The organism is Enterobacter sp. RHBSTW-01064 (genome assembly GCF_014103035.1).
Classification (GTDB): domain Bacteria; phylum Pseudomonadota; class Gammaproteobacteria; order Enterobacterales; family Enterobacteriaceae; genus Enterobacter; species Enterobacter mori.
The window spans coordinates 690,907-806,249 of record NZ_JABXOU010000001.1; the positions used below are offsets into that span (position 1 = coordinate 690,907).

The 115,343-nt window shown below is 53.1% G+C and carries 98 protein-coding genes and 2 riboswitches (2 of these 100 only partly in view); of the genes, 32 read left to right on the forward strand and 66 right to left on the reverse strand.

Annotated features, from left to right (window positions below; translation table 11 throughout):
- The 6 genes from hisB to HV355_RS03285 all read left to right on the forward strand — a co-directional run.
- A protein-coding gene (hisB, locus tag HV355_RS03260) for a bifunctional histidinol-phosphatase/imidazoleglycerol-phosphate dehydratase HisB (protein WP_042716027.1) crosses the window boundary here: on the forward strand, window positions 1-194 show its 3' portion. 874 nt of this gene lie to the left of the window's left edge; 194 of the gene's 1,068 nt are visible here — the last part of the coding sequence; its start codon lies off the left edge, out of view; its stop codon occupies window positions 192-194.
- Entirely contained in the window at window positions 194-784 is a 591-nt protein-coding gene (hisH, locus tag HV355_RS03265; protein WP_182400871.1) for an imidazole glycerol phosphate synthase subunit HisH, read from the forward strand. Before hisB ends, hisH begins: the two co-directional genes overlap by 1 nt.
- Window positions 784-1,521 (forward strand): 1-(5-phosphoribosyl)-5-[(5-phosphoribosylamino)methylideneamino]imidazole-4-carboxamide isomerase, encoded by a 738-nt coding sequence (gene hisA, locus HV355_RS03270; protein ID WP_089600476.1) that lies wholly within the window; start codon window positions 784-786, stop codon window positions 1,519-1,521. The genes hisH and hisA overlap by 1 nt, the downstream gene beginning before the upstream one ends.
- Window positions 1,503-2,279: an imidazole glycerol phosphate synthase subunit HisF gene (gene hisF / locus HV355_RS03275; protein ID WP_182400873.1), complete on the forward strand. Its 777-nt coding sequence runs from the start codon at window positions 1,503-1,505 to the stop codon at window positions 2,277-2,279. The genes hisA and hisF overlap by 19 nt, the downstream gene beginning before the upstream one ends.
- Window positions 2,273-2,884, forward strand: a complete 612-nt coding sequence (hisIE, locus tag HV355_RS03280; RefSeq protein WP_182400875.1) for a bifunctional phosphoribosyl-AMP cyclohydrolase/phosphoribosyl-ATP diphosphatase HisIE — start codon at window positions 2,273-2,275, stop codon at window positions 2,882-2,884. The genes hisF and hisIE overlap by 7 nt, the downstream gene beginning before the upstream one ends.
- A 454-nt stretch (window positions 2,885-3,338) precedes the next feature.
- Window positions 3,339-4,424 carry an acyltransferase gene (locus HV355_RS03285; RefSeq protein WP_182400877.1) on the forward strand — a complete coding sequence of 362 codons (1,086 nt, stop codon included), beginning with the start codon at window positions 3,339-3,341 and terminating at the stop codon, window positions 4,422-4,424.
- A gap of 116 nt (window positions 4,425-4,540) precedes the next feature.
- Here the strand turns inward: HV355_RS03285 and wzzB are convergent, their stop codons facing one another.
- On the reverse strand, window positions 4,541-5,515 hold the full coding sequence (gene wzzB, locus HV355_RS03290) for an LPS O-antigen chain length determinant protein WzzB (RefSeq protein WP_182400879.1): 975 nt from the start codon (window positions 5,513-5,515) through the stop codon (window positions 4,541-4,543).
- A 191-nt stretch (window positions 5,516-5,706) separates the two neighbouring features.
- Here wzzB and HV355_RS03295 point away from each other — a divergent pair, with 191 nt between their 5' ends.
- Window positions 5,707-6,711 (forward strand): NAD-dependent epimerase, encoded by a 1,005-nt coding sequence (locus HV355_RS03295; RefSeq protein ID WP_182400881.1) that lies wholly within the window; start codon window positions 5,707-5,709, stop codon window positions 6,709-6,711.
- A 53-nt stretch (window positions 6,712-6,764) separates the two neighbouring features.
- Here the strand turns inward: HV355_RS03295 and ugd are convergent, their stop codons facing one another.
- The 34 genes from ugd to HV355_RS03465 form a co-directional block, all read right to left on the reverse strand.
- Window positions 6,765-7,931 (reverse strand): UDP-glucose 6-dehydrogenase, encoded by a 1,167-nt coding sequence (gene ugd, locus HV355_RS03300; protein ID WP_042716014.1) that lies wholly within the window; start codon window positions 7,929-7,931, stop codon window positions 6,765-6,767.
- A 253-nt stretch (window positions 7,932-8,184) separates the two neighbouring features.
- Complete coding sequence (gene gndA, locus HV355_RS03305; protein WP_023294999.1) at window positions 8,185-9,591, reverse strand: NADP-dependent phosphogluconate dehydrogenase; 1,407 nt, start codon at window positions 9,589-9,591, stop codon at window positions 8,185-8,187.
- A gap of 142 nt (window positions 9,592-9,733) precedes the next feature.
- A complete protein-coding gene (locus HV355_RS03310) occupies window positions 9,734-10,639 on the reverse strand; it encodes a glycosyltransferase (protein WP_182400883.1) in 906 nt (301 codons plus the stop codon).
- On the reverse strand, window positions 10,636-11,742 hold the full coding sequence (glf, locus tag HV355_RS03315) for a UDP-galactopyranose mutase (RefSeq protein WP_182400885.1): 1,107 nt from the start codon (window positions 11,740-11,742) through the stop codon (window positions 10,636-10,638). The genes HV355_RS03310 and glf overlap by 4 nt, the downstream gene beginning before the upstream one ends.
- Before the next feature lies 1 nt (window position 11,743).
- Complete coding sequence (locus tag HV355_RS03320) at window positions 11,744-12,562, reverse strand: glycosyltransferase family A protein (protein WP_182400887.1); 819 nt, start codon at window positions 12,560-12,562, stop codon at window positions 11,744-11,746.
- 35 nt (window positions 12,563-12,597) lie between these two features.
- Window positions 12,598-13,761 (reverse strand): glycosyltransferase, encoded by a 1,164-nt coding sequence (locus HV355_RS03325; protein ID WP_182400889.1) that lies wholly within the window; start codon window positions 13,759-13,761, stop codon window positions 12,598-12,600.
- Entirely contained in the window at window positions 13,758-14,972 is a 1,215-nt protein-coding gene (wzy, locus tag HV355_RS03330) for an oligosaccharide repeat unit polymerase (RefSeq protein WP_182400891.1), read from the reverse strand. The genes HV355_RS03325 and wzy overlap by 4 nt, the downstream gene beginning before the upstream one ends.
- A gap of 35 nt (window positions 14,973-15,007) precedes the next feature.
- Window positions 15,008-16,027, reverse strand: a complete 1,020-nt coding sequence (locus tag HV355_RS03335; protein WP_182400893.1) for a glycosyltransferase — start codon at window positions 16,025-16,027, stop codon at window positions 15,008-15,010.
- On the reverse strand, window positions 16,027-16,596 hold the full coding sequence (locus tag HV355_RS03340; RefSeq protein WP_182400895.1) for an acyltransferase: 570 nt from the start codon (window positions 16,594-16,596) through the stop codon (window positions 16,027-16,029). Before HV355_RS03340 ends, HV355_RS03335 begins: the two co-directional genes overlap by 1 nt.
- A 2-nt stretch (window positions 16,597-16,598) precedes the next feature.
- On the reverse strand, window positions 16,599-17,699 hold the full coding sequence (vioA, locus tag HV355_RS03345) for a dTDP-4-amino-4,6-dideoxy-D-glucose aminotransferase VioA (protein ID WP_182400896.1): 1,101 nt from the start codon (window positions 17,697-17,699) through the stop codon (window positions 16,599-16,601).
- 10 nt (window positions 17,700-17,709) lie between these two features.
- The gene (locus HV355_RS03350; protein ID WP_182400898.1) at window positions 17,710-19,137 is read right to left on the reverse strand and encodes a lipopolysaccharide biosynthesis protein; all 1,428 of its coding nucleotides are present in this window, start codon (window positions 19,135-19,137) and stop codon (window positions 17,710-17,712) included.
- 6 nt (window positions 19,138-19,143) lie between these two features.
- Window positions 19,144-20,010, reverse strand: a complete 867-nt coding sequence (gene rfbA / locus HV355_RS03355; RefSeq protein WP_182400900.1) for a glucose-1-phosphate thymidylyltransferase RfbA — start codon at window positions 20,008-20,010, stop codon at window positions 19,144-19,146.
- Entirely contained in the window at window positions 20,011-21,084 is a 1,074-nt protein-coding gene (gene rfbB / locus HV355_RS03360) for a dTDP-glucose 4,6-dehydratase (RefSeq protein ID WP_182400902.1), read from the reverse strand. It lies immediately after the preceding gene.
- 353 nt (window positions 21,085-21,437) lie between these two features.
- Window positions 21,438-22,334: a GalU regulator GalF gene (gene galF / locus HV355_RS03365; protein WP_182400904.1), complete on the reverse strand. Its 897-nt coding sequence runs from the start codon at window positions 22,332-22,334 to the stop codon at window positions 21,438-21,440.
- A gap of 177 nt (window positions 22,335-22,511) precedes the next feature.
- Entirely contained in the window at window positions 22,512-23,903 is a 1,392-nt protein-coding gene (gene wcaM / locus HV355_RS03370; protein ID WP_182400906.1) for a colanic acid biosynthesis protein WcaM, read from the reverse strand.
- Window positions 23,904-23,915: 12 nt separating this feature from the next.
- Complete coding sequence (gene wcaL, locus HV355_RS03375; RefSeq protein WP_182400908.1) at window positions 23,916-25,136, reverse strand: colanic acid biosynthesis glycosyltransferase WcaL; 1,221 nt, start codon at window positions 25,134-25,136, stop codon at window positions 23,916-23,918.
- On the reverse strand, window positions 25,133-26,413 hold the full coding sequence (gene wcaK, locus HV355_RS03380; RefSeq protein WP_100165926.1) for a colanic acid biosynthesis pyruvyl transferase WcaK: 1,281 nt from the start codon (window positions 26,411-26,413) through the stop codon (window positions 25,133-25,135). Before wcaK ends, wcaL begins: the two co-directional genes overlap by 4 nt.
- Window positions 26,414-26,428: 15 nt before the next feature.
- A complete protein-coding gene (wzxC, locus tag HV355_RS03385) occupies window positions 26,429-27,907 on the reverse strand; it encodes a colanic acid undecaprenyl disphosphate flippase WzxC (RefSeq protein ID WP_010431957.1) in 1,479 nt (492 codons plus the stop codon).
- Window position 27,908: 1 nt separating this feature from the next.
- Entirely contained in the window at window positions 27,909-29,303 is a 1,395-nt protein-coding gene (gene wcaJ / locus HV355_RS03390; RefSeq protein WP_108418179.1) for an undecaprenyl-phosphate glucose phosphotransferase, read from the reverse strand.
- A gap of 46 nt (window positions 29,304-29,349) precedes the next feature.
- The gene (gene cpsG / locus HV355_RS03395; protein WP_010431951.1) at window positions 29,350-30,720 is read right to left on the reverse strand and encodes a colanic acid biosynthesis phosphomannomutase CpsG; all 1,371 of its coding nucleotides are present in this window, start codon (window positions 30,718-30,720) and stop codon (window positions 29,350-29,352) included.
- A gap of 110 nt (window positions 30,721-30,830) precedes the next feature.
- On the reverse strand, window positions 30,831-32,267 hold the full coding sequence (gene cpsB, locus HV355_RS03400; RefSeq protein WP_182400910.1) for a mannose-1-phosphate guanyltransferase: 1,437 nt from the start codon (window positions 32,265-32,267) through the stop codon (window positions 30,831-30,833).
- Window positions 32,268-32,270: 3 nt separating this feature from the next.
- The gene (gene wcaI / locus HV355_RS03405) at window positions 32,271-33,494 is read right to left on the reverse strand and encodes a colanic acid biosynthesis fucosyltransferase WcaI (RefSeq protein WP_100165922.1); all 1,224 of its coding nucleotides are present in this window, start codon (window positions 33,492-33,494) and stop codon (window positions 32,271-32,273) included.
- Window positions 33,491-33,970 carry a GDP-mannose mannosyl hydrolase gene (locus tag HV355_RS03410; RefSeq protein ID WP_148400094.1) on the reverse strand — a complete coding sequence of 160 codons (480 nt, stop codon included), beginning with the start codon at window positions 33,968-33,970 and terminating at the stop codon, window positions 33,491-33,493. The genes wcaI and HV355_RS03410 overlap by 4 nt, the downstream gene beginning before the upstream one ends.
- A 2-nt stretch (window positions 33,971-33,972) precedes the next feature.
- Complete coding sequence (locus HV355_RS03415) at window positions 33,973-34,938, reverse strand: GDP-L-fucose synthase (protein ID WP_182400913.1); 966 nt, start codon at window positions 34,936-34,938, stop codon at window positions 33,973-33,975.
- A 2-nt stretch (window positions 34,939-34,940) separates the two neighbouring features.
- On the reverse strand, window positions 34,941-36,062 hold the full coding sequence (gene gmd / locus HV355_RS03420; protein ID WP_010431938.1) for a GDP-mannose 4,6-dehydratase: 1,122 nt from the start codon (window positions 36,060-36,062) through the stop codon (window positions 34,941-34,943).
- A gap of 21 nt (window positions 36,063-36,083) precedes the next feature.
- Window positions 36,084-36,638, reverse strand: a complete 555-nt coding sequence (gene wcaF / locus HV355_RS03425) for a colanic acid biosynthesis acetyltransferase WcaF (RefSeq protein ID WP_010431937.1) — start codon at window positions 36,636-36,638, stop codon at window positions 36,084-36,086.
- Between the two features lie 16 nt (window positions 36,639-36,654).
- Window positions 36,655-37,401, reverse strand: a complete 747-nt coding sequence (gene wcaE, locus HV355_RS03430) for a colanic acid biosynthesis glycosyltransferase WcaE (RefSeq protein ID WP_182400915.1) — start codon at window positions 37,399-37,401, stop codon at window positions 36,655-36,657.
- Between the two features lie 16 nt (window positions 37,402-37,417).
- On the reverse strand, window positions 37,418-38,638 hold the full coding sequence (gene wcaD / locus HV355_RS03435) for a colanic acid polymerase WcaD (RefSeq protein ID WP_089598070.1): 1,221 nt from the start codon (window positions 38,636-38,638) through the stop codon (window positions 37,418-37,420).
- Window positions 38,613-39,830, reverse strand: a complete 1,218-nt coding sequence (gene wcaC / locus HV355_RS03440) for a colanic acid biosynthesis glycosyltransferase WcaC (RefSeq protein WP_108416545.1) — start codon at window positions 39,828-39,830, stop codon at window positions 38,613-38,615. The genes wcaD and wcaC overlap by 26 nt, the downstream gene beginning before the upstream one ends.
- On the reverse strand, window positions 39,827-40,318 hold the full coding sequence (gene wcaB / locus HV355_RS03445; protein WP_042715911.1) for a colanic acid biosynthesis acetyltransferase WcaB: 492 nt from the start codon (window positions 40,316-40,318) through the stop codon (window positions 39,827-39,829). The genes wcaC and wcaB overlap by 4 nt, the downstream gene beginning before the upstream one ends.
- Entirely contained in the window at window positions 40,318-41,160 is an 843-nt protein-coding gene (wcaA, locus tag HV355_RS03450) for a colanic acid biosynthesis glycosyltransferase WcaA (RefSeq protein WP_089598068.1), read from the reverse strand. Before wcaA ends, wcaB begins: the two co-directional genes overlap by 1 nt.
- A gap of 151 nt (window positions 41,161-41,311) precedes the next feature.
- Window positions 41,312-43,474, reverse strand: a complete 2,163-nt coding sequence (gene wzc, locus HV355_RS03455) for a tyrosine-protein kinase Wzc (RefSeq protein WP_108416546.1) — start codon at window positions 43,472-43,474, stop codon at window positions 41,312-41,314.
- 2 nt (window positions 43,475-43,476) lie between these two features.
- Window positions 43,477-43,920: a low molecular weight protein-tyrosine-phosphatase Wzb gene (wzb, locus tag HV355_RS03460; RefSeq protein ID WP_010431923.1), complete on the reverse strand. Its 444-nt coding sequence runs from the start codon at window positions 43,918-43,920 to the stop codon at window positions 43,477-43,479.
- Window positions 43,921-43,926: 6 nt separating this feature from the next.
- Window positions 43,927-45,063: a polysaccharide export protein gene (locus tag HV355_RS03465; RefSeq protein WP_063144532.1), complete on the reverse strand. Its 1,137-nt coding sequence runs from the start codon at window positions 45,061-45,063 to the stop codon at window positions 43,927-43,929.
- A gap of 694 nt (window positions 45,064-45,757) precedes the next feature.
- Here HV355_RS03465 and HV355_RS03470 point away from each other — a divergent pair.
- Entirely contained in the window at window positions 45,758-47,341 is a 1,584-nt protein-coding gene (locus tag HV355_RS03470; RefSeq protein WP_120157864.1) for a TerC family protein, read from the forward strand.
- Window positions 47,342-47,431: 90 nt separating this feature from the next.
- On the opposite strand, the gene asmA is transcribed toward HV355_RS03470, so the two are convergent.
- The 3 genes from asmA to udk all read right to left on the reverse strand — a co-directional run bounded on the left by asmA (window position 47,432) and on the right by udk (window position 50,619).
- Complete coding sequence (gene asmA / locus HV355_RS03475) at window positions 47,432-49,282, reverse strand: outer membrane assembly protein AsmA (protein ID WP_182400917.1); 1,851 nt, start codon at window positions 49,280-49,282, stop codon at window positions 47,432-47,434.
- A 22-nt stretch (window positions 49,283-49,304) separates the two neighbouring features.
- A complete protein-coding gene (dcd, locus tag HV355_RS03480) occupies window positions 49,305-49,886 on the reverse strand; it encodes a dCTP deaminase (RefSeq protein WP_006176323.1) in 582 nt (193 codons plus the stop codon).
- Between the two features lie 91 nt (window positions 49,887-49,977).
- Entirely contained in the window at window positions 49,978-50,619 is a 642-nt protein-coding gene (udk, locus tag HV355_RS03485) for a uridine kinase (protein WP_010431898.1), read from the reverse strand.
- 343 nt (window positions 50,620-50,962) lie between these two features.
- On the opposite strand from udk, the gene HV355_RS03490 reads away from it, so the two are divergent.
- The gene (locus HV355_RS03490; RefSeq protein ID WP_148400029.1) at window positions 50,963-54,292 is read left to right on the forward strand and encodes a diguanylate cyclase; all 3,330 of its coding nucleotides are present in this window, start codon (window positions 50,963-50,965) and stop codon (window positions 54,290-54,292) included.
- Here HV355_RS03490 and alkA read toward each other — a convergent pair.
- On the reverse strand, window positions 54,257-55,129 hold the full coding sequence (gene alkA / locus HV355_RS03495) for a DNA-3-methyladenine glycosylase 2 (protein WP_182400919.1): 873 nt from the start codon (window positions 55,127-55,129) through the stop codon (window positions 54,257-54,259). The genes HV355_RS03490 and alkA overlap by 36 nt on opposite strands.
- Window positions 55,130-55,259: 130 nt before the next feature.
- Between alkA and yegD the strand changes: the two genes are divergently transcribed.
- The 10 genes from yegD (at window position 55,260) to yegS (ending at window position 70,890) form a co-directional block, all read left to right on the forward strand.
- Complete coding sequence (gene yegD / locus HV355_RS03500) at window positions 55,260-56,612, forward strand: molecular chaperone (protein ID WP_120157860.1); 1,353 nt, start codon at window positions 55,260-55,262, stop codon at window positions 56,610-56,612.
- A gap of 208 nt (window positions 56,613-56,820) precedes the next feature.
- Complete coding sequence (locus HV355_RS03505) at window positions 56,821-58,023, forward strand: MdtA/MuxA family multidrug efflux RND transporter periplasmic adaptor subunit (protein WP_182400920.1); 1,203 nt, start codon at window positions 56,821-56,823, stop codon at window positions 58,021-58,023.
- On the forward strand, window positions 58,023-61,145 hold the full coding sequence (locus tag HV355_RS03510) for an MdtB/MuxB family multidrug efflux RND transporter permease subunit (protein ID WP_182400922.1): 3,123 nt from the start codon (window positions 58,023-58,025) through the stop codon (window positions 61,143-61,145). The genes HV355_RS03505 and HV355_RS03510 overlap by 1 nt, the downstream gene beginning before the upstream one ends.
- On the forward strand, window positions 61,146-64,223 hold the full coding sequence (gene mdtC / locus HV355_RS03515) for a multidrug efflux RND transporter permease subunit MdtC (RefSeq protein ID WP_182400924.1): 3,078 nt from the start codon (window positions 61,146-61,148) through the stop codon (window positions 64,221-64,223).
- On the forward strand, window positions 64,224-65,639 hold the full coding sequence (locus HV355_RS03520) for an MFS transporter (protein WP_120157856.1): 1,416 nt from the start codon (window positions 64,224-64,226) through the stop codon (window positions 65,637-65,639). It abuts the gene before it with no gap.
- Window positions 65,636-67,039, forward strand: a complete 1,404-nt coding sequence (gene baeS, locus HV355_RS03525) for a two-component system sensor histidine kinase BaeS (RefSeq protein ID WP_089599856.1) — start codon at window positions 65,636-65,638, stop codon at window positions 67,037-67,039. The genes HV355_RS03520 and baeS overlap by 4 nt, the downstream gene beginning before the upstream one ends.
- Complete coding sequence (baeR, locus tag HV355_RS03530; RefSeq protein ID WP_010433713.1) at window positions 67,036-67,758, forward strand: two-component system response regulator BaeR; 723 nt, start codon at window positions 67,036-67,038, stop codon at window positions 67,756-67,758. Before baeS ends, baeR begins: the two co-directional genes overlap by 4 nt.
- Before the next feature lie 134 nt (window positions 67,759-67,892).
- Complete coding sequence (locus HV355_RS03535; RefSeq protein WP_010433711.1) at window positions 67,893-68,225, forward strand: YegP family protein; 333 nt, start codon at window positions 67,893-67,895, stop codon at window positions 68,223-68,225.
- A gap of 154 nt (window positions 68,226-68,379) precedes the next feature.
- Entirely contained in the window at window positions 68,380-69,741 is a 1,362-nt protein-coding gene (yegQ, locus tag HV355_RS03540; protein ID WP_010433709.1) for a tRNA 5-hydroxyuridine modification protein YegQ, read from the forward strand.
- Between the two features lie 249 nt (window positions 69,742-69,990).
- A complete protein-coding gene (gene yegS / locus HV355_RS03545) occupies window positions 69,991-70,890 on the forward strand; it encodes a lipid kinase YegS (RefSeq protein WP_182400926.1) in 900 nt (299 codons plus the stop codon).
- Between the two features lie 81 nt (window positions 70,891-70,971).
- Here yegS and HV355_RS03550 read toward each other — a convergent pair whose 3' ends face one another.
- From HV355_RS03550 to fbaB, 7 genes are all read right to left on the reverse strand, one after another.
- Complete coding sequence (locus tag HV355_RS03550; protein WP_182400928.1) at window positions 70,972-71,745, reverse strand: ABC transporter ATP-binding protein; 774 nt, start codon at window positions 71,743-71,745, stop codon at window positions 70,972-70,974.
- 9 nt (window positions 71,746-71,754) lie between these two features.
- Complete coding sequence (locus HV355_RS03555; RefSeq protein ID WP_126816561.1) at window positions 71,755-72,615, reverse strand: ABC transporter ATP-binding protein; 861 nt, start codon at window positions 72,613-72,615, stop codon at window positions 71,755-71,757.
- Window positions 72,587-73,492: an ABC transporter permease gene (locus tag HV355_RS03560; protein ID WP_148400038.1), complete on the reverse strand. Its 906-nt coding sequence runs from the start codon at window positions 73,490-73,492 to the stop codon at window positions 72,587-72,589. The genes HV355_RS03555 and HV355_RS03560 overlap by 29 nt, the downstream gene beginning before the upstream one ends.
- Entirely contained in the window at window positions 73,489-74,526 is a 1,038-nt protein-coding gene (locus HV355_RS03565) for an ABC transporter permease (RefSeq protein WP_120157850.1), read from the reverse strand. Before HV355_RS03565 ends, HV355_RS03560 begins: the two co-directional genes overlap by 4 nt.
- Window positions 74,523-76,139, reverse strand: a complete 1,617-nt coding sequence (locus tag HV355_RS03570; RefSeq protein ID WP_108416562.1) for an ABC transporter substrate-binding protein — start codon at window positions 76,137-76,139, stop codon at window positions 74,523-74,525. Before HV355_RS03570 ends, HV355_RS03565 begins: the two co-directional genes overlap by 4 nt.
- A gap of 33 nt (window positions 76,140-76,172) precedes the next feature.
- Entirely contained in the window at window positions 76,173-77,327 is a 1,155-nt protein-coding gene (locus HV355_RS03575) for a mandelate racemase family protein (protein WP_182400930.1), read from the reverse strand.
- 304 nt (window positions 77,328-77,631) lie between these two features.
- Window positions 77,632-78,684, reverse strand: a complete 1,053-nt coding sequence (gene fbaB, locus HV355_RS03580; protein ID WP_010433688.1) for a class I fructose-bisphosphate aldolase — start codon at window positions 78,682-78,684, stop codon at window positions 77,632-77,634.
- Between the two features lie 251 nt (window positions 78,685-78,935).
- Here fbaB and HV355_RS03585 point away from each other — a divergent pair, with 251 nt between their 5' ends.
- From HV355_RS03585 to HV355_RS03595, 3 genes are read left to right on the forward strand one after another with little or no spacing between them, the layout of a single operon-like run.
- A complete protein-coding gene (locus HV355_RS03585; RefSeq protein WP_089599315.1) occupies window positions 78,936-80,213 on the forward strand; it encodes a nucleoside permease in 1,278 nt (425 codons plus the stop codon).
- On the forward strand, window positions 80,210-81,214 hold the full coding sequence (locus tag HV355_RS03590; protein ID WP_182400932.1) for an ADP-ribosylglycohydrolase family protein: 1,005 nt from the start codon (window positions 80,210-80,212) through the stop codon (window positions 81,212-81,214). Before HV355_RS03585 ends, HV355_RS03590 begins: the two co-directional genes overlap by 4 nt.
- Complete coding sequence (locus HV355_RS03595; protein WP_182400934.1) at window positions 81,211-82,164, forward strand: PfkB family carbohydrate kinase; 954 nt, start codon at window positions 81,211-81,213, stop codon at window positions 82,162-82,164. The genes HV355_RS03590 and HV355_RS03595 overlap by 4 nt, the downstream gene beginning before the upstream one ends.
- Here the strand turns inward: HV355_RS03595 and HV355_RS03600 are convergent.
- From HV355_RS03600 to HV355_RS03615, 4 genes are all read right to left on the reverse strand, one after another.
- Window positions 82,138-82,884 carry a GntR family transcriptional regulator gene (locus tag HV355_RS03600; RefSeq protein ID WP_108416565.1) on the reverse strand — a complete coding sequence of 249 codons (747 nt, stop codon included), beginning with the start codon at window positions 82,882-82,884 and terminating at the stop codon, window positions 82,138-82,140. The genes HV355_RS03595 and HV355_RS03600 overlap by 27 nt on opposite strands.
- 42 nt (window positions 82,885-82,926) lie before the next feature.
- Entirely contained in the window at window positions 82,927-83,727 is an 801-nt protein-coding gene (gene thiD / locus HV355_RS03605; protein WP_089599318.1) for a bifunctional hydroxymethylpyrimidine kinase/phosphomethylpyrimidine kinase, read from the reverse strand.
- A complete protein-coding gene (gene thiM, locus HV355_RS03610) occupies window positions 83,724-84,494 on the reverse strand; it encodes a hydroxyethylthiazole kinase (protein ID WP_108416566.1) in 771 nt (256 codons plus the stop codon). The genes thiD and thiM overlap by 4 nt, the downstream gene beginning before the upstream one ends.
- A 35-nt stretch (window positions 84,495-84,529) precedes the next feature.
- A riboswitch (TPP riboswitch) is annotated at window positions 84,530-84,626 on the reverse strand.
- A gap of 201 nt (window positions 84,627-84,827) precedes the next feature.
- Window positions 84,828-85,004 (reverse strand): DUF3606 domain-containing protein, encoded by a 177-nt coding sequence (locus tag HV355_RS03615; protein ID WP_071579603.1) that lies wholly within the window; start codon window positions 85,002-85,004, stop codon window positions 84,828-84,830.
- A gap of 234 nt (window positions 85,005-85,238) precedes the next feature.
- On the opposite strand from HV355_RS03615, the gene HV355_RS03620 reads away from it, so the two are divergent.
- Window positions 85,239-85,487 carry a hypothetical protein gene (locus HV355_RS03620; RefSeq protein WP_000002667.1) on the forward strand — a complete coding sequence of 83 codons (249 nt, stop codon included), beginning with the start codon at window positions 85,239-85,241 and terminating at the stop codon, window positions 85,485-85,487.
- Between the two features lie 25 nt (window positions 85,488-85,512).
- On the opposite strand, the gene HV355_RS03625 is transcribed toward HV355_RS03620, so the two are convergent.
- The 9 genes from HV355_RS03625 to HV355_RS03665 form a co-directional block, all read right to left on the reverse strand.
- On the reverse strand, window positions 85,513-85,725 hold the full coding sequence (locus tag HV355_RS03625) for a hypothetical protein (protein ID WP_063854379.1): 213 nt from the start codon (window positions 85,723-85,725) through the stop codon (window positions 85,513-85,515).
- 118 nt (window positions 85,726-85,843) lie between these two features.
- Window positions 85,844-86,878, reverse strand: coding sequence for a major capsid protein (locus HV355_RS03630; protein WP_182400936.1), 1,035 nt, complete (start codon window positions 86,876-86,878; stop codon window positions 85,844-85,846).
- An 18-nt stretch (window positions 86,879-86,896) separates the two neighbouring features.
- Complete coding sequence (locus HV355_RS03635) at window positions 86,897-87,238, reverse strand: hypothetical protein (RefSeq protein WP_182400938.1); 342 nt, start codon at window positions 87,236-87,238, stop codon at window positions 86,897-86,899.
- A gap of 590 nt (window positions 87,239-87,828) precedes the next feature.
- The gene (locus tag HV355_RS03640) at window positions 87,829-89,997 is read right to left on the reverse strand and encodes a hypothetical protein (protein WP_058841489.1); all 2,169 of its coding nucleotides are present in this window, start codon (window positions 89,995-89,997) and stop codon (window positions 87,829-87,831) included.
- Complete coding sequence (locus HV355_RS03645) at window positions 89,994-90,329, reverse strand: hypothetical protein (RefSeq protein ID WP_072210844.1); 336 nt, start codon at window positions 90,327-90,329, stop codon at window positions 89,994-89,996. The genes HV355_RS03640 and HV355_RS03645 overlap by 4 nt, the downstream gene beginning before the upstream one ends.
- Window positions 90,330-90,443: 114 nt before the next feature.
- The gene (locus tag HV355_RS03650) at window positions 90,444-90,917 is read right to left on the reverse strand and encodes a hypothetical protein (RefSeq protein ID WP_233423239.1); all 474 of its coding nucleotides are present in this window, start codon (window positions 90,915-90,917) and stop codon (window positions 90,444-90,446) included.
- Window positions 90,918-90,931: 14 nt separating this feature from the next.
- Window positions 90,932-92,041 (reverse strand): hypothetical protein, encoded by a 1,110-nt coding sequence (locus HV355_RS03655; RefSeq protein WP_179154126.1) that lies wholly within the window; start codon window positions 92,039-92,041, stop codon window positions 90,932-90,934.
- A complete protein-coding gene (locus HV355_RS03660; protein WP_058841493.1) occupies window positions 92,019-92,219 on the reverse strand; it encodes a hypothetical protein in 201 nt (66 codons plus the stop codon). The genes HV355_RS03655 and HV355_RS03660 overlap by 23 nt, the downstream gene beginning before the upstream one ends.
- 87 nt (window positions 92,220-92,306) lie before the next feature.
- A complete protein-coding gene (locus tag HV355_RS03665) occupies window positions 92,307-92,753 on the reverse strand; it encodes a hypothetical protein (protein WP_058841494.1) in 447 nt (148 codons plus the stop codon).
- 2,956 nt (window positions 92,754-95,709) lie between these two features.
- Between HV355_RS03665 and HV355_RS03670 the strand changes: the two genes are divergently transcribed.
- Window positions 95,710-96,705: a DUF4062 domain-containing protein gene (locus HV355_RS03670; RefSeq protein ID WP_058841495.1), complete on the forward strand. Its 996-nt coding sequence runs from the start codon at window positions 95,710-95,712 to the stop codon at window positions 96,703-96,705.
- A 126-nt stretch (window positions 96,706-96,831) separates the two neighbouring features.
- Here the strand turns inward: HV355_RS03670 and HV355_RS03675 are convergent, their stop codons facing one another.
- Window positions 96,832-98,184: a tyrosine-type recombinase/integrase gene (locus HV355_RS03675; protein ID WP_058841496.1), complete on the reverse strand. Its 1,353-nt coding sequence runs from the start codon at window positions 98,182-98,184 to the stop codon at window positions 96,832-96,834.
- A 63-nt stretch (window positions 98,185-98,247) separates the two neighbouring features.
- Window positions 98,248-98,348, reverse strand: a riboswitch (TPP riboswitch).
- A gap of 546 nt (window positions 98,349-98,894) precedes the next feature.
- On the opposite strand from HV355_RS03675, the gene HV355_RS03680 reads away from it, so the two are divergent.
- From HV355_RS03680 to HV355_RS03690, 3 genes are all read left to right on the forward strand, one after another.
- The gene (locus tag HV355_RS03680) at window positions 98,895-99,329 is read left to right on the forward strand and encodes a hypothetical protein (protein WP_182400940.1); all 435 of its coding nucleotides are present in this window, start codon (window positions 98,895-98,897) and stop codon (window positions 99,327-99,329) included.
- Window positions 99,330-99,642: 313 nt separating this feature from the next.
- Complete coding sequence (locus tag HV355_RS03685) at window positions 99,643-101,019, forward strand: diaminobutyrate--2-oxoglutarate transaminase (protein ID WP_014884533.1); 1,377 nt, start codon at window positions 99,643-99,645, stop codon at window positions 101,017-101,019.
- 18 nt (window positions 101,020-101,037) lie between these two features.
- On the forward strand, window positions 101,038-102,504 hold the full coding sequence (locus HV355_RS03690; RefSeq protein WP_042718828.1) for an aspartate aminotransferase family protein: 1,467 nt from the start codon (window positions 101,038-101,040) through the stop codon (window positions 102,502-102,504).
- A gap of 50 nt (window positions 102,505-102,554) precedes the next feature.
- Here the strand turns inward: HV355_RS03690 and HV355_RS03695 are convergent, their stop codons facing one another.
- Window positions 102,555-103,475 (reverse strand): LysR family transcriptional regulator, encoded by a 921-nt coding sequence (locus HV355_RS03695; protein WP_182400942.1) that lies wholly within the window; start codon window positions 103,473-103,475, stop codon window positions 102,555-102,557.
- A 122-nt stretch (window positions 103,476-103,597) separates the two neighbouring features.
- On the opposite strand from HV355_RS03695, the gene HV355_RS03700 reads away from it, so the two are divergent.
- On the forward strand, window positions 103,598-105,376 hold the full coding sequence (locus tag HV355_RS03700; RefSeq protein WP_182400944.1) for an adenine deaminase C-terminal domain-containing protein: 1,779 nt from the start codon (window positions 103,598-103,600) through the stop codon (window positions 105,374-105,376).
- A 20-nt stretch (window positions 105,377-105,396) separates the two neighbouring features.
- On the forward strand, window positions 105,397-106,740 hold the full coding sequence (locus tag HV355_RS03705) for an NCS2 family permease (RefSeq protein ID WP_182400946.1): 1,344 nt from the start codon (window positions 105,397-105,399) through the stop codon (window positions 106,738-106,740).
- Here HV355_RS03705 and HV355_RS03710 read toward each other — a convergent pair.
- Genes HV355_RS03710 through HV355_RS03720 form a run of 3 tightly spaced genes read right to left on the reverse strand, consistent with a single transcriptional unit; the run spans window position 106,737 to window position 110,522 of the window.
- Entirely contained in the window at window positions 106,737-108,935 is a 2,199-nt protein-coding gene (locus HV355_RS03710) for a polysaccharide biosynthesis tyrosine autokinase (protein ID WP_182400948.1), read from the reverse strand. The genes HV355_RS03705 and HV355_RS03710 overlap by 4 nt on opposite strands.
- A 7-nt stretch (window positions 108,936-108,942) precedes the next feature.
- Window positions 108,943-109,383: a protein-tyrosine-phosphatase gene (locus HV355_RS03715; RefSeq protein ID WP_010433643.1), complete on the reverse strand. Its 441-nt coding sequence runs from the start codon at window positions 109,381-109,383 to the stop codon at window positions 108,943-108,945.
- Window positions 109,383-110,522 carry a polysaccharide export protein gene (locus tag HV355_RS03720; RefSeq protein ID WP_108416572.1) on the reverse strand — a complete coding sequence of 380 codons (1,140 nt, stop codon included), beginning with the start codon at window positions 110,520-110,522 and terminating at the stop codon, window positions 109,383-109,385. Before HV355_RS03720 ends, HV355_RS03715 begins: the two co-directional genes overlap by 1 nt.
- Window positions 110,523-111,012: 490 nt before the next feature.
- Here HV355_RS03720 and HV355_RS03725 point away from each other — a divergent pair, with 490 nt between their 5' ends.
- Window positions 111,013-111,345 carry an RcnB family protein gene (locus HV355_RS03725; protein ID WP_042718816.1) on the forward strand — a complete coding sequence of 111 codons (333 nt, stop codon included), beginning with the start codon at window positions 111,013-111,015 and terminating at the stop codon, window positions 111,343-111,345.
- A complete protein-coding gene (locus tag HV355_RS03730; RefSeq protein WP_182400950.1) occupies window positions 111,296-111,775 on the forward strand; it encodes a GNAT family N-acetyltransferase in 480 nt (159 codons plus the stop codon). The genes HV355_RS03725 and HV355_RS03730 overlap by 50 nt, the downstream gene beginning before the upstream one ends.
- A gap of 93 nt (window positions 111,776-111,868) precedes the next feature.
- Here the strand turns inward: HV355_RS03730 and apbC are convergent, their stop codons facing one another.
- Window positions 111,869-112,978 (reverse strand): iron-sulfur cluster carrier protein ApbC, encoded by a 1,110-nt coding sequence (gene apbC, locus HV355_RS03735; protein WP_010433631.1) that lies wholly within the window; start codon window positions 112,976-112,978, stop codon window positions 111,869-111,871.
- 166 nt (window positions 112,979-113,144) lie between these two features.
- On the opposite strand from apbC, the gene metG reads away from it, so the two are divergent.
- Window positions 113,145-115,178, forward strand: coding sequence for a methionine--tRNA ligase (gene metG, locus HV355_RS03740; protein WP_182400952.1), 2,034 nt, complete (start codon window positions 113,145-113,147; stop codon window positions 115,176-115,178).
- Window positions 115,179-115,288: 110 nt separating this feature from the next.
- On the opposite strand, the gene HV355_RS03745 is transcribed toward metG, so the two are convergent.
- Window positions 115,289-115,343: the 3' end of a DUF1456 family protein gene (locus HV355_RS03745; protein WP_010433625.1), read on the reverse strand. Its footprint extends 416 nt past the window's final position; only the last 55 of its 471 coding nucleotides appear in the window; its start codon lies off the right edge, out of view — the gene reads right to left on this strand; it ends in the stop codon at window positions 115,289-115,291.

Consider the following 115,343-nt stretch of genomic DNA (forward strand, 5'->3'; position numbering starts at 1 on the left):
ATCTCAGCACCGAAATGGTGGAGCACTTCTTCCGTTCGCTCACCTACACTATGGGCCTGACGCTGCACCTGAAAACCAAAGGCAAGAACGATCACCACCGCGTGGAGAGCCTGTTTAAAGCCTTTGGCCGTACGCTGCGCCAGGCGATCCGCGTTGAAGGTGACGCCCTTCCCTCGTCGAAAGGAGTGTTGTAATGAACGTGGTGATTCTGGATACCGGATGCGCCAACCTGAACTCCGTGAAGTCGGCGATTGCCCGCCACGGCTACGAGCCGGTGGTGAGCCGTGACCCGGACGTGGTGCTGCGCGCCGACAAACTCTTTTTACCGGGCGTGGGCACCGCGCAGGCGGCGATGGATCAGATTCGCGAACGCGAGCTGGTCGATCTGATCAAAGCCTGTACCCAACCGGTCCTCGGCATTTGCCTGGGTATGCAGATCCTGGGCCGCCGCAGCGAAGAGAGCAACGGCGTCGAGCTGCTGGGCATTATTGACGAAGACGTGCCGAAAATGACCGACCACGGTTTACCGCTGCCGCACATGGGCTGGAACCGCGTTTACGCCAAAGCGGGCGACCGGCTGTTTCGCGGCATCGAAGACGGCGCGTACTTTTACTTCGTGCACAGCTACGCCATGCCGGTGAACGCGAACACCATTGCCCAGTGCAACTACGGCGAGGCGTTTACCGCAGCGGTACAGAAAGATAATTTTTACGGCGTGCAGTTTCACCCGGAACGCTCTGGTGCCGCGGGCGCGCAGCTGCTGAAAAACTTCCTGGAGATGTGATGATTATTCCCGCTTTAGATTTAATTGACGGCACGGTTGTTCGTCTCCACCAGGGCGATTACGGGCAGCAGCGCGACTACGGCAACGACCCGCTGCCGCGCCTGCAGGACTATGCGGCGCAGGGCGCTGAGGTGCTGCACCTGGTCGACCTGACCGGCGCGAAAGATCCGGCGAAACGCCAGATCCCTCTGCTCAAAAAGCTGGTTGCTGGCGTGGATGTCCCCGTGCAGGTTGGCGGCGGCGTGCGTACGGAAGACGATGTTGCCGCCCTGCTGGACGCGGGCGTGGCGCGCGTGGTGGTCGGTTCTACCGCCGTGAAAGATCCTGATACGGTGAAGGGCTGGTTCCGCCGCTTCGGCGCCGATGCGCTGGTGCTGGCGCTGGACGTTCGCATTGATGAACAGGGTAACAAGCAGGTTGCCGTTAGCGGCTGGCAGGAAAACTCCGGCGTAACGCTGGAAGAGCTGGTCGATATTTATCTTCCCGTCGGCCTGAAGCACGTGCTGTGCACGGATATCTCCCGCGATGGCACGCTGGCCGGCTCTAACGTTTCGCTGTACGAAGAGGTCTGCGCGCGCTATCCGCAGGTGGCGTTCCAGTCTTCTGGCGGTATCGGTGATATTGGCGACGTGGCCGCGCTGCGCGGTACCGGTGTGCAGGGCGTGATTGTGGGACGGGCCTTACTGGAAGGCAAATTTACGGTGACGGAGGCGATTCAATGCTGGCAAAACGGATAATCCCTTGCCTGGACGTACGTGACGGCCAGGTGGTGAAAGGCGTGCAGTTCCGCAACCACGAGATCATTGGCGACATCGTTCCGCTGGCAAAACGCTATGCCGATGAAGGTGCCGATGAGCTGGTATTTTATGATATCACCGCCTCCAGCGATGGACGCGTGGTCGACAAAAGCTGGGTCGCACGCGTGGCTGAAGTGATCGACATCCCGTTCTGCGTGGCGGGCGGAATCAAATCCGCTGACGACGCGGCCAAAATTCTCTCGTTTGGCGCGGATAAAATTTCCATCAACTCTCCTGCGCTGGCCGATCCGGGACTCATCACCCGCCTGGCCGATCGCTTTGGCGTGCAGTGTATTGTGGTCGGTATCGACACCTGGTTTGACGATACCACCGGCAAGTACCACGTTAACCAGTACACGGGCGACGAAAGCCGCACCCGCGTCACCCAGTGGGAGACGCTGGACTGGGTGCAGGAAGTGCAGAAGCGCGGCGCGGGCGAGATTGTCCTGAACATGATGAATCAGGACGGCGTGCGTAACGGCTACGACCTGGAGCAGCTGAAAAAAGTGCGCGCCGTATGCCATGTGCCGCTGATCGCCTCCGGCGGCGCCGGCACCATGGAACACTTCCTTGAAGCCTTCCGCGATGCGAACGTGGACGGCGCGCTGGCCGCGTCCGTGTTCCATAAACAAATTATCAATATTGGTGAGTTAAAAACGTACCTGGCCGACCAGGGCGTGGAGATTAGGGTATGTTAACAGAGCAACAACAGGCGCAGCTGGACTGGGAAAAGACTGACGGATTATTGCCGGTAGTTGTACAGCATGCTGTTTCAGGTGAAGTGCTGATGCTGGGGTATATGAACCAGGACGCGCTGGCAAAAACGCTCGACAGCGGTAAGGTCACCTTTTTCTCGCGCACCAAACAACGCCTGTGGACCAAAGGCGAAACCTCGGGTCATTTCCTGAACGTGGTCAGCATTACCCCTGACTGCGATAACGATACCCTGCTGGTGCTGGCAAATCCGATTGGCCCGACGTGCCACAAAGGGACCAGCAGCTGCTTTGGTGAGGCGAGCCACCAGTGGCTGTTCCTTTACCAGCTTGAGCAGCTTCTGGCTGAACGTAAAATGGCGGATCCTGAAAGTTCGTATACCGCGAAGCTGTACGCCAGCGGAACCAAGCGCATAGCGCAGAAAGTGGGCGAAGAAGGCGTCGAGACGGCACTGGCGGCGACGGTGCATGATCGGGACGAGCTGACTAACGAGGCGTCGGATTTGATGTACCACCTGCTGGTGCTGCTGCAGGATCAGGAGCTGAATTTAACGGCGGTGATTGAGAACTTACGTAAGCGCCATAAATAAAACTACTCAAGCGACAAGTTGTCATATTTAATTTGTCGCTTTTGTATTGATTTTCAATTCTTATTTTTGTAATGCTTTTTCCACAATAGTTTCATCTTTGCCTCCAATACAGAGAATTTTTAAGCAAAAAGATAAGCTATCTCATGAACACATTTGTAAACGTTCTCAGCTAGTTAAGTGTTCGAAGTCATTACCTCATCGATTCATAAAGCTGACAAATTATTTGATAGTTACATTTACATTCCCCCACAATCAGTTATAATAAAAAATTCTGTCTCAACCACACTTTCTTTAAGAGTTAGTCTGCGCCTTATTGAACCAAAATTCTACGTTTAATCAGATATCCAATGCTAAGCAACCTAATATTTCAATAGTTGAGACATGAAGGCAAGTCATTCACTACTGTTAAGAGTTTCAATCAAAAAAATTAAGTTTAGAAGGGTTAGTACTTCGAATGCAAAAAATAACACATTTAGAAGGGTTAAGAGGGCTATGCTGCTTCATAGTGGTATTCGATCATTGTGTTACAGCCTTTAATTCAGCCTTCAGGCATACAAATGTTTCGGGGATTGGGGGAGAGATACAACGGATAATCGCATGGTCTCCATTGAATTTAATTTATAGCGGAATACCATCTGTATACATATTTTTCATTCTCAGTGGATTTGTGTTATCACACAAATTTAACAAACAAAAGGATATTAGCATTCTTACATCAGCAAGTATAAAAAGATACCCAAGACTAATTATTCCGATCTTTTTTGCAATGGTTATTTTATATCTAATATATCAAGTGAGCAACTATACCTTTGATACGTCCTTTCAAATGACAATCAAAGATGTTTTTATGCAATCTTTTGTTTATGTTCCTTTCGGAGGTGAACGTTTAGAAAATGGCGCAATGTGGACAATTACATATGAATTATTCGGTTCTTTTCTCGTTTTTGCGTTGTTAGCTATATTTGGTAATTTTCGCTATAAATATATAGTGTATTTAATTTGTTTTATCTTCACATTAGACACATATTACTGTATTTTTATCTTTGGGATGACAGTGAACTCACTCCTTCATGATAATTATTCAATTACCTTCCGTAAAAAATCCTTGTCAATTATATTAATAATATCATCATTGATATTAATATCATTCCCATACCCTAGAACCGGAACGGAAATTGGAGGAATCTATCAATATATGATGCTTTTTTCTGACCATAATAAAACATATCAGTATCTCATAAAATTTGGTAGCATGGCTTTGTTTATTGGATTATTCAGCCTTCAGAAATCAATATCATTTTTCAATAAACGCCCCTTACAATTCATGGGGAAAATATCCTTTTCTGTATACATATTGCATGTGCCATTCCTGATTTTCTTCCTAAACTTCAAACATGTAGTGCCAACTACATTTATCTCGATGATAGCCTTATCTTCAATGGTGTATTTCATGACAATAATAACTGCCATTTATTTCGAAAAATTCGTCGATAATGGCTCAGTAAAATATAGCAACATTCTCGCAAAAAAAATCGCATAATAAAGCGGAGCTTATGCTCCGCTTTATTAAATTTCACAAAAACCATACAACAATATAAAAGAGAAAAAATAATAGTGTATAAATATCACATTAAATCATTAAAATAAAATAACAAATCATTCATAGTGTCTCCGTACCGCATTACGACCCAATACAGTCATTGAACCAAAAATGCCCCCCATCAATACGGCAAGAATCAGAGCAATGGATTTTTTTGGACTATCGCGACGGATAGGTAAATTCGGTTTCATCACATAACGGTAAACGTGAATGGTGTCCGGGTTCACATTCAGGTTCTGGATATCTAGTAAGTTCTGTTTGGTCTGGTAGTACGCACCTGAGAAGACCAACGGACGGGACGCTTCGTTATCAATCATTGACTTCAGCGCTTCGCTTCCCAACAGGAACATGGTTTCCTGGGTTACATCCTGCGTTTGCTGAATCTGAGGTGTTGTGATTTTTGCCGCTTCAGCGTTTTTAAGCGCCTCGGTGATCTGTTTGATACGCAGATCTTTTTGCTCCTGTGACACTTTCTCCTGGTTTTCCAGGGAGTCGTTGAGGGTTGTGATCTGCTGTTTGATGTTATCTTTTAGGTCAAGAGCCAGCTCTTTTGCAGTCTGTTCATCAACCTGTTGAATATACTGTGCCAGTTGCTTTTGCGCACCTTCGGCCGATTCGCCCTGGTAACTAACAGTTAATGGTAACGGCTGTCCTTTAACTGTTGGCTCAATGATGAGTTTTTCTGGCTCATCTTGGTTTTCTAAAGCTTGAGCCAGAGCAGAAAAGGAGGAAGAGAAACGGCCAATTGCCCGGTTCTGTATGTCTGCCATTGACGGTGCTGCATTCCCGTAAAGAATATTTAATGCGTTAGCATAAGTGGCAATCTGCGCCGCATCAGGTTGGGCAATTGTAGCAGACGAGGTCCATTTTTCTTTTGCAAAAGTAATGTAAACCCCTGCAAGAATAATAAAAACAGCGATAAACGCCCCTACAACCCACTTTCCATGCCACAGTTGCAGCATAAAATCAAGTAAATCAATTTGTTCCGGGTCATTGCTTCGAGTAACCTGGCTACTGTTGTTTTGCGTCATACAATCCCTAACAGATGAAAAGGGCAAAAAAATAATGTTTACATAGTTTATCTGTTACTGCGGATTTTTCTATAGGAATTCGATGAGTTATATCGGAAAGATGGGTTATGTAACTTATGCGCTACGCGCTATCATAGACAAATTCTGATGCCTCAGGCATCAACAAGAACGAAGCGTTAACGAGGAAAGATATGAAATTTTTGGTAACGGGCGCAGCAGGCTTTATCGGTTCACATGTCAGCAAGCGACTACTGGACGCAGGTCATCAGGTCGTAGGTATTGATAATCTGAATGACTATTATGATCCGAACCTAAAGCTGGCACGTCTGGATCTGCTCAACTCCGATAATTTCACCTTCTACAAGCTGGATTTAGCCGACCGTGAAGGTATGGCCACGCTTTTCGCCAACGAGAAATTTGACCGTGTGATCCATCTGGCCGCCCAAGCGGGCGTACGCTACTCGCTGGAAAACCCGCACGCCTATGCTGATGCTAACCTGGTTGGCCATCTCAACGTGCTGGAAGGCTGCCGTCATAACAAGGTTCAGCACCTCCTGTATGCCTCTTCCAGCTCCGTTTATGGCCTGAACCGTAAGATGCCGTTCTCAACTGACGACTCAGTGGATCACCCGGTTTCACTGTATGCGGCGACCAAAAAAGCCAATGAGCTGATGTCGCACACGTACTCGCATCTCTACAACCTGCCGACAACCGGGCTTCGCTTCTTTACGGTGTACGGCCCGTGGGGACGCCCGGACATGGCGCTGTTCAAGTTCACCAAAGCGATGATTGAAGGCAAGAGTATCGATGTCTACAACTACGGCAAGATGAAGCGTGACTTCACCTACATCGATGATATCGCTGAAGCGATCATCCGCCTGCAGGATGTGATCCCTCAGGCCGATGCAAACTGGACCGTCGAGGCCGGTTCGCCAGCGACCAGCTCCGCACCATATCGCGTCTACAACATCGGCAACAGCTCGCCTGTCGAGCTGATGGATTACATTACCGCGCTGGAAGACGCGTTAGGTAAAGTGGCAGAGAAAAACATGATGCCCATCCAGCCCGGTGACGTGCTGGAAACCAGCGCCGATACGAAGGCGTTATATGACGTGATTGGTTTTAAACCGCAGACCTCGGTAAAAGACGGAGTGAAGAACTTTGTCAACTGGTACCGTAATTTCTATAAGGTTTAATACAAAAAAACCCGGCGCATGAGCCGGGTTTTTTATGTGCGGTAGACGGGAGATTAGTCGCTACCAAACAGATCGCGGGTGTAAACCTTATCCGCCACGTCTGCCAGCTCTTCCGCCATACGATTCGAGATAATCACATCCGCTTCTTTCTTGAAAGCGTCCAGATCGCGGACCACGCGGGAGTGGAAGAACTCGTCTTCCTGCATCGCGGGTTCATAGATAATGACCTGCACGCCTTTCGCCTTAATACGCTTCATGATCCCCTGAATAGACGAGGCACGGAAGTTATCAGAGCCGCTCTTCATGATCAGACGATAGACGCCCACCACTTTCGGCTGACGCGCAAGGATAGAATCAGAGATGAAGTCTTTACGCGTGCGGTTGGCATCCACAATCGCGGAAATCAGGTTGTTTGGCACCGCCTGATAGTTTGCCAGCAGCTGCTTGGTATCTTTCGGCAGGCAGTAACCGCCGTAGCCAAACGACGGGTTGTTGTAATGATTGCCTATACGCGGGTCGAGGCACACGCCTTCGATGATCTGGCGGGTGTTCAGGCCCAGACTCTCTGCATAGCTGTCCAGCTCGTTGAAGTAGGCCACGCGCATTGCCAGATAGGTATTGGCGAAGAGCTTGATCGCCTCGGCTTCGGTAGAGTCAGTGAACAGTACCGGAATATCTTTCTTGATTGCGCCTTCCTGCAGCAGTGCGGCAAAACGTTCCGCACGCTCAGAGCGCTCACCGATCACGATACGGGATGGGTGCAGGTTATCGTATAACGCCCTGCCCTCGCGCAGAAACTCTGGCGAGAAGAAGACATTATCAATACCCAACTCTTCTTTAATCGATTTGGTGAAGCCTACAGGAATGGTCGATTTGATGATCATCACCGCTTTTGGGTTGATTGCGATAACATCTTTGATCACCGCTTCCACGGTTGACGTGTTGAAGTAATTGGTTTTAGGGTCGTAATCCGTTGGTGTCGCGATGATGACGAAATCTGCGTCGCGGTAGGCGTCTTCTTTATCCGTCGTGGCACGGAAATTCAGCGGTTTATTAGCAAGGTATTCCTGGATTTCTTTATCGACAATCGGGGATTGCTTTTGATTAAGCATATCCACTTTGGACTGAACGATATCCAACGCCACCACTTCATGGTTTTGTGCGATCAGAATGCCGTTTGATAGGCCTACATAGCCTGTTCCGGAGATAGTTATTTTCATTCGTTCAACTTCTTCAAGTTTAGGTTTCAGGAGGCGTAAGCACACCACCGCAATAAACAACTGTTGAGGTTTTTACCTCTTATGTTGAGCGGCTGTCAAGGCGAATGCCTGGCTGCAGAAATGAGAAAACGCAGTGGTTTATAGGGTGTTTAAAGACACTCGCTGGACAAAGCAAGTCCAGATGGGCTTATCCGTTATAAAAAAAGCCCGGTGAACATCACCGGGCTTTGTTATCAGGCTGAGTTAAATCAGATTAATCCAGCCATTCGGTGTGGAACACACCTTCTTTATCGGTACGTTTATACGTATGCGCACCAAAGTAATCACGCTGCGCCTGGATCAGGTTCGCTGGCAGTACGGCAGCACGGTAGCTGTCATAGTACGCCACCGCAGCGGAGAAGGTCGGAACAGGGATACCGTTCTGCACAGCGTAAGCAACCACGTCACGCAGCGCCTGCTGGTATTCGTCCGCGATTTTCTTGAAGTACGGTGCCAGCAGCAGATTCGCGATACCGGCATTTTCAGCGTACGCATCAGTAATTTTCTGCAGGAACTGAGCGCGGATAATGCAACCAGCACGGAAGATCTTCGCGATTTCGCCGTAGTTCAGATCCCAGTTGTTTTCGTCTGAAGCGGCACGCAGCTGAGAGAAACCTTGTGCATAAGAGACGATTTTACCCAGATACAGTGCGCGACGAACTTTCTCAACGAATTCAGCTTTATCACCCGCTGGCTTGGCCTGAGGGCCAGACAGTACTTTTGAAGCGGCAACACGCTGCTCTTTCAGAGAGGAGATGTAACGTGCAAACACAGATTCGGTGATCAGGGACAGAGGCTCGCCCAGATCCAGAGAGCTCTGACTGGTCCATTTACCCGTACCCTTGTTCGCTGCTTCATCCAGAATCACATCAACAAGGTATTTACCCTCTTCATCTTTTTTAGTGAAGATATCTTTGGTGATGTCGATCAGGTAGCTGTTCAGCTCGCCTTTGTTCCACTCGGTGAAGGTCTCGGCGAGTTCTTCGTTAGAGAGGTTCAGGCCGCCTTTCAGCAGGGAGTATGCTTCGGCAATCAGCTGCATATCGCCGTATTCGATGCCGTTGTGGACCATCTTCACATAGTGGCCAGCACCGTCAGGACCGATATAGGTCACGCACGGCTCGCCGTCTTCTGCAACGGCTGCAATTTTGGTCAGGATAGGAGCGACCAGTTCGTACGCTTCTTTCTGGCCGCCAGGCATGATAGATGGACCTTTCAGTGCACCTTCTTCACCACCAGAAACACCGGTACCGATGAAGTTGAAGCCTTCCGCAGACAGTTCACGGTTACGACGAATGGTGTCGTGGAAGAAGGTGTTGCCGCCATCAATGATGATGTCGCCTTTATCCAGATACGGTTTCAGGGAATCGATAGCAGCATCGGTACCCGCGCCCGCTTTCACCATTAACAGGATACGACGAGGCGTTTCCAGAGACTCAACGAACTCTTTAACCGTATAGAAAGGAACCAGTTTCTTGCCTGGATTCTCAGCGATGACTTCTTCAGTCTTATCACGGGAGCGGTTGAAAACGGAGACGGTATAACCACGGCTTTCGATGTTGAGCGCCAGGTTGCGCCCCATCACTGCCATACCGACAACGCCGATCTGTTGCTTGGACATTACATACTCCTGTCAGGTGTGGTCACCGCGGCTAATGCGCGGCTTGAATGTAGCTCTGATGTTAACCCAATTTTATCATGTGTGTGTAGGGACAATTGTGCCTAAATGAGCAATAATCACTGAATATTACTGCATATAAAAATCACGGTCTAAATTTATCATTATTTTTCAAAGAGAAGGAATCTCTGTATGCGTTTAAGGTAGTTAAAGCAAGTGAAATTTTGCCACGCAATAAGGATAAACAAAAATATCCAACCGTCAAAAATAATGGTCTCATTTTAACAGGGATAGAATTACCATGAACTCTTAATATATAAAAATGATTACGTAACATGAAATATCCCTTCCATGAATTTAAATCATTACCTTGGTTATTAACCAATAAGCGTGTTGCTTTAGCGCTTGGATGACAAAATATTTTATACCCATTATTTCTAGCACGAATTGAATAATCTAGATCATCGTTGAAGATGAAAAACCTAGCATCAGGCTTGCCAATTTTATCTACAAGTTCTTTGGATATCAATGGACCTTCAAAAGGAACACCATCAATTTCTATTGGCTCATGAAAAGGCTGCTTTTCATATAAGTCTTGAATCGTTGATCTTTTTGGGTTAATAATGAATGGATCTGACAGATCATATTTCAAAGGTGAAATTTCAGCACATGATCCATCTAGATTGAATCTCATTGGTTGCGTAATACCGTTATTATCAAATTTCACAAGATGAGAAAGGCAATCTGGTGAAGGAAGCAGATCATCATCCATCAACCATACACAATCATATTCTTTGTTTTTAATAATGTCGAAACCAAATGAAAAGCCACCTGCACCACCAAGGTTTGCCCCAGTATTAAAATAGGTCAAAGCGGCATCAGCAAATTCTTTCTGCATCTCTTGGACTAATAAATCTGTACCATCCTGACTATTATTGTCGACAATAATGATCTCATTTATTGGATAGGACTGATTATGTAAACCTTTTATTACTTTGCTTAAAAAATCCTTGCGTTTATAAGTAACGACTAAAGCTATAACCTTCTTCATTTAGCTTCTAACTCCTTTTCGACAGCATTCAATGCAGAAGCTATTACCTGATGCATATCGTAATACTTATATTCAGCCAAACGGCCGCCAAATAGAATATTGCTTAATGTTTTTGATTTTTGTTTATATTGAGAGAAAATTCTATTATTTTTACTGTCGTTAACAGGATAATACGGCTCATCGCCATGCTTGAATTCTTTCGGATATTCTTTAGTGATTACTGTTTTAGCTTGAGTTCCAAATTCGAAATGTTTATGCTCGATAATACGGGTATAAGGGAAACAAGCATCAATGTAGTTTATCACCGCATTACCCTGGAAATTATCTGTTTCCAGAACCTCATTCTGGAATTCAAGTGTGCGATATTCGAGCTCACCAAACTCAAAATCAAAGTATTTATCGATAGGCCCAGTATAAACAACTTTTGAAGCAGATTCGATCCATCTGTTTTTATCGTCAAAAAAGTCTACTTCTGTTTCAACTTCTATGCCATTAAGCAAGGATTCAATTATGCTATTATAGCCGCCAATTGGTATGCCTTGAAATTTATCATTAAAGTAATTATTATCAAAAGTAAAGCGCACAGGAAGTCGCTTGATGATAAATGGAGGAAGTGTTTTACAATCTCGTCCCCATTGCTTTTCAGTATATTCTTTTATTAAAGTATTGAAGATGTCTCTACCGACTAACGAAATCGCCTGTTCTTCAAGATTTTGGGGGTCCTTCCCATCCATTTCCGCACTCTGGGAAGCAATTTTACTTTTAGCCTCTTCAGGCTTAGTTACCCCCCATAATTGATAAAATGTATTCATATTAAAAGGTAAGTTATACATTTTACCTTTTGATATTGCAACCGGGGAATTTGTAAATCGATTAAATTCAGTAAGAGTGTTAACGTAGTCCCAGATTTTTTTATCATTTGTGTGAAAGATATGCGCACCATAAGCATGGACGTTTATACCCTCGATATCCTTACAGTATATGTTTCCACCAATATGATTTCTTTTTTCAATCACTTTAATTTTGAAACCACGTTTGTGCATCTCATGAGCAAAGACACAACCAAACAGCCCAGACCCAACAATCAGGTAATCATATTTCATTTCATTTACTCATCAATAAGAATTTAAAATAATCCAGACTAAACAATAAAGCATACGTGATGTTTTTATTTATGACGGCTTTTTTAATATTTTGAATGAAAATTGTATAAGCAAGTTGTTTTTTAAAACAGCCATCTGTTTTACCGATTATCATATGAAATGCACAACGAGCTTTATTCAATTGATTCGTAATTTTAATTCCCGTATCATCTCTATATATCAATGTATATTCTTTGCTTGTTGCAATTTTACCTTTCTTGACTAATCTTAAATAAAAATCATAGTCCTGAATGGCAGGCAGTTTTTCATCAAATCCTGAAGTCTCAAGGAAATACTTTTTCCTTACAAGAATTGAAGAAGTTGAACCTGGATAGTTACATTTAAGAAGCGCTTTATATTGTTCTTTATTAGGGATAACATTTAAGCTTTTTCTAACGCTATCTTTGGCAAAGTTAGTTATTTTCTTCCCAGAGTAGGCTAATGCAACTTTATCATCTTTGAAACAGTTTATTAGCTTTTCTATATGCTCTGGCTCCCACATATCATCATCATCAAGGAAAGCAATAAATTCAGCTTCACTAAGGCTTGCGCCTTGGTTCCTGGATTGACATGCGCCACCATTATTTTTTTTTCTATGAAATTCAATATTTGAAGGATCAGATATATTATTATTAAGCGCCAACCAAAACTGCTCATTAGTAAAGGAAGAGCAGTCATCCACAATAATTATTTTATTAATAGGATATGTTTGCAACTTGACGCTTCGTATTGAACTCATTATAAGTTCTAATCGATTAAAACAAGGGATAATTACATCCACTTTATTCCTCAGAGTCATTACTATCTCAACCTTTTTTAACAACCGTTTATAATATCTGCATATATTATTTCAAGAGATCTCGTGCATTTGTTTATATCAAAGTTTTTTTCAACAAACTCTCTGCCATTTTGCCCCATTGATTTCATTAAATGTGGATCACTCAATAAGGTATCTAAATATAAAGCCAACTCATCACTATTGTTTTCACCAAATCTAAAACCTGTTTCACCGTGAACAATCCCCTCCGTTGCCCCACCCAATGCAGAAGTCACGACAGGTACACCACATGCTGCAGCCTCAAGGATTACCAACCCAAACCCTTCGGAATCACCATTCTTTGCGCGAATGCTAGGCAAACAAAATACTGCTGTATTATGCAACTCCTCTATAATTTTTTCTTTTGAGCATGCGCCTAAAAATTTCGCATTCACTCCTAAAGTATGAGCCTGGTCATAAAGTTGAGGCTTCAATGGTCCATCACCAATAAATGTAATGATGTGATCAGGGAATTTATCTTTTATTTTTGAGAATGCATTTAGCAGTATATGAGCGCCTTTTTTCTCTACCAAACGTCCTATAAATAAGATTTGTTTACGGTTATCAAACTTGTTAGTTGATAATGAGAAATTTTGAAGATCTATACCAATGTATGATATTTTTATTTTATCTGAAGGTATCCCAAACTCTATTGCTTTTTCTTTAACTGCTTGTGAAACAGCAATAAACTTGACGTTCTCATATTTAGCAATTTCATTTAATTTTTCAGGATATTTTTTTAGATGTATTCCTTCTTTACCAGCTTCCCACCAATTCTTATCTATTGTTATATCATATCCATGAAGAGTAATAAGCAGGGGCACGTGAATGTTTTTTAACAGCGGCCAATTTACAACAGCATCAACACCGAAATGCACATGGATTAGATCAGGTTTTATATTGTTCAACATAGCAAAGTCACAATAAGGTGAAAACCCAATAAGTTTATAAACATTCCTTTTAAAATTAGAGAATGTATTATATTTTTTCTCAAAGGTGACGTAATTTACATCTTTTAAATCAATACCGTCAGACAACCTAAAGTGTCCAACTAAAATCGGAGACCATTGCTGGTATGATAATACTTGCTCTTTAATAAAAGTCTCAGAGTATGGCAATAACTTAGTCCTAAAAACAACTATTTTTTTTTGCAATGCATTCATGATCCATATACCCTATGCTTCATTTTAAAAGCATTTAAGGTTAATACTAAACCTAGAAAAATTAATAATGCCTGAGCATAGTTATAAAATGGAATAAACCACCCATGGCATATCAAAAGTAATGACATGAACCATGTTAAGTTTGTTATAGCATTATTTTTATTTAACAACTTACTCATCCGGATACAAAAAAACAATACAATCATAATTGAAAAAAAGATGATAGCTGAATATATACCATGAAAGTAAACATATCCAAACACACCGATTTGTGAAGACCAAGTTGAAACGCCATTAATACTTACGGCGGTAAAATCTTGTGCTGAAGTTATATTGGACAAATCAATTCCAAACATGCGTAAAAAAGCTGACATAATCCAATATAAGGAAAAGAAAGAGTATGTTGATCCTGTTAGATCAAAAAGCGTTGATAACCTCTCTCCATTCTGGAGAAGATAATGTATGTTGCTTACACTTTGAAAGCGTTCAAGTGTTATGAATAAATAGCTAAAATACATGTCCATATCAATGTTGGACATTGCGGTGAGAACTGTTTCAATTAAATTCGAGCCAGCATTGACACTTTGAACAATCGCGTCCTTGATAATCCTTACAAATGGATATAATCCTATGCCAAGTAAAGTTAATATACAAAGCTGGAAGAAATTTAACGGATTTTTTTTCCTTAAAAGATAGAGGCAAAACAATAATAATAATTGCCCCGTTTGCCCACTCACTAAAATCAATATAATATACAGAATGAAATTAATATAATATAAAAAACGAGTGCTATCATATCTATAAAACAAATAGATAAGAACAAATAATGAAGGTTGGAAGAAAGAATTAAAGTAAAATATCAGTTTTGGCGCATCCTCTGCGACATCCTTACTTGCACCCAGTACACCGACACTAAAAAATATTGATGAGAACAAACCAATAATGACTATAGCAAAAACTAGCCAATCCAGAACGATTGAATTATTTAAATTAATTGTTTTTTTGACGGGTATATTCTCAAAAATCTTAAATATAACTCTTTGTACAATCCCAAAAGTTAATAATACAATTAAAAGAGATAATAACAACAATTCTGAATCTGCAGGGTATTCATACTTGAAATCCCCGCCCAACATCCCTAACACCCCAAAATATAACGCACATGATATATTTAGGAATATATATAGAGCAAATAGATATTTTCTCGTCATTGTTCTCTCAATTATCTCTAATAAGAATACCAAAACTATTTATAATGGGAAAGTTTATTTTTCATTTTGATAAACAAACGAATAACTAGCGGAAGTTTGTGCATATAATTGAAAAATTTATGTCTGAAATCTAATTGCTTATAGTGCTCATTAGCGGCTTTGAGATATTTATTAAAATCTTGATAGTTTCCAACTTTTACCGCACGAGTTGCTAATGATAAAAATATATATGCTTTTTTACGTGAAAAAGCGTTGGAGTATTCAGAAAAATCTTTTTGTGCTAAAGATAGAAATTCAATAAGTTTAAGATGTCTGTTTTTATGCGTTGTGGTTTCTTTTTGTGTTTCTGTAGACCATGAGCCTAATGATGCTAATCGATATACTGAGTTTATATCCGGAATATATAACCCTCCGCTAGATTTCATCCCATAAAGTTCTAAAAATAGATCGCCCACAGGTGCGTTTATAAACCAATCAGGAATAGTATCTATTAAGCTTCTATGAAACATATAAGATGCAGTCGGTGCGAATTGATTTAAACTGTTTAAGACATCCTTGATGTGAAAAACTGTAGGGTTAGGCCCTTTATAAAAGGATCTTGATTCATTCAATACATTGTTATTGAGCAAATAACAGGGGTGGAATGAAAATTTAATATGCGGATTTGATTCCATAGCCTCAAGTTGAACCTGCAACTTGTTATCATCTATCCAATAATCATCTCCTTCACAAAAGGCTATATAATTCCCTTTAGCATGAGATAGTACATTCATAATATTTCCATTAGCACCTAGATTTTTAGCAACACCAACTGATTTTATTATGCCAGGGAATTTATGCACATATTGTTCTATAATCTCTTTGGTTGCATCAGTGCTGCAATCATCAGAAACAAGTATTTCAAAGGGAAAGTTTGTTTTTTGTTTTAGGAAGCTATCAATCGTTTCAGAAATATAAAGCTCTTGGTTATATGCAATGCAACAAATGCTCACTTTAATTTCTTCAATCGACGTGATCCAATCTTTTTTTATTTGCTCATCATTTATTTCTATCATTACTGATCCGATTTTATATCCAATTTTTTTTCAAGATCGATCATGCCCATACTTCTTTTTTTAGCTTTGTATGCGGGATTTCCTACATATATTGAAAAGGGTTCACAATCCGATTTAACAAGAGAAAGAGCACCTATTGCGGTCCCCTCCCCAATAACTACACCTGGTAATATAACGCACCCAGAACCAATGATAACATGTTTATTGATAGTAACGGATGCATGATAAACATTTGTTAGTTCAGTGGGAACCATTGGGTTTGTCATAGATTCCCCAGAATAATCATCGTTACTAGAATAAATCGAAACCCGCGACGAAATATTTGAAAAATCCATTACCGTGATTTTCCCCGCACCGATCAAAGACGAATAAACCGCAATATGTATATAATTCCCGATAAATACCCCCCCTTCTCCTGCGGAAATAACACAATAATCGTCTATTCGAACATTGTTCCCGATATGAATTTTTGATATACCGTAGAATGATGCTTTCGTTGATATATGAATATTTTCGCCAATGGAGGCAAAACCTATCTGTTCAATTTCTTCACGGGTTAAGATAGCCATTTCTACCCTCGAATAACATTTACAATACGCGAGAAATCTTCCTCACTTAATTCGTTGAAAATTGGTAAACACAGTACCTTATCAGAGACAGTATTTGATAAAGGAAGATTCTCAACGGCAGATGATTCAATTCCTCTGTACATTGGCATATTACTGATCAGTGGATAGAAATAACGGCGAGAAAGGATATCATTTCGTTTTAGCTCTAGGTAAAGCTCATCCCTTGAAACACGAAATTCAGGTTCAACCAACACAGGGAAATAAGAATAGTTACTATTTGAATGTTCTGATGATGCAGGAACTGTAATACCTTTGATACTCGAAAGCGCTTCACGGTAGGCCAGGTCAATTTTCTTACGCTGCTCAATTGCACTGTTGATATGCTTGAGTTGAACCAGACCAAAGGCAGCGTTGATTTCACTCATCTTACCATTGATTCCAGGCGCCGTTACGGTGAGTTCATCAGCAATTCCAAAATTCTTTAATCTGTCAATGCGCTGTTTAGTTTTGGCATCCTGACAAATAATCGCTCCGCCTTCAAAGGTATTGAATACTTTTGTGGCATGGAAACTGAGGATAGACATATCGCCAAACTGTAAAATGCTTTGGCCTTTGTAATTGACACCAAAAGCATGAGCCGCGTCATAAATTACGCGCAGGCCGTAATTGTCCGCAATTTCCTGAATAGCTTCAACATCACAAGGGCTGGAATAACAGTGCACAGGCATGATAGCTGTTGTATTTGGCGTGATGGCAGCTTCGATTTTCTTTGGATCGATATTGAATGTCTTAGGATCAATATCGACAAATACCGGCTTCAACCCATTCCATAAAATTGAATGACTGGTCGCTATGAAGGAGTATGGCGTAGTAATCACTTCACCTGAAATACGAAGTGCCTGAAGAGCAGTAATGAGTGCAATAGTCGCATTATTAAAAAGAGATATGTACTCAACCCCCAAATACTCACACAGTTCTTTTTCAAGTTGCTGATGGAAAGGACCATTATTAGTTAACCATTTATTATCCCAAATTTGTTCGAGGTAAGGAATAAACTCGCTGAGTTCAGGAAGAAAAGGTTGAGTCACTGGTATATTTTTCATTTAGTTTTCTCTATTCTTTGATAGACAATACAATCTTAAATAATTTTCTTTGCGTGAGGTAAATCAAGACTACATAAATACCAGGCGCCAAAGTTAACATTGTAACGATCTGCCAAACATCATGAGCCGTAAAATAAACAGCAGTCATTTTAGCAATTAAACATGAGGTCATGGTAATCAACCAGATAGGAGAAACTTCTTTGAATTGACGCCATATCGTTAAACCAGTTAATTTACCTGTATAATAAGTATTTAACAAAAGAGCCAAATAAGAATGAATTAGCAATCCGACACACATCAGGTAAATACTATAATTCATAGTTACTGCTATGATACAAATACCTATGATTTTTTTTATAATTTCTAATTTCAGAAAAAGGTCGCTACGGCCTTTGACTTGTAGCACATTCAGATTAATGGCATGTATGGGATAAAGCATATACGCTAATGCAAGAACGGCAACAAGTTCCGCAGCCTCTTTCCATTGCTCACCTAATACTAGTTGCAATAATGGTTGTGCAAGAATAGCAACTCCGGCCATTAGCGGAAAAATAAATAATGCAGCAACTTTCATTGTCAACAAATAATACTCATCCATCTTATGATGATCACTTTGCATATGACTAAACATAGGATAGGTAACACGTTGAATAATGTTAGTCATCGTCATAGCAGGTATGCTAGATACCTGGTTGGCTTGTGTGAACTGCCCAACATTCTCCGCATTAAATCTTTTACCGATAATGATTTGGTAGAGATTATTGTAAGCTGTATCAAGTAGACCAGATATTAATAATTTACCGCCAAAACCAAAGAGATAATCAAACGATTTTTTTGAAAAGCAAAAAACTGGAACCCAGCGTGTTATGAGATTAAGAAAAACAGCGCTGAACACGGCTGTGGTTAGCGTTTGTGCTACAAGTGCCCAAACGCCAAAACCATTCAACGCCATAATCAATGCAACGCCTCCTCCCAGAACAACCGAGCAGATCGAGGCTTTTGCTTGCGCTTTAAAATTCATCGACACTGTCAAAATTGTTCTAGGCACAACTGAAAAGCTGTTTGCCATCAGCGTTAAACCTACTACTTTTGTCAGTAAGGCTAATTCTGGCTGTTGATAGAAATCAGCAATGTAACCTGAGCTTATATAAAGTAAAATATAGAAGCAGAAGGCTACAATGATATTAAAATAAAACGCCGTTGAATAATCTACATCACTACGATCGGTCTTTCTTATCAGTGCAGAGCTAAACCCGCTATCAATAAAGACCTGGCCTATCGCAATAAAGATAGCTAACATCCCGATGAGACCGAAGGCTTTTGGCCCCAATAGACGAGCTAAAATCAGCATCAAAATGAGCTGAACACCTTGTGAGAGTATTCTCTCAAGAGCGCTCCATTTTAGACCATTGACGGTCTTACTTTTAAGTTCAGACACTATGCATTACTTAACAAGTTGAGAAAGATACTGACCATAACCATTTTTTGACATTAAGACAGCCTGCTTCAGCACGTCTTCCTTTGCCAACCATCCGTTGTTATACGCAATCTCCTCCAGACAAGCGACTTTAAAGCCCTGTCGGACTTCGATAGTTTCAACAAACTGTGCTGCCTGTAAAAGGCTTTCATGAGTGCCTGTATCCAGCCAGGCAAAACCACGACCTAGCATCTCAACAACTAGATCGCCCTTCTCGAGATACATTTGGTTTATTGTTGTTATTTCAAGTTCACCTCGTTCAGAGGGCTTAACTTTTTTCGCAAATTCAACGACTTCGTTTGTATAAAAATACAAACCTGTCACTGCATAATTACTTTTCGGTTTAACCGGTTTTTCCTCAATTGAGAGCACGTTGCGGTTTTCATCAAATTCTACAACACCAAATCGCTCAGGGTCTTTGACCTGATAACCGAAAACTGTTGCTTTTGTTGTTGCCCGAACTGCTGCCTCTTTTAATTTTGGCGAGAACCCCTGACCATAGAAAATATTGTCTCCCAAAACAAGACAAACAGAATCGTTGCCGATGAATTCTTCACCTATAATAAACGCTTGAGCAAGTCCATCAGGAGAAGGTTGAATAGCATACTGCAGCTTCAAACCGAGATTTGAACCATCGCCTAGAAGACGGATAAATCCTTCCTGGTCTTCCGGAGTGGTAATTATCAAAATATCTCTTATACCTGCAAGCATTAAAACCGATAATGGATAATAGATCATCGGCTTATCATAAATAGGTAATAACTGCTTCGAAACACCCATCGTAATAGGATAGAGTCTGGTTCCTGAACCACCCGCTAAAATAATACCTTTCATTTATACTAACCCCAGACGCTCACGTTGATAACTTCCATCCTGCACTCGAATGCACCATTTTTTATTATTTAGATACCACTCAACTGTTTTGCGGATACCGCTTTCGAAGGTCTCTTCAGGCTTCCATCCCAGCTCAACGCCTATTTTATGTGCATCAATCGCGTAGCGGCGATCATGCCCGGGGCGGTCAGCGACGTAAGTGATCTGATCGCGATAGGAGCCTTCTTTCGGCACGATTTCATCCAGCAGATCGCAAATGGTGTGCACTACGTCCAGATTTTGCTTTTCGTTATGCCCGCCGATGTTGTAAGTCTCACCCGGTTTACCCTGGGTTACGACGGTGTACAGCGCGCGCGCATGATCTTCAACGTACAGCCAGTCGCGGATCTGGTCGCCTTTGCCGTAAATAGGCAGCGCTTTACCGTCCAGGGCATTCAAAATGACCAGCGGGATCAGCTTCTCAGGGAAGTGATACGGGCCATAGTTATTGGAGCAGTTGGTCACAATCGTTGGGAAACCGTAGGTACGCAGCCATGCGCGAACCAGGTGATCGCTGGACGCTTTAGACGCAGAATACGGGCTGCTTGGCGCATAGGCTGTGGTTTCTGTAAACAGCGGCAGCTCATCAGAGGCAGAGTGTTCATCAGGATGAGGTAAATCACCGTACACTTCATCCGTAGAGATGTGGTGGAAGCGAAACGCCGCTTTGGCCGCGTCATCCAGCGTCGACCAGTAAGCCCGTGCGGCTTCCAGAAGCACATAGGTACCGACAATATTAGTCTCAATAAACGCAGCGGGGCCGGTAATAGAGCGGTCAACGTGGCTTTCTGCCGCAAGGTGCATCACCGCATCCGGTTTATGCTCGGCGAAAATGCGATCCATTGCCGCTTTATCGCAAATATCCGCATGTTCAAAGACATAACGATCGCTATCATTAACGTCGGTCAGTGACTCCAGGTTACCGGCATACGTCAGTTTATCCACATTGACGACTGCATCCTGGGTATTTTTAATAATATGTCGCACCACTGCTGAGCCGATAAAACCGGCACCGCCCGTAACAAGAATCTTCACGTTAGCTATTCCATCTAATGGGTATATCGAGATATTGATGCTCTGGAAGCCGATTAATAATAACGGCTTCAGAAATTTTGCACGCTACCGCCCCTGGCTTAACAGCTACCAGTGCACTGAGCGAATGTTGAATAAAGGATTTTGAGGTCTGATTACAGACAAAAAACTGCCGTTAATTGTCGTCCTAAACGACCTCAGAAACAAGCACAAATCGTTACAAATCTGACCAGATTTAAATCAGATAAATCCATATTATCATTAGAATTAATAACAAAAAAAGGCAGCTACCATTTTGGTTATGTTTCAACATACCCAAATGATGACTGCCGCTTGTGCAAATCAAGAAAGAAAAATCAGTTGTCAGCCAGCAACTTCTCAATGCGGCTTCTGAACTTCGCCCCTTCCTTCAGGTTACGCAGGCCGTAGTTCACGAACGCCTGCATATACCCCATTTTCTTACCGCAGTCGTAGCTGTCGCCGGTCATCAGCATGGCATCTACGGACTGTTTTTTCGCCAGTTCTGCGATCGCATCGGTCAACTGGATACGGTCCCAGGCGCCTGGCTCCGTTTTTTCCAGCTCGGCCCAGATATCGGCGTTCAGAACATAACGGCCAACGGCCATCAGGTCGGAGTCCAGCGTCTGAGGCTGATCCGGCTTTTCGATAAACTCAACAATGCGGCTCACCTGCCCTTCCGTCTCCAGCGCTTCTTTCGTCTGGATAACAGAGTACTCGGACAGATCGCCATCCATGCGTTTCGCCAGCACCTGGCTGCGCCCCGTCTCGTTGAAACGCGCCACCATTGCCGCCAGGTTGTAACGCAGCGGGTCCGCAGATGCGGTATCAATGATGATATCCGGCAGAACGACGATGAACGGGTTATCACCCACGACCGGACGCGCACACAGAATCGAGTGGCCCAGACCCAGCGGCTGCGCCTGGCGCACGTTCATGATAGTTACGCCAGGCGGGCAGATAGATTGAACTTCTGCCAATAGCTGACGCTTAACACGCTGCTCAAGCAACGCTTCGAGTTCGTAAGAGGTGTCGAAGTGGTTTTCAACCGCATTCTTCGAGGAGTGCGTGACCAGAACGATTTCTTTGATCCCTGCAGCAACAATCTCGTCGACGATGTACTGAATCATCGGCTTGTCGACGATCGGCAGCATCTCTTTAGGAATTGCCTTGGTGGCTGGCAGCATATGCATGCCCAGACCCGCTACCGGAATGACTGCTTTCAAATTAATCATTATATCTTCCACCTTAAAATGGTTGACGAATTATAGCTTTTAAACCTGTTTTCGCCAGTACGTTTTGCTGTAATTCTGGATTCATGTTACGCGCAGGCACCACAAATTACAGTAGTTGTAATCTGAATAGATCACATTATCCAACCAGGAATCGTCGCAAAAATTACCCGCGGGTGATTATCTACTCGGCAGCGCAAAATTCAGCCGTTCCGTATTCACAACATGCTGGTCAACCCGGTCAATATCCACCGAGCTTTGCCCCTTTTCATTGACGGCCTTAATGTTTGCCAGCGACAGCAGCGTTTCGTCTTTGGCCATAAACTTGCCCCGCACGTCCTTACGCAAATCGAATTTGATTTTCAGCGCCGGTCCCACGGCCGCTTCCTGCATCACGTTGATGTTACGCAAGAAAAGATGCTGAGGCTTGTTGTGCAGCTCAAGCGTCGCGCGCTGCATGTCAACGTTAGTGATGGCAACAAACGAGGTCGCGTTGCCGGATGAAATTTGTATGCCGCGCAGCTTATAGGCAAGTTGCCGATTATCCAGGCGAATATCGTTGAGCTTAAAATTCTGCGGTATCGACAGGTAGTTGCCTTTAATTACGCCGTAACCGATTAACATTCCAGCACTATTGACCATGTCGACATTATCAATAACGAAATTATCACAGCCGTAAATCGCTACCGTGGCGTTATCTATTCCCGCTTTTTTGCTGAAGTCGGGGGTAATGTTTTTAGCCTTAATATTGCGAATAACAAAGTGCTTACCGTTTTCGACATGGACTAACTGACGACAGTTGCTGCCCGTTATATTGGCCACCACGAAGTTCTTCACGGTCTGCTTTTCAGGGTAGTCATTGTCGTAGGTACTGCCCGCAAGCCCGATGCCAATCCCCCAGTTGATTTTGCCGTTGGTGCAGTTGATGTTGTCGATCACATGGTCAGAGATCAGAATGTTACGGTCGTTGATCGCCACATTCCACTCAATCGCGTCACCCTGCAGGTGGCTAAATCGACTGTTGGTAATGCGCGCACCGTCCACCTGATTATGGAAGCCCTGTCGCAAAATGGCGTAGTTGGCCTGGCTCACGTTGATATTATCGATGAGGAGGTTGCGCATCACCCTCGGCTTTTTGCCGCCGATGTAGATCTGCGTGACGGGGCCAAAGCCGCTCATCGCCAGACCTTTGATGACGCAATCGGAGCCGCGGACATCCAGCGTGATATTGTGCGTGCGCCCTTCTCCCTCACCGATGACTTTACTGCCTTCCTGAAGCACAAAGCGCCCGCGCCCGTTGCCTTTGAGCCCACCCCGTATCAGGAGCGTTTTACCGTCGGGGATAAAAATCCCGGTATTGATGTTATCGCAGACGAGATCGGCGGGTACCACAACGGTGTCGGCCCCGGAGAACGCCTGCTTAAAGGCGGCGATCCAGTCGCTGTTGTTGTACTGTTCCACAGAGACCGTCCTCCCGGTGGCTGCCCGCGCGGCGCGCGGCGACAGCAGCGGCATTGCCGCCAGGACGGATAAGGAAGAGACAAAATGGCGTCGGGTAATCTTTTTCAGCATACAACCTCGGCGTTACAGCGTTTGCAGCAGGCTCGCTAACTGGCGATTAATCACCTGCTGATTAAATTCTGTTTCGACTTTTTGTCGGGCATTTTGCAGCACCGGTACCAGCTCCTGCTGGTCGATGTCGCTGAAGGCCGCTAAGCGATCGGCCAGGGCGAAAGCATTATTTTCAGGCACCAGCCAGCCGGAATACTCCGATCTGATCAGTTCCGGGATCCCGCTGTGCAGCGTCGACACAACAGGAATCCCCACGGCCATGGCCTCCATCAGCGCGACCGGAATACCTTCCATATCACCGTCCGCACCAGTCACGGAGGGCAGCAGGAAAACATCCGCCTCGTCGAGCATCGCCTTCACCTCATGGCTTGGCTTGAAGCCCGGCATCTCCACGCAGCCTTCCAGCTGGTATTGTTCGATCAGCGTGCGCAGTCGGCGCTCCCAGGGGCCGATACCTAAAATGCGATAGTGGAAATCCACCCCACGCGCTTTTAGCTGACGACAGGCTTCAATCGCGACGTGCAGCCCTTTCTTCTCGGTTAAACGCGCGACCGAGATAATCTGTAGCGGTTTCCCCGGCACCTTCACCGGGCGCTGGGTGAAGCGCTCCATATCGACACCCATCCGCGAAACGGTAATTTTTTCGCTCGGGCAGCCCATCTTTTTCAGCCGACCGGCCCACAGTTCGCTGATGGGCAGCATCATGTCACCGCGGCGGAAAAGCTGCTGATACTCCGGGGTATAGTGGTTCAGCACTTCCCTGCTGGAGATATCGATACCGTGGAAAATGGTCGCGATTTTGCCGTCAATTACCCCCAGCTCGCGGAGCTTCGCGGCGGTCACGCCCGCCGGGCCGAAGTGGGCGATAAACACATCCGCACGATACGGCTGCGCCGTTTGCCCGCAAATGGCGGAGAGGATCAGATTGCGGGATTCCGCCCCGTAGCGTGACACGTTCAGCGCTCGCCACGTCGAGGGACGGTGCAGCCCGCGCAGCGTCTGGCTGGCGCGGTAGCGCAGTTTGTTCAGCCGCCCGCCCGGCTCATCCTGCAGCCAGCGGGTTTTGGCTTCCAGCCCATACTGGGTATACGCCGCATGGGTATTTTGCGTATCGCCCTTTTGCAGGGCGACAATCTCCACGTCATATCCCATATCGATAAACGCGGTAATTTGGTTCAATACAAAGGTCTCAGACGACAGCGGAAATTTCAGTAAGAAGAAACCAACCTTCATTTCCCCTCCCCGACGCGGTCGAGCACCGATTTCACCATGCCGATCCCTTTTTCGCGCTCGGCTTTCACCGCCACGGCCAGGCGTTCGTTAATCGCAGGCAGCTGTCCCAGCGTGTCGCCGACCATGGCACCCAGCGAACCGTCGAGAAGATGACGAATATCGACCGCCATTTCCGGCATACCAAGCTGCTGCATAATGCCCGCTGATTTGTGCTCGTAGTTGATGGCAATCGCCGGCGTGCCGAAGTTCATGGAGATAATGGCCGAGTGCAGGCGCGTGCCGACGGTGAGGTCGCAGGCGGAGAGCAGTTTGCCCATCTCCAGGTCGTTCAGCTCGTCCATCACCACGTGGTAGCGCGACGGGTCGTTCACCAGGTGACTCAGGTTAAGCGCCACCATGCGGTCATCTTTGTTGTAGCTGTCGATACCGGTACAGGTGGAGAGCGCCAGCACCTGGTAGCCGCTGTCCAGCACGCGGTTCACCACGTCGGCGAAGGCTTTCTCATACGCCGCCTGCGTGGTGCCAAGACGTTTATCAAATGGCGCGAGCTCGCGCAGGGTGATGGCGACGGTTTTCTGTTTCGCCGCCACGTCGAGCCAGTGCTGTACCGCGTAGCTCGGCTGGAAATTATCGACCTGGTGATCCACCAGCCAGGCGGTGTCCACGCCGTGCTCAACTTTTGACGTGTCGATCTCGCTACGCTTCATCAGGTCCAGACTCACGGACTCGCGCAGGATCAGCGCGTCGCAATGACCAAACACGTAGTTCGCCAACTGGTTAAACTGCGGATCCTGGAAGGGCCCGACGCTGTGGCCGATCATAAACAGCGGCTTTTTCGCCATAAAGGTGCAGAGCGCATGCTCAAACTGCGGCACGCCGTACAGATCGACGAAGAACGAACCGCCGACCTGAATAATGGCGTCATAGCCGGAGAGCAGACGGACAAAATCCGTAAAGCCCTGGGCAATGGCGATATTGCGCAGCTTGCCGGTGTCGGTCACGCGGGAAAGCAGCACCTGATGCTGGTAGCGACGGCGCAGGACTTTCTTCACGCGCCCCATCACGCCAGCGGCGTTGTTGTGCTGTTTCATCTGGCTGTAGAGCGGGTCGCCCATTACCGGGCGGTTCAGTAACCAGGATGAGCTGACCGGATAACGGCTCATCACATCCACTTCTGTCTCAGGCTCAAGGGTGTTAATTGCATCCAATAAACCGCGCAGGATGGCGCTGTCGCCACGGTTGCCGCAGGTATGGTTGCCAAGAATAAGTAATTTCATAATGGCCTCTTAAAATTAGCCTGCGCGAAGCAGCGTTTTCATTTTTTCGTTACGGCAAAACTGGCGCTTCATCTCCACCACCAGCGCGTTGCGCGACAGCACAATCATCACGCCGAACGCCAGCGCGCCCGCGGCGACCTGAACCGCCAGCAGCGCCGCCAGCGGCAGATGACCGCTGAGCACCACGCCCAGGCCATAGCTGACCGCAAGCGTGGGCAAGGAGAGATAAAACGGCAGCCACAGGCTCAGGATGTACTGACGGTAGCTGGAGCCCAGCACCGGCTTGATCATCACGAAGTAGCTCAGCACGGTGTTGATAATTTGCACCAGCAGGAACCCGAGCGTAACGCCGATAGCGCCCGCCATGTGTCCACCCACGATAATTGCCGGAATAAACAGGAAGGTTTTAAACACGTTAAATTTAAAGCTGATGTCCACACGCGCTTTTGCCATCAGCAGGGAACCAATCGGATTCCCCACGGAGCGCAGCAGCCCTACCACGCACAGCAGCTGCAGGATCGGGATGATGCCGTTCCACTTCTCACCAAACACCAGCGGCACGAAGTTGCTGGAGACCACCATCAGCCCCAGCAGCACCGGGAAGTTAATAATCCCCACTACGGAAAGCAGCTTGTAGAAGTTAACGCGCAGCTTTTCCGTGTCGTCCTGAATCTTGGCAAACGCCGGGAACAGCACGCGGGTGATAATCGGGTTCAGCTTCATCGGCGGTACGACCGCGACGTTGTAGGCCAGGTTGTAGCCCCCCGCCACGCTCGCGCCCAGAATGCGCGCCAGCACCAGCGTCGAGAGGTTGGTATTGACGTAGTTGATAATGCTGTCCGCCGTCAGCCACGCGCCAAAGCGCAGGTTGGACGAGACGGAAGCGAGAGAGAAATGCAGCCCCGGACGGTAAATCTTGCGGCCAAAGTAGCCGAACAGCAGCGTACGCACGGCAGAGTTAACCAGGTAACCGAGGATCGCGGTCATCGCCAGCGGCCAGAAATGGGCGCTCACCACGGTGAAGGTAAAGCCCGCCAGCACGGCGCTGGTCTCGATCATGCCGATCTTGTTGAACTCCAGCTCTTTTTGCATCAGCGCGCGGAACTGCTGCCCGTGTGGGATCACCACAAAAGCAAACGACAGCGTGCGCATCAGCGGAGCCAGATCCGGGTTGTGCAGCACGCGGGCGATGGTGTCGCTCAGCAGGAACACCAGTACGAACACGAAGATCCCTAGCCCAACGTTCAGCCAGTAGAGCGTGGTCAGCTCCAGATGGCTGATCTCTTTGCGCTGGATAATCGAGTTGGCGATACCGAAGTCAGACAGCGTATCGGCCAGCGCGATAATCACCAGCGAGACGGTCAGCAGGCCGAACTGGTGGTTATCGATAATGCGCGCCAGCACCGTCATCTGCACCAGCCCAAGGCCGATGATGACGATGGTGGCCATGGCCGACCACTTAGCGCCGCTGATGGTTTTTTCACGTAAGCTCATCTTAGTACGCCGCTTTGTTCACGAAACCTTTAAAGATGGTCAGAAAAACAATTTTGATATCGAACCAGAGGCTCCACTCACGGATGTACTCCAGATCGAACTCAATGCGTTTTTCCATTTTTTCCAGCGTGTCGGTCTCGCCGCGCCAGCCGTTGATCTGCGCCCAGCCGGTGATGCCTGGCTTCACCTTATGGCGCAACATGTAGCCTTCAATCAGTGAACGGTACTGCTCGTTATGGGCTACCGCGTGAGGACGCGGGCCAACAATCGACATGCCGCCGGTGAAGACGTTAATGAACTGCGGCAGCTCGTCCAGCGAGGTCCGGCGAAGGAAGTTCCCCACGCGGGTCACGCGCGGATCGTTCTGCGTCGCCTGGGTCACCACCTTGTCGTTTTCCATCACCTTCATGGAGCGGAATTTCCACACCATGATCGGCTTGCCGTCCATGCCGTAGCGGGTCTGGCGGAAGATAATCGGCCCGGGTGAACTGATTTTCACCGCCAGCGCAATGCAGCACAGCACAGGCGAAATCAGCAGCAGGATCAGCGAAGAGAGAACAATATCTTCCACGCGCTTGAGCACGCGGTTAATGCCGGACAGCGGCGTATCGTACAGCGGCACAACCGGTACGCCGTTCACTTCTTCAATGCGGGAATGGAGGATGTTGAAGGTAAAGACATCCGGGATCAGGATCACCGAGCAGGTGGTATCCGCCAGCTCGCGCATCAGTTTCTTAATGCGGGATTCGTCTTTCATCTGCATGGCGATATAGACGTTGTGGATCTTCCCTGCTTTCGCGTCGTCGATAAGCTGCTCGTAGTTGCCAGCCCACTCAGACGGGACGCCGCCCGGCTTCGCGTCGTGGTAGATCCCCACCACTTCAAAACCTAACCACGGCTCTTTGCGGAAGCTGTCGAGCAGCACCTGGCCGACGGGCAAATCCCCTGCTACGGCCACATAGCGTCTGTTGTAACCCCGATTGCGCAGCCAGCCCGCACCGAAGCGGATCAGCGAACGGCAGACCACCATGCCCACGCTGGTCAACAGGTACCAGCAGAGATAGGTCACGAGGCGGTTATCAAAATCATGGCTGAATGCCACCAGCCCGGCGCTGAAAATCAGGCTTAAGGTCCAGTTTTGCAGCAACAACATCAGCTCGGTGGTGATTTTCACCCCACGCCACGAGCGGTAAAAATCGGTCATCCCGCCGATCATTTGAAACACGACCAGCGCAATCAATGCCATCAGCAGATGCATATATAAGAACGGTTGCCCGCTAATCCGACACACCGCCCACAATCCGCCGACCATGATGGTGATATCAGAAAAACGCTGCACCATAGAGATTAACGATGCATTCGTTCTCGCTCGTTCGCGTTTTTTTAGATTCGTCATCGTTGTTCCTGTATTCGGTTCCCCCTCCCACCGGGAGGGGCAAATATTACTGATTCAACAGCGCCAGAATGTCCTTCGTTCGGGCTTCCATCAACGCCGTGTCGGCACGGGATTCCACGTTCAGGCGCACCACCGGCTCGGTATTGGACGAGCGCAGGTTGAAGCGCCACTGCGGGAACGCCATGCTGATGCCGTCGGTACGGTCAATTTCCAGCGCGTGGATGGCGAAGTGCTGCTCCACGCGGGCAATCGCGTCGGCAGGCTGCGCCAGCTTGCTGTTGATCTCCCCGCTCGCCGGGAAGGCCGCCATGCGGTCGCGCACCAGCTCGCCCAGGGTCTGCCCTTTCAGGCACAGCAGCTCGGTCACCAGCAGCCACGGGATCATTCCGCTGTCGCAGTAGGCAAAATCACGGAAGTAGTGGTGAGCGCTCATCTCGCCGCCGTAAATGGCGTCTTCTTCACGCATGCGCTCTTTGATAAAGGCGTGGCCCGTTTTGGACATCACCGGCGTACCGCCCGCAGCGGACACCACATCGACGGTGTTCCAGGAGAGGCGCGGATCGTGAATGATTTTCGCCCCCGGGTTTTTCTCGAGGAAGGCTTCCGCCAGCAGGCCGACGATGTAGTAGCCCTCAATGAACTGCCCTTTTTCGTCGAACAGGAAGCAGCGGTCGAAGTCACCGTCAAAGGCGATCCCCATATCGGCACCGTGCTCAATCACCGCGTTACGGGTGTCGTCGCGGCACTCCGGCAGCAGCGGGTTAGGAATACCGTTCGGGAAATTGCCGTCCGGGGTGTTATGCACTTTGATGAAGGTCACCGGCACGTTCAGCGCCTTAAAGCGGGCTTCCAGGGCATCCACCACCGGACCGGCCGCGCCGTTACCGGAGTTGATGACCAGCTTCAGCGGCTTCAGGTTTGCCACGTTGATGTAGCCCAGCAGGTGGTCGATGTACTCTTTTTGCAAATTGATCTGCTTGTAGCTGCCGCGCTTCGCGTCGTTCACCGGCGGGAAGTCGTTGGCTTCGGCCAGACGCTGCACGTCGCGCAGGCCGGTATCGCCACTGATTGGACGCGCGCCCTTGCGCACCAGCTTCATGCCGTTGTAGTCCATCGGATTGTGGCTGGCGGTCACTTCGATACCGCCGTCCACGCCCAGGTGGAAGGTAGCAAAATAGATCTCTTCGGTGCCGGAAAGGCCGATGTCCAGCACGTCCACGCCCGCGTCCTGCAGCCCTTTCGCCAGGGCCAGCTTCAGGGACTCGCTTGTCAGGCGCACGTCGCCGCCCAGCACGATAGTTTGTGGCTTTAAATATTCGCCGTACGCGCGGCCAATGCGCCACGCAATGTCTTCATTCAGCTCTTCGCCCAGCTTGCCGCGAATATCGTAGGCTTTAAAACAGGTTAACTTTTCCATGATGACCCCTTTTTCAGGCAACAGTTGGCCCTGACCAATTAATGGCCAAATTCTTTTTTTTCATTCGTAGGCCCGGTTAGCGCAGCGCCACCGGGCAGGAAGCAGAGGCGCTACACCCGTCCGTAACGATCCTGGAAGCGAACGATATCGTCCTCCTCCAGATACGAACCGGAGCGCACTTCAATTAAGTCGAGCGGAATTTTCCCCGGGTTCTCCAGACAGTGCGTGGCCCCCAGCGGAATGTAGATGGATTCGTTTTCGCCCAGCAGTTTGATTTCGCCGTCGATGGTGACTTTTGCGGTTCCCGCAACCACCACCCAGTGCTCGGCGCGATGGTGGTGCATCTGTACGGACAGCCCTTCACCCGGCTTCACGGTAATACGCTTCACCTGATAGCGGTCGCCGGAGTCGATGGAGTCATACTTGCCCCATGGGCGGTAGACTTCGCGGTGAATGTGGTGCTCGTGACGACCATCGGCCTTGATTTGTTCAACCACTTTTTTAACGTCCTGCACGGCGTTACGGTCGGCAATCAGCACCGCATCTTTGGTCTGCACGACCACCAGATCCTTCACCCCAACCGTGGTGACCAGGCCGGATTCGGCATAAACGTAGCTGTTTTCCGTTTTGTGGCTAATCACATCACCGTGATGGACGTTACCCTCCGGGGTATGCGCGCTGATCTCCCACAGGGATGACCAGGACCCCACATCGCTCCAGCCCGCGTCCATCGGAACCACGACGGCATCCGCCGTGCGCTCCATGACCGCGTAGTCAATGGACTCCTCCGGGCAGGCGAGGAAAGATTGCTCATCCACACGAATAAAGTCGAGGTCAGGATCGACCACCGCCATCGCTTTCTCGCAGGCGCTCAGGATGTCCGGACGGTATTTTTCCAGCTCTTCCAGGTAGCGTCCGGCGCGGAACAGGAACATGCCGCTGTTCCAGTAATATTCCCCGCTGGCCACGTAGGCCTGCGCGGTTTCCAGATTCGGTTTTTCGACGAACTGCGCCACGTCAAACGCCACGCTGTCGCCTTCGCCCGGCGTTACGCTGCCGCGACGGATGTAGCCATAGCCGGTTTCCGGCAGGTCCGGCACGATGCCAAAGGTCACCAGCTTGCCGCTTTCCGCGTAAGGAATGGCCGCACGGACCGCGGCGCGGAACGCCTCTTCCTGCTGAATGACGTGGTCAGCCGCCAGTACCAGCATCAGCGGGTCGCAGTTCGGGCTGCTGCGTTTTGCCGCCAGCGCCGCCAGGGCGATCGCAGGGGCAGTGTTACGACCGGCAGGTTCCAGAATGATGTTTTCTGTGAGTTTGTTCAGCTGGCGCAGCTGCTCGGCAACGATAAAACGGTGCTGTTCGTTACAAATAACGACCGGACTTTCACACTCCACGCCGTGCAGACGGTTGACCGTCGTTTGCAGCATGGTGAGGTCCCCTTTCAGGCAGAGGAACTGTTTTGGATAGAGCACGCGGGACAGCGGCCACAACCGGCTACCAGAGCCACCTGCCATCACAACCGGATACAACGTGGTTTGACTCATGATTTATCCCCGTATATCTGCAATAAATTGGCTCAGCACGTTCTCTTTTTCGAGCGTGCGTTCGGCATATTCACGTGCCACCGTGTTCTCTTTTGGCATGGCGAGTGCCTGCTCAATACCGGCTACCAGCGCGGGAACGGATTCTGGCTCCACGCAAACGGCAATGCCGGGATAGCTGTTACACAGCTGGCCTAATTCTGTTTCGGCTTCTGCCGTAATCACCGCGTTGCCGCCCACCGCCAGAATGTTGGTCAGTTTGGACGGCAGCACCGCATCCGCCGCGCCGCGCTTTTGCACGACCAGATGGCAGTCGCCCATCTTCAGCAGGGCAGGCAGCGCCTCGTAAGACTGAAGCGGGAAAAATTTCACGTTGGTCAGGCCGCGTTCGAGGGCCATTTTTTCCAGCCGCGCTTTTCCACCGCCCTGCCCGACAATCACAAACGTCCACGGATGTGCGCTAAGCTGCTGCGCCGCCTCAATGACGCTCTCCAGCCCCTGCTTTTCGCCGATGTTGCCCGAGTAAAGAATGATTTTTTGATCTTCAGGCAATCCGAGCTGCGCGCGAAGCGCATGAGCGTCTTGCTCTGTCACATCGCGGAAACGCGCCACTTCGGACCAGTTCGGGAAGAAAATGACTCTCTCCGCCGGGACGCCCTTTTCCTGCGCCTTGTTCATCATCGAGCGCGAGATAGTCGAAACGTAATCCACGTTGTGCAGCCCGCTGCGCTCAAAGGCGCTGGCGAGCTTCGCCACCTTGCCGCCCTTGCCTTTGCCCGCCATTCCCAGGCCGAGCATGGCGTCCACTTCATAATCCTGAATGTGCAGCAGGGTGCGCGCGCCGGAAAGTTTGCCCAGCAGGCGCATGCCCGGCGTGCAAAACAGCGTCGGCACCACACCGATAATGCGATCCGGCTTCCAGCGACGCTGCGCCATCAGCGGGAAAAAACTGCTCAGGGCAAAGCTGCCCAGATGAATTAAACGTTTCAGCGTCGAAGGCTGTTTTGGCACGTAGAGCGGGCAGCGCCACACGGTCGCTGCACCCTCTTCGCGGCGGTAGCGCCAGCTTGAGTAGCGCTCGCCCACCTTCCACTCCGGGTAGTACGGCGGCGCGGTAATGACCCGCACGTCATGTCCCTGGCTCGCCATCCACTCGACCATCTCGCCGGTGTATTTCCCGATGCCGGTTAATTCCGGCGAATAGTTAATGCCATACACAAGGATCTTCATAAACCCGGCACCTCGGCCTGACGTTCTGCGAGGAAGTACGCTCGACTGTTATCGTGAACGTTATCGCTCGCCAGCAGCGCCTCTGGCGTCTGCCAGCGGTAGTCGTCATGCTGAGAATCAGGCAGATGCAGATCTGCCTCACTCACCTTCAGGCGGAACCCCAGCACGATGTAGTGCGTGGAGAACCCGGTGCCTGAAAAGTTATCGTCATAGAAGTGCTGCCAGACCCCGTAAAACTGGCCTGCCGCCATCGGCAGCTGCAGGCCCAGCTCCGCCAGAGTGAGACGCTCAAACGCATCGGTCAGCGTCTCATCCTTCTGCACGCGCCCGCCGGGCACGAACCAAAAGCCCTGTGCAGGACGATTGGTTCGTTTCCCCAGCAAGAACTCGCCGCGTTCGTTCTCCACGATCAAATCGATTGAGATCAGAGGAGTAGAACGCACTACCGTGGCAAAATCTTCCTGACTTAAAAACATCATTACCCCCGGAAGCGGTGCTGGTTTTCCAGGAACCACTGGTAGGTGCTGGCCAGCCCCTGCTCCAGTGACACCTCGTGATACCAGCCCAGCTGATGCAGGCGGGTCACGTCCAGCAGTTTGCGCGGCGTGCCGTCCGGTTTGGTGGCGTCAAACACCACGCGGCCTTTGTAGCCCACCACCTGCGCAATAGTCTGCGCCAGCTCGCGGATGGTGCAGTCAATGCCGGTACCGACGTTGATGTGCGACAGCATTGGCTCGGTGTTCTCCTGCCACACCTCGCGATCCAGCTCCATGACGTGAATGCTGGCCGCAGCCATGTCGTCCACGTGCAGGAACTCACGCATTGGCGTACCGCTCCCCCACACCACCACGTCCGGCGCGTTCTCGGCGGTCGCCTCGTGGAAGCGGCGCAGCAGCGCCGGGATCACGTGCGAATTGCTCGGGTGGAAGTTGTCGTGCGGTCCGTACAGGTTGGTCGGCATCACCGAGCGATAGTCACGGTTGTACTGACGGTTGTAGGACTCACACAGCTTGATCCCGGCAATTTTGGCAATTGCGTATGGCTCGTTGGTCGCTTCCAGCGTACCCTGCAGCAGTTCGCTTTCGGCGATGGGCTGCTTCGCCATTTTCGGGTAAATACAGGATGAACCGAGGAACAGCAGCTTATTCACGTTGTGCAGGTGCGCCGCGTGAATGATGTTGCTCTCAATCATCATGTTTTCGTAGATGAAATCTGCCGGGTAGGTGTTGTTGGCAACAATGCCGCCCACTTTCGCCGCCGCCAGATACACCTGGTCAATACGTTCGTTGGCAAAGAAATCCTGCACCGCTTTGCTGTCGAGCAGATTCAGCTCGTCGCGCGTGCGGACAATCACCTCTGCGTCACCGCGCTGTTCCAGCTGGCGAACAATCGCGGAACCCACCATTCCGCGATGACCGGCGACAAAAATACGTTGTTTTGTCATTCTCAGGACTCCAGCGCGATGGCAACCTCGTAGCCATGAGACTTGAGCAGGGAGTGTTTTTTCGCTGCTTCAAGATCTTTGGCCACCATCTCGGAAACCATCTCCTGCAGAGTGGTCTCTGGTTTCCAGCCCAGGGTTTCGTGCGCTTTGGTTGGGTCGCCCAGCAGGGTTTCCACTTCAGCAGGACGGAAGTAGCGTGGGTCAACCTGAACGATAACGTCGCCCGGCTTCACGCCCGGTGCGTCGTGACCCGTCACGGAAACCACAATGCCCTTCTCTTCCACGCCGGTACCTTCGAAGCGCAGTTTGATGCCCAGCTGCGCGGCAGCCATTTCAACGAACTGACGCACGGAATACTGCACGCCGGTCGCGATCACGAAGTCTTCTGGTTTGTCCTGCTGCAGCATCATCCACTGCATTTTCACGTAGTCTTTCGCATGGCCCCAGTCACGCAGGGAGTCCATGTTGCCGAGGTGCAGGCAAGATTCCAGACCCTGAGCGATGTTGGCGATCGCGCGGGTGATTTTACGGGTCACGAAGGTTTCGCCGCGACGCGGGGATTCGTGGTTGAACAGAATGCCGTTACAGGCGTACATGCCGTAGGATTCACGGTAGTTTACGGTGATCCAGTAGGCGTACAGTTTAGCGACCGCATACGGAGAGCGCGGGTAGAACGGCGTGGTCTCTTTCTGTGGAATTTCCTGCACCAGGCCGTACAGCTCGGAGGTGGACGCCTGGTAGAAACGGGTTTTCTTCTCGAGGCCCAGGAAGCGAATGGCTTCCAGCAGACGCAGGGTGCCCATGGCGTCAACGTCGGCGGTGTATTCCGGGGATTCGAAGGAGACCGCAACGTGGCTCATCGCGCCCAGGTTGTACACTTCATCCGGCTGCACTTCCTGCAGGATGCGGGTCAGGTTTGAGGAATCGGTCAGATCGCCGTAATGCAGATGGAATTTCGGGTTCGCGGAGTGAGGATCCTGGTAGATATGGTCAACACGCTCGGTGTTGAACGAAGAGGCACGACGTTTAATACCGTGTACTTCATACCCTTTTTCCAGCAGCAGTTCTGCCAGGTAAGAACCATCTTGTCCGGTAACGCCGGTGATGAGAGCGACTTTAGACATGTTTATATTCCTCTGTACTTATCAAAGTTTTTCAGTTTCAACGCGTTCGCGTATCACCACTGCGGGGTTGCCACGGCAAATTGTATTTGCCGGTAGCGATTTAAAAACGCTGCTGCGGGCACCGACTACCGTGCCATCGCCAACAGAAACACCAGGTGCAACAAAGACATCTGTTGCCAGCCAGCATTTTTCACCAATCACAATTGGCGAAGCGGTAATATCAAAATGCTGACTCATAAAATCATGGCTGCCGGTGCACAAATAACACTTCTGCGACACCACCGAATTTGCGCCAATCGTAATCTCGCCCAGGGTATATAACACCGCGTCATCCCCTACCCAGGCGTAATCCCCAAGCGTTAATTTCCAGGGATAGGTAATTTTCACCGAGGGGCGAATCACTACGTTTTTTCCGATTTTTGCGCCAAAGAGACGCAATAAAAAGGCTCGCCAGCGGTACAGTATTTGCGGAGACCAGGCAAATAATGTCGCCTGAACCGCCCACCACAACTGCACCTTAATACCATTCCCGCCCCGAAAGCCTTTCGGCACCGAGAATCCGTTAAGTTCCTGCATTAGGCTTCCTTATATTTCAGGTTTTGTTATATAAGGCTTTCGCTTTACCTGTCGTTTTCAGGCGTAAAAAATAAGACAATTCCGCCCAGAACCCCGGCACGCGTAATATTTTACGCTGCACGTTTTTTGCATCCTGGCACAATTCCAGATTATTTGAGGTTGACACACCGCCCATGGAAAATTCAGATACCAGCCCTTTAATTCGACGGAATGGATAACCTGATTTGTACAAACTGGCAGTCAGTGCATAATCTGAAGACACTTTATACTGCAAATCGTAAGGCTGTTTTTTCAGACCCTTGACCGGGAAGAAAATGGCCTGATGGCTGGCCGGCAGGCTGTGGTAGATATACCAGCCCGGCTTGGCGCTCCGCAGCACTTTATTTCCGTCACCAAAATCGAGCAGGGCATCGCCAATATACAAGGCGTCCTCTTTCTGGCGGGCGAGCTGACGGGCAAACAGGGCCACGTCGTCATGGAACACATCGCCAGAATTCAGGAAGATGGCGTAACGTCCCTGCGCCATCGCGATGCCTTTATTCATCGCGTCGTAAATGCCTTTATCTTTCTCGCTGATGTAACGTAAGTTGAACTCACCGTTGAGTTTTTCCAGAAACTCAGCCGTACCGTCATTCGAACCGCCATCAACCACGATCCACTCAAAGGTGAGGCTCGGATCGCGCGCCAGGTTGCGCAGCGAGCGCCAGGTTTTTACCACCCCTTCGTAGTTACGAAAGGCGACAGTAATGACGCTAAGAAACATAAATCACCTCATTTCGTCATACGCGCGTAATATTGAGCGCTTTGCGCAAAATAAACGGACAGACAATCAAGAAAGCATATTCCGGGCTAAATATTGACCCCGTAAAGAACAACGACACTGGCGTAAAAAGATAAAGCTGCACGCGAAAGTTTTGGTTATCACCAAACGCGTTAATCATCATTTTAAAAACTTTAAACAGATACCAGATCGTCAACAGTACGGCGAACCACGAAAAATAAATAATTAACAGATACAGACCATTGTCTATGGTTTTACCGACATCCGCACCGTTAAAGATTCCGAATGATGCAACATATTCGTAAAGTGAGCCGAATCTTACTACCCCATCAATATGGGTTAAGGAATAACCCACCATCACCAGTGGCCCGATGATGCGATAATAGGACGAAGACCCTTCCGTTCCCAAATCTCCCAGACGTTCTGAGATGTACGGGAAGGCAAATATCACGCCAACCATAAATACCGTCAGGGAGATAATCGCCAGCGGCAGTTTTTTCTTAATCGCATCTTTGTTCAGGTACTGAAATGCCCACTCCAGGAGGTAAAACAGGATAAATGTCATTACCCCTGAGAACGATCCAGACAGAACAATTCCTGCAAGAATCATAGCATCGGTTTTGGGGGTTTTGATACCAAACTGTTTGATGCTGAGCCAAATTGAGATTAACGCCAGAGCGAAAAACGCCGGTTCAAAATAGAGCGCAGTAGTACGCTTACCACCAAACTTAATGAAGTTCAGTACATAGCTGTTACTGTATATGAGATATTTCGAAATTATCTCCATCAGGCTGCTGCCGCCGGTCAAAATAATTTGCGCCATTTCCATCGCGGCAAGCATAACAATGACCCCAACGACAATATAAAAGAACCTAAGGATTTTCTTATAATTGTGCGGGGAAATAGTTTTAAAGCGAATACTCCACACCATGCCAATAATAATAACGATATAAACAAACAGCATGGTTGAGGTGACGTATTTGCTGGCATCCAGCGACTGACCAAAGATGTAGTTAAACGCGGTCAGACCCACCCCGAGCCCTAACGCTATCATCAGCTTCTTGAGACTGATTTTCTCAACGTAGAGTAAAAGCAGAACAGGCAAGAAGGTGACGATGGTAATCGGGAAACTCTCCCCCAGCTGGGCAATCTTGACGTTGACCAGCAGGTAGATCAGCGGCAGCAGCAGATAACTACAGATTCTGATAGAACGAGACATACTCCTCCAGCATCTGTTGTCCACTGTAGGCCTTGCGGCTGCGGTTGCGGAACGATTCCAGGTCAGTGCCAAAAACGGCCTGCGCAATCGCGGCCTTCGGCAGCTGCACCAGCGGCAGCACCTCCTGCTCCGCGAAGGTTTTTCCGCCGGATTTCTCCAGCACTTCGCGCGCGGCGTCGCTGTGGGTGGCAATGACAGGCACGCCAATAGAGAGCGCTTCGCAGAGGATCAGCGGATAGTTGTCCACGCGGGAGCTGAACACCAGCGCATCCATCCCGTTCAGGGCGCTCATCAGCTTGCGCTTGTCGGTTTCAAATCCGTGGTTCACCACGTTCGCCCCTTCAAACGGGGAAAACTTGCCGAAGGTGTGCAGTTCAACCTTGTCGCCGAGCGCCATGATGTCGCGCACCAGCTGCTGGTTGGTTTTGCCGTCGTAGCGCAGGTCATGCGCAACAATGGCTATTTTCGGTTTGCCCGGCGTTTCGGCTACGGGCGTCAGTTCCGCCAGGATCTCTTCCGTTGCCACGTCGATGCCGTTGTTGATGATCTTGCAGCGCCCTGCCCCGTACAGGCTGTTGAAGGCATCCGCCACGTGCTGGCTTGGGGAAATAAAGGTGCAGCCGAGCGAGAGCATGTCGCGGAACAGCTGACGCTTGCCCTCAACCAGCTGATGCGCGCGATCCACCTTCACCGGCGGGTAATTGTTCAGCGTCGGGCATTTCTGGCAGTTATCTTTCCAGCCTTCGCAGCCGTCGGTAAAGGCGCAGCGTCCGGTCACGCTCCAGTGATCGTGCAGCGTCCAGACGAATCGGGTGTCCGGCTTGTGCGCTTTCACCTTCTCACAAAACGCCACCACCTCTTCCAGATTCAGCCAGTAGCTGTGCAAAACGTGAAAATGCAGCACAACCGGATCGGTCGTGCGCGTCACGGTGCGGTAAAGGTTGTTCAGGTTGCCAAACAGATCGCGGTTAAACAGGCGGAACAGCGCAATGTTGGCAATGGAGGTCAGACGCGGGGTCTGCTTCAGCACCTGAGGATAGTTATCATGGCTAACGCTTTTCTTGCCGCCTTTGCCGTAGCCGTAAACAAAACGCGACTGTAATCCTTTTTGCAGCGCGCGCTGGTGCAGATCCAGCGCCACGCCTGCCGCCCCGCCTTCTGCGAGGCGTACGTTAAATTGCAGAATGTTCATTTAATCACCTTCACGCGGGCTTTCTCTCCCACCACCAGCGCATTGTCCGGAATGCTGTCCAGCACCACGCTACCTGCGCCAATCGTGACGTTGTTGCCGATCGTGATGTCACCAATGATCACCACGTTGGCGCCCAGCTCGACGTTATTACCAATCACCGGACAGGCCAGGCTTTCTGGCCCACGGTTGCCGATGGTGACCGCGTGGCGAATGGTGAAATCATCCCCCGCCACGACGAACTTATTGATCACCACGGCATACCCGTGGTGGATGGTGAAGCGTCGGCCAATGGTGGCAGCCGCCTGAATTTCATAGCCAAAAAAGCATTCAGTAATGATGCGGTACAGCACCAGCACGGGTGCCGCCCAGATATTGTTTAAAACGTTTTTCTTACGCCACACCGAGCAAAAGTGCGCGATGCGGTACGCCAGAACCATGCAGCACGGGCGCAGGCTCCAGCTGTTAGCGCGGCAATCTTCCAGAAACATTATTTCCCCCGAAGCCCGTCGGCCAGACGCTTGCCGTTACGCACGGAAAGCAGCGTCAGCAGCGTGCGCCAGTTCATGCGCTTGTTGCGGATCTGATACAGGGTAAAGAGCTGATACTTCCGGCTGGCACGGTCAAACTTGTTCTTGTGCTTGCGGTAGAAGTGGAAGTAGCCCGAGAATTTCTTCGGTGACGAGGTGATTTGCATCTCCCCGTGGTTGATGTGCAGGATCTGCGTGGCCTCTTCCACTTTCCACGGCTCGCCGTACTCCACCACCATTCGCAGGAAGATGTCGTAATCCTGCGCGGCCTTCAGTTCGGTATCGAACAGGCACTCTTTGAAGCGCCATGCCCAGGTGAAGACCTGATTACCGATAATGTTGCGCTTGTAGAACAGGCGGCGGGAGTACGGTGATTTCGGGTACAGCGGCAGGCTGGCCGGCTGCGAGTACACTTCACCCTGGCAAACGTAGTCGTTGGCATACAGGAACGCGTGCGTCCCCAGCTGCGCTTTGTGAGAGAGGAAGATGGACAGACGGTTTGGCGTCCATTCGTCATCGTCGTCAATCCCGGTCAGATACTGCCCTTTCGCCTGCATAATCGCCTGATTACGCACCGCACATGCGCCGGAGTTAATGGCGTTATGCGTATAGACCACCCGCGGGTCGTTGAGGTCAGTCACAAACTTTTGCAGCTGTTCATACGAGGAAGAGCAGTCATCGACGATGATCAGCTCCCAGTTATCGTAATCCTGTCGCAGGACGGATTTGATTGCGCGGATCGCCAGCTGCTGACGATTCCATGTCGGCATATAGATTGAAACTAAAGGGCGTTGTGTGGTCATCTTTTCCCCTCACCCCGGCCCTCTCCCCAAAGGGGAGAGGGTGAAAGGCAGCCAGTGGTTATCATTACGTTCGTCCCCCAAATCCAGCACCGAACAGTCCCCTCTCCCCTTTGGGGAGAGGGTTAGGGTGAGGGGTATGGGGTGTGTTTTGTTATTTACTGTCAGATTTATATTCGTACTCGTAATACCCGTAATCCTGGTATCCGGTCGCGCGGCGGAAGATGGAGTTCAGGATCACCCCTTTCACCTCAATGCCGTTCTGCTCGAAGCGGCTCAGGCTGGTCTCGACTTCCTTCAGCGTGTTCACCGCGTAGCGCGCCACCATCAGCGTGGTGCCTGCATGACGGCCTACTACGGCGGCATCGGTCACGGCCAGAATTGGCGGCGTATCGATCAGCACCAGGTCGTAATGCTTACTCGCCCACTCAATCAGCTGCGTGAAGCGTTCGCTCATCAGCAGCTCGGACGGGTTCGGCGGCACCTGACCACGCGGGATCAGGTCAAATTTCGGGATAGAGGTCGGTTTCGCGCTCTCGCTAATCTCCCCTTTGCCGAGCAGGATTTCCGACAGGCCGTTAACGTTGTTGGTGCCCAGCAGCTCATGGGTGTAACCCTTACGCATATCGCAGTCGATCAGCAGCACGCGCTTGTTGGTCTGGCTTACCACCGCCGCCAGGTTGGCACAGACGAAGGTTTTACCGATTGACGGGCTAACGCCGGTCATCATCAGGACGTTGTTTTTTGCCTGCATCATGGCGAAGTGAAGGCTGGTGCGCAGGCTGCGCACTGCTTCAATCGCCAGGTCAGTCGGGTTACCCACGGCCAGCAGCTGGCTCTGTTTGTAACGCTTAACCCCTTTGATGGTTTTGACGCTGTCACGCGACTTTTGCCATTCGGAAAGCGGGATGCTGGCGTACACGTTGATGCCGTGCTCTTCCAGCACCTGCGGACTTTCGATACCGCGGTTGAACAGCGAGCGCAGCAGCACACCCACGATGGAGAGCATCAGGCCAAGAATAATGCTGCCGAGAATAATCAGCGCTTTCTTCGGCTTCAGCACGCCGGGCTGGGTGATGGCAGGGTCGACGATACGCACATCACCCACCGTACTGGCTTCGGTGATCTTCAGCTCCTGCTGTTTGTTCAGCAATTGCATATAGACCTGCTGACCGGATTCCACATCGCGGGTCAGACGCACAATTTCCTGCTGCGTCTTCGGCATGGCGGTCACGCGGTTGTTCAGCTTGGCCTTCTCTTCTTCCAGCGTCTGGCGTTTTTCCAGCAGCGTGCGGTAGGCCGGGTGGCGTTTGGTGTAGAGCTTGGAGATTTCCGCCTCTTTGAAGGTCAGTTCATTGAGCTGCGCATCAATGTTGACCATCGAATCAAGAACGGATTTCGCTTCCAGCGGCAGGTCAACGGAGTCTTTGTCCTGACGATAGGCATTCAGCTTGTTCTCTGCGGCATCCAGACGGGAGCGCACTTCCGGCAGCTGTTTGGCGAGGAAGGCCAGGCTTTTTGCGGCTTCCGCAGATTTACGCTCGACGTTCTGCTCAAGGTAGTTGCGGGTAATGCTGTTCAGGATATCGCGGATTTTGTCCTTATCTTCACCGGTGAAGGTCATGCTCAGGACGCCGGTGTCCTTCCCATTTTCGGTGACGGTGAGGTTGTTTTGCAGGTTATTGATCATCCCCAGCGTGGAGAATTTGGTGACGGTAAACTCACCGCCTTCCTGCGCGTGGATTGCACTCACCATCATGCTGACGCCGTCTTTGGTCAACATCTGTCCCACTTCACCGCGCGCGCTAAGGCCCGCATCGCTGGTCAGCTGGTACTGCTTCGGACCCAGCACCGTCAGGGTAAAGGTCTGATCGCCTGCCCCTTTTGGCAGCACGAAGTCCGTCACTTTGACAGTGTCATTGCTGCGCCCCATCAGGCGATCCCAGCCCGCCCCGAATATCGGGAAGGTGTTTTTCGTGACGGAGATATCAAGCCCGAGGTCGTGCACCGTTTTGCCCAGTACCAGACGCGACTGGATCAGCTGAATTTCAGCGTCAGATGCAGGCGGTTTGTTCGCCAGCGCAGAGCCGATATCCTGTACCAGCGAGTTACCGGTGTTCTGTTCAATTTGCACCAGCGCGTCAGCGCTGTAGATAGGCGTCGCGAACAGCGTATAAACGATCGCCGCCACGGCAAACACGGCGGTGATCCCTATCACCCACCACTTCGCTTCAACAACGGTGCCGACCAGGCGACCAATATCGATTTCATCACTGCCCGAAGTCGGGGCGGCAGAAGGTTTTGTTTTTTCTGTCATTGTTATCCCTGCTGAGCTTTCAGTGCCTGCGCCCACTGACGGGCAGACTGGTCAAGTAAGGTGTATACCGCCTCAAATGCCTCACGGCTCTTGCGATACGGATCGGGGATTTCACGCTCGCCATCCCAGTGACCAAACAGCATCACCTTGCCGCGCATCTCCGGTGCGATCTCGCACAGCGCGTGAATGTGGCGTCTTTCCATCGTGAGGATCAGGTCATATTCCCGGCACATCCGGCCTGAGACCTGACGGGCAACATGCCCGTCAAGGGAGAGGTTATGAGCCTGCGCAACGCTCGTCGCTCGCTCGTCGGCCCCTTTGCCCACCAGCGCGCCAAGCCCTGCGGACTCCACCGTTAACGCTGGCTCGTACTGCTTCAGCAGCCGCTCAGCCGTGGGGGAACGGCAAATGTTCCCCACGCATACCACCAGAATTTTGTTAAACATCGCGGATTACCAGGTATGAATGTCGCGCGCCGTATCCGTCATGTAGCGAACGCCACTGATGGTTGGCAGCAACTGGTTGATCAGGCGGTTCCAGCGAGCAACCGGCGCGGTGGTAACGTAGACCACATCGTATGGCTGGAGGCGGAACTCCGTTGCCATCACCAGCGACGTCGCGTCAGACATATCCAGCTGGTAGATGTTGGCAATCTTGCCTTTCGTGCCCTCGCCTTTCAGCGGACGGATAACGAAGATACCGCTGGCGTTCGACGAGGTCAGGTCGATGCCTTCCGCGTTGCCCAGCGCTTCGGTCAGGGTCATACCGCTGAAGTCCATCTTGAGGGTGCTCTGTTTCTTCACTTCACCCATCACGAACACTTTCAGATCGTCGTTGCGTGGCACATACAGAATGTCACCCGGATAGAGCAATCGGTTCTGCGTCAGGTCGCCATTCTGCATCAGCGCCTGCAGCGAAATGCGCTGCTCTTTGCCTTCGTGGGTCAGGACAACGTTGCGCCAGTCGGCGCCGTCGGTTAAGCCGCCTGCGGCGTTGATGGCATCCAGAACCGTCAGCGGGACGTTAGTGATGGCCTGCTGGCCGGATTTGTTCACCTGGCCGGAGATATAGGCTTTCTGCGAGCGGAAGGCGGCGATATTAACGTCCACCTGCGGGTCAGCGATGTACTGCGCTAAGCGGCCGGTAATATCACTACGGATCTCGGCCAGCGTCTTGCCGACCACATGCACTTTGCCGATGTACGGATAGAACATCGTGCCATCAGACTGAACCCAGTTACCGGTGTCGCTTGAGCTGCGGTACTGGCCCGCTGGGGTCGTCAGTTCCGGGTGGTCCCATACGGTCACGTTGATCACGTCACCCGGTCCTACGCGGTACTGGTAAGAGGCGATTTCCTGGTCCAGCGACATATTCGGCTGGGCAACATTGGGACGCGGACGTAATTGTTCCACCAGACGTGGGGTCAATGGATAAACATTCACCATTTTGTCGAGGTCAAAATCGGCGTCCTGCTGTTTGATCACATCCTTGCCCATAGTTGACATATTGCTGCCGGGAAAGACCGTGCAACCACTCATCAAGGTCACAGACACCAATAATGGCATCAATTTCATTTTGGATTTCATCATTGATTATTTATCACTTTGGCAGAGTAATTATCCTGTGCAATTTAAATAAGCGCGGGTCGTTTTGGCATTCAGAATGCAGTTAAGCAATTAGAAATATAACTGGCATCAGTCCTAAAAAAAGCTTATTCATCCATTGGCTATTGACAGAATAATCGAGGCTGATTCACACGCTTTCAGGCACGCTACCGCCCTTGGCTTTCAGTTACCAATCCACTGACTAAACAATGTGTTATGGATAGACACCCTCTTAAACAAGGTCTTATGGAAATATTTCAGCCACGTTAAATAGCCCGTTGGCAATGAATTGCCACACCATAAGAACGAAACAAAAATAGCAACAAAGAAATTTAACATTTGATGCTGGGAGAATTGTTGCAGCTAACCTAATAGCAGGCAAGGAGACAACCCTCCTAATATCTGTTTTTAAGATTAATATTAAGAGCAAAGTTTTGAGGTTTTAGGATTTTCTTTATATTGACAAAATATGCGTTAAAACCATTTATTGCGATATATCCTAAATGTGACCCAGTGTAATTAAATCTTCTCCATTACCTTATTTACACAGCTCATTTTTTCATTCGTTTTATCCCCTCTTCTATTAAGAGAAATCTCAGCCTGGCATTGCAATTTCGGTCAGCTTTATCCATGATCGAAGTGTGACATTGCTCATGTAACTGAAGGTATTGCTATTACTATGGAATGGATTGCCGATCCATCAATCTGGGCCGGGCTGGTTACGCTGGTCGTCATCGAATTAGTGCTCGGTATTGATAATCTGGTCTTTATCGCCATCCTCGCCGAAAAGCTGCCCCCCGCGCAGCGCGACCGTGCGCGCGTTACGGGTTTGCTGCTGGCGATGGTGATGCGTCTGCTGCTGCTGGCCTCAATCTCCTGGCTGGTTACCCTCACCACACCGCTGTTTACGCTCTACGGCCTGAGCTTCAGCGCGCGTGACCTGATCATGCTCTTTGGCGGGTTGTTCCTTCTTTTCAAAGCCACGGTTGAACTCAATGAGCGGCTCGAAGGCAAAGACAGCGATAGCCCCACGCAGCGGCGCGGGGCGAAATTCTGGCCGGTGGTGGCGCAGATTGTGGTGCTCGACGCGGTTTTCTCCCTGGACTCCGTCATCACCGCCGTGGGCATGGTCGATCACCTCGCGGTGATGATGGCCGCCGTGATCATCGCCATTACGCTGATGGTAATGGCAAGTAAAGCGCTCACGCGGTTTGTGAACAGCCACCCGACCATCGTGATCCTGTGTCTGAGCTTCCTGCTGATGATTGGTTTCAGCCTGGTCGCCGACGGGTTTGGTTTCCACATTCCTAAAGGCTACCTGTACGCGGCGATTGGCTTCTCGGTCATGATCGAATCGTTAAATCAGCTGGCAATCTTTAACCGTCGCCGCTTTCTCTCCGCAAATCAGACGCTGCGCCAGCGCACTGCCGATACGGTAATGCGCCTGCTGAGCGGGCGAAAAGAGGATGCCGAGCTGGACGCCGAATCCTCTGCGATGCTGGCCGATCACAGCGACGGGCAGATCTTCGATCCGCAGGAACGACGGATGATTGAGCGGGTGCTCAACCTGAACCAGCGCTCCGTCAGCAGCATCATGACCTCGCGTCACGATATCGAGCACATCGATTTGACGGCCCCGGAAGAGCAAATCCGCGCCTTGCTGGATAAAAACCAGCACACCCGGGTCGTGGTCACGGGCGGTGAAGAGGAAGAGGAGCTGCTGGGCGTGGTGCACGTGATTGACCTGCTGCAGCAGCAGCTCCACGGCGAGCCGCTTAATCTGCGCGTGCTGGTACGCCAGCCGCTGGTGTTCCCGGAAGGACTGCCGCTGCTCTCCGCGCTTGAGCAGTTCCGTAACGCGCGTACCCACTTCGCCTTTGTGGTGGATGAATTCGGGTCCGTCGAGGGGCTGGTGACGTTGAGCGACGTGATGGAAACCATCGCCGGTAATCTGCCAAATGAGGTGGATGAAATCGATGCGCGCCATGACATTCAGAAAAATGCAGACGGTACGTGGACGGCTAACGGCCATATGCCGCTGGAAGACCTGGTGCAGTTTGTGCCGCTGCCGCTGGATGAGAAGCGTGAGTATCACACCATTGCGGGACTGCTGATGGAGTATTTACAGCGTATCCCGCAGCCGGGGGAAGAGGTTCAGGTAGGCGACTATCTGCTGAAAACGCTGCAAATTGAAAATCATCGCGTGCAGAAAGTGCAGCTCATTCCACTGCGGGATGAGGAAGAAATGGATTTTGAGGTGTAAAAAAGCCGGGTGGCGCTTCGCTTACCCGGCCTACGGTGTCCGGTTTTTGTAGGCCGGGTAAGGCGACGCCGCCACCCGGCACCACCGACATCAAAGCTTATCTAACAGCTTCTTCACGTCCTTGCCGGTTTGGGAATCTTTATTGCGGTCCGCCCAGCTATTCAGCCGACGCTTTGCTTCGTCCTGCAGATGCTTACGCAGGATCTGATCGACCTGCAGGCTGTAATTCAGCGCCTGCCATTTACCGTAAACGTTCAGCGGGATCGGCGTCTGTTTCAGGAAATCGATAAGCTCGCCTTCGCCTTCCCATCCGGAAAGCACGCGGACGTTAAACCGCGTATCCGCCGTCTCTTTCACTAAATCCAGCTTGCCCTCACCGGTCAACGACAGCAGAGAAGACGTTCCCTGCATCTCGTCCAGAGACAGCTTGCCGTTATCCAGGGTCAGCTCACTGGTAAAGCTATCGAGACGCGTTGCGCTATCGTAGTTTTCCTGCGCTTTGACATTGCTGCTGCGCTCTACCGCCTGCTGCACCAGCTGCTGGAAGTTGAGGCCTTCCATTCGGGTGTCTTTCAGCTCAACGTGCGCCTGACCCTGCCAGTCGCGGCGAAATGCCTCCGCGTCAATCTTCGTGCCGGAGAAATCCCCCGCCAGCGTCAGCTGACCCGTGAGGTCAATCGGATAGTTGAAGGCTTTGAGGATCGCGCCGATCTCAATGTTTTCAAGGCGTGGCTGGAATTCGGCGGTGGCCACGTCTTTGCGCACGTCCAGCGTCCCCGGCAGCGACATGTTCCCCGCCCCCATCTTGCCGCTGAGTTCAGAGATCACCAGCAGGCCGTTATGGTTGAACATCTGGCTGCTGACGTCGGTGAAATCAATACCGCGCCAGCGTACGCTGTTGGCTTTCAGCAGTATGTCGGCGGTAAACCCGCGCAGACCGTTGTAATTGGGCTGATCGAGGTTTGAGGAGATCACCGGACGCGGTTTCGCGGCCTGGCTTTGCCCTGTCTGCGCGACATCACCGTCAGCCGCAGCGTTCGGCTGCGGTGGCAGCAGGTTTTCCAGATTCAGCTTGTCGAACTGCAGGTCAAAAACCCATTTCGGTTTTTCAGCAAGGGAGACGCTCGCCTGCCCTTTCAGGGTACTGTCGTTGGCCTGCAGGTTGAGCGCGTTTAGCTCCAGCTGCTTGTTTTCTTCATGCCAGACGGCCTGCAGCGTGCCCTGACCGGTAATCCCTGCTGTCGGCAGGTCTGCACCCGTCAGCTGCCAGTTCAGCTGCTGGACATCCGCCGTCAGACGATGGGGATAGTCCGACGCGTTCACGTTAGCGTTCATGGAGAGGTTCAAATCGCGCTGATCGCGGTTGACCCGCCCGGAGAACTCCACGGTGGCGATATGGTTGGCGTCCTGCTCCATCCTGAGGTTGATGTTGCGCACGGTGACCTGCTCGTCACCTTCATGCTGGAAGACCAGCACGCTGTCGGCCACTTTCAGGTTACCAATATCGAACGACCAGCCGGTATCAGACGGCTCGTCAGGCAGGTTATTTTCGCGTGGCGCGACCGGGGCATCCGCTTTACGCACCGCCTCGGTTTGGGGAGTCAGCTGGATCACCGCCCCTTTCAGCATCACCTGGTCAACCTGAAGCTGATGCGAGAAGAGCGGGATCAAAGCCACATCGAGGCGCATATTGTCTGCCGACACCAGCGGCTGAGACGCCCCTGGCGCGGTTAACGACATACGCCCCGAGAGGATGCTGAGTTGCGGCCAGACGTGCCAGCGCAGCGGCCCGTCCAGCTTCAGTTCATAACCGCTGCGTGCTTCGACCTGCCGCACCATATAAGCACGGAAATCATTGGGATTAACCAGCAGCACCAACGCAGAAAGGCCAGCCACCAGTACCACCAGCAAAATCATCAGCGTTGTCAGAACTCTTCTCATGGCATCCTCAGTGAACGAACAATCAGTCTTTATCAATACGACTGGCAACCGCACCCTGCTGGTCGCGATATTTCGCGTCCTGACGGCGGTTGTAAGGACGATCTGCCGGGCCTGTCAGCGGCTCAAAGCTCAACGCGCCAATCATCATGCCCGGGCGCAGCGCCAGAGGCAATTTACCGGCGTTGAAGAACTCCAGCACGATGCGGCCAGACCAGCCGGGATCGATACGGTGAGCGGTAACGTGAACCATCAGGCCCAGACGCGCCAGCGAAGAGCGGCCATCCAGCCAGCCCACCAGATCGGCAGGCAGCGTCACCGACTCAAAGGTCACGGCCAGCGCCAGCTCACCGGGATGCAGATAAAACGCCTCGCCCTCATCAAGGACGATTTCGTCACTCATCACGCGATCGAGCGCGGCGCTGACTTCATCTTTCGGCCCGCTGAGATCGATAAACGGTGCCGTGTGGCCGCTGAAGGTGCGGAATTTATTCCCCAGGCGCACGTCAACGGTGACACCGTTAATGCGCTCTACCGGCGGACGCGGGGTGATAGACAGGCGGCCTTCATCCAGCCAGGCTTCTATATCGCGGTCACAAAGACGCATGGCACTTTCTCCTTTCGTGCATCGTGCCCCGCAACCGTAGGGTCGCAGGGCAAAACCAGGTTATCTCTGAACGGTACACAATTCGCGCGGCTTATTCAAAAAACTGGCTGATTTTCGCTTTTAAGATATCAATAGCAATACGGTTTTTACCGCCACGAGGCACGATAATATCGGCGTATTGCTTAGATGGCTCGATAAATTGCAGGAACATTGGACGCACGGTTTTCTGGTATTGCGCCATGACGGAGTCCATGGAACGACCGCGTTCGTTAACGTCGCGCTTGATGCGGCGCATCAGACAGATATCCAGCGGCGTATCGACGAAAATGGAGAAATTCATCGACTCACGCAGACGCGCATCCGTCAGCAGCAGGATGCCTTCAAGGATAATGACTTTTTTCGGTTCAATGTGAACCGTTTCCTGCGTACGGGTATGTTCTACGTAGCTGTAGACCGGCAGCTCAATGGCCGTACCGTTTTTCAGCGACTGAAGATGCTGGAACAACAAGCTGTGATCCATCGCACTGGGGTGGTCGTAGTTGGTTTTGACGCGCTCTTCCATCGAAAGATGGGATTGGTCTTTGTAATAGCTGTCTTCGGGAATGACGCCGATGTGCTCATCACCGACTTGTTCACGCAATTCGCGATAAAGCGTACTGGCAATTAGACTCTTACCTGAAGCCGATGCGCCGGCGATGCCTATGATGACGCACTGATGAGACTTATCAGTCATAAATTTAGCGACCTGATTAACCTGGATGTTAAGGAAGGACGACGCCGGAGCGTCAAACGCGGCAATTATAGGGATTTCGCGGGCGTGATACCAGTCGAAAGCGCAGGTTATGCGAGACTGCCTGAAAAGTGTCTTTTTACTCCCTGAGTGAAATTTTAATGCCTGCTTTTTCGGCGTTCACCCGGAATTTTTCCCGGAGTAACTATTTAATAAGTCTATGATGTCAAAATCTGAGCAGTCAGCATATGATTTGTAAATTGTTTGTACTAGCATAAACGAAATTAATCCTTTCACGCGCCCGGACCTCGCTCCTGACGGCATGGCGTCCCTGGATAGAGCGGTAATGAATAAACAATACCAACGGGTTTTGGTTACCACCCCACATCCTTTATTACGACTTGTCTGCCTGGGCCTGGTCACCTTCATTTTTACCCTATTTTCACTCGAGCTGACCCGCTTTGGCACGCTGCTGGCACCGCTGTGGTTCCCGACGTCCATCATGATGGTGGCCTTTTATCGCCACGCCGGGAAAATGTGGCCGGGTATCGCGTTGGCCTGTTCGTTCGGCAATATTCTGGCCTCGTGGATGCTCTTCTCATGGGGATCCCTCAACCTCGCCTATACCTTTGTGAACATTATCGAGGCGTGCGTGGGGGCGTTACTGCTCCGCAAACTGCTGCCCTGGTACAACCCGCTGCAGAACCTGAACGACTGGATCCGCCTGGCCGTGGGCAGTGCGCTGATCCCGCCTCTTGTGGGCGGGGTACTGGTTTATTTACTGGTACCGAACGCTGAACCCCTGCGTAATTTCCTCATCTGGGTGTTGTCGGAATCCATCGGCGCGCTGGCGCTGGTGCCGTTAGGGCTGCTATTTAAACCACACTACCTGCTGCGTCACCGTAACCCGAAACTGCTGCTGGAAACGCTGGTGACGACGGTGATAACGCTGGTTCTCTGCTGGGCGGCGATCACCTGGCTCCCCTGGCCTTTTACCTGCGTCATCGTCCTGCTGATGTGGAGTGCCGTTCGCCTGCCCCGGATGGAAGCCTACCTGGTATTTTTAGCCACTATCATGATGGTCTCCCTGATGATGGCGAGAAACCCGGCGTCCATAACGCCGCAGAATGTTATCGTTGCGTTCAACGCGCCCTGGCTCCCCTTCCTGATGATGCTGCTGCCCGCCAACGTCATGACCATGGTGATGTACGCGTTTCGCGCCGAACGCAAGCACATCACCGAAAGCGAAGAGCGTTTTCGTAATGCGATGGAGTATTCCGCCATCGGTATGGCGCTGGTGGGGATCGAAGGCCAGTGGCTGCAGGCCAACAAAGCGTTGTGCAATTTCCTTGGCTATAGCCAGACGGAGCTTCAGTCCCTCACCTTCCAGCAGTTGACCTGGCCTGAGGATTTGAACACCGATCTGGAGCAACTTGAGCAGCTGGTAAGCGGCGAAATTAATACCTATACGCTGGAAAAACGCTATTACACCCGTAACGGCGAGGTTGTCTGGGCGCTGCTCGCCGTCTCCGTTGTCCGTCATGCTGACGGCACGCCGCTCTATTTTATCGCCCAGATTGAAGATATTAACGACCTGAAACAAACCGAGTGGGTCAACAAACGCCTGATGGAGCGCATTACGCTCGCCAACGAAGCGGGCGGGATTGGCATCTGGGAGTGGGATCTGGAGCCGGATATTATTAGCTGGGACAAGCGGATGTTCGAGCTTTACGAAATCCCGCCGCACATCAAACCGACCTGGCAGCTCTGGCATGACGCCATGGTGCCAGAAGACCGGGAGCATGCTGAAAAAGTGCTGCGCGATTCATTAATCGCAAGGCTGCCGTTTAAGCTGGAATTTCGCATTCGGGTGAAGGACGGCATTCGCCACATTCGTTCGCTGGCCAATCGGGTGCTGAACAAGCAGGGCGAGGTGGAACGCCTGCTCGGCATCAATATGGATATGACCGAGGTGAAGCAGCTTAACGAAGCGCTGTTCCAGGAAAAGGAGCGTCTGCATATTACGCTCGACTCCATCGGCGAAGCGGTGATCTGTACCGACATCGACATGAACGTCACCTTTATGAACCCGGTCGCCGAGAAAATGAGCGGCTGGCCGCAAACCGAGGCCATCGGGCAACCGATCCTGCGCGTGCTGCACATTACCTTTGGCGAAAATGGACCGTTGATGGAGAACATCCACAGCGGCGATATGTCACGGTCCGATATCGAACAGGACGTGGTGCTCAACTGCCGCAACGGTGGGAGCTTCGACATTCACTACAGCATCACTCCATTAAGTACCCTTGACGGGCACAATATTGGCTCCGTACTGGTGATTCAGGACGTGACCGAGTCGCGCAAAATGCTGCGCCAGCTGAGCTATAGCGCCTCCCATGATGCGCTAACCCGGCTCGCAAACCGCGTCAGTTTCGAGAACCATCTCAAACGCCTGCTGCAAACGGTGCAGGAGACGCACCAGCGTCATGCGCTGGTGTTTATCGATCTCGATCGCTTCAAAGCCGTTAACGATACGGCAGGTCATGCCGCGGGCGACGCCCTTCTGCGGGAACTCTCCTCCCTCATGCTGACCATGCTGCGCTCCAGCGATGTTCTGGCGCGGCTGGGTGGGGATGAGTTTGGCCTCCTGCTGCCGGACTGCAATCTCGAAAGCGCGCGCTATATCGCGGGACGGCTGATTAACACCATCAATAACTATCACTTCACGTGGGAAGGACGGCTGCACCGGATCGGCGCCAGCGCGGGTATCACGCTGATTGATGAGAGTAACCATCAGGCGGCGGAAGTGATGTCTCAGGCAGATATCGCCTGTTATGCCTCGAAAAACAGCGGTCGTGGTGTGGTCACGCTCTACGAGCCACAGCAGGAGCGGATCCACAGCAACCGCAGCATGATGTCACTGGACGAGCAGTGGCACATGATCAAAGACAATCACCTGATGATGATAGCCCGCAGCGTCGCCTCCCCGCGCATTCCGGAAAGCGCCAGCTTCTGGCTGCTGTCGCTCCGCCTGTGGACCAGCCAGGGTGAAATGCAGGAAGAGCATGCCTTCCGCTCAGGTCTGGCGGAGCCTGAACTGCTGCACGCCCTCGACAGGCGGATCTTCAACGAGTTCTTCCGTACCTTTGCCGCGCCCGTCGCTGCAAAAGGCATGGGCGTTGCCCTGCCGCTCTCGGAAGCCGGATTAGCCAGCGTCACGCTGGTGGATGAACTGCTCGATTTGCTTGAGAAAAGCCCGCTGCCCGGCCGTCTGCTGCATCTGGTTATCCCGGTTGACGTGGTGCGCAACCCGGATGAAAACGCGCAGCGTAATTTGCAAAAACTCCGCCATGCGGGCTGCCGCGTGGTGTTAAGCCACGTGGGACGCGATATGAATGACGTTAACCACCTGAGCCCCAACATGGCTGATTATCTGATGCTGGATACCGACGTGGTTAACAACGTTCACGGCAATTTGATGGACGAAATGATGGTGACCATTATCCAGGGGCACGCTCAGCGTCTGGGGATGAAAACCCTGGCGGGACCCTGTCATCAGCCGATCGTCATGGATACGCTTTCAGGCATTGGTATCGACTTCATTTACGGCGATACCATCGCTGAAGCGCAGCCGCTGGAGCTACTGCTGAATACCAGTTACTTCGCCATCAATTAAGGGTGACCAGCCGTCGGTATACCAGATGTGTAATAGCGCATAGGAGCGCCACGGCTGCCAGCGTTCGGCATAGCGACGGATTTGCGCGGGCGTCATGCCGGCGAAGCGCTGCTTAATCAGGTAATCATCCGGCAGAAAGACATCTTTCGCCTGCCAGCCGCGCAGGGCCAGATAGTTTGCCGTCCAGCGACCAATTCCCGGCCGCTGTTGTAACGCCTTCATTCCGGCCTCAATATCCGCGGGCGGGGAAAGCGGAAACGTCCCGTCGATCGCCGACTGTGCCAGATGAATCAACGACTCCGCGCGCTTTACCGGCATGCCTAAGGCTTTCAGCGCCATAGGGTCCGCTGCCGCCAGCGCGTCCGGCGTGGGGAAACAGAGATAGCCCGGACAATCCGCCACCGGTTCGCCGCACAGCGCCACCACCCGCGACGTCAGTTTCGCCGCCATCGCCACGCTCACCAGCTGCCCAAGAATGGCCCGAACGCCCTGTTCGTAGGCATCCATAGCCCCTGGCAAACGCAAGCCCGGCCGCGCGGCACCGAGATCGCCCAGCGTATCCGCGATGAGCTGTGGGTTACAGGCGAGATCGAACAGGCGCGCTATACGCTCAAGGCAGGTCTGCGCAACCGGGATAAGTCCCGGACTGAGCGTCACGACCAGCGTATGGGCCGCGGTATCTGGCGTCACGCGAAAGACACCCCGATGGCCATCGCAGGCGAAACTGCGCTCGTAGTAGTTGCCCGTGACGGTTTCAATGCCCGTGACCGCACGCGCGCCAAGAAAGCTAAACATCCACGGCCAGTCGTAAGGGGGTTGCCAGGTCAGGGTATACATCGTCTCTCCTTTTGGGTTCTCCACAGCATAAACGGAAAGGTCCTGTTTCGCCTTGCTTTCATATTCCTGTTGTCGCCATGAAGACATTTCGTTAAAGTCTCGCCCCTTCTCACTGGCATGGGGATTTATCGTGTTTATTGGATTCGACTACGGTACGGCAAACTGCTCGGTTGCGATTATGCAAAACGGACAGCCACAGCTCCTGAAAATGGAAAAAGAGAGCACGCTGCTACCGTCAATGCTCTGCGCGCCAACGCGCGAAGCGGTCAGCGAATGGCTGTTCCGCCATCACCAGGTTCCTGCTACCGCAGCGGAAACCCAGGCGCTGCTGCGCCGTGCGGTCAGCTTTAACCGTGAAGAAGATATCGACGTTACGCCGTCCAGCGTGCAGTTCGGCCTCTCCTCGCTCGGTCACTATATTGAAGATCCGGAAGAGGTTTACTTCGTCAAATCACCGAAATCCTTCCTGGGTGCCAGCGGCCTGAAGCCGCAGCAGGTGGCGATGTTTGAAGATCTGGTGTGCGCCATGATGCTGCACATCAGAAATCAGGCGCAGACCCAGGTGCCGGATGCCATCACCCAGGCGGTGATTGGTCGCCCGATCAACTTCCAGGGGCTGGGCGGCGATGAGGCCAACCAGCAGGCGCAGGGGATCCTTGAGCGTGCGGCGCACCGCGCGGGCTTCCGCGACGTGGTGTTCCAGTATGAGCCCGTTGCCGCCGGGCTGGATTTTGAAGCCACGCTGACGGAAGAAAAACGCGTATTAGTCGTGGATATCGGCGGGGGCACCACGGACTGCTCGCTGCTGCTGATGGGGCCAGAGTGGCATAACCGTCGCGATCGTGAAAATAGCCTGCTCGGGCACAGCGGCTGCCGCGTAGGCGGTAACGATCTGGATATCGCGCTGGCATTCAAGAGCCTGATGCCGCTGCTCGGCATGGGCGGCCAAACGGAAAAAGGCATCGCCCTGCCGATCCTGCCGTGGTGGAACGCGATTGCCATTAACGACGTGCCTGCGCAAAGTGATTTTTACAGCACCGCGAACGGCCGCTTCCTGAACGATCTGGTGCGCGACGCGCAGGACGCCGACAAGGTCGCGCTGCTGTATAAGGTGTGGCGTCAGCGCCTGAGCTACCGCGTGGTACGTACTGCGGAAGAGAGTAAAATTGCGCTTTCCGACCGCGCAGAACATGCGGTCTCGCTGCCGTTTATCAGCGACGATCTGGCTACGGCGATTTCGCAGGACGGGCTGGAAACCGCACTTGCTCAGCCGCTGCAGCGCATTCTGGAACAGGTGCAACTGGCGCTGGAAAACGGCAAAGAGAAGCCGGACGTGATTTACCTGACCGGGGGTAGCGCACGGTCGCCGCTGATCAAGAAAGCGCTGGCAGAACAACTGCCGGGCATTCCGATTGCCGGTGGGGATGACTTTGGCTCCGTTACCGCAGGGCTGGCGCGCTGGGCACAGGTGATGTTTAGGTAGTGCTGCTGTGCCGGGTGGCGGCTTCGCCTTACCCGGCCTACAAAATCCTCGAACCGTTGGCCGGGTAAGCGAAGCGCCACCCGGCTAAAAAGATCGCCACACTCAGACCATTCCTGACAGTCTTCCATATTTCCTCCATTTTTCCGCTGTGTTAGCTGACTAAACTAGTATCATTCCCCGAAGTGTTTCAGGATGAGAACGTATAACGATGAAAGGCAGTAACAAATCCCGCTGGGCGATCGCCGCTGGCATCATTGTGGTGGTCCTTGCCGCCGCCTGGTACTGGCACAGCCAATCCGCTAACACCCCGGCACCCGCCGGTGCCACGAGCGCGTCGCAGGGCCCAGCCGCCGGAGGCCGTCGCGGTATGCGCGGCGGTGCGCTGGCACCGGTACAGGCGGCAACGGCGGTGAACAAGGCCGTTCCTCGCTATCTTACCGGCCTCGGGACCATTACCGCCGCCAACACCGTGACGGTGCGCAGCCGCGTCGACGGTCAGCTTCAGGCCATTCACTTCCAGGAAGGGCAGCAGGTCAAGGCGGGTGATTTACTGGCGGAAATCGACCCGAGCCAGTTCAAGGTTGCCCTCGCCCAGGCGCAGGGCCAGCTCGCGAAAGACAAAGCTACCCTCGCCAACGCTCGCCGCGATTTAGCGCGCTACCAGCAGCTGGTGAAAACCAACCTCGTGTCACGTCAGGAGCTGGACACCCAGCAGTCGCTGGTCAGCGAAACGCAGGGCACCCTCAAAGCCGACGAAGCCGCCGTCGCCAGCGCACAGCTGCAGCTGGACTGGAGCCGCATTACCGCGCCGATTGACGGACGCGTGGGCCTGAAACAGGTCGATATCGGCAACCAGATCTCCAGCGGCGACACCACGGGCATCGTAGTCATCACCCAGACTCACCCTATCGATTTGGTCTTTACCCTGCCGGAAAGCGAAATTGCCACCGTGGTGCAGGCGCAAAAAGCCGGAAAGGGGTTGGTCGTGGAAGCCTGGGACCGCACCAACAAGCAGAAGCTGAGCGAAGGTACTCTGCTCAGCCTGGATAACCAGATCGACACAACGACCGGCACCATCAAGCTGAAGGCGCGCTTTAACAACCAGGACGATGCCCTCTTCCCGAACCAGTTCGTCAATGCGCGGATGCTGGTCGCGACCGAAGAGAACGCGGTGGTGATCCCAACGGCTGCGCTGCAGATGGGTAACGAAGGTAACTTCGTCTGGGTACTGAACAGCGACAATAAAGTCAGTAAACATCTGGTGAAAACCGGGATTCAGGACAGCCAGACGGTGGTGATCGCCGCCGGGCTTACCGCTGGCGACCGCGTGGTGACAGACGGCATCGACCGCCTGACCGAAGGGGCGAAAGTGGAAGTGGTTGAACCGGCGAAACAGGGAGCGAAAGCCTGATGCAGGTGATGCCACCAGGCTCTACAGGTGGGCCTTCACGCCTGTTTATTTTGCGACCTGTCGCCACCACGCTGTTGATGATGGCGATCCTGCTGGCCGGGATTATCGGTTACCGCTTCTTGCCCGTGTCGGCGCTGCCGGAAGTGGATTATCCCACCATCCAGGTGGTAACGCTCTATCCGGGTGCGAGCCCGGACGTGGTGACGTCCGCCATTACCGCACCGCTGGAGCGCCAGTTTGGGCAGATGTCTGGCCTGAAGCAGATGTCATCGCAAAGCTCCGGAGGGGCATCCGTCGTGACGCTGCAGTTCCAGCTGACGCTCTCGCTGGACGTCGCCGAGCAGGAGGTGCAGGCCGCGATCAACGCCGCCACCAACCTGCTGCCGTCTGACCTGCCTAACCCGCCGGTCTACAGCAAGGTGAACCCGGCGGATCCGCCGATCATGACGCTCGCCGTCACCTCCTCCGCCATGCCGATGACGCAGGTGGAAGACATGGTTGAAACACGCGTGGCGCAGAAAATTTCGCAGGTCTCGGGCGTGGGGCTCGTTACGCTGGCAGGCGGCCAGCGCCCGGCCGTTCGCGTGAAGCTGAACGCGCAGGCCATTGCCGCGCTGGGCCTGACCAGCGAAACCATCCGCACCGCCATCAGCAATGCTAACGTCAACTCGGCAAAAGGCTCGCTGGACGGTCCAACCCGCGCCGTGACGCTTTCCGCCAACGACCAGATGCAGTCTGCCGATGAATACCGTCAGCTCATTGTGGCCTACCAGAACGGTGCGCCGATCCGTCTGGGCGACGTGGCGACCGTTGAGCAAGGGGCGGAAAACAGCTGGCTGGGGGCGTGGGCCAACAAGCAGCAGGCGATCGTGATGAACGTGCAGCGCCAGCCTGGCGCGAACATCATTGATACCGCCGACAGCATTCGCACGATGCTGCCGCAGCTGATCGAAAGCCTGCCGAAATCGGTCAGCGTGAAGGTCCTTTCCGACCGCACCACCAACATTCGTGCCTCGGTCACCGACACCCAGTTTGAGCTAATGCTGGCGATTGCGCTGGTCGTCATGATCATCTACCTGTTCCTGCGCAACATCCCGGCAACCATTATCCCCGCCGTCGCCGTGCCGCTCTCGCTGGTCGGCACCTTCGCGGTGATGGTGTTCCTCGATTTTTCGATCAACAACCTGACGCTGATGGCGCTCACTATCGCCACCGGGTTCGTGGTGGATGACGCCATCGTCGTTATCGAGAACATTTCGCGCTATATCGAAAAAGGTGAGAAGCCCTTAGCCGCCGCGCTGAAGGGCGCGGGCGAAATCGGCTTTACCATTATCTCGCTGACTTTCTCGCTGATTGCGGTGCTGATCCCGCTGCTGTTTATGGGCGATATCGTCGGACGTCTGTTCCGCGAGTTTGCCGTGACGCTGGCGGTCGCCATTTTGATCTCCGCCGTGGTCTCGCTGACCCTGACGCCGATGATGTGCGCCCGCATGCTGAGCCACGCGTCCCTGCGCAAACAAAACCGCTTCTCGCGCGCCTCCGAGCGCATGTTCGAGCGGATTATTGCCGCCTACGGTCGCGTGCTGGCGAAAGTCCTGAACCATCCGTGGGCAACGCTCGGCGTGGCGCTGGGTACCCTGGCGCTCAGCGTGATGTTGTGGATTTTCATTCCGAAAGGCTTCTTCCCTATCCAGGACAACGGCATTATTCAGGGCACGCTTCAGGCCCCGCAGTCGGTCTCATTCGCCAATATGGCCCAGCGCCAGCAGCAGGTCTCTGAAATCATTATGAAGGACCCGGCGGTGGAGAGCCTGACCGCCTACGTGGGGGTGGATGGTACCAATCCGTCGCTCAACAGCGCGCGCCTGCAGATCAACCTCAAGCCGCTGGATGACCGCGACGACCGCGTTAACGCCGTCATTGAGCGTCTGCAAAACGCCGTCGCGCGGGTGCCGGGCATTGCGCTTTACCTGCAGCCCATTCAGGATTTAACCATTGATACCCAGGTCAGCCGCACGCAGTATCAGTTCACCCTACAGGCGACCTCGCTGGATGCCCTCAGCACCTGGGTGCCGCAGCTGGTGGAAAAACTGAAAGCGCTGCCGCAGCTCTCCGACGTCAGCAGCGACTGGCAGGACAAAGGGCTGGCGGCCTACGTGAACGTCAACCGCGACACCGCCAGCCGTCTGGGCATTACCATGGCGGACGTGGACAACGCGCTCTATAACGCCTTTGGTCAGCGCCTGATTTCCACCATCTATACCCAGGCGAACCAGTATCGCGTGGTGTTGGAGCACAACACGGATAACACGCCGGGCCTCGCCGCGCTGGACTCGGTGCGCCTGACCAGTAAAGACGGCGGGATCGTGCCGTTAAGCGCCATTGCCAGCGTGGAGGAACGCTATACCCCGCTGTCGATCAACCACCTGGATCAGTTCCCGTCCACCACCATTTCGTTTAACGTGCCGGACGGATACTCGCTGGGCGAAGCGGTAGAGGCCATTCTGAGCGCCGAAAAAGAACTCAGCTTCCCGTCCGATATTCAGACCCAGTTCCAGGGGAGCACGCTGGCGTTCCAGGCCGCGCTGGGTAACACCGTCTGGCTGATCGTCGCGGCGGTGGTCGCGATGTACATCGTGCTCGGCGTGCTTTATGAGAGCTTTATCCACCCGATCACCATCCTCTCTACCCTGCCGACCGCAGGCGTCGGGGCGCTGCTGGCGCTGATGCTGGCGGGCAGCGAGCTGGACGTCATTGCCATCATCGGCATCATCCTGCTTATCGGGATCGTGAAGAAAAACGCCATCATGATGATCGACTTCGCCCTGGCCGCCGAGCGCGAGCAGGGGATGTCTCCGCGCGATGCCATCTTCCAGGCCTGTCTGCTGCGTTTTCGTCCGATCCTGATGACGACCCTCGCCGCCCTGCTGGGCGCGCTGCCGCTGATGCTCAGCACCGGCGTCGGTGCTGAGCTGCGCCGTCCGCTGGGGATCGGCATGGTTGGCGGTCTGCTGGTCAGCCAGGTGCTGACGCTCTTTACCACGCCGGTGATCTACCTGCTGTTTGACCGCCTGGCGCTGTGGGCGAAAAGCCGCTTCCCGAAACGTGAAGAGGAGGCGTAAGTGAAGTTTTTCGCCCTCTTCATTTACCGTCCGGTGGCGACAATTTTACTCTCCGTCGCCATCACCCTGTGCGGCGTGCTCGGCTTCCGGCTGCTGCCGGTGGCCCCGCTGCCGCAGGTGGATTTCCCGGTGATCATGGTCAGCGCCTCGCTGCCCGGCGCGTCGCCGGAAACCATGGCCTCGTCGGTCGCCACGCCGCTGGAGCGTTCGCTCGGGCGCATTGCAGGGGTCAACGAGATGACCTCCAGCAGCTCGCTGGGCAGCACGCGCATTATTCTGGAATTCAGCTTCGACCGGGATATTAACGGTGCCGCCCGCGACGTGCAGGCAGCGATCAACGCCGCACAAAGCCTGCTTCCGAGCGGTATGCCGAGCCGGCCGACCTATCGTAAAGCCAACCCGTCCGACGCGCCGATCATGATCCTGACGCTCACCTCGGACACCTACTCGCAGGGTCAACTGTACGACTTCGCCTCTACGCAGCTGGCGCAGACCATCGCCCAGATTGACGGCGTGGGTGACGTTGACGTCGGCGGCAGCTCCCTGCCCGCCGTGCGCGTCGGGCTGAACCCGCAGGCGCTGTTTAATCAGGGCGTGTCGCTGGACGACGTGCGTTCCGCCATCAGCAATGCCAACGTGCGCAAACCGCAGGGGGCGATTGAGGACGGCAGCCACCGCTGGCAGCTCCAGACCAATGACGAACTGAAAACCGCCGCCGAATACCAGCCGCTGATTATTCACTACAACAACGGCGCGGCGGTGCGCTTGAGCGACGTTGCCAGCGTCACCGATTCGGTGCAGGACGTGCGTAACGCCGGGATGACCAACGCCAAACCGGCGATCCTGCTGATGATCCGCAAGCTGCCGGAAGCCAACATCATCCAGACGGTCAACAGCATCCGCGAGCGCTTGCCGGAGCTGCAGGAGACCATTCCGGCGGCCATCGATCTGAAGATTGCGCAGGATCGCTCCCCGACCATTCGCGCCTCGCTTGAAGAGGTGGAACAAACGCTGATCATCTCCGTTGCACTGGTGATCCTGGTGGTGTTCCTGTTCCTGCGCTCAGGCCGCGCGACGCTGATCCCGGCGGTGGCGGTGCCGGTCTCGCTGATTGGCACCTTTGCCGCCATGTACCTGTGCGGCTTTAGCCTAAACAACCTGTCGCTGATGGCGCTGACGATTGCCACCGGCTTCGTGGTGGATGACGCCATCGTGGTGCTGGAGAATATCTCCCGCCATCTGGAAGCGGGCGTGAAGCCGCTGCAGGCGGCGCTGCAAGGGACGCGCGAGGTTGGTTTTACCGTGCTCTCCATGAGCCTGTCGCTGGTGGCGGTGTTCCTGCCGCTGCTGCTGATGGGCGGGCTGCCGGGCAGATTACTGCGCGAGTTTGCCGTCACGCTCTCCGTGGCGATAGGTATCTCGCTGGTTATCTCGCTCACGCTCACGCCGATGATGTGCGGCTGGATGCTCAAGCGCAGCAAGCCGCACACCCAGCCGCGCCGTAAAGGCTTTGGTCGTGTTCTGATGGCGATGCAGGAAGGCTACGGTACATCGCTGAAGTGGGTGCTGAACCATACGCGGCTGGTCGGTCTGGTGCTTATCGCCACCATTGGCCTGAACGTCTGGATGTATATCACCATCCCGAAAACCTTCTTCCCGGAGCAGGATACCGGCGTGCTGATGGGCGGTATTCAGGCCGACCAGAGCATTTCGTTCCAGGCGATGCGCGGTAAGCTGCAGGACTTTATGAAGATCATTCGTGAAGACCCGGCGGTAGATAACGTCACCGGCTTTACCGGCGGCTCGCGCGTCAACAGCGGGATGATGTTTATTACCCTCAAGCCCCGCGACGAGCGAAATCTTACCGCGCAGCAGGTGATTGACCGCCTGCGCGTGAAGCTCGCCAAAGAGCCGGGCGCGAACCTGTTTTTGATGGCCGTTCAGGATATCCGCGTCGGCGGTCGTCAGGCCAACGCCAGCTATCAGTACACCCTGCTCTCGGATGATTTAGCCGCCCTGCGCGAGTGGGAGCCGAAGATCCGTAAAGCGCTGGCCGCCCTGCCGGAACTGGCGGACGTGAACTCGGATCAGCAGGACAACGGCGCGGAGATGGCGCTCACCTACGACCGCGAAACCATGTCGCGGCTGGGCATTGACGTGGCAGCGGCTAACAGCCTGCTGAACAACGCTTTTGGTCAGCGCGAGATTTCTACCATCTATCAGCCGATGAACCAGTACAAGGTGGTGATGGAGGTTGACCCGCGCTACACCCAGGACATCAGCGCGCTGGACAAGATGTTTGTCATCAACAGCGACGGCAAGGCCATCCCGCTGTCGTACTTCGCCAGCTGGCAGCCGTCAAATGCGCCGCTGTCGGTTAACCATCAGGGCCTTTCGGCCGCCTCGACCATTTCGTTTAACCTGCCAACCGGCTCGTCGCTCTCAGAGGCCAGCGATGCCATCAACCGCGCCATGACGCAGCTTGGCGTGCCGTCCACCGTGCGCGGCAGCTTTGCCGGCACGGCGCAGGTGTTCCAGGAGACGATGAACTCACAGGTGATTTTGATTCTGGCGGCGATTGCTACGGTTTATATTGTGCTGGGCGTGCTGTATGAGAGCTACGTTCACCCGCTGACCATTCTCTCGACGCTACCGTCGGCGGGCGTGGGGGCACTGCTGGCGCTGGAATTGTTCGGTGCCCCGTTCAGCCTCATCGCGCTCATCGGGATTATGCTGTTAATCGGTATTGTGAAGAAAAACGCCATTATGATGGTCGACTTCGCGCTGGACGCCCAGCGCAACGGCAACCTCACGCCGGAAGAGGCGATCTTCCAGGCCTGTCTGCTGCGCTTCCGCCCGATTATGATGACCACCCTGGCGGCGCTGTTTGGCGCGCTGCCGCTGGTGATTTCGGGCGGCGACGGCTCTGAGCTGCGCCAGCCGCTGGGGATCACCATTGTCGGCGGGCTGGTAATGAGCCAGCTGCTGACGCTGTACACCACGCCGGTGGTCTATCTGTTCTTTGACCGCCTGCGGCTGCGCTTTTCACGTAAAAAGAGAACCACGGTGACCGAGTAAATGACCGACCTCCCCAACAACGTTCGCTGGCAGCTGTGGATAGTCGCGTTCGGCTTCTTTATGCAGTCGCTGGATACGACCATCGTTAATACGGCCCTCCCCTCAATGGCGAAAAGCCTGGGTGAGAGCCCGCTGCACATGCATATGGTGATTGTCTCCTACGTGCTGACGGTAGCGGTCATGCTGCCTGCCAGCGGCTGGCTGGCGGACAAAGTGGGCGTGCGCAATATCTTTTTTACCGCCATCGTGCTGTTTACCACCGGATCGCTGTTTTGCGCCCAGGCCAACACCCTCGACCAGCTGGTGATGGCGCGGGTGCTGCAGGGCGTCGGTGGCGCGATGATGGTGCCGGTCGGGCGGCTAACGGTGATGAAGATTGTGCCGCGCGAGCAGTATATGGCGGCGATGACCTTTGTGACGTTACCCGGTCAGGTGGGGCCGCTGCTGGGCCCGGCGCTGGGCGGGATTCTGGTGGAGTACGCCTCCTGGCACTGGATTTTCTTAATCAACCTGCCGGTTGGCATCATCGGCGCCATCGCCACCCTGACGCTGATGCCGAACTACAAAATGCAGACGCGGCGCTTTGATTTCTTCGGCTTTATCCTGCTGGCGGCGGGCATGGCCACGCTCACGCTGGCGCTCGACGGGCAAAAGGGGCTGGGTATTTCGTCCCTGACGCTGGGGATGCTGGTCGTTATCGGCATCACCGCCATTCTGTGGTATCTGTGGCACGCTCGCGAGAATGACAAGGCGCTGTTCAGCCTGAATCTGTTTAAAAACCCCACCTACCGTCTTGGTCTGTTCGGGAGCTTTGCCGGGCGTATTGGCAGCGGGATGCTGCCGTTTATGACGCCCGTGTTTCTGCAAATTGGAATGGGTTTTTCGCCGTTCCACGCGGGCCTGATGATGATTCCGATGGTGCTCGGCAGCATGGGGATGAAGCGTATCGTGGTGCAGGTGGTGAACCGCTTTGGCTACCGCCACGTGCTGGTCGCCGCCACGCTGGGGCTGGCGCTGGTCAGCCTGCTGTTTATGGCCGTGGCGCTGATGGGCTGGTATTACGTCCTGCCGCTGGTGCTGTTTTGCCAGGGGATCATCAACTCCATGCGCTTCTCGTCGATGAACACCCTGACGCTGAAAGACCTGCCGGACGAGCTGGCGAGCAGCGGCAACAGCCTGCTGTCGATGGTCATGCAGCTTTCCATGAGCGTCGGCGTGACCATTGCGGGCCTGCTGCTCGGCATGTACGGGCAGCACCATCTCAGCGTGGACACGCCCGTTGCCCATCAGGTCTTTTTATATACCTATCTCAGCATGGCGGTGATTATCGCCCTGCCCGCCGTCATCTTCGCCAGAGTCCCGAATGACACCACTAAGAACGTCGTGATCCGACGCGGCAAAAGGAGTGCACCATGAAATTCTGGCGTCCGGGTATTACCGGCAAACTCTTTGTGGCGATTTTTGCCACCTGTATCGTCCTGCTGATCACCATGCACTGGGCGGTGCGGGTCAGCTTTGAGCGCGGGTTTATTGACTACATTAAGCACGGCAACGAACAGCGCCTGCAGGGGTTAAGCGATGCGCTGGGCGAGCAGTATACGCAGCACGGCAACTGGCGGTTCCTGCGCAACAATGACCGATTTATCTTCCAGATCCTGCGCTCGCTGGAGCACGATAATGACGACGACCGCCCGGGCCCGGGTATGCCGCCACACGGCTGGCGCACCCAGTTTTGGGTAATAGACCAGGACATGCGCACGCTGGTTGGGCCGCGCGCACCGATACCGCCGGACGGCACGCGGCGCGCCATCACCGCTAACGGCGCCACGGTGGGCTGGGTGATCGCCTCGCCGGTTGAACGCCTGACGCGCAATACCGATATTAACTTTGACCGCCAGCAACGTCAGACCAGCTGGCTGATAGTCGCCCTGTCGACGCTGCTCGCCGCGCTCGCCACCTTCCCGCTGGCGCGCGGTTTGCTCGCCCCGGTGAAACGGCTGGTGGAAGGCACGCACAGGCTGGCCGCCGGGGACTTTACCACCCGCGTCGACACCCGCAGCCAGGACGAACTGGGCAAGCTGGCGCAGGACTTTAACCAGCTCGCCAGCACGCTGGAGAAGAACCAGCAGATGCGCCGCGACTTTATGGCCGATATTTCCCACGAGCTGCGCACCCCGCTGGCGGTGCTGCGCGGCGAGCTGGAGGCGATTCAGGACGGCGTGCGTCAGTTTACGCCCGAATCCGTGGCCTCGCTGCAGGCGGAAGTGGGTACGCTGACCAAGCTGGTGGACGACCTGCATCAGCTCTCCATGTCCGACGAAGGCGCCCTCGCCTACCAGAAAGCGCCGGTCGACGTGATTAACATTCTGGAAGTGATCAGCGGCGCCTTCCGCGAGCGCTTTGCCAGCCGCAACCTGAAAATCGACCTCTCCCTGCCGGACAGCGCGGTGGTGTTTGGCGATAAAGACAGGCTGATGCAGCTATTCAACAACCTGCTGGAAAACAGCCTGCGCTACACCGACAGCGGCGGCGGGCTGCATATTTCCGGCAGGCAGGAAAACGGACGCTTCGCCCTCACCTTCGCGGATTCCGCCCCCGGCGTGCAGGATGCGCAGCTGGAGAGACTGTTTGAGCGGTTTTATCGCACTGAAGGATCGCGTAACCGCGCCAGCGGCGGCTCCGGGCTGGGGCTGGCGATTTGCGTTAACATCGTCGAAGCCCACAACGGCACCCTCCGCGCCGCCCATTCGCCTTTTGGCGGGGTTAGCATTACAGTAGAGTTACCTCTGGAACGGGATTTATCGAGAGAAGCATGACCGAGTTACCGATTGACGAAAACACGCCACGCATTTTGATTGTGGAAGACGAGCCTAAGCTTGGGCAGTTACTGATCGACTATTTACGCGCGGCCAGCTACGCCCCGTCGCTGATTAACCATGGCGATCGGGTGTTGCCCTACGTACGCCAGACGCCGCCGGACCTGATCCTGCTTGACCTGATGCTGCCGGGTACTGACGGCCTGACCCTGTGCCGCGAAATTCGTCGTTTCTCCGACGTGCCCATCGTGATGGTGACCGCCAAAATAGAAGAAATCGACCGCCTGCTGGGACTTGAAATAGGCGCGGACGATTATATCTGCAAACCCTACAGCCCGCGTGAAGTGGTCGCCCGCGTGAAAACCATTCTGCGCCGCTGCAAGCCGCAGCGCGAGCTTCAGGTGCTCGACGCCGAAAGCCCGCTGATTGTCGACGAAAGCCGCTTCCAGGCAAGCTGGCGCAGCAAGCTGCTGGACCTGACGCCTGCGGAGTTCCGCCTGCTGAAAACCCTCTCCCACGAGCCGGGAAAAGTGTTCTCCCGCGAACAGCTGCTGAACCACCTGTATGACGACTACCGCGTCGTGACCGACCGCACCATCGACAGCCATATTAAAAACCTGCGCCGCAAGCTGGAGGCGCTGGATGCCGACCAGTCGTTCATTCGCGCGGTGTATGGCGTGGGGTATCGCTGGGAAGCGGATGCCTGCAGGATTGTGTAACATATCCCCTCTGAAACCCGCCTCTGGCGGGTTTTTCTTTTCTGGAATCAATCCATGAATCAACCATACTCTTTTTACCGGTTCGCTTATTTATAACTGGTGCTGATAATTTTACCTTCGATAAAGGAGTACCTATGTCTGGTTGGTTCGAATTAAGTAAAAGCAGTGATGGTCAGTTCAGGTTTGTGCTGAAAGCTGGCAACGGTGAGATCATTCTTACCAGCGAGCTTTATACCAGCAAAAGTGCGGCTGAAAACGGCATTGCTTCCGTACGCACAAACAGCCCCCTGGACGAGCGCTTTGATAAGAAAACGGCCTCGAACGGGAAGTTCCATTTCAATCTAAAGGCGGGCAACCATCAGGTGATTGGCAGCAGCCAGCTTTATGCAACGGAACAATCGCGTGATAAGGGCATAGCCTCGGTCAAAACCAACGGGTCTGCCCAGACGGTAAAAGACAACACCTGACGGCACGAAGCACGCCGGGAGCGCGGTGACGCGACCCGGCGCTTTACCTCCCTGCCCCACAGCGCTACAATGCCCGCCCTTAAAGTGGGGGATCTCCCCTTACCGCTGCACCAGGTGCACGCGGATCTGACCTGTCATCAGAACGAGAACAATCATGTTTAAACCGGAACTCCTTTCCCCGGCGGGAACGCTGCAAAATATGCGTTACGCTTTCGCCTATGGTGCCGATGCGGTGTACGCGGGCCAGCCGCGCTACTCGCTGCGCGTGCGCAACAACGAATTTAACCACGAGAACCTGCAGCTCGGCATCAACGAAGCGCATGCCCTGGGCAAAAAATTCTACGTGGTGGTGAACATCGCGCCGCACAACGCCAAGCTGAAAACGTTCATCCGCGATCTAAAGCCGGTCGTGGAGATGGGGCCGGACGCGCTGATCATGTCGGACCCGGGTTTAATCATGCTGGTTCGGGAGCACTTCCCGGAGATGGATATTCACCTCTCCGTGCAGGCCAACGCCGTCAACTGGGCGACGGTGAAGTTCTGGAAGCAGATGGGGCTAACCCGCGTCATTCTGTCTCGCGAGCTTTCCCTCGAAGAGATCGAAGAGATCCGCACCCAGGTGCCGGATATGGAAATCGAGATTTTCGTCCACGGTGCGCTGTGCATGGCCTACTCCGGCCGCTGCCTGCTGTCTGGCTATATCAACAAGCGCGACCCGAACCAGGGCACCTGCACCAACGCCTGCCGCTGGGAATATAACGTCCAGGAAGGCAAAGAGGATGACATTGGCAACATCGTGCACAAGCACGAGCCGATCCCGGTGACCAACGTTGAGCCAACGCTGGGCGTCGGCGCGCCAACCGACAGCGTGTTTATGATTGAAGAAGCCAAGCGTCCGGGCGAGTACATGACCGCCTTTGAAGACGAACACGGCACCTACATCATGAACTCCAAAGACCTGCGCGCCATCGCGCACGTCGAGCGTCTGACCCAGATGGGCGTGCACTCCCTGAAAATCGAAGGACGCACCAAGTCCTACTACTACTGCGCACGTACCGCGCAGGTGTACCGCAAGGCTATCGACGATGCCGCTGCCGGTAAACCCTTCGATACCACCCTGCTGGAGACGCTGGAAGGTCTGGCGCATCGCGGCTACACCGAAGGCTTCCTGCGTCGTCATACCCACGATGATTATCAGAACTACGAGCACGGCTACTCCATTTCTGAGCGCCAGCAGTTTGTCGGCGATTTCACCGGCGAGCGCAAAGGCGCGCTGGCAGCCGTGGCGGTGAAAAACAAATTCACCAAAGGCGACAGCCTGGAGCTCATGACCCCGCAGGGCAACATGAACTTCCGTCTGGAGCATCTGGAAAACAAAAAGGGTGAAGCGATTGACGTCGCACCGGGCGACGGACACGTCGTCTGGCTGCCGGTACCTGAAGAAGTGGAGCTAGAGTTTGCGCTGCTGATGCGCAATTTCGAGGGTGAAAACACCCGAAATCCGCACAGCAAATAGTCAATCAGCGGGATTTTTTCACATCGGGATAATTCTTAGAATCGGATCACATACCGCTTCGTTCAATACGGGTATTATCCCCAGCGCTGAAAAACATAACCCATAAATGCTAGCTGTACCAGGAACCACCTCCTTAGCCCGCGTAATCTCCCTTACGTGGGCTTATTTTTTTCCTTTCATCCTGTTCTTACCCGCTTTTTTCCTCTCTGCTATACACTCTAACTAACGCTAAAAAAGGGAGCAGCGCGGATGGCAACCTATCCAGACAGTTTATTGATTCTCAACGGCAAAAGTGCGGGCAACGACGTGCTTCGCCAGGCCATTACCGAATTACGGGAAGACGGTGCGCGCATTCACGTGCGGGTGACGTTTGAAAAAGGCGACGCGGCACGGTACATCGATGAAGGCATCCGGCTGGGCGTCAAAACCATTATTTCCGGCGGCGGAGATGGCACCATCAATGAGATCGCCTCCGCGCTTATCGACCTGTCGACGACAGACCGCCCGGTGATGGGGATTTTGCCGCTTGGCACGGCTAATGATTTTGCCACCAGTGCAGGGATCCCAGAAGACTTCGGGAAAGCGCTACAGCTGGCAATTCTGGGTAAAGCGACCGCCGTAGACATTGCGCAGGTGAATGATAAAACCTGCTTTATCAATATGGCGACGGGCGGCTTCGGTACGCGCATTACCAGCGAAACGCCGGAAAAGCTAAAGGCGGCGCTGGGCGGCGTGTCATACCTGATCCACGGCCTGATGCGCATGGACACGCTGAAGCCCGACCGCTGTGAAATCCACGGTGAGAACTTCCACTGGCAGGGCGACGCGCTGGTGATTGGCATCGGCAACGGGCGTCAGGCGGGCGGCGGACAACAGCTTTGCCCGGAAGCGTTGATCAACGACGGTCAGCTCCAGCTGCGGATTTTCACCGGCGACGGACTGCTGCCCGCGCTGTTCACCACGCTGACGCAGCCAGAGGAAAGCCCAAACATTATTGCCGGGAAATCCGCATGGTTTGAAGTGAATGCCCCACACGGTATGACGTTTAACCTTGATGGGGAACCGCTGAGCGGGACGCAGTTCCGCATTGAGGTGTTGCCCGGTGCGCTGCAGTGCCGGTTACCGCCGGATTGTCCGCTTTTGCGCTGAGGGTTTGCCGGGTGGCGGCTACGCCTTACCCGGCTACAGTACCGAGCGCGTAGCCGCCACCCGGCTAAAAACCGCACAACCCTAATACACCGCCACCTCTCGCGCCATTTCGCGTGAATACTGCTGGCTGGCATTGACCAGCATCCGCGTATAGTCGGTTTTGGCCTGTCCGGCCACCAGCGCGTCGACGGTCAGGCTTTCGAGGATTTTGCCGTACTGCATCACCGCCACCTTCTGGCACAGGTGGGCAATCACGCCCAGATCGTGCGTCACCATCAGGTAGGTCAAATTTGACTCACGCTGAAGCTCCGCCAGCAGGTTGAGGATTTCCGCCTGCACGGAGACGTCCAGCGCCGAGGTCGGCTCATCCAGCAGCAGCACCTGCGGCTCAAGAATCAGTGCTCTGGCAATCGCCACGCGCTGGCGCTGGCCGCCGGAAAGCTGGTGCGGATAGCGGTCGCGAAACGCCCGGTTTAGCCCCACCTTGTTCAGCAAGGTATAAATGCGCCGCTCCCGATCGTTAATGCCGTGGATCTGCAGCGGCTCTTCCAGAATATCGCCGATAGTGTGGCGCGGATGCAGCGAGCCGTACGGGTCCTGAAACACCATCTGCACCCGACGGCACCGTTCCCGGCTGATGCGCTTTTCCAACGGCCTGCCGCCAATCGCCAGCTCACCGTCCCAGTGGGTAAACAGCCCGGCCAGACATTTCAGCACCGTGGTTTTGCCCGAACCGGACTCCCCCACCAGGCCATAAATCTCGCCCTCTTTCACGCTGATATTCACATCGTCCAGTACCTGATTGCGCTTCTCGCCTTGGCCGAACGCCAGGTTGAGGTGGTTAATCTCGATCATCTCTGCTCCTTACTCGGTGAGCCAGCTGGCCTGACGCTGTAATACCGGCAGCGTCGGACGGCGATGGTTGATTTCCGGCAGCGCGCTGATTAAACCCTGCGTGTACGGATGCTTCGCGTTATGCAGATCCTTCGCGGCAATCGACTCCACCACGCGCCCGGCGTACATCACCAGCACCCGGTCGCAGAAGCTGCGCACCAGGTTGATGTCGTGACTGATAAAGATCAGCCCCAGCCCGCGGGACTGCACCAGGTCGTCGAGCAGGCCGAGCACCTGTAAACGCACCGACACGTCCAGCGCCGAGGTCGGTTCGTCGGCAATCACCAGCTCCGGGTCGGTGATCAGCATCATGGCGATCATGATGCGCTGCCCCTGCCCGCCGGAAATCTCGTGCGGATAGAGGTGATACACCCGCCCGGGCTGGCGAATGCGCACCACGTCGAGCATTTCCAGCACTTTGGCTTTCGCTTCCGCCCTGCGCCCCGGATGATGAGTCAGCCAGGCTTCGGCAATTTGATCGCCCACGCAAACCACCGGGTTAAGCGAGTACTTAGGGTCCTGCATGATCATCGAGATACGCTTGCCGCGAATGCCACGCATCTGCGCCTCGCTGACAGAGTGTAAATCGACGTCGCCAAACTGCATCCGCGAAGCGCTGATTTGCGCTTTGGCCGGATGCAGGCGCAGCAGCGCCCGCCCGACGGTGGATTTGCCGGAGCCGGACTCGCCGACAATCGCCAGCTTTTCGCGTCCGAGCTGGAAAGAGACGCCGCGCACCGCGTGGGTTACTGCGCCGCCGTTGATGAAATCGACATGGAGGTCGCGCACGTCGAGCAGCGGGTTATTCGCTACGAGGATCGAGGATGTCACGTAGGCCATCTCCTAAGAAGTTGAACGCCAGGCTGTTGATCAGGATCGCCAGCCCCGGAATAGTCACTACCCACCAGCACTCCATCATGTAGGTGCGACCGCTGGAGATCATTGCACCCCACTCCGGCTCCGGCGGCTGTGCGCCAAGGCCGAGGAAGCCCAATCCGGCAGCGGTGAGAATGATCCCCGCCATGTTCATGGTGATACGGATAATCACCGACGGCAGGCACAGCGGCACGATGTGACGCCACAGCACGCGGGCCGATGACGCCCCCTGCAGACGCACGGCGGAGATAAAATCGGCCTGACGCAGGGAGAGCGTTTCGGCGCGCGCCAGACGGGCAATCGGCGGCCAGGCGGTGAGTGTGATCGCAATAACCACGTGCTCCAGCCCGGGCCCGAGCGCCGCCACAAACGCCAGCGCCAACACCAGGCTCGGGAAGGAGATAAAGATATCGGTCACGCGCATCAGCACGGCATCCACCTTGCCGCCGAAATAGCCTGCGGTGACGCCCAGCAACAGCCCCAGCGGGCCGACGGTCACGGAGACCAGCAGCACGATATAGAGCGTGATGCGCGAGCCGTACACCAGGCGGCTGAAGATGTCGCGGCCAAACTCGTCGGTGCCGAACCAGTGCTGCGCGTTCGGGGCGACCAGCGCGTTATTAAGGTCCTGTACCAGCGGATTGTATGGCGCGATCAGCGGCGCGAAGGCCGCCACAATCAGCAGCAGCAGAATAATCCCGCCGCCGATGGCGGTGAGCGGGTTGCGCGCCATCTTGCCGACAAAACCGGCGACGCGGCCCAGCGTACGCTTGATACGCTGGCGGCTTTCTGACGGCCCTGCCCCCAGCGGCGTATCCAGAGAAACGGTCATGATTTCGTCCTCGGGTCAAAGAGTTGATACAGCATGTCGGAGAGCAGGTTGAGCATCACGAAGATAACCCCCACCAGCAGCACGCAGCCCATGACCGCGTTCATGTCCCCGAGCAGCAGGCTGCCGGTGAGATACGAGCCGAAGCCCGGCCACGAGAAGACGGTCTCAATCAGCACCGCCCCTTCCAGCAGCGAGCCGTAGGCCAGCGCCACCACCGTCAGCAGCTGTACGAGGATATTGCGAAACGCGTGATTCCAGATCACCTGACGCTCGGTTAAGCCTTTTACTCGCGCGGTGATGATGAACTCCTGCGACAGCTGCGCCAGCATAAAGCTGCGGGTCATGCGGCTGATGTAGGCCAGCGAGTGGAAGCCGAGCAGCGAGGCCGGTAAAACCAGATGGTTAACAGCGTTCCAGAACACCGCGCCGTTCCCGGCCAGCAGCGCATCCACCGTCATCAGTCCGGTGCGGCGTGGGACTAAACCCTCCAGTCCGAGATCCAGACGTCCCGCGCCCCCCACCCAGCCAAGCCAGGCGTAGAACAGCAGCAGCCCCATCATCCCGACCCAGAAAATGGGCGTGGAGTAACCCGCGAGGCTGATGATGCGCACCACGTAGTCGGAAACGCTGTTGCGACGCGCCGCCGCCAGCACCCCCAGCGGGATGCCTAAGCCCGCGCCGACGATTATCGCCATCGTCGCCAGCTCAAGCGTCGCCGGGAAAACGCGCAGGATATCGGCGGTCACCGGTTTGCCCGTCAGCAGCGCGTTGCCCAGATCGCCGTGCAGAAGGTTACTGAGGTAAATGCCGAACTGCGTCAGCAGAGATTTATCGAACCCCAGCTGGTGATAGACCTGCTGGTAGGTGCTGTGGTCGGCATCCGGGCCAACAATCGCCAGCACCGGGTCGACGGGCATCACGCGGCCGATGAAAAAGGTCAGCAGCAGAAGGCCGAACAGCGTTACCAGCACCTGCGTGAGCCGCGTTGAGAAGCGCCGGGCCCGGGAGCCGGGCGCGAGGATCGCCACGCTCATTTTTCACCTCCGGTTTTGTAGACGTCGCGCAGGAAGGTCGTGGCCGACGGGTGCGACTGAAAGTTCTTCACCTCGTTACGCACCACCACCGAATCCACCATCTGCGACAGGGGGATCATCGCCGGGATCAGCGCGTCGTAGCGCACCTGGATCTGCTGGTAGTCGGCGACCTGTTTCTTCGGATCGCGCTCCAGCAGGGCCTTGTCGATCATCTCGTTGAGCGGCTTATCGTAAAAACTGGTGCGCCAGCCCTGGAAATTGGTCAGCCGGGCTTCGTCACTGTTGTCCGGGTTATAGACCAGCGCGCGCAGGCTGGAGTGCGGATGTGGCTCTACCCCGCTGCCCCCGCGCCCGACCAGCATGTCGAACCTGCGCTCGCGCATTGCGCCGTAGATCTGGTTCCCGGTGCCGGTGATGATTTTGGCGTTAATCCCCGCCTGCATCAGCGTTGACTGCACCGCAATGGCAATATTCAGGAACGGCTGATCCGCCAGCACCCTCAGGGTCGTATCAAATCCGTCCGGATAACCCGCCTCTGCCAGCAGTTTTTTGGCACGAGGGATATCGAGCTTATAGCCCGGGTCCGGCAGCGTTGATGGCATACCCGCCTTGATGGGGCGCTGGTGCAGCACACCGTAGCCCGGCATCAGCGCTTTATTGATGCCCTGATAGTCAATCAGGTAGCGCACCGCTTCGCGCACCTTCGGGTTAGCGAAATGGGCCTCCTTCATGCTCATCGCCACGTAGTAGACCGTGCCTTTTTGCACGGCTTCCACGGTGAGCTGGGGGTCTTTACGCAGAGCGTTGATGTCCGCCACCGCCATATTGTTGGCAATGTCGAGGTCACCCTTTTCAATCATCAGGCGCAGGGTTTGCGACTCCTGGAAATGGCGCAGCACCACGCGGCTCATCTTCGGCGCGTCGCGCCAGTAGTGCGGGTTACGCTGCATGCGCAGCACGTCCTTCGCCTGCCAGGTCTCCAGCATAAACGGGCCGGAACCGGCTTCGTTGGTGGTCAGCCAGCGGTTGCCCCAGTCGTTGTTGACCGCATGCTGCTGCACCGTTTTGCTGTCCAGCACGCCGAGGTTGCCGAGCGCGCCAAGGGAGTAAATCACCAGTTGCGGATCGTTGGCCTTTGGCAGGACAATCTGCACCGTGTTCGCATCGGGTGCGCTGATGTGACTATCGATGTTTTTCTTTGAAAATCCGTAGGATTTCCACACCGACGCCTGCGCAAGGTTGAGGTGCAGCAGGCGGCGCATCGACCAGACCACGTCCTCCGCCGTGAGCGGGTTGCCGGAGTGAAACTTCACGTCATCGCGCAGATGGAAGGTCAGGGTTTGACGGTCCGGCGAAATATCCCATGACGTTGCCAGCGCGGGCCTGACGTTGGTGAGTTCGTTCGGATCCAGCTCCACCAGCGAATCATAGAGATTGACCACAATGCCGACCACTTCGTTACCGGTCATTGCCGCCGGGTCGAGGGTCAGGAGGTTGTTCATATTCATGCCGATGATGAGCTGGTCGGGCGGCGTTTTTGCGACCGCCGCACCGCTCCCCATCATCAGCGAGAGCGCGAGCAAGCACGCCCCGGCTAAAGGAGATCGTTTCATGTATATATCGCCTGTAGGGTACGTTTTTATCTGTCAGTCGTTGCTGACGGTATTGGCTTCGATATATGCAAAATTAATGTCTTCGCCCAGTCCCGGGCGGGTCGGCAGGCTGACCATGCCGTGCTCGTCCATCGGGTCGACCAGGCTGTTGAGGTACGCCGCCGGTTCGTCGTAGTCGAGGAACGGGTGCAGCAGGCCGCGCTCGTACCAACGGCAGTTTTTGATGGCGCCAATCACCGCCAGGCTCGCCGCGCCGTTGCCGTGTACTTCGCAGTCCATCCCGAAGGCTTCCGCCAGGTTCGCCACCTTCAGCGTCGGAGAGATGCCGCCCACGCCGTTTGACCCCGCGCGCAGGATGTCGCACGCTCCGGCTTTGATCCAGTCCGCGCGGCTGTGGTGCTTTCCGCCCAGGCTTTCCGGCCCGATAATCGGGATCGACAGATTTTCCGCCAGCCAGGCGTAGGAGGCCATGCTCTCCTCTTCCATCGGTTCTTCGAACCAGGCGAAGTTGAGTTTTTCCAGCTCCTTGCCGATGTACAGCGCCTCGGTGCGGCTGTACCAGTGGTAGCCATCGATCATGAGATCGATATCCGGGCCAACCGCTTCACGCACGGCGGCGCAAGCTTTGACGTCCATCTTCGGGTTGGGCGCAAAGGAGACCGGCGGCATCCAGGTATGCAGCTTGATGGCCTTGTACCCGCGCGACACCAGCGTCTCGGCAAAGCGGGCGTACTCGTCCGGCGTGGATAAGCCATCCGGCAGATCGTCACCGCACATGGTGCTGCCGTAGGCCGGGACCTTGTCGCGATAGCCGCCCAGCAGCTTCCAGACCGGCATGTTGAGCTTGCGGCCAATCAGATCCCACAGCGCCTGTTCGACGAAGCCCAGCGCGCGCTCGGTCAGCTGATGCGCGCTACCGCGCTGCCAGTGCGCCAGATCCTGCCAGATGCGCTCGCGGTTGAACGCGTCCTGGCCGACCAGCACCTTGCGAAAGAAGGTGTTGACCACAAAGGGGCGTACCACTTCCGGCGGCGCGAAGGAATACCCTTTGGTGCCATCATCTGCCGTAATAGAAAGCATCGCCATTTTAGCCATGCTCTCAGGCCCCGGATGCGAATGCCCGGCAGCGTCGGAAACCCGACGCGTCGGGTACTGGAAGACGGTGACGTTTACAGATTCAATTTTCATTATCAGTCCTTAAGACGACAGAGGTTCAGCGCGATTCGAATTTTGAAAAGCCGTTTCGAAACTAACTTTAAGCGCAAAATTCGTCCGCTGCCTTAGACAGATTCCGCTAAGCGCTGACCATTTTTTGTGCATATGCACGGGAAGGAGTGATAGTTTTCACAAAAGGAAGGGGAAGTGTGAGGTGGATCGGGAGAAATAAAATGCGGTATTTATTGCCCCTCACCCCGGCCCTCTCCCGAAGGGAGAGGGAGCAAACCATCCCCTCTCCCCTGTGGGGAGAGGGTTAGGGTGAGGGGGAAATGTCTTAAGCAATCGTCACTTTACTGTCCAGATAGACGTCCTGAACCGCATTAATCAGCTTCACGCCGTCGGCCATGGTTTTCTTAAACGCCTTACGGCCCAGGATCAGCCCCATGCCGCCCGCGCGTTTGTTGATCACCGCCGTGCGCACCGCGTCTGACAGGTCAGTATCACCGCCTGCCGCCCCGCCGGAGTTGATCAGCCCCGCGCGGCCCATATAGCAGTTCGCCAGCTGGTAGCGCACGAGATCGATCGGGTTATCGCTGGTCAGCTTGCTGTAAACGCGATCGTCGGTATAGCCGAAGTTCACCGCCTTATAGCCGCCGTTATTTTCGGCCATTTTCTGCTTCACGATATCCGCGCCGATGGTCGCCGCCAGGTGGTTCGCCTGCCCGGTCAGGTCGGCCGACACGTGGTAATCCACGCCGTCTTTCTTGAACGCGTTGTTGCGCAGATACGCCCACAGTACGGTGACCATGCCCAGCTCGTGCGCGCGCTCAAACGCCGCAGAAATCTCTTCAATCTGACGACGAGACTGCTCAGAACCGAAATAGATGGTCGCCCCTACCGCCACCGCCCCCATGTTGAACGCCTGCTCGACGCTGGCGTAAAGGGTCTGGTCATATTCGGTAGGGTAGCTGAGGGTTTCGTTGTGGTTCAGCTTCACGAGGAACGGAATGCGGTGGGCGTAGCGACGCGAAACCGAAGCCAGCACGCCGTAGGTGGAGGCCACACAGTTACAGCCCGCTTCAATCGCCAGCTCAACAATGTTCTTTGGATCGAAGTAGAGCGGATTCGCCGCGAAAGAGGCGCCCGCCGAATGCTCAACGCCCTGGTCTACCGGCAGAATAGAGAGATACCCGGTACCGCCCAGTCGCCCGGTGTTATAGAGCGTCTGCATGTTTCGCAGCACGGCAGGCGGACGGTTGTTGTCCACCATCACGCGGTCCACGTAGTCATGCCCGGGCAGGTAGAGCTGGTCAGCTGGAATGGTCATACAACGATGCTGTAAGAGGCTGTCGGCGTCTTTGCCAAGCAACTGCGCAATATCAGTCATAGTGATGCTCCCGTAAGTCCGACGTCGCGTCGGAGCGTGTGATCCAAACCCACATTTTTGCAGGCAGACTAAGCCTGGTACCGACTTAACAGATTTTCCACCGTCTGCAACTTTTTTAAGCACAATCTGCTGGCTCGTTTCATGTACAACAATTTTGTTACACTGATCAAACATTCACCTCAAAGGTATTTAAAAGGTATTATTAAGTGGTATGTTAAAGGCGTACCCTCACTGACATGCAGGATTAAAAAATGAAAACGAAAGTCCAACTGTCATTCATGATGTTTGTTGAATGGTTTATCTGGGGCGCCTGGTTTGTGCCGCTGTGGCTGTGGCTGAGCAAAAGCGGTTTTACCGCCGGTGAAATCGGCTGGTCTTATGCCTGCACCGCCATTGCCGCAATCCTTTCACCGATTCTGGTCGGCTCGCTGACGGACCGCTTCTTCGCCGCTCAGAAAGTGCTGGCGGTGCTGATGTTCGCCGGTGCGATTCTGATGTACTTCGCCGCACAGCAAACCCAGTTCAGCACCTTCTTCCCGTTGCTGCTGGCCTACTCCCTGACCTATATGCCGACCATCGCGCTGACCAACAGCATTGCCTTTGCCAACGTGGATGACGTCGAGGCAGACTTTCCGCGCATCCGCGTGATGGGCACCATTGGCTGGATCGCCTCAGGCCTGGCGTGCGGGTTCCTGCCGCAGATGATGGGCTATAGCGACATTTCCGATACCAATATCCCGCTGCTGATGACCGCAGCGAGCTCCGCCCTGCTCGGCGTCTTTGCCCTGTTCCTGCCGAATACGCCGCCGAAGAGCACCGGCAAGCTGGACTTTAAGGTGATGCTGGGGCTGGACGCGCTGATCCTGCTGCGCGACAGAAACTTCCTGGTGTTCTTCTTCTGCTCGTTCCTGTTCGCCATGCCGCTGGCCTTCTACTACATTTTCGCCAACGGCTATCTCACCGAAGTCGGCATGAAAAACGCCACCGGCTGGATGACGCTGGGCCAGTTCTCCGAAATCTTCTTTATGCTGGCACTGCCGTTCTTTACCAAACGCTTTGGTATTAAGAAGGTCTTGCTGCTGGGGCTTATTACCGCTGCCATCCGCTACGGCTTCTTTGTTTACGGCGGTGCGGAACAGTACTTCACCTACGCCCTGCTGTTCCTCGGCATTTTGTTGCACGGCGTAAGCTACGACTTCTATTACGTGACCGCGTACATCTACGTGGACAAAAAAGCGCCAGCGCACATGCGCACCGCGGCGCAGGGCTTGATCACGCTGTGCTGTCAGGGCTTTGGTAGCCTGCTGGGTTACCGCTTGGGCGGCGTGATGATGGAAAAAATGTTCGCTTACAAAGAGCCGGTGAATGGGCTGACCTTCAACTGGGCCGGAATGTGGACATTTGGTGCAATCATGATTGCCGTGATTGCCGTGCTGTTTATGCTGTTTTTCCGCGAATCGGATAAAGAGATCACCGCAATTGAGGTGGTTGATGGCGATACCGCGCTGACACAAGGGGAAGTTAAATGAAACAAGAACGTGTTCTCGGTGCCCTTTACGGGCAGGCGTTAGGGGATGCGATGGGCATGCCGTCGGAGCTGTGGCCGAGAAAGCGCGTCAAGGCGCACTTCGGCTGGATCGACCGTTTCTTACCCGGCCCGGCGGAGAATAACGCGGCCTGCTATTTCAACCAGGCAGAGTTCACCGACGATACCTCGATGGCGCTCTGTCTGGCGGATGCGATTATCGAGTGCGACGGGCAGATTAACGCGGACGTTATCGGCAAGCATATTCTTCGCTGGGCGCTGGATTTCGACGCGTTTAATAAGAACGTGCTCGGCCCGACCTCCAAAATTGCGCTTAACGCCATTCGCGACGGCAAGCCGGTGAGCGAACTGGAAAACAACGGCGTGACCAACGGGGCGGCGATGCGCGCCTCTCCACTGGGCTGCCTGCTCCCGGCCACGCGTCTGGAGCATTTTGTTGAGCAGGTGGCGCTGGCCTCCAGCCCGACCCATAAATCCGATCTCGCCATTGCCGGTGCGGTGGTGATTGCCTGGGCGATTTCCCGCGCCGTCGACGGCGAAAGCTGGCAGAACATCGTTGATGCCCTGCCAGGGATCGCCCGCTTTGCGCAGGAGGCGAAAACCACCACCTTCAGCGCGTCACTCGCGGCGCGTATTGAACTCGCGCTGAAAACCGTACGAGACGCCAACGGGATTGAGTCCGCCAGCGAGCAGCTGTATCAGCTCGTGGGTGCCGGAACCAGCACCATCGAATCCGTTCCGGCGGCCATTGCGATGGTCGAACTGGCGGGAACCGACCCAAACCGCTGCGCCATTTTATGCGCCAACCTGGGCGGCGATACCGACACCATTGGCGCAATGGCCACAGCAATCTGCGGCGCATTGCGCGGCGTGCAGGCCATTGACCCGACGCTGAAGGCCGAACTCGACGCCGTTAACCAGCTCGATTTTGGTCACTACTGCGAAAAACTCCTGCACTATCGGGAGCAACGGGAGGGCATATGACGTCTTTGGCTCAGCACCTTGAAACCTTGCACGCTACGCGCCCGGTGACGGTGCTGGGCGCGGCGGTGATAGACGTCATCGCCGACGCTTACGCCCTGCCCTGGCGCGGGTGCGATATTGAGCTAAAACAGCAGGGCGTCAATATCGGTGGCTGCGCGCTCAATATCGCCATCGCCCTGAAGCGGCTCGGCATTGCGGCGCAAAATGCCCTGCCCGTCGGTCACGGCGTGTGGGCGGATATTATTCGCAACGCCATGGCGAAGCAGGATCTGCACAGCGCGGTGGAAGCCGATACGGGTGATAACGGCTGGTGTCTGGCGCTGGTGGAGCCAGACGGCGAGCGCACCTTTATGTCCTTTAGCGGCGTGGAGAACCAGTGGCAGCAGCGCTGGCTGGATGCGCTTCACGTTCCGCAAAACAGCCTGGTCTATTTATCCGGCTATCAGCTGGCCTCGCCGTGCGGCGAGCTGCTGACACGCTGGCTGGAGGGGTTGCAGGACGTGACGGCATTTATCGATTTTGGTCCCCGCATCGCAGATATCCCCGATGCGCTGATGGCGCGGATTATGGCCTGTAGACCCATTGTGTCGCTCAATCGCCAGGAGGCGGAGCTTGCCGCAGAAAGGCTGGGTGTTGAAGTGGAAACCCTCGGCACGCAGTGGCAGCGGCGTTTCGGTGCCGCGCTGATTGTGCGCCATGATAAAGACGGCGCCACATGGTATGACGGTGACGTCTCGGGCGTTGTTCCGGCGTTCCCGGCGACGGTTGTGGACACCATTGGCGCAGGCGACAGCCACGCGGGCGGCACGCTTGCCGGGCTGGCGGCGGGATGGTCGCTGGCGGACGCCGTTCTGCTGGGGAATGCCGTGGCGTCCTGGGTGGTCAGCCACCGCGGCGGCGATAGCGCCCCGACTCGCGACGAATTACTCCTCGCACACAAAGACGTATAGATCGCTGCGGCAGTAGCTGATGCTGTACTCAATCGGCCGGTGCTGTTGGTCAAGCGCAACCTGCTTGATCACCAGCACCGGTATTTTTTCGTCCATCTTAATGTGCGCCTGAAATTCGCTGTCCGGCATACGGGCGCTCACGCGCGAACGGGTACGCTGCGGGAAGATATTCTGGCTGCGGAAGTAATCGTACAGCGAGACGCCAATCGCATCGGGGTCGAGGATAAATCCCGTCGGCACCCAGGACTCCTCAATCGAGACGGCGTCATCATCAACGTAGCGAATACGCTTGAGCAGGAAAACCTCGCTCTCGGGGGGAATGGAAAGATGGTTCGCCACCTCTTCGGGACACTTCACCACCCGCTTGTTGACCCATAGCGTATTAGGCTTTTGGCCGCGCAGCACCACCTGCTGGGAAAAGCCGCGCGCTTCTTTCAGTGAATATTCAAAGATATTGTTGATTTGCGTGCCATAGCCGCGGGAACGCGTCACCACGCCCTCTTCCTCCAGCGCCTGCATCGCTTTTCGCACGGTGATGCGCGACACACCGGTTAACTGGCTCAGATCGCGCTCGCCGGGCAAAATATTCCCGTGCTCCAGCATGCCGCTTCGCACCGCATTTTTTACCGTTTCGGCAAATTTCAGGTACAGCGGCGTGTTGTCCGGGGCGGCGATCCGTTCATTCAGTTGAGCGATTAACCGGGTATGCGCTTGTTCCATCTCTGTTTTCTCAGGCGTGGTGTTTCCTGCCAGTATACTGGGTTACCACCACGCATGAAAATGATGAACCGGCCCAATACCGTGACCCACTTCCAGAGTATCGGCTTTTGCCAGCGCCGCGGAGAGCCAGATTTTCGCTTCGCCCACCGTATCGGCCCAGCTGTCATGCCGTGGACGCAGCGCAGCCAGCGCGGCAGAGAGCGTGCAGCCCGTACCGTGGGTGTTTTTGGTCTGCACGCGCGGCGCGGTAAAACGCATTTCGCCGTCGCGGGTAAAGAGCCAGTCCGGGCTTTCGGCATCATCAAGATGACCGCCCTTCATCAGTACCGCGCCGCAGCCCATCGCCAGCAGCGCGTTCCCCTGGGCTTTCATTTCACGTTCGTTTTGCGCGTGCGGGGCACCCAATAGCGCGGCGGCTTCCGGCAGATTGGGCGTGATCAGCGCCACCTGCGGCAGTAGCTTTGTGCGCAGCGTCTCCACGGCGGAGGCGGAGAGCAGCGGGTCGCCACTTTTCGCCAGCATGACGGTATCCAGCACCACGTTTTGCACCTGATAACGCTTAAGCCGCTCGGCCACCGCTTCCACAATGTCCGTTTCGGCCAGCATGCCGATCTTAGTGGTATCGATGCGCACGTCGCTGAACACCGAATCCAACTGCGCGGCAACAAAATCTGGCTCGATACGGTAGACCGACTGCACGCCGCGCGTGTTTTGCGCCACCAGCGCCGTAATGACGGAACAGCCATATGCGCCAAGGGCCGAGAAGGTTTTCAGGTCAGCCTGGATACCCGCGCCGCCGCTGGGATCGGTACCGGCAATGGTCAGAGCGTTAATCCGCTTCATGCCTGCTCCTCCAGCGTGTAGAGCGCATCCAGGAACGCGCTGGCAAAACTGCCCGGGCCACGAGACTGCGCAATAGCCACCGTTCCGGCTCGCTTCATCCATCCGCAGGCGGCCGTGACGTTATCCAGCCGGTCGCCCGGCAGCGAGCAGCTCGCCGCGACGACGGCGGAGAGCGCGCACCCGGTGCCCACCACGCGCGTCATCAGCGGGTCACCGCCCGTTACGCTGCGCGTGCGCTGTCCATCGGTGATGTAATCCACTTCTCCCGTGACCACGACAATTGCATTCGTCTGACGCGCCAAAGCCTGCGCGGCAGGCACCGCGCTGGCTGCGGTGTCGGTGGTATCAACGCCGCGCCCGCCCGCGCTCATCCCGGCAAGGGCAAGGATTTCAGAGGCGTTACCGCGGATCGCGGCTGGTTTAAGGGAGAGAATTTGATGGCAAAAGCGGGTACGGAACGCGAGCGCGCCAACGGCAACCGGGTCGAGCGTCCATGGCTTACCCGCCGCCACCGCGCGTTCAATCGCCCGACGCATCGACTGAGCGCGCGGTGCGGTCAGCGTGCCAACGTTAATCAGCAGCGCATCGGTGATTTCAGCAAACTGCTCGGCTTCTTCGGCCTCAATCACCATCGCTGGTGATGCACCGAGAGCCAGCAACACGTTGGCCGTGAAGGTCTGTACCACATCGTTGGTCATACAGTGCGTGAGCGGGGAACGGGTTCGGAACTGATGTAAAACGTGTAAATCGAGCAGGTCAGGCTGCATGGGTTCGCTCCTGCCTTGCGTGAAGAAGCGATGACCGGGAAGGCATCTGACTTCCCTACGCTGGCATTATCCAGATCAGGTAATACGGGTATTTCTCAGCCTTCACAAAGAAGGGCACCCCGAGTCAAATAAATCAAAATCAAAGACTTGCGATTAACGTCCCGTTAATCCCTGTTCTGGATAATGCCAGCGGAAAGCCAAAGACTCAACCCTAAAAAATGCTCTGTGTCCCAGCTTGGGTCTCAAGTTGTGGCTCACAGTACCAAACACCGAACACAAAAAAGGCCGGGTTTCCCCAGCCTCAACAGCACAATTAAAGGTGCCTTCACAAATCTATTTACCTAGATGTGCTCTTACCTTAGCGGTGCCATTACCAACAGCTCTAACAGCAGCCCTAAGCTGAGATTCAGTAACACCCAACGCTTGGGTCCAATATGCTACTTCCCAAGATTCACTCAAGCTGATGAAACGTTTATCTTCTGGCTGCCGACGCTGTAAGTTATCTGCCATTTGGTTTGTCCTGAGTATTACAAGCTTATGCCTGCACACTACCTATATGACTTCTCTACCACTTCGTAAACGGTCAGTTATCAAACAATTGACACTGGTCATAAAACCAGTAAAAACTTTTTTCCGAGCTTGCTAAGCTTGCCGCTTCGCTTCTATCATAACTACTACATATTGTGTTTATTGATATAACAAATACAATATATCCAAAAATCCATCCCGTGAATAGGTGTTGAAATGGCGAACAATGATAAGCAATCCTCGAAAGATGTAGCTCATCTGGCGGCAGAGACTCTAAACAACCCAAACGCCTCTGCGATTCAGAAAAGTTTAGCGGGTTCGGTGCTATCACAAGCAGGAACAAAAAATCAGACTGGCGCGAACATGGAAGCCAAAGCATCAGCAGCTTTGAAAAACCCACGTTCAAGCGAGGTTACTAAAACCTTAGCTGGTTCGGTTGTTTCTCAATCGAATAAAAAGCGCTAAAAAAAAGCCGGGATTAACCCGGCTCTCATGTTTTCAGTTTCCATTGTCGCTGTTCGCTCAAGTAGTACCTAATAGCGCTGTCGAATCCATGCGTATGGATGCGGTCAAGTAAGCTGGAACGACTACACTCAAGCCTGCGTGCTAATGCAGACATGTTGATGATCGAATCATCGCCTTTACCGTCCAGAATCCACTGCATCAGCGGCATGTTGCCAGTACCGATCAAAGCTAATTTCATATGTATCTCCTTTCGAGATTTGCCACAGGCAAACCCGATAACGGGTATCTGTGTATCTCCTCTTCTTTGCCTCGCCAGCAGCGGGGACAATGCGTCCCCAATAACTGCTCACTGATCGTTAAGCTGCGTCGTTCGCCAGTTTGGTCACAAAGTCTGGACGGTACACCACAGGCAAGATTGAGCTTTCCGCGAATAGCTCCACGTTCTTAAACTTGTCCTGTATGCTCCAGATACGGAAATCAACCGGATCAGCAAATGCAAGATCAAGATTGCGGCTGGTAGCCGTTGCTACATAACCGAAAGGCAGAGCAATATCAGAGGATAGCGGTTTGCTAAAGCGCGGAACCAAGAAGGATTCATCCGGACCAATTCCATAAAGATTTTGGTCCGTTACTTCCACCACTCGGACATTTTCAATAATGAATGTTGAGAACGCCGGAAGCACTTCTTTGTTAAACAGTACATCACGATCAAGCATACCGAACTGAACATTCTGGCGCACGTCTGGGTGATACTTGATGCCGCGAAAAACATTACTACCTGCAAACAAGATAAATCCATCAAGCTGACCAGCAAGCCCCCCCATACGCACTTTAGCGGCGGTTACAGCATCATCGAGGCTGCGAAGTGGGTCACCAGAGCTAACGTTGGTTTTGATTGTCCCAGTTGCCTGTTGATATCCAAATTCATCTTCCCAGGAAATGATCGGCTGCTGGGTGTAGGTCGCTTCGACGGTATTACGAAAAAGCGCATCAGCAAAAATCCGCTCACGGGTACGCATGTACTTATCGTGCATTGCTACAGCAGAAGAAGTGACCGCATCCATTACAGACATTTGCAGGTCGGAGCCTGGTTTGCGATATGGTTGCACGTCTGCCGCTGTAATACGGTCCTGAAAAGCATAAAGCGGAGCTTCAATCAGGTGATTGCTAGCGCTACGCTTAGGAATGCTGGACCACTCTGAGCCGTAACGATTAACAGAGCTTGCCACCTTCTGGGCGACTTCATCAATGATATCAAGGCTGACCTTTGGACTAGCCGAAGTCTGTCGATCATTGAAAACGTTAAGCGTGGTCAGCAAAGTGTTCTTTGCATCCATGTTAACAAAGGTATTGGTGTAATCCGCGTAGCTGAAATTGGTTGATAGTCCCATGTTGTCTTCTCCTTGTTATTATTCTGCGTCCGGTGCGCTGGTACGGATTGCGCCCATTTTGGTGAGTGCTGCAATAGCATTGGCGGCAGCGGTAGCGCCCATAACAGCGACGATGGTGTCTTGTTTGATGTAAATCCCGCGATCAGCAACGATGATATGAGCAGCATCTTCTGCCCTGTGGTGGCTCAGGACCAGCAGGCAGTCATCACCAGAGACATAAGCAGCCCCAGCGCTGGTAATGCAACTACCCGGCTGGACTTCTACAGCTAGATCGACAGTAATAGTCTTGCGGTCAAAATTCGGATCGACTGCATACGCGATCACGTCATTGTAAGAACGTTCAGTTGTTCCCATTTTCATATAATTAACTCCCGTTAAATTTCACATAGCTATGTAAACAAAAGGCCAGCGCCTGCTTGAGCCGTAAACGGCGACAGGGCCAGCCTTTCGAATTGTTCCGATGAAAAAAAGTGACCGGACGGAGAGTCGTCCGGTGTGAATTTCACTGGTAGGAATGAGGAGGCGGCAACGCTCCAAAGAATGGGTAAGGAGACCCAAAAACGTTGCCACCTGATGCCGTTAGTGTCCGGCTGACAACCTGTCGAGGAGGACAGGAATTTTGGCAAATCCACCTTGGGTGGAAATCTTTTCTGGAGTACACCCAGCGGCTATGGCGTAGCCTTTCTGTGAGAGTGCAGGTCATTGGATGTACTTTAGAAAAGAGGCTCTGAACGGTGTCACAGAGCCTGCTTTATATTTCGTAAGGAGAAGGAATGACAATGGCTGTTGTACGCACATACAATTTAAATTATCACCCTATGCAATTATTTTAACACGAAACAATATCTTTCACAACAAATACTTGGCATATTTGACGGAAATATATTGACTTCCTGTGAAATTTGTTATTGAGATAATGAGACCCCATCATGAGGGCATTTTATGATGTTTTATTGAGCAACGCCCAGAATGAGGTTGTTCTGCGCCTGTTCGTAGTCCCTCAGTTTTGTATCAATCAAACCGTTAATAGCGCCGTCATTCACGTTAATATCAAGCGGTGAGAGTTTAATCTCAGCTTCGCCAGTGACCGCAACAGGAATCGGCTGTCGCTGCGTCATGCTGTCAATTGTCGGAACCGTGAACGTTGGTTGCTGGGGTTGTATTGAGTTGAAACCAGGAACATTCAACGCTAGCGCTGGATCGTTATACGCCGTGCCTGAGCCAATATTGCTCGGTGCTGAACTATCCAGCCACGGATAAATCTGCTTAAGGGTCTGACCGATGCTACGTGGATCAAATCCTGTCTTTTCCTTAATCCAATCGGCAGCACCGTTTGCGGAATCATCCACAACGGTGTTGTAGACTGCATCCGGAAGTGTTGCACCCTCGTTAACACGTTGGCCCACCCGTCCGGCAAATAACAACATATCAGCAGTCGCCTGGCCTACAGCCTTCCCCAAACTATCCATAATAGGAACGAGGCCAGCCATACCTTTGCTAAAGCTGGAAGTGTTCTTGCCAACCTCTCCCAGCCCATCAGCAAAACCTGAGCTAAAAATATCACTCAACGAATCGTTGATCCTGGAATATTCAACAGAGAGAGCACCCAAACGGTTTAACTGTTCCTGTTGTGCGTCTGACAGGGCGTAACCATTACGGGCGAGGTCATCCATGCGTTTCTGAACAGCGTCACCACCGTCTACAAAGGCGGGTAAAACCTTGCTCGCATCGTTGATACTTTCTGCAAACGCAGCCGTTTCCTTACTAGAAAATTTGAACTGACGGGACAACTGAGCCAGGTAAACCATTGCGGTGTTAAAATCGAGCTTGTCTAGCTCCTTAATAACGCGCTTCGCCGTCGCTGCATTGGATTTGCCAGCGATGGCATTGATAAGGTCGCCTAGTTCACCAGCACCGGACAACGTCGCTTTGCCGCTCTTGTCGGTCTTCCAAATCCCATTGGCGGTCAACTGGCCCACCTTATCTCTAAAGTCAGCCTGGAAATCCAGCATTTTATCTGGGGAAATGTTAAAGCCAGTCTTATTTGCAACAACATCACGCACCGCTTCATATTCAAGGCGTGAAATACCTTGAGACTGTAGAGTTTTCATCTGTTGGTTGCGCTCAACGCTCCCCTGTAGGGTCTGACCAACACGAGCAACCCCCATTGAGCCAATCAGGGAACCCCCTGCAATTACACCAGTAGCAGCGAGGCCACCATAACCACGTTCGCTACGTTCACGGGTCAGACGTTGAGCATTGATGCGCCCTGCTCGCTCGGCTTTCGCTTTATCTTTAACAATCTGGCGGTTAATACGCGCCTGGCGTCTGGTTTCCAGAGTCGCTTTAGCAAGTTCATGGCGCATTTCTGCGATGGTATAACGCTGCTCGGCGTACCCCTTAGTGGCCTCTTTAATGGCCTGCACCGCTTTCATTTTGTCAGCCAGGGATGCAGCTTCGATATGGCTGATCGTCAAGCTTGCCCTGCGGAGTGTATCGTGAGCGGTGATTTGTCGTTTAAAAGCCGCCTCTTTCTCACGCTGGCGCTTCTCTTCCAGGGCCATCGCCTTTTTGGTGGCTGCGATGTCAGCAGCAACAGCGCCGTGACCACGGTTCATTGCGTCAGTCTGACGGGAAACAAGACCAGGATCGTAATGTTGACCGCCCATGTTAGGGTTGTAGGTCATCGCTCGTGATCTGGCTGCGGCCTGCACTTTTGCGGATATATTGGCTAAACGGGCGTTTTGTCTCCGGATCTGTTCACTATCTGCCAATTGTTGAGCCTGCCCTCTGGCGTTAAGAGCCTGCATTTTCCGGGCGTGAGCCTCTTCCTGTTTTGCGATCTTTGCCTGGGCTTGGGCCTGGCGTTGTTGCTCTAGCGAAAGCTTTTGAGCCATTTTAAGGCGCTGTGTTTGAGCACGGGCTGCTTCAAGAGCCGATTTACCCTCACTCTGGGCGGTTCGCTTCTGAGCTTGCTCCAGCGCTTTAGCGGGTTTGGTAGTTAATTGCTGAAGTGACAGAATTTTCTTCTTCGCTGCTTCGTAACTAGAGCGGGAAATTTCCCAGCTTACGATATTGACGGTGCTCGTCACTATCTTGTTGGTTGCTCCACTACTCATTGCCCCCCCTGCTGCTTGATGATATTGCCGTAACGATCAGGATCAGATTTTGCGAGAGCAGCAGCCGCTGCTTTAGCCTTCGCCAGCATTTCAGGATCGATATGGTCAGCGGTATGACTTACCACCGGACGACTATCAGCCCCCAACGATTTAGAGATCCGTTTAACCTTGGTGGACGTATCCACCGGGGATGATTTGAGGTATTCAGGATGCTTTTCTAAGTGCTGGGCGGTGACGCTCTTTAGATTATCCCGCGCCTTTTCCAATGCATACTGTTCTGCTGACATGCCATGCATAGCGGCAAAAATCCGATCTCGGATGCTTAGTGTCATTTTATGGTATCTCCAGAGTAGGATTAGCCCGCCGATCAGGACGTGACGAAGCGCCAGCCAGACCACGGGCAGGTAAAAGATGTAATTAAGGGTCAAGATTCCCCGTCAGGGATGTTAGTAGTGCAGGCGTGGTGAACGTCGCTGTGGGTTCTTCTGTTTTCTGGCGACTGTTTCACGATAGGCCACAAACAACGGATCAGTATGATCCGGCATTCGGGATGCCATTTCTTTCTCAGTGATTCCTTCACGCTTAAGAAGCGTTACCACGGTGAATAGAGGCAGTTGAAGGTCAGCACAGATTTTTGCCAGCATTGCGCCGGATTCGTAGTACATTCGGGCCATTCGCTTAGTGGCATACTGACTGGTATTGCTTATCTTGCGACAGCGAGGATTCCACGAGTTATCGTAAAGGCCTTTTACCAGGTCATACGGCAAGCGTAGGAGCAGCGCCGTTTTGCCTGGAGAATAACCGTGCACGAGCATTTTTTTAGCAGTCTCGATCAGCGAAGAATCACGAGAGCGGGATTTGTAAAAGCGGGACAAATCTGGGTTTTCAGCCTTTAGGCCGTTGCATTCAACATTGTTCAATTCTTCTCCGTATATCAAAATGGTATCGTTTCATTGGAAAAATCATGCACAGATTCAGATTTCGGCAGTAAGTGCACAGGGATGTATTCAGGCAGAGCCGCCTCAATCCAAACGGGGATACTGTGCTGGATCTCCTCTTCGGATTTTCCTTCCCGATGTGCCTTGTAAGCTCGTGCCATAGCATAAGCGAACCCATATTTTTTTAGAGTTCCATCATCATTACGCTTGGGAGCATCATCACCGCTCAGGGCATCGATAAATTCTCCAGTGATCACGCCGTTTTCATCAAAGATCGTTACCTTGCTCAGTTCTTCAAAGTAGTGCTGGTCGATCAAAGCTACGATCCTGTCAACATCGGCTTCACCGTGTGAAGCACCATACTCCATAAATCCGAAATCTCCGGGACCATTTTCACGCCAGCACTTCAAGGAGTCGAGGTCAGCTATCTGGGGGGATTCTTGTTTTTTGACTTTTGGGAATTGGATAACATTTCCACCATTCACCGTATCATCACAGGAAATAGCATCGCCGCTATCACCAGCAGGCTGTGAAACGCCAGATTGCTGTTCAGGATCATTCGTGGCAGGTGCAGGGGCCACAGTAACGGATTGTGCGCCATTCTCGCTCTCCTCGATTATTGGCTGTGCTATTTTTTTCGTCTTCTTGGTTTTCAGACCACTGACCCGAACATGATCGTAAGACGGCTGACCATTCGACAATTCCTGATAGATGAATTCCAGGTTGTGATCGATATCGGTAAGCTGTTTAACGAAGTACTCGCAGGCATGACCTGACTTCTTCGCCTTTGGCGCTTCCCAGTCAATAAGGCCCAGCGCCTTGAGATCCTTCTTCACCTTCTTGAAGGTCGATTTAGAAACGTCACACTTGATAGCAAGGTTTTCATCTGAATCGTAATAGTGACCAGTTGACTTGCCAGCCGCGATGTTTTTTGGATTAGTCAAACCACGGAACTGATCTTCCAGATGGGCATAAATTATTCTGTGGTCGTTCGTTACCCTGATCACTTCTCCTGTACTTTTTACAGCAATTGTACGAGCGTCCAAGCGCTTAGGAATAATGCGTGATGGTTCTTTGATAACGTTAGATTTTACTGCTTCTGTCATTTTGATCTCCGTTAGGTTTCGCCTTGCTGGCTAATGCTGGTTTGATGTCTGGTGTGTTGTCGAAAATGTGCGCGGCAGTCTCCAAGATTTCATTACAGAGCCGTGCCAGTGGCTTATCCTGCCTGTTAGCTTCAGCCAGTAGAGCTTGATAAATGTGCTGCTGGAATTTGATGTTCATCCAATTGTCCTCCTCGTTCTGGGTACAAAAGAAACCTCGCCAGTGGTCGCCCAGAAGGCGAACCGGCTCAGGTTTTGTTCAGTGTTGTTAAGCTGCGGTTGCTGTCGGGAACTCGCCAATCAGTGGGAAACCGTAGGATTCCAGTTCTTCAGCACCAGTTGTTGCCACAAGCAACATAATGATTTGTTCGTGGGTCAGATCAAGATTGAGCTTGCTCAGGTAAAGTTGGCGGTGACCTTCTAGAATTGGGCGAAGAATTTCGGTCAATTCCATTCCTGCGGCACGTTGATTGCTCAGAGGCTTCAGCACCGACTTCACTGCCCGTGCATGTTTCGCCTTTTTCCGTTCCTGCTTCAGGATATGAAGACAGACGGCGATCTGTGGGAATCGAGCATGTACAGCATCCGCGCCACCATTTCTACTAATGAAGGCCCACAAGGCTGATTTGGTGTATTTGCCGTTCAGGATGAGAGCAGCGATCTGCTCGCCTGTCATAGTGGTCAGGTCGAGACGTTGGGATTTCGGTTTATTCATTGGGTTCTCCGTTTCTGTTGAAAGAATTATTCGCGGAGGTCTTTTTGTACCCGTTTTGTATTGCCGTGAGATTGACAAGGGATGTCGTGATAACGGCAGGATTATTCGAGGATTCGTAGGAAAATCATTACCCTACCTATTCATTATATCAGTTTTCACTTGAAATAGAAAGCTTTATTTTAGCAAATTTTATAATGCCTCATCATAACATTATCAACTACCGAAATCTTTGTCAATAGGGCTAAATCGCTCTGTAACGCATTCTGCGGGGACTTGCCTTTATAGCAGTACCATCGTATTACCAACACCATTTAAACGCCGTAGAGAGGCGCTGAGGAAGTCAGTTAGCCAACCCACGCCGCCCCGGAGTAGATCGGGTAAACAAGTTTGCCCCTGTCGCCAATCGGCTCCATTCACATTGGACTACCGCGCGTGTTTCACGCTTGCTTTTCCACACAGTGAGAGCGGTAGCTCTCTGGCTAGGCCGTTACACGGTGAACCAGAGGTTCATCACTTCGTGACCGGATAGCGTACCCTTTGGATAACCCGACACACAGAACAGCAACCGGAGGTTGTTGTGATGGGCTATGGAGGGTTAGAAGGTCACGAGATGACGGGTCTGTTCACGTCATCGAAGATGAGCTTCTTACCACACAGATTCTGAAGAGGCGTAGCCATTGCAGAGCAGAGCGATAAAAGTTCTCACTCTTTAACACCAACAATTGAACGCATGTTCAACCTGACCTTGACCTGGGTTTTACTGATCTTATTGGTTTTACTGATCTTATTGTGAGGTTTAGTGAGGTTTAGTTATGTTCTTATTGGTGGTTGTCTGGCGACCTTATAAATCCATTTATATGGTTGTGTGACGACCTTATAAAGTGGTTATGAGGTTGTGTGACGACCTTAAAAACCGTGCTGGTATCACCGGGTGAGAAATTTCTAAGTCATCCACGCGACCAACTTCTAGTTTGATACGTCCGCGTCATGCTCCAATGGCACAATCAACGGCAACACCTGAGGCGGTCCAGACACCTGATCCGCTCCGAGAATTGATCATCTCCCTCCCCCGCTTTCATCTGAAAGTACCGACCATTCTCCGCGCTGGCTGAAGATTGGCAACCCTATACTGGTTTTCTGTGAAAATTTGGTGGATGATCTTTACCATTGGCTATCCTGCGAACAAAATAGATTAAACGCACCTCAAATAGCCTATAATCCGTAGTTAATCATGCTAAAGTGGTCGCTTGGCGTACAAATCACAAGTCTGTACCTATGAGCGTTATGGTGTGGTGCATGCAACGAAGCCAGTAATGGCGTGGCCTCGGCAGATCTGTCACTCGTGGTGTGGCTAAACACAATCACCGATCCGCCCTTCCATACCGAAAAAATTAATTTTCTTCGCAAAATCAACGAAAAATCATCCATTTCTGGGCGTGTCAGAGCTTCTCAGCGGGGCGCTGTGCTATGGGTGGGTCAGTTCACGATTGTGTGGAGATAACGCCGCTACGGGCTTCTGGTGGAGCATACGGGACTATTGGTGGGACGGCTTGCGCTGGTGCGGGAAAAGGTACGTATCCGTGACCTGCAAGGGCGGGAGAATTTCGCCAGGTGACGATAGTCCTTCACCCCGTTGTGGTAACGTCGCTGTAGTGGCTTTGTGTCTGCTGGTAAACAGAAAAATGTGCTTTTATGGCGTTTGACACACTGGCAGCCTCAAAGGCCTAAAACCTGAAATTGTGTGGTGACCAGACAAACTCATCCAAAATCCTTGAACAAGAGAACTCACCTCGAATCCTCTCTAATGCTTTCCTTCTGTTGATGAAATCGCTGTTGTGTACCCCGCTTCGCATCAACGCTCCGAAAAGCAATACCTGACTATTCCAGTCAAGTACTTATAAGATACAATATGTTAAATGGCTGTACAATTAGTGAACAGAGGCACTTCAAAACATCAAGTTATCTCCCTTGCGTCAGCCCAAAGCAGCATTGTGTAACTGCACTGCTTGTTGCAGTGAGGCGAGTCGCTGAAAGCATCACGTAGCGATATTTGGCGAAGAAAAGCGCTTTTCACCGAGGGTCTGGGCTGACGGTCTAGCAGATCACCAACTGTTACGAGTGCATTCTTACTTCCATCGTTACGCACACATATATGTTATCTATATGTTGCACGTAACTATCAAAACCACTGGCAACATTCATTATTCTTATAAAGATTGCGCGACATCATGTTGCGCAATTCTGACCTCCCGTTGAAGAAATCAGCACTCGATCAGATTTTGAATTTTTTTTCTTAATTATTGACATCTCTTCCAGGCCTTATGCTGTGTAGGGTTTTGCATTTTTACCCTTTCACAACCTCAATTTAACGTCAAAATCAACCCTTGTGCAGAAAAGAATCATCACTAGAATATCGACTATGTGGGGCCGCTATTGATTGACCACCCCCACATGTAGTGCCACGCCTGAATTTTAGGCTCAAAAAAACCGGATTCATTTGCATGAACCCGGCTTACAAAGCATGACCAATACGAGTCGCCAAACTCGTATGAATCTTAGCCTTGCCTTCATTTTTGACGGCTTGATTGTGCCAGGCAAAGAGGATCATGTAAACCTTAAAATGACGCTCATAAGGAGCAATGCATGACTATTTGTAAACAATCACACCGTTACAACACTCTTTTCATTAGCTTACCTCACGATCAAGGTGGTGAAGGTCGCCATAAATGTTGTGGCTGCGCTTACGATCAGGGTTACCGCGCTGGCTTGGCTCGCACAGGTCAGGTTTGGGTAGACTTAGCCGCCTTACCTGATAGCCAGGCGGGAACCGTTCGCCACAAAAGTCCTCAAGCAGCGTTTGCTGATGGTTATCGTGATGGTGTGCGTGAATCCTACCGTCACGCTGGTTAATGTTGAATGAAGGGGCTCATGCCCCTTCCTCTTTCAAGGGATAAAAATGGATAAACGTTACCAGGTTTTCGTAAGTTCAACTTTTACGGATTTAGAAGAAGAACGAAAACACGTCATACAAACTCTGATGGAAATGGATTGCATTCCAGCAGGCATGGAGTTGTTCCCAGCAATCGATGAAGGCCAATGGGAGTTCATAAAAAAAGTAATTGATGACTGTGATTATTATCTGCTGATCATTGGTGGTCGTTATGGCTCTGTTGCGGAAGATGGTTTAAGTTACACCGAAAAGGAATTCGATTACGCAGTTTCAAAAGGTTTACGCGTCGTTGTTTTAGTACATGAGAATCCGGAAAATCTACCTTTAGCCAAATCTGAAAAAGATTCTGAACTCAGAGAGAAGCTAGTTGCATTCATAGAGAAGGCCTCAACCAATCGTCTCAGGAAAACATGGGCAACAGCAAAAGACCTACCAGGGTTAGTAGCCCTTAGTATGAGCAAGACAATGAAAACGTATCCAGCAGTCGGTTGGATTAGGGCAAACCAAACTTCTAAAGAATCCGATTTAAGAGCACTTATAGAGTTACAAAAAGAAAATGAACAACTTAGGTTTGATCTTGATCAACTCAAAGCACATAGCCCTAAAACTGAAGAGTTGAACCTCGCTGATTTTGAGAGTGTTTTCGAGTTTAAATGCCAATCTACTTATTTCCAGAATAGCCGTGAAAGGTTATCAATATGGGATGCAAGGATGTCCTGGAAAGACATTTTTGCTCTTATCTCGCCCTATCTTACACAACATCTCAATGAATCAATTGTGTCGCGAACTTTAGGCGATGCAGCCAAAGAAAAAGAAAATCAAAGCGGAAGCTCACCTAAGGTCATATCTCAAGATTTAAAAACTATCTCTATACAATTACAAGCATACGGGCTAATCAACGTTGAAAATCTGAGGACCACAACAGGAAAATATGACTTATTTTGGACTTTGACCACAAGCGGTAAAGATTTAATGATTAAAATCCGAACAATAAAAAAATAAACTCAAGTAGCATCAGAGTAAGTAGTCTTTGTTTCGCCCCCTACGATGGGGGAGATTTTTATACTCCTTCCATGGATACTGCTATTATCTGTTACGCAAATATACCAACCGAGTTAGTGAAATCAATTACCAATCCAAGCCATCAACCACATAGCATACCGTGGATAGCGGGAATGTATGCAGATAGCGCCTAGTGATTCCAGAGCCGCTCTTCTCATGACCAACCACCTGTTGCAAATGCGCCAAGTTGCCAACCCAACCAGCCAAGCAGGTTGAGATCATTGTGTGTCTGAAACTGTGCACCAGGCGGCGTTGTCCGTAATCATCAAGGTAAGGGATTCCAAGTTGATCGCGAACGTCAGCAAGCACTTTGCCGATCTTCGGCATGTTCTTACCCGACACAGGTGAGAAAATCTTCTCTTTCCATTGACGGTTTACAAACTCAAGAAAACCCCACTCGATTAGTTTGGGATGGATCGCCACCTGCCTTGTAGCGTTCTCGGTTTTACCCTGCCCTCCTTCCGCTATCAGGAGATAGTGCCGCTGGCTATCTTCATCAAATTTGATCTGTGATTTTTCCAGCTTGGCGATCTCCCCTCTTCTGGCCCCCGTATATGCCAACAGCAAGGTGATCCACTTCTGCCAACCGTCAGGCTGCTTGAGCGCCCATCCCACGAACTTTCTCATTTCTGCTGCACTATATGCGCCAAACCTTGCTTTCGATGGTGCAGCAACTACACCATCAGTCGGTGATTTCTCCAGAATATCTTTATTGTCAGTCAGGAAGGTTTTAAACAACGATTTGTAAATCTTCAAATGCTTGTGGATAGACTCAGCGCCAACCAAATCTTCTGGCGGAACATCATCACACTCGATCAGTTGCTGAACCGTCATTGACCGATAAGGCTGCACAACACGCTTTGGCAAGTTTTCAACAACTTCCATCACCTGCTTGATGTCCTGCTTGGTTATCGTCGTTACGTCTGTTGATGCACCGAGGACAATGAACATGACTTCCATAAAGCGCTCATTAGCCTGTGAAATTGCCTTCGTCCAGTTCTGAGCCTTCTCCTTTTTATACATATTCCAAGCGCCAGCCAGTGTTAACACATCCTTTGACTGTGCTTCTGTTTGTTCTTCCTCATCTTCTGAAAGCGCAACAACCTCGCGGTATTCCTGAACAACTATCGGCTGAAGATTGCGCCGTTCTTCACTGAGAAATTGTTGTGCCAGCCATTGTTCATTCTGCTGCTTCAGGCTATTGCCATACTCGGAAAGACGCTTACCGAAGTGATCCGGTTGGATGGTTCCACGTTGAACCAGAGGGATTACAGGAGAAGCAAAAGACATGAGCAACTGCGCCTGGGTGTGGCTGTCAGTCTCCAGCGACTTGCGAAAATATTTATTACCGGGCAGGCGGAAACGAACGTAATAAATCCCGTTGCGTGTGATGGTGTGACGTATGGTTCTGTGGCCCATTCTGAAAGCCTCATTGAGTAATGAACTATCAAAACAGGACGTTAAAGCTAGAAATTTCTTTTTATTTTCAATGAATAACCGCCAGACTACGCTGGCATTATCCAGATCAGGTAATACGGGTATTTCTCAGCCTTCAACGAAGAAGGGCACCCCGAGTCAAATAAATCAACTGCTTGTGATTAATTTATGCAATCAATCTGCGATAAGGATACTAATGCCAGATGAAAAAATTGTAAACGCTAAATCTGGCTTTCAGAATCATCGTCGTTAGACACATTATTAGTCTTGTTACTCTTTAAAATAATAACAGCCGTCAAACCCGCATTTTCAGCATATACAGCAGCATTGCACAGAAATAGCTCTTTTCCTGATAAACAAAGACCTTTGAATGAAAGCGGATGCCCCCCACATAAAACCATAAGCCAATGTTTACATTAATTTTTTTAACATCCGACCACTTTAGCCTTTTGTGCTTTAAGTGATCTTAATCAAAGTTTCAATTGTTACCTTACTGGATAGTCCATCACAGTTATTTCTCACAATCAGACAGAAAGCCACCTACGAGCGGTTTTCATTTTCAATATATGATTATCAGCATGTCAAAATATATTTTTATCTCTGCCACTTTATACCTGATGCTTATTTCTGTCGGTGTGTGGATTGGCATAATGTACGTTTCATATAATTTGTGTAGTTTATAAGGCAATAAAATGAAGAAGTTAATGATGATTGTTATAAGCGCGACTATGGCCGCGGCTCCGGCCTATGCGATTAATGCTCACTATCGCGCGCAGCTGGATCGTTCCGGATGCACCCAAATTACCGATGGCGATGGTTCTTGCGATATCAACAAAACCAAGGCAGAAAACGCGGCGCAACACGAACAAACGAAAACCGTTCACGATCCGATGCGTGAAGCCTCATTCTCGTCTGATACGGTTAACGCCACGATTTCAAACGGCTTTTTTAGCGCCACCCTTAACGGCAAGAAAGCGACCGTAAAACGTCTCAATGCGACTTTCTACGAGATTCACGGCGAAGGCTTTGTTATATCGTTTAGCCTTGATGAGAACGGTATTACCGATGCCTCCTGGAATAAAACGAAAGGCCGCGACCACGGCATTTTGCAGGTCAGGCAGAAATAACGCGCTCAAGGAGGCCATCCGCCTCCTTTTTCATCAGCGAAAAGCACGATTTGTCACACTCTTTTCTCTACTTTTACAGTTCTGACAAATCCACCATAAGCGGCTGTTTTTATTGTGCATAAAGTGCAACTTTCTTTCTGGAAACGGGGATAACCCTCCCCCTGTGCCCTCTGTCACAAAACAGTAAACAAATTAACCATTGAGCCCCGTGGCAAAAGGCTCTATATTGGCGGCGTTTTTTTCAGGCCCCCATCTGTTTTTTAACTTTTTATTCAATCGTGGCTCATAACGAAGCGGCGGTTGTAGGAGTGATATGATGACGGATAAAGTCCGTATTGACACCGTAGATGCCCACAAAAGCAACGAAACCTATCTGGCCCGTCAGGCCGAGTTTGAATCTAACGTCAGGAGTTATCCGCGCAAACTGCCTTTAGCCATCACTAAAGCAGAAGGCGTGTGGATCACCGATGCAGATAATAAAGAATACCTTGACTGTTTAGCAGGCGCGGGGACCCTTGCGCTTGGCCATAACCATCCTGATGTGCTGAAAAGCATCCAAAATGTCATTACCAGCGGCTTGCCGTTACATACTCTGGATCTGACGACGCCTCTGAAAGACGCGTTTTCTGAATACCTGCTCTCTCTGCTGCCTGGTCAGGGCAAAGAGTACTGCCTGCAGTTCACCGGTCCATCCGGTGCTGACGCCGTTGAAGCGGCGCTGAAGCTGGCGAAAAAAGTGACCGGTCGTAGCGGTATCATCAGCTTCTCTGGTGGTTACCACGGTATGACCCACGGCGCACTGTCCGTGACCGGCAACCTGTCTCCGAAAGAAGCGGTTGACGGTATGATGCCAGAAGTCCAGTTCATGCCTTACCCGCACGAGTACCGTTGCCCGCTGGGTATCGGTGGTGAAGCGGGCGTGAAAGCGCTGACTTACTACTTTGATAACCTGATCAACGACGTTGAAAGCGGCGTGCGTAAACCTGCTGCGGTGATCCTGGAAGCCGTTCAGGGCGAAGGCGGCGTGAACCCGGCTCCGGCTGAGTGGCTGCAGCGCATCCGTAAAGTGACTCAGGAACACGGCATTCTGCTGATCCTCGACGAAGTTCAGGCTGGCTTTGCCCGTACCGGTAAATTCTTCGCCTTCGAACACGCGGGCATTGAGCCAGACATCATCGTGATGTCTAAAGCGGTCGGTGGCGGTCTGCCGCTGGCCGTGCTCGGTATCAAAAAGCAGTTCGATGCATGGGCGCCAGGTCACCACACCGGTACCTTCCGCGGCAACCAGCTGGCGATGGCAACCGGTCTGACGACGCTGAAAATCCTGAAAGACCAGAACATCGCAGGCAAAGTGGCTGCACAGGGCGAATGGCTGAAAGGCCAGCTGAAAGAGATGGCGAAGCGCTACCCGGTGATTGGTCACGTTCGCGGTCTGGGCATGATGATCGGTATTGAGATCGTTAAGCCACACGAAGCGGCTGACCACATGGGCTGCTTCCCTGGCGACGGCGAGCTGTCTGCACTGATTCAGAAGAAGTGCTTCGAAGCCGGTCTGATTCTGGAGCGTGGCGGTCGTAACGGTATCGTTCTGCGTCTGCTGCCGTCTCTGCTGATCAGCGATGAAGAGCTGAAAATCTTCCTGGATAAATTTGAGCAGGCACTGCTTGCTGCGGGCGTTCGCCCGGCGTAACCGGAGTTGTTGATTACGATGTCTGATTCAAACCCAATTTTGTTCTCCTCTGCGCAGAGCATTGAAGCTTACCAGCAGGCGATTGAACAAAGCACTCAGGCTGTGATGCAGTGGCTGAAACAGCCTGAGATGTACCAGGGCAAAACGGTCGCGGAACTGCGCGACCGTATTAAGCTGGATTTCAACCCGAAAGGGCTGGGCAACGAAGCGGCGATTGAACGCGCCGTGGAGTTCTTCCTGAAAGACAGCTTGTCCGTTCATCACCCGCAGTGTGTGGCGCACCTGCACTGCCCAAGCCTGGTCGTAAGCCAGGCGGCGGAAGTGCTGATCAACGCCACTAACCAGAGTATGGACTCCTGGGATCAAAGCCCGTCCGCAACCATTATCGAAATCAAACTGATCGAGTGGCTGCGTACCCGCGTGGGTTATCAGGCTGGCGACGCAGGTGTCTTCACCAGCGGCGGCACCCAGAGCAACCTGATGGGCCTGATGCTGGCGCGCGATGCGTTCTTCGCCCGTCTGGGTCACTCCGTTCAGCAGGATGGCCTGGTAGGCGATCTGCGCAAAATTCGCGTGCTGTGCTCCGAGAACGCCCACTTCTCCGTGCAGAAAAACATGGCGCTGATGGGTCTGGGCTACCAGTCCGTGGTGCAGGTGAAAACTGACGAATTCTCCCGCATGGATCTGACCGATCTGGCGGCGAAAATTGAGCAGTGCAACGCGAACGGCGAGCAGATTCTGGCGATCGTCGCGACGGCAGGTACCACCGATGCCGGTGCTATCGACCCGCTGCGTGCCATTGCTGAACTGGCGGCGAAGCAGAACATCTGGGTACATGTTGATGCGGCCTGGGGCGGCGCGCTGCTGATGTCCGAGCAGTATCGTCACTACCTGGACGGCATTGAGCTGGTGGATTCCATTACCCTGGACTTCCACAAGCAGTTCTTCCAGACCATCAGCTGCGGCGCGTTCCTGCTGAAAGAAGCGCGTCACTATGAGCTGATGCGCTATCAGGCGGCTTACCTGAACTCTGAGTTCGACGAAGAAGCGGGCGTGCCTAACCTGGTGTCCAAATCTCTGCAGACCACCCGTCGTTTCGACGCGCTGAAGCTGTGGATGAGCCTGGAAGCGCTGGGTCAGGAGCAATATGCGGCGATCATCGATCACGGTGTGACCCTGGCACAGCAGGTTGCGGGCTACGTGAAAGAGCAGTCTGCTCTGGAGCTGGTGATGCAGCCACAGCTGGCGAGCGTGCTGTTCCGCTTCCGTCCTCAGGCGCAGATGGATGATGCAGGCATCGCCCTGCTGAACCAGAAGATTGGTGATGCACTGCTGGAATCTGGCCGTGCTAACGTCGGCGTGACCGAGCATAACGGTATCACCTGCCTGAAGCTGACCCTGCTGAACCCAACCGTGACGCTGGAGGACGTAAAAGTTCTGCTGTCTCTGGTTGAGCGTACCGCACAGGAAGTTCTGGCTAAGTAATGCCTATCCCTCTCCCGTTCGGGAGAGGGTATTTTCCCCTGCCCTATCCCTCAGTGTGTCCTCAAGGTTTCAACCATTAGCGTAAAGCACGATTCGATAAGCGTCGGTAACGGCTGTGGCGCACGCATCAATGCCACCGTTCGGGCAAGTGCCGGTTGCTGAAGATGAACCACCTTAAGCTGCGGATCCTGAAGATGCATGGTATAGAGTTGCGGCAGTATCGCCACGGCCAGTCGGGAACGCACCAGGCCGTACAGCGTTTCGATATAATCCACCTGATAACGTGTCTGCAACGACAAACGATGGCTTTCAGCGAGCGCGCCAACCAGGCGTTGGATGTTACCTTTTGAAAACACGGCGATATCTCGCCCAACAAGCTGCTTCCAGGGTAAATGCGCCGACGCCGCCAGCGGATCGTCACAATGAATCACCGCAACAAAAGGGTCCTCCTGCAACGGGAAGACGGACAGTTGTTCCGGCACAGAACTGTCCAGTGCGCCAAGGCCAAAATCAATCTGCCCTTTCAGCAACTGCGCCACCAGCGCATCATTGGTTTGATCGTGAAACTCTACCTTAAGACGCGGAAAAGCCTGCGCCAGCGTTTGGGGCAACAGCGGGAACAAGAGCGAGCTGACGGATGGCACCAGCCCAATGCGCACCGTGCCGTCACCGCCTGCCTGCACAATCTGCTGCATATCGTCGAAGGCAAGCTGAGCCACGCTAAGCACCCGCTGCGCGTGCGGGAGGATGGCATTGCCCAGCTCCGTCAGCGTCACCGCTGAGGCGGTACGGTTCACCAGCTTGCCGCCGAGCACCGTTTCGATCTGCCGCAATGCGCTGCTGAGCGCAGGCTGACTGATCGCCAGCTTGCTGGCGGTGTCGGTGAAATGACGCAGCTGCGCCAGGGTGACAAAATACTGTAGCTGTCGCAGTGAGAGCGCGGGCAGGCGCTGCCAGGGTTCCATCGTCATTATCGTTTACACGCGTCGCAGAATAAGCCGGGGTTATCGGGTGATAAATTTTATCAGCTGGGCAAACGTTTGCCGCGTGCATAGAGTAACGCCATTATTTTCATGCTGGAACCGTTAATTACATGAGTGCCGAAACCCGACGCCGTGCCGTCCAGGCTGCACGCGGTGAAATGCCGTTCGACCTGCTGCTTACACACACCCGCATTGTTGATATGGCGACCGGCGAGATCCGCGACGCCGATGTCGGCATCGTGGACGGCCTTATCGCCAGCGTTCATCCGCGCGGCAGCCGCAGCGATGCGCGTGAGACACACGATCTGAACAACCAGTATCTCTCTCCGGGACTGATGGATACGCATGTGCATCTGGAGAGTTCACACCTGCTTCCCGCTCGTTATGCCGAGATCGTTCTGGCACAGGGCACCACCGCCGTATTCTGGGATCCGCATGAGCTGGCGAACGTGCTGGGCATTGCAGGCGTACGTTTTGCCATTGAGGCCAGCCGCAACCTGCCGCTGCAGGTGATGGTCGCTGCGCCATCAAGCGTGCCATCGACACCGGGGCTGGAGATGTCTGGCGCAGACTTCGCAGGGAAAGAGATGGATACCCTGCTCGGATGGCCGGAAGTGCGCGGCGTGGCGGAAGTGATGGATATGCACGGCGTGCTTAACGGCAGCCAACGCATGCTGGAAATTATGCAGGCCGGGCTGGACAGCGGAAAGCTGATTGAAGGCCACGCGCGCGGGCTTCACGGTGCGGATTTACAGGCTTATCTGGCCGCAGGCGTGACCTCCGATCATGAGCTGACCTCCGCAGACGATGCGCTGGAAAAACTGCGCGCCGGGCTGACGCTGGAGATCCGCGGCTCGCATCCTTATCTGCTGCCCGATATCGTAAGCGCCCTGAAATCCCTGCCCCACCTTTCTTCACAAATTACGGTCTGCACCGACGATGTCCCGCCCGATATACTGCTGGAAAAAGGGGGGATCGTTGCGCTGCTGAACCTGCTGATTGAACACGGATTACCGGCGACGCACGCGCTGCGTTTCGCCACGCTGAACGCCGCCATTCGCCTGCAGCGTAACGATCTGGGGCTGATTGCCGCCGGGCGTCGCGCGGATCTGGCGGCGTTTGACTCGCTTGAAAAGCTGACGGCTCGTCAGGTGTATGTCGCCGGTAAGCTGATTGCGCGCGACGGGGCAATGATTGAACCCATCGTTGACACGATATTGCCCCTCCCGCGTGATACCGTGCGGCTGTCTGCACTGGCAGACGATGATTTCCGCATGACAATCGACAACGCGAAACACGGCGTGGCGCGCCTGCGCCATATCAGCGGCGCACGCTTCACTCAGTGGGGTGAAGTTGACGCGCAGGTACGTCACGGCGTAGTGGCGATCCCGGATGGCTTTAGCCTGATCTGGGTTCAGCATCGCCACGCGCGCCATGCGGCGAAACCACAAATCGCCCTGCTCGAAGGCTGGGGTGAACTGCGTGGGGCAATTGCCACCAGCTATTCTCACGACTCTCACAATCTGGTGGTGCTGGGCCGCGATCCGCACGACATGGCGCTGGCAGCCAACATGCTTATCCAGAGCGGCGGCGGGATGGCGCTGGTACAGAATGGCGACGTCATCGCCCACGTCGCCATGCCGATTGCGGGGATGCTTTCGGAACTGCCGCCTGATGAGCTGGCTCGCCAGTTCAGGGAACTGCGCGAGCGTAGCAATTTGATTGCCGACTGGGAACCGCCGTATCGGGTCTTTAAAGCCATAGAGGGCACCTGTCTTGCCTGCAACGCAGGTCCGCATTTGACCGATCTTGGACTGACCGATGGCACCACACGCCAGATTGTCGATCCGTTAATTTCTTACCGGGAAACCCCGGACAACACACAATAATGCCGAAGGAGAGCCGGATAATGGCCGACAACACCGTTAATTCGCCAGCACCAGGGAGCTGGCTGGAACGCCGTTTTGCACTGCATGCGCGTGGCAGCACCGTACGTACCGAGTGCCTGGCTGGCATCACTGGTTTTCTCGCCGCCGCCTACCTGCTGGTGGTGATCCCGGGGCTGCTGGCGGTCGGAGGAATGGATAAAGGCGCGGCAACGACGGGCACCATTCTGGTCTTCGTTGCCGGAACGCTGCTGATGGCGTTCTATGCCAACCTGCCCTTCATCGTCGGGCCCGGTATTGGCGGTTCGGTCCTGGTCGGCGTCACGCTTGCGGGCAGCGAAGGTATTGGCTGGCAAATTGGTCTCGGCATCGCCTGCTGGTCAGGGATTTTATTCTTCCTGCTGACCCGCTTTGGGCTGCGTGAAGTCGTCACCCGCTCGGTCCCGCAGTCCATCAAGCTGGGGTTGACGGCCTCCATCGGCCTGTTTGTTGCCGTGCTCGGCTTTCGTAACGCCGGGCTGGTGTTGGCAAACGCGAAAACGAATGCCCTGATGCTGGGGGATTTTCTGTCACCGGCGGCGCTGGTCGCGTTAGCGGGTCTCTTCCTCGCCATCGCGTTGCAGGCGCGCCGCATTCCAGGAGCAATACTGTGGGCCATTCTGTTCGCCACCCTGGTCGGTATTCCGCTGGGCGTGACAAAACTTCCTGGTCATTTTATTGATATGCCGCATTCTCTGGCCCCGGTTATCGGCCACATTGATATGCTCGGGGCGCTGAACATTGCCTTCCTGCCATTCCTGTTTGTCTTCTTTGCGTCGGAATTTTTCTCCACCATGGGCACCACGCTGGCTGTTGGTGGTGAGGCGGGATTACTGGATGACGAAGGCAACATGCCGCATATCAACCGTCCGTTTATGGTGGACTCCATTGCCGCTGCGGTAGGTCCGTGGGTCGGTATTCCAGCCGCGACGGCGCTGATCGAATCTTCGGCTGCTGCTGAAGCGGGCGGTAAAACGGGCATGACGGCACTGGCTGCGGCAGTGATGTTCCTGCTGATGTTGCTGTTTACGCCTGTTGCACTGATGATCCCAAAAGAAGCCACCGCACCGGCGCTGATCCTCATTGGACTGAATATGTTTAGCGGCTTACGTAAGGTTGATCTGGCGAACTTCACCGACGGCCTGCCGGTGCTGATGATGGTCATGATGACGCTGATTGCCAACAGCTTCGGAACGGGAATTGCTGGCGGTTTGCTGTTTTACATCGTGATCAAAGCGATTGCCGGGAAATGGCGCGAAATCCCCGTTGGTCTGTGGATCCTTGCCATTCCCCTGGTCTACTACTTCGCTACGCTGGTGAAGCACTAACCCTCACGCCGCTTTTCCTTCGGGGTATAGCCGTAGTCGTAATGGCTGTACCCCGAGTTGTAATAGAGCGAGGCGGACTTCACGATATCATTCAGAATAGCGCCATTCACCTGCACGCCCATTTGCTGCAGACGCTTCAGACAGTGCTCAATCTCTTTGACGCTGGTTTTACCAAAGCGTGCAACCAGTAAGGTGGTCGCCGCCGCTTTGGCAATCAGTAAGGCATCCGTAACGGCAAGCACCGGCGGGGTGTCAACAATCACGATGTCATAACGTTCGTTCATCTGCGACATGGCGTTCTGGAAGCGTTCCCCCATAAGCAACTCTACAGGAAGTGAAGGCTGTGGACCGCAGGTTAAAACATCAAATCCACCCTGCTCAAAGCGCTGGAGCGCATCCTGCCATTTAATATCTCCCTCAAGGACGGAGGACAATCCGCAATGGTTGTTCAGTTTACAGATGTTATGCACGTACCCCTGACGCATATCCGCGTCAATAAAAAGCACCCGCTGCCCGGCCTGAGACGCCAGCGCCGCCAGTGCGGTACTGACCAGCGTTTTGCCGCAATCCTGCGTGGGGCCAGTAATGACGACAATCTGATTCGTGGCGTCCATCATGGTGAAGTGCAGACTGGTACGCAGCCCGCGCATCGCTTCGATAAAAATATCTGCTGGCCTTTCGATGGGCAGGAAGGGCACATTCGACGTTTTGTGTCTCCAGCGGGAACCCAGGAAACTCATTTTGCGCAGATGCGTTTTTTTCCAGAGCCATACCGAGCGGGGCAGCGTCGCCAGGACCGGCATCCCCTGCACTTCCAGTTGCTCAGACGAGGTTATCCCCCGTTTAAAGGCAGCGAGAACCAATACCCAGCCGCTGGAGAATATCAGCCCCAACAGTATGCCAAGCACGATAATAAGTGCTTTTCGTGGTTTTATGGGTTCAGGTTGCGTAACGGCAGAGTCAATGATCCGCACGTTTCCGATCGCGCTGGAGCGAGAGATATTGAGCTCTTGCTGACGCGTTAATAACTGCAGGTAAATGGCGCGCCCGGATTCAACATCCCGGCTCAATCGCAAAATCTCCTGCTGCGTGGAGGGCATGGTTGATACGCGATCGTTCAGGCGGACACGCTGCTTCTCAAGGGTTTGGCGCTTTTCGCGTAATGCGCGATAGGTTGGGTGATCCTTTTTAAAAAGCTGAGAGATCTCCGCTTCACGGAACGTCAGCTCGTTGAGCTGATTCTCCACATTAACAACCTGATCGAGAACGGACTTCGCCTCCAGGGATAAATCGACGGAATCACGCTGCTCACGGTATACATTCAGTCGCGCTTCGGCCTGATCCAGCTCGTGACTGATTTTGGGTAACTGATGCTGTAAAAAGGTCAGGCTACGGGCATCCTGGGCTTCCTGACGCTCAATATTTTGATTGAGGAAATTTTCCGCAATCGTATTCAGTACCACGGCAATCTTGTCAGGGTCTTCGCCCGTTAGCGTTAACGCGATCATTCCGCTCTGCTTCGCGGATTCCGCAACGGTGAGCCGTTTCTGCAGCGCGTTGATGGCTTCAAGCTTTGTCAAGGTTGTGAGCGCAAACTGCGTGCCTGGTACTGCGCTGAGAGATGTCACCATAAGAGAGACACCGTCTTTGAGCAGCGTTTTTCCGACTTTACCCACAGCTTCGAAGCTTTCGCCCTCAAGGTGATACCGTCCCTGCTCCAGCACGGTCAGCACAAGCACTTGCGGTTTGCCATCCTGTCGAGGGATGGTAAGTTCACCGATGGTCAGGTGACCTGGCTTGCAGGGGCGAAAACGTGCCCACAGATGCCCCACGATCGGGGTAACGCGTCGCTTAACCCGGTACGTCAGCCCCAGTTCATCCACGGTCTTCCCGAGGATCATTCGTGATTTTATCAGCAAGATTTCCGGTGCAACGTCTGGCGAAAGATCGGAGCCGAACTGGCTTAAGCTTTTCAGCAATGAGTTATCCTGCTTCGCTTCTATCTGCACAAGCGCGTCAGCCTGATAGACAGGGGGGACAGAAAACGCATAGAGTCCCGCGCACACCGTAAACAGGAGTGTTACCAGGACTATCATCACCCGATGATCGAATATCTCAGCAAGCAGTTGCAGAAGATCAATTTCATTATTTTGCGGTGCCGCTGCACCATATGTCTCTGAAGTATTAGATGGCATTGCTGCTTTATTCCTTTTGACTCAAACGACGAGCCCATTCCTGACTGGCTTTTCCCAACTGCCCGAAAACATATTCGAAAGCATCACGGCTTTTGCGGTAGGGATCGGGAATATCCTTTGTCTCCAGCCATTGTCCAAATAGCAGTGATTTCCCACGGTTCTCCGGGGCCATAGCAGCAATAAAACGAAGATGTTCAGGCTCCATCACCAGAATCAGATCGGATTTTTGCAGCAAGCTGCGCGTCAGCTTGCGCCCCACGTGATCGTCTAGCGAGACACCATGATGCCAGGCGACATCCTGAGCAACCGCATCTGCCGGATGTCCCTCAAGACCGAAAATACCTGCTGAGGTCACCTGTTTCCCGGGTAATTGCTGACGCAACAGCCGCTCCCCCATCGGGGAGCGGCAAATATTGCCCGTGCAAACCACTAAGATTGAGTTGAACATTATTGCGGCCAGGAGCGGATGTAACGAACCGTTTCGGTCAGGTCATGTACGCCACTGATGGTCGGCACAAGCTGTGTAATAACGCGATTCCAGCGTGACAACGGTGCCGTTGTCACGTAGACAATGTCATATGGCTCGAGCTGGAATTCAGTGCCCAATACCATCGCCGACGCATCTTTCGCATTGAGCTGATAGATTTTCGCAATGATGTCCGTCTGGCTTTTTTGATGCACTGAGCGAATGACAAAAATGCCGGTTGCATCAGCCATGTTCTGGTTCAGGCCACCCGCATTGCCCAGCGCTTCCGCCAGCGTCATCCCACTGCGATCCATCTTCAACGTGCTCTGCTTAACCACTTCGCCCATGACAAAGACTTTCAGGGCATCATTACGCGGTACAAACAGGATATCGCCAGGATAGAGCAGTTTGTTTTGTGTTAAATCGCCGAGTTGCATCAGGGCATACAGCGAAAGGCGGGAATCCTGGCCATTATGGGTGAGAACGACATTGCGCCAGTCGGCATCCGCTGAAAGACCGCCAGCGGCATTGACCGCGTCCATCACGGTCAAGGGGATGTTGGTGATGGGTTGTTGGCCAGATTTCGCAACTTCTCCCGTCACGTAGGCTTTTTGCGAACGGAAAGAGGCAATGCTGACATCCACCTGGGGGCTCTCAATGAATTTATCCAGCCGCGCGGTAATCTCTTCACGGACCTGCGAAACCGTTTTTCCTGCCACATGCAGTTTCCCAACGTAGGGATAAAAGAGCGTACCGTCCGCGTTGACCCAGTTTCCCGCATCACTCGCGCTACGGTACTGCCCTGCTGGCGTCGTCAACTCAGGATGATCCCAGACGGTGACCGTCAGGATGTCACCGGTGCCGATTCGGTATTCCCAGTTTTTCACCTGCTCATCCAGATTAGGATTTGCCTGAGATTTCGATACGGGCGGACGCAATTGTTCTATCAACACTGGGGTCAGTGGATAAATTTCCACGTGTTTATCAAGCTGATAATATTTATCTTCTGTTGCAATAACATTTTTCCCGGTCATGGCTAAATCCTGGCCTGGTGAAAATACACAGCCTGTTAACTGGCTTATTGCAAGAAATAAAAAGGAAAATGCCGTTGTGTTTTTCATTTATATAAACATATCTTTTATCGTTGTACTTATCGTACGAACAACAATTTTATTTAATAAAAATAATCATATAATTCATTGGATTAAATGAATCATAATGTGTTAATAAAGAGTTTTTTCTACGCAGTAACCAGATACTGAATCGTCTAAGCCGACCTGCTCTATGGGGCCGGGAATCAAACGTCATAACATGTCGTGCCGGGCCGATATTAAATGTTCCACAGTGGGAAAGCATGCGCTTAACGGTCCAATTTTGAAGTCGCGGTGCGTTTTCAGAATTAATTAATAAATTGATAAATACATTAAATATAAAATACAGATATCATTCACGACCGTTATGTGCATTCTTTGTTGTGACTACACAAAACCGTTCAGTTTTGTTACATTTTTTTTCAAACACACCATGTTTTGATACTTAAAATGGACTGTCTGCCGCGCATACTGAAACCCGCAGACAAAATGTATCTGTAACGATATTACTGGAGAAAAAATGGCTAAGCGTAAATTGCTGCTTCTGGGTGTACTACTGTCTCTGGCGGGTTCCGCATTTTCTGCTCCGCAAACGGCTGCAGCACCTTCTGGCATCAAAGCCTATGAAGAACAAGAGTTCATCGCTGACTTCACTAAATTCAAGATTGGCGACACGGCGCCAGCGCAGTATCAAACGCCCGAGTACACCATCAAACAGTACCAGCTGCGTAACCTGCCAGCGCCGGATGCCGGAACACACTGGACCTACATGGGTGAGAACTACGTGCTGATTGGCGATGCCGATGGAAAAATCCATAAGGCCTATAACGGAGATATCTTCTATCACCGCTAATACGATCCTGGTTCGTGCCTGGCAGGAGAGCGATCGTCCTTTCCTTCGTACGATTTACCTGCATGCCCGGCGCGACGCCTGGCCATGGTTGAACGGTGCGGAATGGCAGCTTGAGGACTTTGACGCCGCAATCCTCGACGAAGAAGTTTGGGTGGCGGTGCAGGACGGGCATCGACTTGGCTTCGCCTCCGTCTGGACGAACGATAATTTTCTGCACAACCTGTTTGTTGACCCGCAGTATCAAAGCCTCGGGGTCGGGCATGTGCTCCTGGAACATGTGCAGAAAACGTTTACCAGTACGGGTTCGCTTAAGTGTCTGGTCAAGAATGCGCGTGCTGTTGCGTTTTACCAGCGACACGGCTGGCACATCGAGGCGACGGGTGATTCTCCGGACGGAGAGTATTATCTGATGCATTATCGGCTTGGGTAAAGTCAGGTGGCGCTTCGCTTACCTGACTTACAAACCCAAACTTCGTAGGCCGGGTAAGGCGAAGCCGCCACCCGGCACTGAAGCGCAGAGGAATTACACCGCGCGGAACGCGATTTCGCTCGGAATGACTTCGCCCTGCCAGTAAAGCTGCGCCGCAACGCGCCCCGCCAGCTGACGATACATATCCGCAAATTCGCTGTCCGGACGGCTCACCACGGTTGGTTTACCGCTGTCCAGATCTTCACGCAGCGTGATGTGCAGCGGCATCTGCCCCAGCAGCTGAGTGTGATACTGCGCCGCCAGCTTCTCCGCACCACCGGTACCGAAAATAGGCTCATGGTGTCCGCAGTTGCTGCAGATATGCATGCTCATGTTCTCAACGATACCCAGCACCGGTACTTCCACCTTCTCGAACATCACGATGCCCTTTTTGGCGTCGATCAGCGCGATATCCTGCGGCGTGGTCACGACGACCGCTCCCGTTACCGGAATGTTCTGCGCCAGGGTCAGCTGAATGTCGCCCGTGCCCGGTGGCATGTCCAGCACCAGATAATCCAGATCCGGCCACATGGTTTCCTGCAGCATCTGCATCAGCGCCTTGCTGGCCATCGGGCCGCGCCAGACCATCGCGTTATCGTCGGTGACCAGATAACCAATCGAGTTGGTTGCCAGACCGTGCGCCATGATTGGCGCCATGTGAGTGCCGTCCGGCGAGGTTGGACGCTGGTTTTCCGCGCCCAGCATGTTTGGAATGGACGGGCCATAAATGTCCGCATCCAGAATACCGACTTTTGCCCCTTCCGCTGCCAGCGCGAGCGCCAGGTTTACAGCCGTGGAGGATTTACCCACCCCACCCTTGCCCGAGCTGACGGCAATAATGTTTTTTACGCCGTTCACGCCAGGTTGGTTTTTCACGCGCTTCAGCGTGGCGATACTGTGGCTCAGCTTCCAGTCAATCGCCTTCGCACCGGTGATGCGCAGCAGCTCCGAGCTGGTTTGCTCTTTCAGCGTGTCGAAGGCGCTGGTCCAGACGAACGGCATCTGCAGTTCAATGTGCAGCGTATCGTCCAGCCAGGCAACGTGGTGTAACGCTTTCAGCGTCGTAAGATTGTGCTTCAGGGTTGGATGCTGAAAGTTAGCCAGCGTCCCGGCGACCATTGCTCGTAAGGCTTCCGGTGATTTGGCCTGGGATTGAGAACTCATCCCGACTCCTTTGTAGTTGTTCTGAAAAAAGACGTGTAATTACTAAGTTTACCCCAGAGGTAACAATTATTCATTTATGGATTAATGCCCTTATCACTTGGCGTAGTTATTACCTTTCGGGTAACATCAAAAACCCTTTTCACAGTTAAAAGAAGTAATGCCTACTATGACTCAAGTCGCGAAAAAAATTCTGGTAACGTGCGCACTGCCGTACGCCAACGGCTCAATCCACCTCGGCCACATGCTGGAGCATATCCAGGCTGATGTCTGGGTCCGTTACCAGCGAATGCGCGGCCACGAGGTTAACTTCATCTGTGCGGACGATGCTCACGGCACGCCGATCATGCTGAAAGCGCAGCAACTGGGGATTTCCCCGGAGCAGATGATTGCCGAAATGAGTCAGGAGCATCAAACTGATTTTGCTGGCTTTGACATCAGCTATGACAACTATCACTCCACGCACAGCGACGAAAACCGCGAGCTATCGGAGCTGATCTACACCCGACTGAAAGAGAATGGTTTTATCAAAAACCGCACTATCTCTCAGCTGTACGATCCGGAAAAAGGCATGTTCCTGCCGGACCGCTTCGTCAAAGGCACCTGTCCGAAATGTAAATCCCCGGACCAGTACGGCGATAACTGCGAAGTGTGCGGCGCGACTTATAGCCCGACCGAGCTTATCGAGCCGAAATCCGTGGTATCCGGTGCAACGCCTGTGATGCGTGACTCCGAGCACTTCTTCTTCGACCTGCCGTCCTTCAGCGAAATGCTGCAGGCATGGACCCGCAGCGGCGCGCTGCAGGAGCAGGTAGCGAACAAGATGCAGGAGTGGTTCGAATCCGGCCTGCAGCAGTGGGATATCTCCCGCGATGCGCCGTACTTCGGCTTCGAAATCCCGAACGCGCCAGGCAAATACTTCTACGTCTGGCTGGATGCGCCAATCGGCTACATGGGCTCCTTCAAGAACCTGTGCGACAAGCGCGGCGACACCGTCAGCTTCGATGAATACTGGAAGAAAGACTCCACGGCCGAGCTGTACCACTTCATCGGTAAAGACATCGTTTATTTCCACAGCCTGTTCTGGCCAGCGATGCTGGAAGGCAGCAACTTCCGCAAGCCAACCAACCTGTTCGTTCACGGCTACGTGACGGTGAACGGTGCGAAGATGTCCAAATCTCGCGGTACGTTCATCAAGGCCAGTACCTGGCTGAACCACTTCGACGCGGACAGCCTGCGCTACTACTACACCGCGAAGCTCTCTTCCCGTATCGACGATATCGACCTGAACCTGGAAGATTTCGTACAGCGCGTGAACGCGGACATCGTCAACAAGGTGGTAAACCTGGCGTCCCGTAACGCGGGCTTTATCGCCAAGCGTTTTGACGGCGTGATGGCGGCTGAACTGGCTGACCCTGCCCTGTACCAAACCTTCACTGACGCAGCGGCGACCATTGGCGAAGCCTGGGAAGCGCGCGAGTTCGGTAAAGCGGTGCGTGAAATCATGGCCCTGGCTGACCTGGCGAACCGCTATGTCGACGAGCAGGCCCCGTGGGTTGTCGCGAAACAGGAAGGCCGCGATGCTGACCTGCAGGCCATCTGCTCTATGGGTATCAACCTGTTCCGCGTGCTGATGACCTACCTGAAGCCCGTTCTTCCTCAGCTGGCAGCCCGTGCTGAAGCGTTCCTGAACACCGAACTGACCTGGGATGCCATGGCGCAGCCGCTGCTCGGCCACAAGGTGAACACCTTCAAGGCGCTGTATAACCGCATCGAGATGAAGCAGGTGGAAGCCCTGGTGGAAGCATCAAAAGAAGAAGTGAAGGCGGCTGCGACACCGGTCACCGGCCCGCTGGCAGACGATCCGATTCAGGAAACCATCACCTTCGATGATTTCGCGAAAGTCGACCTGCGCGTGGCGCTGATCGAAAACGCTGAGTTTGTGGAAGGCTCTGACAAGCTGCTGCGCCTGACGCTGGATCTGGGCGGCGAGAAGCGCAACGTCTTCTCCGGCATTCGTTCTGCGTATCCGGACCCGCAGGTGCTGATCGGTCGTCAGACCGTGATGGTGGCGAACCTGGCACCGCGCAAAATGCGCTTCGGCATCTCCGAGGGGATGGTGATGGCTGCAGGCCCTGGCGGGAAAGACATCTTCCTGTTAAGCCCAGACGAAGGCGCGAAGCCGGGTCAGCAGGTGAAATAACAAAAAAGCCGGAGATAATCTCCGGCTTTTTTTTGCCCGGCGGCGCTACGCTTGCACGGGCCTACGGGTTTTGTAGGCCGGGTAAGGCGAAGCCGCCACCCGGCAAAAAATCACGCCTTCGGGTGATGCACCCGGTGGGTCAGCCCACGCAGGAAATTACGCAAA

Bases quoted from the DNA above. Each gene is read 5' to 3' on its own strand.
- HV355_RS03570 (WP_108416562.1), bottom strand. From the start codon at position 76,139: ATGAAACGATCTCCTTTAGCCGGGGCGTGCTTGCTCGCGCTCTCGCTG.
- HV355_RS03590 (WP_182400932.1), top strand. From the start codon at position 80,210: ATGAAACAAGAACGTGTTCTCGGTGCCCTTTACGGGCAGGCGTTAGGG.
- HV355_RS03325 (WP_182400889.1), bottom strand. From the start codon at position 13,761: ATGAATGCATTGCAAAAAAAAATAGTTGTTTTTAGGACTAAGTTATTG.
- udk (WP_010431898.1), bottom strand. From the start codon at position 50,619: ATGACTGATAAGTCTCATCAGTGCGTCATCATAGGCATCGCCGGCGCA.
- hisIE (WP_182400875.1), top strand. From the start codon at position 2,273: ATGTTAACAGAGCAACAACAGGCGCAGCTGGACTGGGAAAAGACTGAC.
- HV355_RS03700 (WP_182400944.1), top strand. From the start codon at position 103,598: ATGAGTGCCGAAACCCGACGCCGTGCCGTCCAGGCTGCACGCGGTGAA.
- vioA (WP_182400896.1), bottom strand. From the start codon at position 17,699: ATGAAAAATATACCAGTGACTCAACCTTTTCTTCCTGAACTCAGCGAG.
- glf (WP_182400885.1), bottom strand. From the start codon at position 11,742: ATGAAATATGATTACCTGATTGTTGGGTCTGGGCTGTTTGGTTGTGTC.
- hisA (WP_089600476.1), top strand. From the start codon at position 784: ATGATTATTCCCGCTTTAGATTTAATTGACGGCACGGTTGTTCGTCTC.
- wcaI (WP_100165922.1), bottom strand. From the start codon at position 33,494: ATGAAGATCCTTGTGTATGGCATTAACTATTCGCCGGAATTAACCGGC.
- ugd (WP_042716014.1), bottom strand. From the start codon at position 7,931: ATGAAAATAACTATCTCCGGAACAGGCTATGTAGGCCTATCAAACGGC.
- wcaD (WP_089598070.1), bottom strand. From the start codon at position 38,638: ATGTCTCGTTCTATCAGAATCTGTAGTTATCTGCTGCTGCCGCTGATC.
- baeR (WP_010433713.1), top strand. From the start codon at position 67,036: ATGACCGAGTTACCGATTGACGAAAACACGCCACGCATTTTGATTGTG.
- HV355_RS03415 (WP_182400913.1), bottom strand. From the start codon at position 34,938: ATGACAAAACAACGTATTTTTGTCGCCGGTCATCGCGGAATGGTGGGT.
- thiD (WP_089599318.1), bottom strand. From the start codon at position 83,727: ATGAAGCGGATTAACGCTCTGACCATTGCCGGTACCGATCCCAGCGGC.
- cpsB (WP_182400910.1), bottom strand. From the start codon at position 32,267: ATGAGTCAAACCACGTTGTATCCGGTTGTGATGGCAGGTGGCTCTGGT.
- HV355_RS03640 (WP_058841489.1), bottom strand. From the start codon at position 89,997: ATGAGTAGTGGAGCAACCAACAAGATAGTGACGAGCACCGTCAATATC.
- HV355_RS03720 (WP_108416572.1), bottom strand. From the start codon at position 110,522: ATGAAAAACACAACGGCATTTTCCTTTTTATTTCTTGCAATAAGCCAG.
- HV355_RS03625 (WP_063854379.1), bottom strand. From the start codon at position 85,725: ATGAAATTAGCTTTGATCGGTACTGGCAACATGCCGCTGATGCAGTGG.
- HV355_RS03550 (WP_182400928.1), bottom strand. From the start codon at position 71,745: ATGATCGAGATTAACCACCTCAACCTGGCGTTCGGCCAAGGCGAGAAG.
- HV355_RS03665 (WP_058841494.1), bottom strand. From the start codon at position 92,753: ATGAATAAACCGAAATCCCAACGTCTCGACCTGACCACTATGACAGGC.
- HV355_RS03565 (WP_120157850.1), bottom strand. From the start codon at position 74,526: ATGAGCGTGGCGATCCTCGCGCCCGGCTCCCGGGCCCGGCGCTTCTCA.
- HV355_RS03335 (WP_182400893.1), bottom strand. From the start codon at position 16,027: ATGATAGAAATAAATGATGAGCAAATAAAAAAAGATTGGATCACGTCG.
- HV355_RS03470 (WP_120157864.1), top strand. From the start codon at position 45,758: ATGGAATGGATTGCCGATCCATCAATCTGGGCCGGGCTGGTTACGCTG.
- wzc (WP_108416546.1), bottom strand. From the start codon at position 43,474: ATGACAGAAAAAACAAAACCTTCTGCCGCCCCGACTTCGGGCAGTGAT.
- asmA (WP_182400917.1), bottom strand. From the start codon at position 49,282: ATGAGAAGAGTTCTGACAACGCTGATGATTTTGCTGGTGGTACTGGTG.
- wcaM (WP_182400906.1), bottom strand. From the start codon at position 23,903: ATGCTGAAAAAGATTACCCGACGCCATTTTGTCTCTTCCTTATCCGTC.
- HV355_RS03630 (WP_182400936.1), bottom strand. From the start codon at position 86,878: ATGGGACTATCAACCAATTTCAGCTACGCGGATTACACCAATACCTTT.
- HV355_RS03310 (WP_182400883.1), bottom strand. From the start codon at position 10,639: ATGAAGAAGGTTATAGCTTTAGTCGTTACTTATAAACGCAAGGATTTT.
- baeS (WP_089599856.1), top strand. From the start codon at position 65,636: ATGAAATTCTGGCGTCCGGGTATTACCGGCAAACTCTTTGTGGCGATT.
- HV355_RS03505 (WP_182400920.1), top strand. From the start codon at position 56,821: ATGAAAGGCAGTAACAAATCCCGCTGGGCGATCGCCGCTGGCATCATT.
- HV355_RS03595 (WP_182400934.1), top strand. From the start codon at position 81,211: ATGACGTCTTTGGCTCAGCACCTTGAAACCTTGCACGCTACGCGCCCG.
- HV355_RS03725 (WP_042718816.1), top strand. From the start codon at position 111,013: ATGGCTAAGCGTAAATTGCTGCTTCTGGGTGTACTACTGTCTCTGGCG.
- HV355_RS03660 (WP_058841493.1), bottom strand. From the start codon at position 92,219: ATGAACATCAAATTCCAGCAGCACATTTATCAAGCTCTACTGGCTGAA.
- HV355_RS03715 (WP_010433643.1), bottom strand. From the start codon at position 109,383: ATGTTCAACTCAATCTTAGTGGTTTGCACGGGCAATATTTGCCGCTCC.
- HV355_RS03685 (WP_014884533.1), top strand. From the start codon at position 99,643: ATGATGACGGATAAAGTCCGTATTGACACCGTAGATGCCCACAAAAGC.
- gmd (WP_010431938.1), bottom strand. From the start codon at position 36,062: ATGTCTAAAGTCGCTCTCATCACCGGCGTTACCGGACAAGATGGTTCT.
- HV355_RS03690 (WP_042718828.1), top strand. From the start codon at position 101,038: ATGTCTGATTCAAACCCAATTTTGTTCTCCTCTGCGCAGAGCATTGAA.
- HV355_RS03655 (WP_179154126.1), bottom strand. From the start codon at position 92,041: ATGACAGAAGCAGTAAAATCTAACGTTATCAAAGAACCATCACGCATT.
- yegQ (WP_010433709.1), top strand. From the start codon at position 68,380: ATGTTTAAACCGGAACTCCTTTCCCCGGCGGGAACGCTGCAAAATATG.
- HV355_RS03295 (WP_182400881.1), top strand. From the start codon at position 5,707: ATGAAATTTTTGGTAACGGGCGCAGCAGGCTTTATCGGTTCACATGTC.
- gndA (WP_023294999.1), bottom strand. From the start codon at position 9,591: ATGTCCAAGCAACAGATCGGCGTTGTCGGTATGGCAGTGATGGGGCGC.
- HV355_RS03575 (WP_182400930.1), bottom strand. From the start codon at position 77,327: ATGAAAATTGAATCTGTAAACGTCACCGTCTTCCAGTACCCGACGCGT.
- HV355_RS03285 (WP_182400877.1), top strand. From the start codon at position 3,339: ATGCAAAAAATAACACATTTAGAAGGGTTAAGAGGGCTATGCTGCTTC.
- wzy (WP_182400891.1), bottom strand. From the start codon at position 14,972: ATGACGAGAAAATATCTATTTGCTCTATATATATTCCTAAATATATCA.
- wcaF (WP_010431937.1), bottom strand. From the start codon at position 36,638: ATGCAGGAACTTAACGGATTCTCGGTGCCGAAAGGCTTTCGGGGCGGG.
- wzzB (WP_182400879.1), bottom strand. From the start codon at position 5,515: ATGACGCAAAACAACAGTAGCCAGGTTACTCGAAGCAATGACCCGGAA.
- thiM (WP_108416566.1), bottom strand. From the start codon at position 84,494: ATGCAGCCTGACCTGCTCGATTTACACGTTTTACATCAGTTCCGAACC.
- HV355_RS03675 (WP_058841496.1), bottom strand. From the start codon at position 98,184: ATGGGCCACAGAACCATACGTCACACCATCACACGCAACGGGATTTAT.
- hisH (WP_182400871.1), top strand. From the start codon at position 194: ATGAACGTGGTGATTCTGGATACCGGATGCGCCAACCTGAACTCCGTG.
- HV355_RS03560 (WP_148400038.1), bottom strand. From the start codon at position 73,492: ATGACCGTTTCTCTGGATACGCCGCTGGGGGCAGGGCCGTCAGAAAGC.
- HV355_RS03600 (WP_108416565.1), bottom strand. From the start codon at position 82,884: ATGGAACAAGCGCATACCCGGTTAATCGCTCAACTGAATGAACGGATC.
- HV355_RS03670 (WP_058841495.1), top strand. From the start codon at position 95,710: ATGGATAAACGTTACCAGGTTTTCGTAAGTTCAACTTTTACGGATTTA.
- wcaK (WP_100165926.1), bottom strand. From the start codon at position 26,413: ATGAAATTACTTATTCTTGGCAACCATACCTGCGGCAACCGTGGCGAC.
- HV355_RS03710 (WP_182400948.1), bottom strand. From the start codon at position 108,935: ATGCCATCTAATACTTCAGAGACATATGGTGCAGCGGCACCGCAAAAT.
- yegS (WP_182400926.1), top strand. From the start codon at position 69,991: ATGGCAACCTATCCAGACAGTTTATTGATTCTCAACGGCAAAAGTGCG.
- HV355_RS03615 (WP_071579603.1), bottom strand. From the start codon at position 85,004: ATGGCAGATAACTTACAGCGTCGGCAGCCAGAAGATAAACGTTTCATC.
- metG (WP_182400952.1), top strand. From the start codon at position 113,145: ATGACTCAAGTCGCGAAAAAAATTCTGGTAACGTGCGCACTGCCGTAC.
- HV355_RS03695 (WP_182400942.1), bottom strand. From the start codon at position 103,475: ATGACGATGGAACCCTGGCAGCGCCTGCCCGCGCTCTCACTGCGACAG.
- cpsG (WP_010431951.1), bottom strand. From the start codon at position 30,720: ATGGAAAAGTTAACCTGTTTTAAAGCCTACGATATTCGCGGCAAGCTG.
- wcaB (WP_042715911.1), bottom strand. From the start codon at position 40,318: ATGTTTCTGGAAGATTGCCGCGCTAACAGCTGGAGCCTGCGCCCGTGC.
- HV355_RS03635 (WP_182400938.1), bottom strand. From the start codon at position 87,238: ATGAAAATGGGAACAACTGAACGTTCTTACAATGACGTGATCGCGTAT.
- wcaL (WP_182400908.1), bottom strand. From the start codon at position 25,136: ATGAAGGTTGGTTTCTTCTTACTGAAATTTCCGCTGTCGTCTGAGACC.
- fbaB (WP_010433688.1), bottom strand. From the start codon at position 78,684: ATGACTGATATTGCGCAGTTGCTTGGCAAAGACGCCGACAGCCTCTTA.
- HV355_RS03535 (WP_010433711.1), top strand. From the start codon at position 67,893: ATGTCTGGTTGGTTCGAATTAAGTAAAAGCAGTGATGGTCAGTTCAGG.
- galF (WP_182400904.1), bottom strand. From the start codon at position 22,334: ATGATTAATTTGAAAGCAGTCATTCCGGTAGCGGGTCTGGGCATGCAT.
- alkA (WP_182400919.1), bottom strand. From the start codon at position 55,129: ATGTATACCCTGACCTGGCAACCCCCTTACGACTGGCCGTGGATGTTT.
- rfbA (WP_182400900.1), bottom strand. From the start codon at position 20,010: ATGAAAGGTATTATTTTAGCGGGTGGTTCAGGAACCAGACTCTATCCT.
- HV355_RS03340 (WP_182400895.1), bottom strand. From the start codon at position 16,596: ATGGCTATCTTAACCCGTGAAGAAATTGAACAGATAGGTTTTGCCTCC.
- wcaA (WP_089598068.1), bottom strand. From the start codon at position 41,160: ATGACCACACAACGCCCTTTAGTTTCAATCTATATGCCGACATGGAAT.
- dcd (WP_006176323.1), bottom strand. From the start codon at position 49,886: ATGCGTCTTTGTGACCGCGATATAGAAGCCTGGCTGGATGAAGGCCGC.
- HV355_RS03680 (WP_182400940.1), top strand. From the start codon at position 98,895: ATGAAGAAGTTAATGATGATTGTTATAAGCGCGACTATGGCCGCGGCT.
- HV355_RS03465 (WP_063144532.1), bottom strand. From the start codon at position 45,063: ATGATGAAATCCAAAATGAAATTGATGCCATTATTGGTGTCTGTGACC.
- HV355_RS03620 (WP_000002667.1), top strand. From the start codon at position 85,239: ATGGCGAACAATGATAAGCAATCCTCGAAAGATGTAGCTCATCTGGCG.
- HV355_RS03730 (WP_182400950.1), top strand. From the start codon at position 111,296: ATGGAAAAATCCATAAGGCCTATAACGGAGATATCTTCTATCACCGCT.
- wcaE (WP_182400915.1), bottom strand. From the start codon at position 37,401: ATGTTTCTTAGCGTCATTACTGTCGCCTTTCGTAACTACGAAGGGGTG.
- wzb (WP_010431923.1), bottom strand. From the start codon at position 43,920: ATGTTTAACAAAATTCTGGTGGTATGCGTGGGGAACATTTGCCGTTCC.
- HV355_RS03585 (WP_089599315.1), top strand. From the start codon at position 78,936: ATGAAAACGAAAGTCCAACTGTCATTCATGATGTTTGTTGAATGGTTT.
- HV355_RS03510 (WP_182400922.1), top strand. From the start codon at position 58,023: ATGCAGGTGATGCCACCAGGCTCTACAGGTGGGCCTTCACGCCTGTTT.
- apbC (WP_010433631.1), bottom strand. From the start codon at position 112,978: ATGAGTTCTCAATCCCAGGCCAAATCACCGGAAGCCTTACGAGCAATG.
- HV355_RS03410 (WP_148400094.1), bottom strand. From the start codon at position 33,970: ATGTTTTTAAGTCAGGAAGATTTTGCCACGGTAGTGCGTTCTACTCCT.
- HV355_RS03705 (WP_182400946.1), top strand. From the start codon at position 105,397: ATGGCCGACAACACCGTTAATTCGCCAGCACCAGGGAGCTGGCTGGAA.
- wcaJ (WP_108418179.1), bottom strand. From the start codon at position 29,303: ATGACGAATCTAAAAAAACGCGAACGAGCGAGAACGAATGCATCGTTA.
- HV355_RS03490 (WP_148400029.1), top strand. From the start codon at position 50,963: ATGAATAAACAATACCAACGGGTTTTGGTTACCACCCCACATCCTTTA.
- HV355_RS03645 (WP_072210844.1), bottom strand. From the start codon at position 90,329: ATGACACTAAGCATCCGAGATCGGATTTTTGCCGCTATGCATGGCATG.
- hisF (WP_182400873.1), top strand. From the start codon at position 1,503: ATGCTGGCAAAACGGATAATCCCTTGCCTGGACGTACGTGACGGCCAG.
- HV355_RS03520 (WP_120157856.1), top strand. From the start codon at position 64,224: ATGACCGACCTCCCCAACAACGTTCGCTGGCAGCTGTGGATAGTCGCG.
- wzxC (WP_010431957.1), bottom strand. From the start codon at position 27,907: ATGAGCTTACGTGAAAAAACCATCAGCGGCGCTAAGTGGTCGGCCATG.
- wcaC (WP_108416545.1), bottom strand. From the start codon at position 39,830: ATGAACATTCTGCAATTTAACGTACGCCTCGCAGAAGGCGGGGCGGCA.